The organism is Natronospirillum operosum (genome assembly GCF_004768465.1).
In the GTDB taxonomy this organism is placed as follows: domain Bacteria; phylum Pseudomonadota; class Gammaproteobacteria; order Pseudomonadales; family Natronospirillaceae; genus Natronospirillum; species Natronospirillum operosum.
Genome location: NZ_SRMF01000001.1, coordinates 54026 through 166319 on the forward strand (window position 1 = coordinate 54026; position 112294 = coordinate 166319).

A 112294-nucleotide genomic window follows, 5' to 3' on the forward strand; every position below is an offset into this window, starting at 1 on the left:
GCCCTATGTCGGCTCCTGCGGGGCACTGGACATGGTCAACTTTGGCGGAATCGATAGTGTCCCCGAGCGCTATCGCGGGCGCCTGCTGTATGAACACAATCCGCAGATCACCCTGATGCGCACGACCGCCGAAGAAAATGCTGCCATGGGCCGCTGGATCGGCGAGAAACTGAATCGGAGCCTGGGGCCGGTGCGCTTTCTGATACCCGAAGGCGGGGTGTCGGCGCTGGATGCACCCGGTCAGCCCTTTCATGATCCCGGGGCCGATGCGGCGCTGTTCGAGGCGCTGGAAGACACCGTGGAGCAGACGCCGCAACGACAGCTTATCCGCTATCCCCATCATATCAATGACCCCGAATTTGCCGCCGCCCTGGTCGAGCACTTTCAGGCGGTCATGGCTACAGTCAAGAGGACAACACATTGAAAGACTGGAACAGAGATGAATTGATGACCCACTTTCAGGGCATGGTTGCACGTGGCGAAACCATCGTGGGCGGCGGTGCGGGTACGGGCCTGTCCGCCAAATCCGAAGAGGCCGGCGGCATCGACCTGATCGTCATCTACAACTCGGGCCGCTATCGCATGGCCGGACGCGGCTCTCTGGCCGGCATCATGCCCTATGGCAATGCCAACGAGATCGTCAGGGAGATGGCGCGCGAGGTATTGCCCGTGGCCCAGAAGACACCGGTGCTGGCCGGTGTCTGTGCCACCGATCCATTCGTCTTCATGGAGTCCTTTCTGGCCGAACTGAAAGCCATGGGTTTTGCCGGGGTGCAGAACTTTCCCACCGTGGGTCTGATCGACGGCACTTTTCGCGCCAATCTGGAAGAGACCGGCATGAGCTATGCGCTGGAAGTGGAGATGGTGCGCAAGGCCCGGCAGGCGGGGCTGTTCACTACGCCCTATGTGTTCAGTGCGGAAGATGCAGCGGCCATGACCGAGGCTGGGGCGGACATCATTGTCTGTCACATGGGGCTGACCACCGGCGGCAGCATTGGTGCCGAAACGGCCATGGACCTGGACGATTGCGTGCGGGCCATCAATGAATGGTCAGCAGCGGCCAGAGCCGTGCGTGATGACATCATCGTGCTGTGCCACGGCGGGCCGATCGCCGACCCGGAAGATGCCGAGTATGTGCTGGCGCGTTGTGAGCATTGCCATGGCTTCTATGGCGCCTCCAGCATGGAACGGCTGCCGACCGAGCGGGCACTGACCGAACAGACCAGAGCGTTCAAGAACATCCGTCGGGGCAGCAAGGCGGAGGTCGCCGGGTAAGAAGGACCACTGCCCCGGCATCAGGTCATCCCTTGCCAGTAAATCGGCAGCGGGCTGCAAGCTCTTGCCGGTTTCGGTGCGGGGCTCCGGAAGATGCTGCGACGCGATAACGAAAAAGGCCCCTGATGCGTGAGTATCAGGGGCCTTTTGTATGCTGGCTCCAGCGGCAGGACTCGAACCTGCGACCAAAAGATTAACAGTCTTCTGCTCTACCAACTGAGCTACGCTGGATCAAGCGCGGAATTATAGGGGCCCTGCCGGTGGTGTCAAGGCAAGTTCCTGATCTGAAAGGAAAAACAGTCAATTTTCTGGTGTGTCTCCGCTTCCTGCCTAAGGCTGGCCCGTATCTTGAAAGGTAACTTCCACAATACTGACCAACAACTGGTAATAAGGTGGTGGAGTAACCATGGAAACTATGGATCTCAGCATTCTCATTGGCACCTTCAGTGCCGGCATTCTGACCTGTGGCCTGGCTGCACTGGTGGCATTGCGCCTGCGGCGGGGCGACGTCAGCGAGCCGGAGGACCAGACCCGCAGAGCCCTGCTGGAATCGGTGGCACAGAATGTCAGTGAGGTGCACCATGTGTACCAGCAGTTTCTCTCGCTGGCGCTGGAGTTCTCGCGTCAGGGGCAGAGCTGGCCGGCGCATCGCAAAGAAGAGCTGCGCCGGGTGACCGATGAACTGGTGCGGGTGTTTCGCAATCTGACCGAGGCCGAAGCCACGCTGCTGTTGCTGGGCGAGAAGAAACTGGAGCGGGCCCTGCGGGTCTATGGGGCAAAGATTGTCCACCTGCGGCGGCAGATCTATGCCGAAAAGAATACCTTTACCGGTGACGACATTCAGGGGCTGGATCAGTTGCGCAACGATATTGCGCGCCTGCGCGAAACTTTCTACGATGCTCTCAGTCTCCGTTTCAAGGCCGCCTAGGACGTCGCTTGCCACTACTGAACAGTCGATTCCGCCCGCCGCGCTGGTTACCCGGCGGGCATTTGCAGACACTTTATCCGTTCTTCTTCCGCCGCGTGGCAACCCCCAGCGAGCCGGTCGAGGTGCCGTTGCCGGACGGCGACCGCCTGGTGGCGGACTGGTATCCGCCCCGTGCCCACCACAACAGCGCCCGGGAGGCCTCTGCACAGCCACCCCTGCTGATTGTGGCCCATGGCATGGAAGGCAGCTCGCAGCGGCCCTATGTGGTCGGGCTGGCCGCACAGGCGCTGGCCCGAGGTTATGCTGTACTGGCCTGGAACCTGCGTGGCTGCGGTCGTGCCGACAACCTGCTCGCCAGATCCTATTACGCCGGCTGCAGTGACGATCTGGACGCGGTGATTGACTGGGCGCGCCAGCGTCACACCGGCCCCATCTCCCTGGCCGGTTTTTCCATGGGCGGCAATGTCACGCTCAAGTGGCTGGGGGAGGCCGGTGACCGTGCTCGGGCCCGGGGCGTGGTCAGTGCCGCCGTGGTGTCGGTACCCTGCGATCTGCTGGGCTGCAATCAGGCTCTGGAAGAACCGCGCAATTTTCTGTATCGGCGCCGCTTCGTGCGCGACCTGAAAGGCCGCCTGCGGGCCAAGGCCGAGCGCTTTCCCGATGAATTTGATCTGGCGCCGTTGCGTCGGATCACCACCGTGCGCGCCTTCGATGATCACTACACGGCACCCATGCATGGCTTTGACAGTGCCGAGCACTACTACCATGAATGCAGTGCCAACCGCTTTCTGCCCGCCATTAGCACGCCGACCCTGTTGCTGAATGCACGCAATGACCCGTTTCTGGCCCCGTCCTGCTTTCCCGAGGCACTCGCAGCCGAGCATGCCTGGCTGTATCTGGAAGCGCCGGCTGACGGCGGCCATGTCGGCTTTTTCAGTCGCGAGCGACGCTGGTGGGAGGCAGACCGCGTGTGCGCGTTTCTGGACGCGGTGAAAACGGAGCCGACGCAGGCGGCGCGGGCCTCGGAGTCGATTCCGGTGACCTCATAAAGTCCGTTGCCTGCGCACAAAGTGTGCTATCATGCCGGACGCCATGAGCAAGTCAGATCATACCTCCTTTGCACCGCCGGCCGATTATACCGAGCTGGACACCCAGGGGCTCAACTGCCCCGAGCCTGTCATGATGTTGCACGCCGAAGTGCGCAAGGTCAGTTCCGGTGGTGTAATCAGGGTACTGGCTACCGATCCGTCCACCCAGCGCGATATTCCGCGTTTCTGCCAGTTTCTGGGCCACGAGCTGATACACACTGGCAATGGGGATGACGGAACCTTTGAATATTGGATCAGAACCGCCGCGTCCTGAACGCTGACTGCAGAGATCAGCGACCCGCTCTGGCAACGAACAGTGGGCGCTGCGGCAAGGTGAAAAAGAGAAACCGAGTATTCCTATGTCGACAGACCCGAACACAAACCTGCCATTCAAAGCCTTACCGCTGCCTGATGCCCTGCACAAGGCCGTGGACAAGATGGGTTTTACCGAATGCACACCCATTCAGTCCCAGGTACTGCCGTTTGCACTGCGGGGCCGTGACTGTATCGGCCGTGCCCAGACCGGCACCGGCAAGACCGCCGCCTTCCTGCTGGCCGTGATGAGCGACCTGCTGTACAACCCGCTGGAGGAACAGTTTCAGGGCGAACCGCGCTCCGTGGTGCTGGCACCCACGCGGGAACTGGCGCTGCAGATTGCTGCCGATGCCGAGCTGCTGGCCGAATTCACCGACCTGGAAGTGCATACGCTGGTTGGTGGCCTGGACATGCAGAAGCAGCGCAAGGGCCTGCAGACGCGCCCCATTGACCTGCTGATTGCGACCCCGGGCCGGCTGATGGACTTCATGCGTCAGCGCGCCGTGTTCCTGGATCAGACCGAGGTGTTCGTGATTGACGAAGCGGACCGCATGCTGGACATGGGGTTCATACCGGACATCAAGTACATCGAACGCGCCATGCCCACCAAGATGGACCGCCAGACGCTGCTGTTCAGCGCCACCTTCACGCCGGATATCCTGACCCTGTCGGAGCGCTGGACCAACAATGCCGAGTTTGTCGACATTGCGCCGGACATGACCACCGCCGAGAAGGTGGACCAGAAGCTGTATCTGACCACCACCGAAGACAAGATGACGCTGCTGCAGTCGATTCTGGAACAGGAAGAAGTGACCAAGGCCATCATCTTTGCCAATCGGCGGGATCTGGTGCGCAAGCTGTTCGACAAGCTGAAATCGTCACCGCACAAGGTGGCCATGCTGTCCGGCGAGATCACCCAGGACAAGCGCCTGAAAACCCTGGACGGTTTCAAGAAAGGTGAAATCGATATTCTGGTTGCCACCGATGTGGCTGGCCGGGGCCTGCATGTGGACGATGTCAGCCATGTCATCAACTTCACGCTGCCGGAAGACCCGGAAGACTATGTGCACCGTATCGGTCGTACCGGTCGGGCCGGTGCCGAGGGTCGCTCCTACAGCTTTGTCTGCGAAGACGACGCCTTCCTGGTGGAAGACCTGCAGAAGTTCATCGGCCAGAGTCTGGCCATAGAGCACCCCCCGGAGCATCTGCTGGCGCATGCGCATACTGGCTGACGAGAACATGCCAGCAGTCGCCCGTCTGTTTGCGGATGTGGCGACCGAGATACGAACGGTCCCCGGGCGCACCCTGACGCCCGAGCAACTGGCCGCAGTGGATGTGCTGCTGGTGCGCAGCGTGACCCGGGTCGATGCGGCGCTGCTGGCACAGGCCAGCCAGCTGCGTTTTGTCGGCACCGCCACCATCGGCACCGACCATATCGATCAGCCGCTGTTGCAACAGCGGCAGATTGCCTTCGCCAGCGCACCGGGATGCAATGCAGCCGGCGTGGTGGACTATGTGCTGGGCGCTCTGCTGGCCCAGTATGCGGACAACCCGGCAGCGCTGGCCCAGGCCCGTGTGGCCGTGGTTGGCGCCGGCAATGTGGGCGGCCGCCTGACCACCCGATTGCGGGCGCTGGGGCTTGCGGTCATGGTCTGTGACCCGCCTCGGGAACAGGCCTGCCTGCCCGACCAGGACGGTGTGTCTGAACCCTGTTTTGTCTCGCTCCAGGAAGCCTTCACGGCCGATATTGTCTGCTGTCATACCCCCTATACGCGGGCCGGCGACTGGCCCACGCATCACATGATCAGTGCCGACCTGCTGCAGCAATTGCCGCTGCGGGCGCTATTCCTCAATGCCGGGCGGGGTGGTGTGGTGTCGTCCGCGGCGCTGCTGGCGGCCACCCGGGCGCGGCCCGATCTGCGTCTGGTGCTGGATGTCTGGGATCCGGAGCCGGACCTGCCGCTGGCGCTGCTCGAGCGCGCCGTGATGGGCACCGGCCATATTGCCGGCTACTCGGCGGAAGGGCGGGTACGCGGCACGCTGATGCTGCGGCAGGCACTGGCGGAGAAGCTGGACCTGCCGCCGCCCGAACTCAAGGTGCAGGATCTGCTGCCCCCGGTGCCGCCGCTCAGGCTGGACTCGGATGCAGCCGGGGCCGAACAACCCGTCGCGCAGGCCTGGCAGTTGCTGCAGCAGGCCGTGCTGCAGGTCTGCGACCCGCTCGGCGATGATGCCCGCTTTCGTGCGGCATTGCATGCCGTGCCGGCAGCCCGCCGGGGGCAAGCCTTTGATCAGTACCGAAAAACCTATGCCGCCGAACGCGACCGCCGTGAACTGGCCTCCGTGCCGGTCGAGCGCGCGGGGTTGAGCGCCACCGCCGCAGATCTGCTGCACCGCGCCGGTTTCGCCGTTCACTCGTAGCGAGGGACGCAAGTCCCGATTGAGGGACCGATTCAACCCCTGTGCCAATCGGACCGCCGCCGAGCTCGGGTACATGCCCTGTGAGGCACGCAAAAACTCATATCAGGCCCGTCCCTGGGCCTGACCCTCCGGGCTCGCTTCGCTCGTGCAAAAACGCTCCCGGCGTTTTTGTCCCTGACAGCTCGGTTGCGGCCATCCCTGGCCGCAAACGGCCTCACAGGGCATGTACCCGGCAGGCGACTCCATACGTGCCGCCGTACCGTAGGCTGTGGCCCTTGGCCACGCATACGTGAGCAAGCCCCGGTGCGTCGGACCGCACCGCCTGCAGAAGAGCCTCTGTTGTAGCGAGCGACGCGAGTCGCGATGGCGGCGCAGCCGCCTTTCCCTGGGCCTGTTGGCCCAATCGGCACTTGCGTGCCTCGCTACACGGGTTCCGGTGGCAGGGTTGGTGCGGCACTGCCACCCGACCGACCCGCCGACGGTCGCGGTGTCCATGCGTGGCCAAGGGCCACAGCCTACCTCGCGGAAGCCCCCAGAATTGCCTGCACGGCGGCCTCCATATCCTGTGAGGAACCACTGACCAGAGCCGCTTCCAGGGCGTCTATGGGGCGCTGGGGCCGGTCCTGGTGCCAGCCGCAGAGCAGGGCCAGTGATTTCTGTGTCAGCACGCAGTGATTGAAGCCTGCCTGTCCGTCCTGGGTGCTGAAGGTCAGGTAGCCCTCGCGCTGCAGCCACAGCACCGTGGCCAGGCAGGCCATGTGGCGGGGGCTGTGCTGGCCGAATTCATCCAGATCATGCGGGCCGCAGATGTCATCCACCCACAGCGGTTCCTGACGCGGAAAGCAGCGGTAACGGCTGATAAAGATGCGCCCGACATCATTGTAGAAGTCGGTCATGTGGATGTCCGGTGGTGTCACCGGACCTTGCAGAAAATCCGGACTGCCTTTATTGCTGCCGGTAGCCATCCAGAAAATGCCCCAGTTTCTCCATGCATTCTGTCAGGTCTTCCCGGTTAGGCAGGAAGACGACCCGAAAGTGGTCCACCTCAGGCCAGTTGAAGGCCCGACCATGGACCATCAGTATCTTCTGGTCGCGCAGGAAATCGAGAATAAAACGCTCATCATTGCTGATGTTGAACTTGCGGATATCGATGCGCGGGAACAGATAGAGCGCGCCTTTCGGCTTGACGCAGGTGATGCCGGGAATCGAGGTCAGCATCTCATGCGCCAGGTTGCGCTGCTCGTACATGCGGCCACCGGGCGCGGTCAGATCATGGATGGTCTGGTAGCCACCCAGTGAGGTCTGAATGGCCAGCTGCGCCGGCACATTGGAGCACAGGCGCATGTTGGCCAGCATGCTGAAGCCTTCCATCAGGTCGCGTGCCCTGTGCTTGGGCCCGCTCAGCATCATCCAGCCGGCCCGAAAGCCGGCCAGGCGGTAGACCTTGGACAGGCCGTTGAAGGTCAGGCAGAGCACGTCGTCACACAGCTGCGCCACCGAGTAGTGCGGGGTGTCGTCATAGGTGATCTTGTCGTAGATCTCGTCGGCCAGAATCAGCAGCTTGTGCTCACGGGCGATCTCGATGATCTCTTCCAGCAGCTCTTTCGAGTAGACGGCACCGGTCGGGTTGTTCGGGTTGATCAGCACAATGGCCTTGGTGCGGTCGGTGATCTTGGCGCGGATGTCATCCACATCCGGGTACCACTCTGCCTGCTCGTCACACATGTAGTGCACGGCCTGACCGCCGGACAGCGTTATCGCGCCCGTCCACAGCGGATAATCGGGAGCCGGTACCAGCACCTGATCGCCGTCGTTGAGCATGGCCTGCATGGACATCACGATCAGCTCGCTGACGCCGTTGCCGATGATGATGTCTTCCACATCCACATTGGCCACGCGCTTTTGCTGGTAATACTGCATGACCGCCTTGCGCGCCGGGTAGATGCCCTTGGAGTCACTGTAACCTTCCGCCGACGAGAGATTGCGGATCACATCGGTGATGATCTCGTCGGGCGCGTTGAAACCGAACGGTGCCGGGTTGCCGATGTTGAGTTTGAGAATACGGTGCCCTTCGTCTTCGAGGCGTTTGGCTTCCTGCAGCACAGGCCCGCGGATGTCATAGAATACGTTGGCCAGCTTCAGTGACTTCTTGAAATCCATTTTGGGTATCAGGTTCCGGTTGTGATTGGCGGGTGTTCGGTGCGAGCGCAGATATTACCGCAGTGATCCTCACTCATCATAGAGCTGTTTTTTCTTCCAGCTTTCTTCGTCTTCCATCCAGGCATCCATCTTTTTCTGCATGGCTTCGGCCTGGGCTTCATTGCGGGCCCGGTTGACCTCTTTCCACTCTTCCTGCAGCTTGCGTGCCTGACCACGAGCGTGGTTGGCCTTTTTCTGATACTGCGAGGCCAGGCGGCTCTTGGTATAGGTTTCCGCCGCCTTGTTCCACAACGCTATGGCTTCCCGGTAGCGGCGCTGTCTGTGGGCATGCTCGGCCTTGTGGGTATAGAACTCGGCGCCGGTCTGCACCAGCTTGTGTTCAATTTCATTCAGCAGCGCCTGCGCTTCCTGGCGGCTCAGATGACGGCTTTCGTAAGCAATCTTGATATAGCGATAGAGCGCTTTCAGACCCGCGCGGGCATGGTTGGCTTGCTCTATATTGGTAATGGGTTCGTGCTGATCATCACTGACCGGGTTGGCCTGCGCCACCTGGCGCTGCTCGATGGTTTCATCCAGATCGACCTGCAGAAAGCGGTTGTGGGAGCGGTCGAGCTCCATCATCTGCTGCAGGTTGTTGATCAGCGTGCGGTAGATGAAATCCTTCAGTCCGGGCGACAGGTAGTTTTCCGGCAGGGAGCGCAGCATGGCCTGGAGTTTCTTGTTCTCCGTACCCATCTGCAGGATTTTCTCCCGGTCTGCCACCATCTTGCGATACCGCACATGCATCCAGGCCATGACGCCAAGCAGGAGGGTCGCCAGGGCGACCAGGCTGACAGTGATTATGAAATCCATAGGGTCGGGCCAAAAAACATCTGAAGACGCAGTGTAATTAATAATTGCGGAGAGCAAAACCTTCCATTGTTCAGGATACGAACACGGGCAGAAGTGCTCGGAAACTGTGCATGAGGCTCACCGACATGGTGCACGCTCTTCGATAATGCACCATTTATGATCATATTGCCTTAACAGGATGACCTGCACTGCCATATCCGCGGCCATCAAGTTGCTTATCGGCGGGTTTTGGAGCAGCATGAATTCGCTTTCTGACAGGCAGTACAAGGTAACTCTCGTCATGAACAACCTGTGGCGTCGGATCTATACCGACCTGGACGGTACCCTGCTGGACCACCATAGCTACGACTGGGCGCCGGCCGCCCCGTTGCTGCTGGAGTGCGCGCGCCGGGATATTCTGGTCATACCCAACACCAGCAAGACCGCCGATGAACTGGAGCAGTGGCTGGTGAAGCTGGATTTGCCCGGCTACGGTGTGGCAGAGAACGGCGGCATGATTCTGCTGCCGGCTGAGCACGACTATTGGCGCGGCCACCAGCCCGATTGGGAAGGCCAGCGGGTGCTGGGTGTGCTGATGACCCGGCCCTATGGGGCCATCTGCCAATGGCTGGATGAAAACCGAACCCGGCACGAATTTCGCTTTACCGGTTTCCATGATGTGGATGTGGACACGGTAGTGGCGTGGACCGGCCTCAGTGCCGCCGACGCCGCCCTGGCCATGCGGCGTCAGTGCGGAGAACCCCTGCTGTGGGAAGATGACGCAGAAGCCTTCGAGCGCTTCGCGGAACTGGCCCGCAGTGATGGCTGGACCGTCGCGCGCGGCGGGCGCTTTGTGCATTTGGGGGATGCGGTGGACAAGTCCACGGCCATGCGCTGGCTGGAGTCGCATCTGCCGGAACCGGGCCATGCGCTGGCTTTGGGTGATGGCGAGAATGACCGCGCCATGCTGGAAGCTGCCGACAGTGCTGTGGTCATTCGCAATGCGCGCGGCGAGCATCTGGCGCTGACGCGTGATGATGCCCTCTACACCCGGGCCGCTGGGCCGGAAGGTTGGGTGGAAGGTGTGCACCATTGGCTGGTGCAGGAGGGCGTGATCAACAACTGAGACGCAGGGTCTGCGTCCGAATCGGGCAGAGTGCCGCCCCCAACAATGAGGAACAAGCCATGGGTGATTTTTTTCAGAACGGTGTGATCGCCAATCTGCACAACCTGGTGGACCGACCGGTCGAAAGTCTGGAGGCGGAGCTGAAAAGCTTTTCCCGTACCAACCCCATGGCACTGGTTCTGCCATCTCTCTACTCGGAGCTGCAGCAGCCGGCGCTGGAAGGCATGGTGCAGGCGCTGAAGGAAGTGGATTACCTGACCGAGGTGGTGGTGGGCCTGGATCGCGCCAACCGGGAAGAGTTCGAACACGCACGGGAGTACTTTGCGCGCATGAATCAGCCGGTGCGCATTCTGTGGCAGGACGGCCCCCGCCTGCGCAAGATCGACAAGCAACTGGAGGACCTCGGGTTGGCGCCCAAGGAACTGGGCAAGGGGCGTAATGTCTGGTACTGCTATGGCTATATTCTGGCTTCCGGCAAGTCGAAAGCGGTGGCCATGCATGACTGTGATATCAAGACCTACAGTCGCGACATGCTGGCGCGGCTGATCTACCCGGTGGCCAACCCCAAGTTCCGCTATCAGTTCTGCAAGGGCTACTATGCCCGGGTGGCGGACAACAAGCTGAACGGCCGCGTATGCCGGTTGCTGGTGTCGCCGCTGATCGGCAGCCTGCGCAAGGTGATCGGCCCGGACCCCTTTCTGGACTACCTCGACAGCTTCCGCTATGTGCTCTCCGGCGAGTTCTCACTGCGTACCGATACCATCCCCAACCTGCGCATACCCAGTGACTGGGGGCTGGAAATCGGCATCCTGAGCGAGCTGTTCCGCAACTATTCCAGCCGCAGTGTCTGTCAGGTGGATATTGCCGACATCTATGACCACAAGCACCAGCCGCTGTCGAAGGAAGACGCCACCGCCGGTCTGTCCAAGATGAGCACGGACATCAGCAAGGCGGTGTTCCGCAAGCTGGCCACGCACGGTCAGGTGCTGTCCGAGGAACATTTTCGCTCTATCAAGGCGGCCTATTACCGCATTGCCCTGGATTTCATCGGCATGTACTACGACACCGCCACCATCAATGGTCTGAAGGTGGACCGCAACGCCGAGGAAGAAGCGGTGGAGCTGTTTGCCAGCAATATCATGGAAGCGGGCCGCCAGTACCTGGACAACCCCATGGCGACGCCGTTCATTCCCAGTTGGAACCGCATTCAGGCAGCCGTACCGGATGTACTGGAACAGATCTACGATGCCGTCGAACTGGACCACAATCAGTAGGCGGCAGAGGCCAGCGCTCAACCAGGCAGGTCGGGTTCGTTGTGCTGCAGCAGCGTGACCCACTGCCTGTTCTCCGTTTCCAGGGTGTCGGCCACGGCACTGACCAGCCCCCGCAGCTCCTGCGTGCGGGCCCAGGCTTCGGCGTCATTGCTGATGCGAATCCCGCTGTCGGTGACGGTCTTGTGCACACTCAGGGCGGTGTCCAGCGTACGCAGCCGGTGCAGTGTCTGTTGCGCCATGGCAGAGACCCGGACCACCTCGTTCTGACTCAGTATGCCGTGAATGGCGGCACCCCAGGCCGGGAAGAAGGCGGTAAAGAAGAGCACGCCGGGCAGGGTGAACACAAAGTGGCTCAGCACGGCGGCAAAGGTGAGTGCGAACAGGGCCAGAGAAAAGCGGTGCAGCCGGTGATGGTCCTGATGCAGGGTATGATGCACCCAGTAGAAATAGCGCTCGTTCTCTGCCAGCGCATGGCGTGACACCTGCAGTATGGCCTCGTTGTGATGCGTAATGCGGAACCAGGGCTTGCGCGCGGCGCTGCGGGGCAGGCCTTCGGCGACCAGGATGCGCTGCAGTACCCAGGATTCGGGATGCAGCAAGCGCATGGGCTGTTCCGCCGAGGGGCCGGGCTCCCACAGGGTCTGGCGCATGCTGTCGGGCAGAATCAGCAATGGAAAACCGAGCCGCAATACCCGCAGTTGTTCGGTCATGTAGCGGTAGCCCATCCAGCGCCGGTGCCAGCCGCGAAAACGCGATTGCAGCACCTTGCCCACGATCAGACGCAGCAGCAGAAACTCCAGCAGCACCCAGGTCAGGCCCCAGCCGGCTACACTGGCAGGCCACAGATACAAGGCGCCGGCTACGGCACAGAACACCGCCATGGCAGCAGCGTAGAAAATCAGCCAGGTGTCGTCCCGGTAGCGCTGGGCACAGCGTCGGGCCTGGGCTTCCCCGAAAGCGAAGTAGGCGGGCAGAAACTGCTCCCGAATCGGGCTTTCCGGGCCGGGTCGGGCGTCCAGCCGGGCCAGCTCCGAACCACGCAGAAACCGCTGCCAGGCTTCGGCGGGTGTGGTTTTGACCAGCCCGGCCAGACCATAGTGCAGGCGGCTGACCAGGCGGTCCTGCCAGCGCGGTGCCGGCACACTCAGGGTCAGATATTCCAGTACCTGCAGTTCCGGGCTGGGCTGGGGCGGGTTCAGCATGACCCGCAGCCAGAGCAGCGTGCCCTGCAGCCAGGCCAACAGCGACAGCGGCCGTGCCGCGCGCCTGCCCCCGGGGCGCCGCAACAGGTAGCGACCCCAGGCCTGCACAAAGCCGAGCAGAGAGTGCTGTCGAGCAATGCGTTCACGCAGCCGGCGCTCCGCATTGTCGGCTTCCAGCGTGGTGGCGAAGGGTGCCAGCAGATTGAGCAGCCAGGTGTCCAGCAGGCGTTCGAATGCTGCGCTGTCGGGCTCCAGCGTCACGAAGAGCCGGGCGATCAGGTCCGGGGTGGCGCCCAGCACATCGATCTCGGTAAGGGCGGTATCCGTCAGGCGCTGCGGGTCAGTGACCCGCACCTCGGGTGGCTGACCGTCCGCATGCGGCTGCAGCCAGATGACCGGAGTGCGGCGCAGCAGCGCCGTCTTCACGGCCAGGCTGGTGCCACTGCGCATGGGGAAGGGTTCCCTGCCATCCCAGATGGCAACCAGCACATCGGCAAAACAGAGTGTGAGATCATCGCGCAGGCTGTAATCGGATTGGCGCAGCTTGCGCTGATTCTCGCTGGTGGGCCGCATGCCGAGCGCAATGGCGCGCCGGGGTTCGGGTTCGGTATAGCCCGAGTCGGCGGCCCGACCGGGTGCGATGACATTGAGCCGGAAGCCCGCAGCATCCGCCACCTGCGCGGCCAGTTCATCGGCGCCGGTGGCAACACCGGTGAACAGGCGATAGATGGGGTCGGCCCGACCATAGATGGCGTCGCCGGCGTCGAAGGCGCGCCCTGCACCAATACGCAGGGCCGTCAGCACCTGCTGCAGGGTGTCGCGCAGTGCGGGCGCGGGGCCGTCCGGATCAAGCCGACGCAGTCGGGGGCCGCGATGACCGGTGACCATCACGGAGAACGCCGGCAGAAACGCGTCTCTGCCGGGTTCCATGCTGCTGTCCATGGCGCTGTTTTCCTGTGGCATGAGGTCATCATGCCATCAACTCACCCGGCGTCAATCACCGTTGGGATCAGACCCGGAACATTCTGACCTTCCCGGTCAGTTGTTCGGCCAGGTCGGCCAGATCACGACTGGAGCCGGCAACCTGCTCCGAGCCGGTGGAACTGATCTCGGTGGCTTCGGTGATACGGGTGATGTTCTGGTTCACCTCGTCGGCCACCCGCGCCTGTTCTTCGGCCGCGGTCGCTATCTGGGCATTCATGTCGGTGACTGCCGACACCTGAGTGCGGATGCCCTGCAGCGCGCTTTCCGAGGCGCGGGTCCGTTCGACGGTATTCTGGGCCAGTTGGCGACTGGCTTCCATGGCTTCGGTGGCACTGGATGACCCCGCCTGCAGCTCGCTGATCATGCGGCTGATCTCACTGGTCGAGTCCTGGGTGCGGCTGGCCAGCGAGCGTACTTCATCGGCCACCACGGCAAAACCGCGACCGTGTTCGCCGGCTCGGGCCGCTTCAATGGCCGCATTCAGCGCCAGCAGATTGGTCTGCTCGGCAATGGCATTGATCACCTCGATGATGGTTTCTATTTCGCTGCTCTGTTTGGACAGCGCTTCTACCCGCTCGGCGGCCCCTTCCAGTGTCGCCGCCAGTTCCTGAATAGCGGTGGCGGTCTGCTGCACCGTGGTGTTGCCGGTGTCGACTTCCTCGTCAGCTTCCTGGGTGGCCGTCGAGGCACTGTTGGCGTATTCGGTGACTTCCCGAATGGACGCCGCCATTTCGTTGATGGCAGTGGCCATCTGGTCGGTTTCCTGCGCCTGCAGGACCAGTTGCCGGTTGTTGTCCGAGGCCGTGGTGCGCAGTTCCTCGGAAGCGCGCGTCAGCTCTTCGGCGGCCGAACGTACTTCCAGAATGACCTCGGCCAGTCGTCGGGCCATGCGATTCAGGTTGGCCATGACGCTGCCGGCACGACATTTTTTCTGCGCTTCCACGGTGAAGTCACCCGCAGCCATGCGCTCGATGGCTGCGGATACCTGATGCGGTTCGGCGCCCAGCGTGCCACGCAGGTTGCGGATGATCAGCGCGGAAATCAGGATACTGGCCAGTATGGCCAGGGCAGTGGCAATGATCATGGCGATGGCGAAGCCACCGGCTACGGTCTGTACGCCACTGATGTCGCTCTGAATATCGGCTTCCTGATAGTCGATAAAGGCGTTGATGCGGCTCAGCCATTCGGTGTACAGCGGCGACACCTCGTTCAGCAGCAGGCTGCGGGCACCGTCGATGTCGCCACGCTGGCGCCGGCTGATCAGGTCGCCGGTCAGCGCCAGGGCACGGTCTTCGATGCTCTCGATGGCTGTCATCAGCTGCCGTTCTTCGCTGGTGACGTCGGGCCGCTCGAGCAGCCGGCGCATGGGTGCAGCGGACTGCTGATAGAAAGCGGCGAGCTCATCGATTTCGGCCAGGTGGCCACTCAGCGCACTGTCGGATTCGACCAGCACGGCATCACGGATGGCAATGGCCCGGTCATGAACACTGCCGCGGAAATTGATCGCGTAGCGCTGTTTCTGGCTGGCCCCTTCGTTGACCTCGGTCAGGGTCTGGTCAATGACGACGACCCGCTGGATGCCGAACAGGGTAACGATGATCATCAGTGCCAGGATGGCGCCGAATCCAAGGCTGAGACGCTGGGCAAGACTCAGTTGCACACTCATAAGGACTACTCTTCTCTCTTGACTGTGTGAGCGCTTCAGCCTTGGGGAAAGGTTTGCCGCGCGGATTGTGGTTGGGAATGCGGATGCGGTATACGGGATGAAGATCATGCTGGTTTGCTTTGCTTGCGAATTTGTCCAATTAATGTCGGTGGCATCAGCTTGCGATCCTGTGGCAAGCTGAGCCGGTTGAATGCAGTGCGCGCAAATCTGATCAGGGAACGCATTAATGAAAATGGGTGTGAGAAGACTTGGCCGCTGGGCAGGCAGCCTGCTCCTGTTGCTTCTGGTGCTGGTGGTGGCCGGCACGGGTTTCATCTACTGGCAACTGGCGGGCAGCCTGGCACAACTGGATGGCGAAGTTCGACATGCTGCTCTGCAGGATGCCGTGCGCATTGACCGGGATGCGCAGGGTATCCCCATGATCACCGCCACCGACCGGGCTGACAGCGCCTTTGCCCTGGGGTTCCTGCACGCACAGGAACGCTACTTCCAGATGGATCTGCTGCGCCGCAACTCGGCCGGCGAGCTGGCCGGGCTGTTCGGCGCTGCGGGGCTGGACCATGATCGCAGCCTGCGCCGGCATCAGTTCCGCCAGCGCGCAGAGGCAGCCCTGGATACCCTGCCGGAGGCGCAACGCCATCTGCTGGACCGTTATGTCGAGGGCGTCAACGCAGGGCTGCAGGAGCTGCGCAGCCAGCCCTTCGAGTACTGGCTGCTGGGCACAGAACCCGAGTCCTGGCAGGCCGAGGATACCTATCTGGCGCTGTATTCCATGTATCTGGATCTGCAGCCCAACTGGGCTCAGCAGGAAGTCAGCCGCGCCACCATGCGTGACCTGCTGCCGGCCGACTGGTTCGATTTTCTGCAGCCTGACGGCGGGGAATGGGATGCACCGCTGCAGGGCGAGGCCAGGACCTTCGATGCCCCCATTCCGGAGCAGTCACTGAATGCCCTTGCTGCGTCGACTCAGGGCGCACCGGAGAACGACACCGACGACTGGCAGTATCAGGACCCCATCGCACCGGGCTCCAACAACTGGTCGGTCGGCGGCGGTCTGACCGAGGATGGCACGGCCATGCTGGCCAATGACATGCATCTGGGCCTGGCCGTGCCCAATATCTGGTATCGCGCCAGCTGGGTAGTGCCGGCGGCGGACCGTGTGGTCAGTGGCGCCACGCTGCCCGGGGCGCCGGCCATGGTCGTGGGGTCCAATGAACATATTGCCTGGGGTTTCACCAACAGCTTCGGTGACTACCACGACGTCATCGTGCTGCAAACCCGCAATAACGACACCGAATACAGAACTCCGGACGGCTGGGCGCCGATTGAAGTGGTGACCGAGCAGATTGCGGTGCAGGGGGAGGACGACTATGAACACCGCCTGCGCCGCACCCACTGGGGGCCGGTGGTGGGGCGGGATCACCAGGGTCGGCTGCTGGTCATGCGCTGGGTGGCCCATGATCCGGAGGGCGCCAACCTGAACCACCTGCTGCTGGAGTCCGCCTCCAGCGTGGAGGAAGCGCTGCCCATTGCCCAGGCGTCCGGCATACCGACGCAGAATATGCTGGTGGCAGACCGCCATGGTGATCATGCCTGGACCCTGATGGGCCGCATTCCCCGGCGCTTCGGTGATCTGGACGGGCGGGAGCCGGCAGACTGGTCCGACGGCACCCGGGGCTGGGACGGCTACCTGGCACCGGAAGACTACCCGGTGCTGCGCCCGGCGCAGGATGACCGGCTGTGGAGCGCCAATGCGCGTGTGGTGACCGGTGACTGGCTGCAGTTGGTGGGCCAGGGTTACTACGCCCTGGGGGCCCGTCAGCAGCAGATCAGGGACAGCCTGCAGGCCGCAGACCGGTTCACCGAAGCCGATTTTCTGGCTTTGCAACTGGATGATCGGGCCCTGCTGATGCGCCGCTGGCGCGAGCTGTTGCTGGATGTGCTGGCCGATGCGGAAGAGACCGCCCTGCTCGAACTGAGAGCCGAGGTGGAAGCCGGCGCTCTGCACGCAGCGGCGGATGATGTGGGTTACCGTATTGTGCGGCGCTGGCGTGAGCAGATTATCGACGGCACCACCGGGGTGGTGTTTCGCCATCTGCGGGCACAGGCCGGCAGCGCCTTTCAGCCCGGCTGGGTCAGCCACCGGCTGGAATATCCGGCCTGGGCCCTGGTCAGTACGCAGCCCGAGCATCAGGTACCGGCACCGCATGCATCCTGGCCGGAGTTCCTGCTGGCCGTCGCCAGGGACATCCATGCGGAGCTGACAGCCGACGACGCGACGCTGGCGGAGCAGACCTGGGGTGAGTTCAATCGCGCCCATATCGTGCATCCGCTGGCCGCAGAAATCCCCGTGCTGGGGCGTTTCCTGCGCATGCCGGATGATCCGCTGAGTGGCGACTGGATGCTGCCCCGGGTGCAGAGCCCTCATATCGGCGCTTCGCAGCGCCTGGTAGTCAGGCCGGGACAGGAAGCCGAGGCCATCTTCCATATGGCCACCGGCCAGAGCGGGCATCCGCTGTCGCCGTTCTTTGACTCCGGCCATCGGGACTGGGTGGAGGGCCGACCTTCACCCCTGTTGCCGGGTGATGCGGCGTACCAGTTGTACCTGCTGCCCGCCGGGGATTGAGCTTGCTCACGCATGCGCGGCCGAAGCACCCATGCGTGGCCAAGGGCCACCGCCTACAGCGGTGTTGCCACCTGACCCAGCACGGGTCCGATGGCGCAGTCGAGCTTGAGTGTGGCCAGCTCATCGGCCCGGGTACGGCCCCGGTTGAGCAGTGCAATGGGGAGGTCGGCCTGGGCGGCGTAACGGCAGAAGCGGAACCCGGAGAACACCATCAGCGAAGACCCGATCACCAGCAGTCCGCCGCTGTTTTCCAGTGCGGCTCGGGCCTGATCGACCCGATCGCGCGGCACATTGTCGCCAAAGTAGACCACATCCGGCTTCAGGATGCCGCTGCAGTCCGGGCAGTCGGCGATGCGAAAGCGTTCGAAGTCGGCTTCCAGATCGGCGTCGCCATCGGGTGCGGCAGCAGCCGACAACTGGCGGAAGTCGGGGTTCAGGTCGGCACAGCGGTCGTGCACGGTCAGACGTGAACAGCGGTAGCCGCAGCTCATGCACAGCACTTCATCGGCGCGGCCATGCAGATCGATCACGTCCCGGGTGCCGGCCTGCTGATGCAGGCGGTCGACATTCTGCGTGATCACGGTACCGATCAGGCCCTGCTGTTGCAGTTGGGCCAGAGCAAGATGCGCTGCATTGGGCCGGGCCTGCTGCATCACCGGCCAGCCGACCAGACTGCGGGCCCAGTAGCGCTGCCGGACGGACGGTTCAAGCATGAACTCCTGATGCTGTACCGGCTGTCGGCGCTTCCACTCGCCTTCACCATCCCGGTAATCGGGGATGCCGGAATCGGTGCTGATGCCGGCGCCGGTCAGCACGGTCACGGGGCCATGGGTGTCCAGAAAGGTCCGCAGCGCCACTGCTGCCCGGGCTGCGTTGTCCGTTACCGTTGCGGACTCGGAAATGACCGGCGCCTGGGTCATGAACTGACCCCGCTGGGGTTGCGCAGCATGTCCAGTGTGGCTTTTTCCAGTGCATTGAAATGCGTGCTTTCCAGCCGCACCGGTGGGGCCACACCGGCATGATAGGCTTCCAGCCAGCGGTCCAGGCACAGGCACCAGTGATCACCCGGCACCAGGCCCGGGAAGTCGAACTCAGGCCTGGGTGTGCTCAGATCATTGCCCTGGCGCTGTGAGTAGTTCAGAAATTCCTCGCTCATTTCGGCGCAGATCACATGCTTGCCGGCATCCATGGGCCCGGTGTGGCAGTAACCATCGCGCATGAAGCCTGTGGTCGGCTCGAAGCAACAGGGCTTCAGTGGCGTGCCCATGACATTGATGGCTCCGCTGGCGTTCTGTGGACGGCTCATGATGAAAGTTACCCTCTGGTAGTATTGTCGTACCCTGACCTGTTGCCCGGAAGATGAGGTTGGCGGCAACCAGGTTGGGTGGACTCTACAGGATTCTAGTGAACTCCGGGCCTGCTTGACCAGCCGCAAGTGCCGGAAAGAAGTATAGGTGTTGTGGCGGCGGGATGAATCTCAGGTGCGCGATCGGATCGAATGCTCCGTGACCACCCGATGCAGCGGGCGATCATGGGGCTCGACCGGGATGTTTTCGAACAGCTGGCATTCGAAGCCAATGCCGACGTGCAGGCAGTCGGGTCGGGTCAGACTCAGCAGGCGATCATAGTAGCCGGCGCCATTGCCCAGGCGGTCACAGTTCGGGCTGAAGGCGACCCCGGGCACCAGGATCAGATCCAGTTCATCCGGCATCACCTGCCGTTCCGGTTCCGCCCACCGTTCCGGCGGCGGTTCGAGGATGTTCCAGGTGCCCGGTGCCAGTTCATCCATGGCCGTCAACTGCCAGAGGCCGAGTACAGGGGCGCCGTCGCTGTCCCGGGTACAGTAGGGCACGACGATACGGCGCGCTGAATCCAGTTCCCGCTCCAGGGCCTGATGTGTGACCACTTCGGAGCGACAGCTGATGTACCACAGCACAGTCTGGGCGCTCTGGTACTCAGGCAGAGCCTTGACTCGGGACAGTATGCGCTCGCTCAGCTCGGCACGGTCGGTCTGCGCGGCCCTCGCATCATAGGCGCGTCGACGCAGATGGTTCTTGGCCTGCTGTGGGTCCTGATCAGCTGTCATGAGATACAGTAAACTCAGGACACCATGTCGTGCAGGTTGATCAGGATGATCAGGGTGTCATTGCGATTGCAGACGCCACGGATGTAGTGCGACATCTCGTCATTGCCCACATTGGGAGGTGGTTCGATTTCGCTGTCCTTGAGGTAGATCACTTCCGATACCGAATCGACCATGATGCCGATGGTTTCGACCTCGGTTTCGATCACCACAATACGGGTGTCATCGGTCACTTCGGCACTGGGCAGGCCGAAGCGGGTGCGTGCATCGATAACCGTGACCACATTGCCGCGCAGGTTGATAATGCCCAGCACATAGTCGGGTGCTCCGGGCACCGGGGCTATGTCGGTGTAGCGCAGCACTTCCTTGATATTCATCACATCCAGCCCGTAAACCTCTTCGGCCAGTCTGAATGTCATCCATTGCAGCAGGTTGTGGTCCTGCACCGCCTCGAAGTCGCTTTTTTCTTTGCCGGACAGTGTGGTCATACAGGTTCCTGAAGCCAGATCGCATGGGTTAGTTTGGGTTACATCGGCTGCGGGAGCAAGAAAATTAGGGTTTGGTCCTGTCGCCATTGACGCCGCGACCGCAGCATAGGATGGTGAGTGGCTCAGAATTCGAGAGGGTGGGAAACAATGCAGATCGTAGATGCCGCTGCTGTGGCCCGGGCATTGCCCTGGCCGGTGCTGATTGATCGTATCGCTGAGGCCTTCCGTGACGGCGTGGAGGCGCCGCCACGCCATCATCACAGTATTCAGCGCCCGGATGGCGAGGCTACCCTGCTGCTGATGCCGGCCTGGCAGCCGGCGGGGTACATCGGGGTCAAGATGGTCAATGTGTTCCCACAGAATGCAGCGCAGAATCTGCCCGCCATCGCCGGGGTCTATTTGCTCAGCGAGGGCCAGCATGGGCGCCCGCTGGCCTGCCTGGATGGCAGTGAACTGACCCGCCGACGCACGGCAGCAGCCTCGGCACTGGCGGCGCGCAGCCTGGCGCGGGAAGACAGCCGGACCCTGCTGATGGTCGGTACCGGCAGGCTGGCACCCATGCTGATTGAAGCGCATGCCGCAGTACGTCCGATCGAGCGGGTGCTGGTCTGGGGACGCAGTCAGGACAAGGCCCGGGCGCTGGCCGCAGAGTATCAGGATCGCTTGCAGACGGATGTGGTGTCAGATCTCGCTGGTGCCGCTGCGCGTGCGGACATCATCAGCTGTGCCACGCTGTCGCAGACGCCGCTGATTCAGGGTGAGTGGCTGCAGCCTGGTGTGCATCTGGATCTGGTCGGTGCCTTCAAACCGACCATGCGCGAAACCGACAGCCACTGTCTGCAACGCAGTGAGGTGTTTGTCGACACGCATGCCGGTGCGCGCGGTGAGGCGGGGGATATCCTGCAGGCCGTGGATGCAGGCGTGTTCCGCCTGGAAGATATCCGTGCCGACCTGCACCAGTTGATGCGGGGCGAGAAACCGGGCCGCAGCGGTCCCGAGGCCATTACGCTGTTCAAGTCGGTGGGCGCTTCGCTGGAAGACCTGGCGGCGGCTGTATTGGTGTGGGAGCACATCAGGGGGTAGCCCGGGCGCCTGGATCAGGGCTGGGCGAACAACAGGTCAATCGGTCGTACCTGCTGGGCCAGCAGGCTCTGACGACTGACAAACTCCGCGCGCAGGGCCTCGGTCAGCACTATGATCAGATGCTGTTCGTACTGGGCCTGCAGCCGATTGATTTCTGCTTCCAGCAGGGCCTCGAAGGTGTCCCGGTTACGCACTTCGTCCAGCGTCAGTATGGCCCATTCGGTGGCCACCAGCGAGCCGGCAAAAAAGCCGATGCCACAGAGCCAGGCGACGGGGCCGGTGGCGGCGCAGGCAGTCAGGCCGCTGGCCGCCATGCCACCGGCTGCCCCGCGGCTGGCCAGCCGGGCCGCTGCCATCTGTGCGCCGCGCCGGGCTGCTATGGTACCGAGCGCGGAGGCGGAGAGGGCGGCAGAGCTTTCCAGCAGCAGGCGATCATCCTGCAGAAACTGCAGGAAGTAGTGCTCGGCCTGCCAGTCGGAAGCCAGGTCAATATTGGCCGCAACAGGCCTGGAGCCAGTCTGTTCAACCTGCGCATGGGCCAGTGACTGCTGTACATGGTGGCGCAGGGTGCGCAGCGTCTGCTGGCTCAGCAGCGCCATTTCGCCGACCAGATCATCCAGCAGCTGTTCGTTCTCGGCCGGCCAGGCTTCCGGCGGAAAAAGCCGGTCCTGCAGGCGCTCAGCCATGGCCTGATCCTGGTCGGTGCCCCAGAGTGAACCGGCACTGGACAGGGCCCGGGCGCTATGGCCGGGCAGCGAGTAGTACCAGTCAGCGGCCTCTTCAACCCGGTTTCTGGGCGTGTCGAAAGCCGCTTCCACACGCTCGGCGATGGCCCCTTCAAAGCGCTGCACAGCGACACCCTCGGCATCATCCAGTGCCTGCACGGATCGCGCAAAGGCCTGCCGCCACTGGCGCTCGGAGACCCGGTAGGTCTGGTCGTCCAACTGGATGTCGGCGCGCTCCGGCAGCACGAGACGCCAGGGGTCCGGGGCAATCAGCGTCCAGGCCAGCAATGCGGCCAGTGCCAGCAGGGCCAGCGTCAACTGGCTGGTGCCGGCCTCTGCCGGCGCTGTCATCGCACCTTCAGTCTGGTTCACTTGCATTCCCAGCCTCCCGGGCAGTCAATGCGGCAGGGTCGATCAATTGGTGTACACCCGCAAACAATACCAGCATTGGCCATACCAGTAACCACTCCTGTATTGTCACCAGCGTCAGCACCAGCAGCCCGAGAGCAGGGCGCGGGATATGATCGGCCATCTGCCAGACCAGCCAGTGGCGCAGCCCATCCAGGCTGTTCAGAAGATCGACGCCGAAACTCAGCAGCAGGCTGTCGGCCGGATGCTGGTGCAGGAAGTTGGACAGTGTCTGGCGGAAGGAAGCGTCGGTCAGGTCGGGCGCTGGCTGGAAAAGCGCCAGCGCAACCAGCAGGAGCAGCATCGCACTGCTCGTCAGGAGGAAGCGCAGCCGATAGAGCACCAGGACCGCCCACTCGGGACGCAGATCCTGCTGTGCCCGGGCGCTGAGCCGGGCGCTGAGCCAGACCCACAGGGGTGCGAGCAGCAGCCATGCGGTCCAGACCAGCCAATGCTGCGGCCGGCTCAGACTGATCAGCAGCAGCAGACTCAACCCCACCGCCAGGCTGACCTGCAGCAGCCACAGCAGGGGACCACCGCGCAGCAGATGTCGCCAGCGGCTGCCCGGACGCAGGACTGTATCCAGCCAGGCGCGCCGATACTGGCGCCGATACCGGTACAGTGACCACTGCATGGGCACTGCAAGCAGCAACAGGATGGGCAACAACCAGATATCTGATAATCTGTTCAGGCCTTGAGCAATTCCACTCAGTGCCGCTATCAATAAGCAGAGTGCAATGATGCTGTGCCGTCTTGAGCGGCGATAGGAAATTTGTCTGTTTAAAGGATCGGACATGAATGCAGTACCCGAGAGTCAGGAAATGGCCTTGAGTCGAGAAGAGCGACACTGGTTGCCCTGGTTGGGCACCGGTAAAGTCAAGCTGCGTTATCTGACCACTATCAATAGCACACATCGGCCCCGGGTGGCTTATCTGTTTGAATGTCTGGCTCGGAGCCGCCGTCAGGGGCTGCTGGACTGGGCTGATTCCAACTGGAGTCTGCTTGAAGGTATCGCCGGCGAAGGCGCAGTGTTGCACCCGAATGTCAGCACGGAATGGTTGCAGGACAAATTGCAGGGGCTGACCGGTTTCAGCGAGTTGGCTCTGGTAGCGGCCGAGGGCCGGGTGCTGGCGTCTTCGCACAGTGCCCGCAACGGCGCTCAGTGGTCCAACCGGGCCGCACTGGCGCAGGGCCTCCGGCAGCCATTTCTGCACGGGCCTTACGCAGATTCCGATACGGAAACACTGGGGGCCACGACCTCGGCCTTCCACGATGGTGTCACGCTGATGTTCTATCAGCCGGTCATGGTGTCGGGGCAGGTGGTCGGCTGCCTCTGTGCCCGCCTGCCCAATGATGTGATGAGTGATCTGATCCAGAGCGAGGCCGGGCATGTCTACCCGGGTTCGGGTGACAACTATCTGTTTATGGTGCGTGCCGGCTTTGACACTCAGGTGCAGCCGGGAACAGCGCTGTCGCGGTCACGGTTCGAGGATGATTCGATCGTGCCGGGCCCCAACCTCAGGTCGGGCGTGCCGACCCCTAAAGGCGAACTGAAGGTCCGCCGGCATACCGAGCTGGAATTGCGCCTGACCATGCCGTCGACGGGGGAATTGCATCCCGGTGTGCGTGAAACCATCCGCAACGGCAGCAATCTGAGGGTGTCCTACCCGGGTTACTCCGACTACCGCCAGGTGCCGGTGATCGGCAAGGGGGTGCAGTTGCAATTGCCCGGCAGCCCGGATGTCTGGGGGCTGATGTGCGAGGCCGATCTGGCCGAAGTCTATGCCCGGCGGCCACTGGGCTGGCGCTATACGCTGAGCTGCCTGCTGGGGGTGATTCTGCCGGCCGTGGCACTGGCCATCCCGATGGGGGTGGCGGTACTGGTGCCATTCGGTTTTGCGCTGCTGGCTACCGGCCTGATCGTTTATCTGCAGTTTGTGCGTCCGCTCAGTCGGCATCTGGAAAAGACACTGCAGCATCTGGTTGCGATCACGGATGGTGGCGACCTGGGGCAGTCTCTGGCTGCAGAGCACTGGCCCGGTGATGTGCGCCGGGACCTGGGCCTTTGGTTGAACAGCTTTGCCGGTAAGGTGGACATCTGCATGACGGATGTGAACACCACCGCAGCCATCACCAGCTTGACCTGTGAGCGTCTGAATCGGAGTGCCGACGCGCTGGCACACCGGGCACAGGAACAGAGTCAGGGTACCGATTCCATGTCATCGGCGGTGGAGCAACTGGGCACAGGGGTCGGAGAGGTGAGCGACCACGCCCGTCAAACTGCCCTCTCGGCTGCTGAAGCGAAGACGGCGGCCGGTGAAGGTCGACAGCATATGGCGACCTGTCAGGAAGAGGTGGGTCGGATGCGTGACAGCATCGAAGGGGCTTCCACGGCAATAGAGCAATTGAATGCCCAGTCCGAGCAGATCGGAAAAATAGTGTCCACCATCAGTGAAATTGCCGAGCAGACCAACCTGCTGGCGCTCAATGCAGCCATCGAGGCGGCGCGGGCCGGGGAAAGCGGGCGCGGGTTTTCTGTGGTGGCGGACGAAGTCCGGTCGCTGGCCGCACGCACGGCCGAAGCCACTCGTGATATACGGGCTCTGATCCAGGACATTCAGAAGAATGTCGGGGCCTCGGTGCAGCAGGTTCATCAGTGTTCGGACCAGACCGGCGAGGTGGTTACGCTGGTGCAGCATGTTGATGCCGACCTGGACCGTATCGAGCGCACCGTTGCTGACGTGAGCAGCCATATCGACAGTATTGCAACCAGCGCCAACCAGCAAGGGCAGGCTGGGCGCGAGATTGCAGGCACAACCGCTCGTCTGGCGGAACTGGCCGAATCCAACCATGTTGAAGTTCAGCGCACAGCCGTGGCTGTACAGGGGCTGGAGCGGGTGGCGTCGCAGATGAATCTGCTGCCGGCACGGTTCAGGCGCCAGGACAAGGAAGGATAAGCGGACGGCATTGACCTGGATCAACGTCGAGCCTGCGCCGACCTGATAGCCTGCCCGTCAAGGCAGATTGACGACAAGGCATCAGTATGAGCTGGTTCAGTGCACTGTACAGCGCCATCGAGCGCACCTTCTTTTTCACGCTGACCCGCAAGCTGGTCGGCAATCTGGGCTTTCTGTTGCTGCTGCAGCTGGCCACGGCAGCCTTGCTGTGGCAGGCCACGTCGGATGCCGGTGCTGACTATCTGCGTGCGGCCGGACTGGTGGTCACGGCGCTGAACCTGGGGGCCTTTCTGTTCATCATGGTCTATATGCATCATCTGATTGTGCGTCCCGTGCGGGCTCTGCTGGACAACTTCAACCGCATCAACGCGGCCGAAGGGGACCTCTCGGTGCGCATGCCGGCCTTCACGCACGACGAGTTCCGGCAGTTGTCAGACAGCTACAACCGTTTTGTCGATCAGTTGGGCGACACCCTGACGGCAGTCAATGATACGGCCGAACAGGCCCGGGATACCAACCAGGCAGTGGTCAGCTCGGTACAGAGCGCGCACAACATCAGTACCGATCAGGAGGCCAGGGTCAGCGACGTGCTGCATGCCAGTGACGATATTGAAGGCAGCATCCGCCATATTGCCAACCGGAGCCACGCGGTCGCAGAGCATATCCGACAGCATGAGGCGGAAGTGGACCAGGCTGGGCAGCAACTGACGGCCAGTGCCCGGCAACTGGAGCAGATCAACGAACTGCTGAGTCATTTCGATGGTTTGATTGGTGAACTGCAGACCAATGCCGGCCAGATCAGGGAGATTCTCGGTACCGTGGCCGGTTTTTCCGAGCAGACCAACCTGCTGGCCCTGAACGCGGCGATAGAAGCGGCGCGTGCGGGTGAGAGTGGCCGCGGGTTTGCGGTGGTGGCGGACGAGGTGCGCAGCCTGGCCGGCAAGGTCAGTGCCGCTACCGGGGAGATCAGCACCTATATCCAGACCATGGACAGCCTGGTGCAGAACACCCGCACCGAGGCCGGCCGCATCAGTGAGAACACGCGGGAAACCGGCGCCGGCATGGAAACGACCCGGGAGCGTTTCGAGCAGATGCAGCAGGCATTCAGCCGGAGTGCAGAGCAACTGGGTGAAGTCGACAGCGCCATTCAGCGTCTGGATGCCGACTATCGGCAAACCCACAACCATGTGCAGGCGATCGGCGAACATTCGACCGAGGTACAGGCGGTGATGGGGCGCATCAGGGATGACATCAATCGCATGATGGCTCTGACCAGGCGCACGCAGCAGGGCGTGGGTCGCTTTATCAGTGCTTAGTCTGCACGGCGCAGTATGCAACAGGGCTTTGACCTGACCGCAAAAGCACCGCAAACTGGAGCCATCTTCTTGCGACAGACAGGCTGCGATGTGATGTATGACCCGAAGCGGTGGCTGCTGGCGAGCCTGCTGTTCGTCCTGTTGGTATTGGCGGCCTGTCAGAACCCCATGTCGAGTTCCGAGCCCGAGGTCACTGAGCCTCGGGGCCCTACCGTCACCATTACCGAACTGGCCCACAACACCCAGTGTGGCTTTGCCCAGCCGCATGCCGCCTTCAGTTGGATTGCCTCGGAACAGGACCTGCTGGACCTGACCGACCATAGCCCACTGTCGGTGGATCGCATACCGGCATTCAACAACAATCTGGTGCTGGCCGTGTTTCAGGGCGAGCAGCCGACTCTGGGGTACAGCATTCGGCTGGCGCACAAGGAGGCCCGCCTTGATGACGAGCGCCTGCTTATCGAGGTCGAGCGCAAGGCGCCCGGCCCGCTGGACCTGGCCGCGCAGGCCATGTCCAGCCCCTGTGTACTGCTGGTGGTGCCGGCCCGGTATGAAACCCGCACCGAAGTGATTGATCAGACCGGCGAGCGCATCCATCGGTACTGACCTGTGTGAGGTCAGCCCATCAGCGGCGGCTCGACACCCGGTTGCAGACCGGCCGGGTCCGGCTCCGGGTTGCCCCAGGTGCGCTGCAGCGGCATGACACCGGCCCAGACGGGCCAGTCACTGTCGGCCTCGTCATCGACCGGCGGGCCATTGCGTACCTTGGCCGAGGCTTCTGTGATCGACAGCCTGACCAGCCCGGTGGCTTTCAGTTCCGACGCGGTGATGGGACGCAGCTGAGGCCAGCGTCCCGGGCTGACGCGGTCCAGAAACCGCTCGAGCTGATGTTCCTTTTCGGCCGGGTCGGTGATCGTTTCCGGTACCCCGAACAGCGTCACCGAACGGTAGTTCACCGAATGGTGGAACGCCGAACGCGCCATCACCAGACCATCCACAAGACAGATATTGATGCAGACCGGCTGTGCCGGTGTGGCCGCCACATTACGCGCCGAAGCCAGGCCGTGCCAGTAGAGCCAGGAGCCATCCCGCCAGTGGGCCGTGGGTGTGACCAACGGTTTCTGGCCCGGCAGTATCTGCGCCACGTGGCAGATCAGGGCCGCATCAATGATGGCGTGCACCGTATCGGTATCATAATTGGCCCGCTTGGCACCGCGCACCATGCGGGTCTGGTCGGTGGGGGTCAGTTGCGGCATGGAGCCTCCTGTTGGCTTCGAGTTCGTGATGCTGACCAGACAGGACACTACAGACAACTGGCCCATAGTTGCATGGCCAGAAGACGAAAAGAATACAGGGCCAGCTAGGACAGCGTGCGCCTGAGCTGCTCCACGGCTTGCGCCTGGTCGTCGCTGTCACGGGCGGAAAACCCGAGCAGACAGCCTTTGTGCGTGGGCTCTCCAGCCCAGTAGTGGCGACTCAGGGTGTCCAGATGCAGATGCCTGTCGGCGGCCCGGCGGGCCCACTGCACGTCGTCGATATCCGACCCCGCAGGGTCGAGTTCCGCCACCAGGTGCATGCCGCTGCGACAGGGCCACAGGGTCAGCGGCAGCCTGGCCTGGTGCAGCATTTCCTGCAGCCGGTTCCGGCGCTCCAGATAAAGCCGCCGCATGCGCCGCAGATGGCTGGCGAACTCGCCATGGTGAATGAAGTGAGACAGCACTGGCTGCAAGGGCAGGGCCGCCGCCTGACCCAGTGCCTTCTGGGTGTCCAGCAAGGGCTCCAGCAGGGCCGGCGGCGCCACGATGTAACCCAGGCGCAGGCTGCGAAACAGGCTTTTGGAAAAGCTGCCCAGCAGGATGCAGTGGCCGGTTTCATCGGCTGCACTCAGCGGCGGCTGGGGTCGTCCCTCATAGATGAACTCGCTGTCATAATCATCCTCGATCAGCCACAGCGGCTGGCCCGCATCCGCCCGGGCCTGCAGGTAGTCCAGCCAGTGCTGACGGCGCTGGGCACTCATCATGTGGCCCAGCGGATACTGGCGCGCCGGGGTGACCAGGGCCGCGAGGGCGTTGCCATCATCGATGGCGTCGGCCGGCAGTTCTGCACCCTCGACATCCACGGCCAGCGGTGCCGGCTGCAGGCCCAGGCCGCGCAGTCCGTTCAACACCGGCGGGTAGCAGGGGTTTTCCAGCCAGACCCCGGAGCGCTCCGAATGCAGGCGGCGCAGGGTATTCAGGACCAGCGTCAGCGCATCCCGGTTGCCCGCAGTGATAATGATCTGTTCAGGGCGGCAGCGCAGGCCGCGCAAGGAAAACAGCATGTTGGCAATGGCTGCTCGCAGCGGCGGATAACCGCCGGGTAGGGTGCCTTCCATCAGCGCCGTTGAGGGGTTGAGCCAGCTTTCACGCAGCGACCGCCGCCAGGCCTGGTTGGGAAAATTGGCCACCGCTGCCCCCGATTCGAACCTGAGCCAGGGCGTCGATGCTGCTGCGTGCTCAGGGGTCGGTGTGTGGATGGTTTCCAGCGGCGCGGTGGCCAGCGGCAGATGATCCGCGACATACAGCCCCTGCCGGGGCAGGGACACCGCATAGCCCTCGGCCAACAGGTTGTCCAGCGCCGTCTGGGTGGTCATGCGTGACACCCCGAGTTCGGCGGCCAGCCGACGCGACGACGGCAGGCGGGTGCCGGACGCCAGGCGTCCGGATTCGATCAATACCCGCAGCTGTTCCCGAATCTGGGCGTGTGCGGTCAGCGTCGACCCGGGCTCAAGGCTGATCGACAGGCTGGCGGCATTGTGGCTGGGCATGGGTGCTGTTGCCTACTCCATATACTGGGCCGCAAATTCGGCACTTGGGGGAATCGGGGTGATGACATCTATCAGCACACCGCTGGGGTCGACGGTAATGAAATGTCGTTGCCCGAAATCTTCACTCTTCAGGTCCAGCACGGCAGGCAGGCCCCGCTGAACCACCAGATCATTGTAGACGGCATCCACATCGGGGACTTCGAAATTGATCAGCAGGCCCTGTACCGGTTGGCGATAGTCTGCCGGGACCGTGGGATGATCGCAATCCAGCAGTGCCAGTTCGAACGTCGGATTGGCTTCCATCTTCATGCTTACATACCAGCCGGCATCGAAGACGACAGTGAAGCCGAAGTGGCGCTGATAGAAGTCGCGGCTTGTCTCGACCTTGCGGGTCGCAATAACGGGATAGTACCCCTGAAGGTTCTGCATGACAGTGCTCTCCTGTGTTATTATACATACAGGCTGTATGTATAAATATAAACATACAGTATGTATGTTAAAAAAGTCAAGAATTCAATCGGCGGTGAGGGCGTGATGAAGAGAACCAAGGCGGCGCAGTCAGAAGCCACCACGGGGCGGCTGCTGGCCGTTGCGCGTGAACACTTTACTCGTGATGGCTATGCGGCGGCGGCTACGGAGAGGATAGTGGCTGAAGCAGGCGTAACACGCGGTGCGCTGTATCACCATTTCGGCAACAAGCTGGGGCTGTATCGCGGCGTGCTGGAACAGGTTCATGCCGAGGTGGGGCAGCGGGTAGAGGCCGCTGCCATGACTGAGCAGGACCCGTGGCAGGCTCTGCAGGCGGGATGCCGGGCCTTTCTGGAGGTGGCCGCAGACGCGGATGTGCAACGAATCATGCTGCTGGATGCACCGGCCGTACTGGGGTGGGCAGAGTGGCGTGCCATGGATGCCCGCCATTCGATGCGGCACCTGCAGGAGCAACTGGAACTGCTCGCTCAGGAAGGCTATCTGCACCCGCTCGATACCGAGGCGCTGGCCTACATGCTGTCAGGCGCCATGAACGAGGCTACGCTGTGGATTGCCACGCAGGAGAACCCACAACGGGCGCTGCAGAAGGCCGCCGACAGCCTGCACCGGCTGCTGGCCGGGCTTGCTGTCTAGGTCGGCGCTGTATCAGCGTGCTCAGTTGAAGCCGCTGACCATACTGATGGCCTGCGACAGCCTGACGGCCTGATCCATACCTTTTTGGTCGGCTCCGGTGGCCAGGTTGACGTTGGCAGCGACACTGCCCTTGTCAGCCATGAACGTTGCTTCCTTGCCCAGGGTATCTTCAATGCGCTGGGTGATCTTCAGCTCGATGGCTTCGCGCTCGTCCGCTGGCAGCTTGTCGAGCGCTTCCTCGGTCAGGCCCATCTCCTTCAGCATGCCGGCGCGCACCTGTTCGGCCGGAGACATCTCCAGAAAGTCCCGCAGTTCCTGCAGCGCCGAGGTTTCCTTCTGCTCCTCACCGTTTACCTTGTCGGCAGGCGGTGGCGCAGACTGCGATGAAGAGACGTTGGGCGGCGGGCCGTAGAGGGCCGTCGGCAGACTCTGTACGGCGGCCTTGCCTTCGCTCTGCTCTACTGCCCGGGCGACTGGTACCGGTTTCAGAGCCGCCGAAACGGCCTCGAACGATGGCGTCTGACGCGGATCGTCTTTCTGTTTCCCATTCTGGGGCGTGGGCAGAGCGCTGTAAGCACTGATGCCCGAGGTGATGGTCATGTCAATGTCATCCCCGGTTGGTGTGGTCCCCTACAGGAGCAAGAGTCATGCCCGCCTGCAGACACCGCTGTTGCGGCCAGAAATTGACCAGGGCGGCAGGGCGTTGCCGGTGCCCGGCAGGCACCGGCAAGGGGTTGCTGTCATGCGTGCCGGTTTCGGATCAGTCGTCTGCTCGGCGTTGTTTCCGGCCGCGTGCGATCTCGGTATCCAGAGCGCTCAGTTTGGGCTCCCAGAACTGCCGGAAGCGTTCCAGCCAGGCATCAATGTCCTGCATGGGCCGGGTATCCACAGCATAGATGCGGCGCGGGCCGTCGACTCTGGCGGTTGCAAAGCCGTTGTCCCGCAGCACCTTGAGATGCTGCGAGACGCCGGCCTGGGTGATGCCGAACTCCCGCTGGATGACGGCCACTATGTCGCCTGACCGCAGCTCACCCTCGGCCAGCAGCTCGAGAATACGGCGCCGCACCGGGTCGCCCAGTACATCAAAGGCGTGCACTCAGTCCTCCTCTGCTTCGGTGCCGGTATAGAACGCTGCAGTACGACTGGCGGCCGTTTCGGCCTGTGTTGGGTCATCGCCCGCGGCAATGGCGGCCCGCCCCCAGTCGGCGCTGCTGCCGGTCATGAAGGACTGCCCCTCCGGGCTGGCAAAGAAAGCTTCTTCGTCAAAGCGTTCGAAACTGTCCGGCCCCAGATAGGCGGCCAGACCGGCCAGGCCCAGATCCCAGCCCACGCCGGCCGCACCCGGTCCGTAGGTTTGCCAGTGCTCATCCAGCGGACAGATATGGGCCAGGATCAGTTTCGACCTGTCGTTCTCCTCCGCGCGGATATGCAACTCTACCCAGCTCATGCCGCCGCCGAACTCCCAGGTGACTGCCAGAAAACGGGGTGGTTCGCACTCGGCAATGGTCCCGCTGGCGTTGCCTTCCAACTGATAGTGGCCGCCGGGTTTCAGCTCACCCTCTACCGGCAGAAACCAGCGGCGCAACCGTTCGGGCCTGGTGCAGGCGTCCCACAGATCTTCGGCAGAGGTATTGTAGATGCGTTCCAGTGACACCTTGCGCGCTGGCTCGCCGTTGCGCTCGAGGCTGGACACGCTGCGGGTGACCGTGCCCAGGTGGGCGTTGAAGTCGAATGACATGGAGCAGCTCCTGTGTTGTGGCGCTGTTGTTCCGCGCCGCTTTGCTGTGACTCTTGTGCTGTTTTGTGTTCTTTTGTGCTCTTTTTTATAAGTCTGAACTTATATAACTATTAGTTTATATCAGGAAAACCGCTTGTCAAGCTCGTGATACTGTCCATGGGAGATCAGGTGCTGTCTTCAATGAGCGGGACAAACCGGACATGTTCCAGTTCGTCACGCCTCAGGGCGTCCCCGGCTCGGGTCAGGCGGACCAGTTTCTGGGGCATGGAAGCGGTGCCGAGCGGCAGCAGCAGGCGTCCGTCAGCGGCGAGTTGATCGATCAGGGCTGCTGGTACCGACGGGGCGCACGCCGCTACATGAATGCTGTCGAACGGGGCCTGGTCCGGCCAGCCGAGACTGCCGTCACCGGTGCGGAACTCGATATTGTCATAGCCCAGACGCCGACAGCGCTGTTCGGCAGCCGCAGTAAGGGACGCATGGTACTCGATCGCATACACCTGCCGGGTGAGCCGGCTCAGCACCGCTGCTGCATAGCCGGTGCCGGCGCCGATATCCAGTGCGGTGTGGTGTGGCTCGGGATGCAGGGCGGACATCATCAGGGCGACGATAAAGGGCTGCGAGATGGTCTGCCCCTCGGCAGAGGGCAGTGGGCTGTCCGCATAGGCATGATGTATCTGATCCGGGCGCACAAATTCTTCTCTGGGGACCTCCGCCATGGCGGCCAGCACTCGTCTGTTGCTGATGCCCCGCCCCCGCAGATGCCGATCGAGCATGGTCTGTCTGGCCTTGTCCAGTGCGGTCATGGTCTCTCTCTCCCCAAAATCTGCCGGTTGTTGTGCTCAGGCTTCTGCTCTGGCTGCCAGCTCACGAGCCAGTGTCAGGTGGGCCGGGGTGTTGACATTGATCCAGGGCCCGGGCGAGGAGACTGCCCGACAGGGCCAGCCCTGATCGATCAGCCACCGGGTCATGGACTGCAGCGATTCTTCTCCGTTTTCGGCGCGTGTCACCGGGGCCCGGAGTACCTCCTGTGGAAAGCGGTAGATGCCGGTTTCAACCTGAACTGCCTGCAGGGCCGGCGGGTCATCCACCTGCGTGATCAGCCCGCCCTGATCGACATGGATGCCGGCGGAACAGCCTTGAGCGTGGGTAGAACAGCCTTGAGCGCGGGTAGAACAGCCTTGAGCGTCTGCAGGCAAGCCCTGGTCAAGTGCCCTTGCCGTGACCAGATCAAGCATCTCGGTACCGCTCCGGAAGGCTTCTCTCACCTCGGATGATAGCGGCTGGCTGCACCAGATGTCGCCGCAGATCAGCAGGAAGTGAGGGTCCCGCAGTTGATCGGCAGCGCAGCGCATGGCCGCACCCAGACCGGTTGCCGAGGACTGCCTGACGTAGGTGAGCGGATGGTCGGCAAAGCGGCTACCCAGGTGCGCCTCGACGACGGGGTCCCGGACTACCAGCAGCAACTCTGTACTGCCCAGTTCCAGCGCGCGGGTCAGTGCGTGTTCCACCAGTGTCATGGTGCCGACTGTGAGCAGTGCCTTGGGTTGCCCGGCCGTCACTGCTGAGAGTCTGGAGCCCTGGCCCGCTACCGGTATGACGGCCTGCATTGAACTGACCTCTTGGCTGTGCGTGGATTGAATCGACCCTGGCCGGTCTGGTGGTGTTCAAACTATACAAGCTGCAGGAGCCTTCGACCAAGTCCGCACAGGGTTTCGGTTATGGTCAACTCGGGCTGGTATATACTCCGGGACAGTTGGACACGGACAGTGTTCCTGTGCGACACGGGATTCAAGGGAGCAGACAGAGCATCATGACGATCTGGGCCATCTTCAGTTTCATCGGCGGGGTAGGGCTGTTTCTGCTCGGCATGAAGCTGATGACAGAAGGCCTGAAGGTGGCCGCCGGCGATGCCCTGCGGCACATTCTGGCCTGGGCCACCCACAGCCGCCTGCGTGGTGTGGCTTCCGGGGCTCTGATTACCGGCCTGGTCCAGTCTTCCAGTGCGGTCATTTTTGCCACCATCGGTTTTGTGAATGCCGGGGTATTGGGCCTGGGGCCAGCGGTCAGCGTGATCTACGGCGCCAATCTGGGTACCACCATGACCACCTGGCTGGTAAGCGTGGCCGGGCTGCAGTTCAGCCTGAAGGCCTTCGCCTTGCCCTTTATCGGGCTGGGGATGCTGCTGCAGGTGATGGGCCGACGCGCCACACTGCAGGCTCTGGGCACGGCACTGGCCGGTTTCGGGCTGTTTTTTCTGGGCCTGGATGTGCTGACTGGCCTGTTTGCTGATGCCGGCGAACTGGTGGCGCCGGTGCCGCCGGAATCCGGGGTGCTGACGCTGGCCCTGTACTGCCTGATTGGCGTGATCATGACCGTGATGATGCAGTCCTCCAGTGCTGCGCTGGCGGTGATACTGACCGCTGCTGCCGGTGGTCTGGTCGGCTTGCCGGCCGCCGCTGCCATGATGGTAGGGGCCAACATCGGTACCACGTCCACGGCGGCCTTTGCGGCGATCGGGGCCACGCCCAATGCGCGCCGGGTGGCGGCCAGTCACGTGCTGTTCAATCTGGTGGAAGCGGTAGCGGTTTTTCTGCTGTTCGGGCTGCTGTTGTGGTGGGTGCAGCTGCTTTCCGGCTTCCCGGATGCCGGCGGTTCGGTGGCCGTGGCACTGGCCATCTTCCATACCTCGGGTAAGCTCATCGGGCTGACGCTGATGTGGCCGCTGACGCCATTTCTGGTGCGCTGGCTGGAACGTCAGTTTGCACCCGAAGGCCGTTCGCTGGCGCATGCCGAGTATCTCGACAAGACGGCGCTGGAGACACCGTCGGTAGGCCTGCAGGCCGTGCGGCAGGAACTGAATCGTGTAGAGGATGGCACTACGGCCCTGTTGCGGGCAGCACTGCAGTCACCGCCCCCCGAGGGCCTGCAACTGAGTCGGCAGCAGGGTGATCTGCGGGCGCTGCTGGATACCATCAACGAGGCCATACAGGGTTTTTCCAGTCATGACCTGCCGGGTGATCTGGCCGCCCAGTTGCCGGAGTTGCTGCGTATCACGCATGATCTGGAGGAAATGGGCGAGCGAGCGCTGGAACTGCATACGCTGGCCCGGCGCCTGCCCGCCCTGAGTCCACCGGAAGCGGCACAGGTCGAACCGGGTCAGCGCTTGTCGGCGCTGGCGCTGGCAGCGGTCGCAGATGTCGGCCGGCAGGCGCAGCAGGCATCGGCAGACCCGAACCATGAGTCACTGCCGTCGGTGGACGCCTTTGAAGCCCGTTACCAGACGGTGAAACAGCAACTGCTGGCCGCTGGTGCTGCGCGCCAGTTGCCCAGCCGGCAAATGGGCGACTGGCTGGACTATTACAGCAACCTGCGGCGCATTGTACTGCTGGCTGCGCGTATCGGCATGCACCTTGATACCTGGCCCAAAGAATGAACCTGCCGGCCGGCAGTGCCGTCAGGCCACTGCTTGCTGCGGTGTGCCGCGCAACGTCATGATCGACAGCGTGACGGCCACCAGAGAACACACGGCAATGGCCGCCGTCAGCATCAGCGGTGTGCCATCGAAGATCAGGCTGACCACCGCAATGGCAATGGCGCCCAGCATCATCTGCAGTGTGCCACCCAGAGCGGCGGCGGTGCCGGCAATCGGGCCATGTTCATCCAGTGCCAGCACCATGGACGTGGGCACCACCAGACCGAGAAACGCAAAGGTGACCACCAGCATGGCCACCAGCAGCGGGAAGCTGTCAAAGCCGAGGCTCACGACAGCAAACAGCAGACAGGCTGCAACGGCGAAACCTGTGACCGCCCATTTGACCACCGGGATGGAGCCAAAACGGGCGCCCAGATTGGCGGCGATCTGACTGGTAGTGAAGAAACCCAGTGCGTTGAGCGCGAAAGCCAGGCTGAACTGGAAGGGGGTCAGACCGTAGTGGCCGGTATACAGAAATGAAGCCGTGGCCAGAAAGGTGAAGAAGCTGGCCATGCCCATGCCACCGATCAGCGTCAGCCCCATGAACCCTGTGTCCCGAAACAATACCCCGAAGGCACTCATCATGGTGTTGAAACGAAAGGGTGACCGGTCAGCCGGGGCCAGGGTTTCCTGCAGTGCGAAGCCGGTCAGCAACAGGCCCATTACCGTCACCATGGCGACGGCCAGGAACACTGCCCGCCAGCCGAATGGCACGATGATGGCGCTGCCCATCAGCGGCGCCAGCATCGGCGACACTGCGATCACCAGCATGATGGTGGACATCAGGCGGGTGGCTTCGATGCCGGTATAGCGGTCGCGGATCACCGCGCGCGGAATCGACATCACTGCCGCTGCCCCCAGGCCCTGCACAAAGCGCATGGCAATCAGCCACTCGATGCTGGGTGCCAGGGCGCAGCCGAGTGATGCCAGCCCAAAGATGCCCAGGCCGAAGTAGAGGGGTGGTTTGCGCCCGAACACATCGGAAGCCGGGCCGTAAAACAACTGGCAGATGCCGAAGGCGATAAAAAAGGACATCAGGGTCCACTGGGAGGCCGATACCGTGGCGTTCAGATCCTCGGCAATGGTCGGCATCGCCGGCAGGTACATATCGATGGCAAAGGGGCCTATCCAACTCAGCAGGCCCAGGATCAGGGCCATCTTGATCATGTCGGTTTTCACAGAGGTTTCCTTGTAAACAGGTGAGCTTGGCTGACCAGGGGCAGCCTATGGTAACGCTTTCTCCGGTCCGATCCAGGGCCGTTCAGCGCTATGCCATGTCTTGTCGGATAAGAATCAGTGAAATCGACATTACCCGTCACCGGACATCTGCAGGTCCCGGGCGAATCTGCCTGAGCGTCTGTCGATTTCATGGATGCCGGTCCGACAATGTACGGCATTACGCTGATATCAATTCGAGAACAAGGGGATCAACATGAAACAAGGTACCATCATCATATGCAAAGCCAGATTGCTGGCGCTGATTGCAACAGGCTGCCTGCTGGCCCTGTTGTCGGCCTATTCGCAGGCGCACACAGACAGCGGGCATATCGATGTCAACGGCCTCAGCTATTACTACGAAATTCACGGTGAGGGAGAGCCACTCCTCCTTGTCCATGGTGGGCTGGGCTCTCTGGACATGTTTGAACCCATACTGCCGATACTGACCGCATCCAGACAGGTGATCGGCGTTGATCTGCAGGGTCATGGCAGAACGGCACTGGGTGAACGGCCGATCATCTATGAAGATATGGGCAATGACATGGCAGCTCTGCTGACGGAGCTGGGATACGATCAGGTTGATGTCATGGGCTATTCAATGGGCGGCGCTGTGGCCCTGCGCTTGGCCATACAGCATCCCGGGCTCGTCAGGCGTCTGGTCTCCGTTTCAGCCGGATTTGCGCATCCGGACGGGACCTACCCCGAAATAATAGCGCAGCAGGAGATGATTGGTGCAGAGATGGCCGAGGCGATGCAGGGTACGCCCATGTATGAATCCTACATGGAGCTCGCACCGAACCCGGAAGATTTCCCGCGGTTGCTCGACCGCATGGGAGAATTGATGGACCGTCCCTTCGATTGGTCGGAAGACATCCGGCGGCTCGGAATGCCGGTGATGCTGATCTATGGCGACAGTGACATGCAGCGGCCCGAGCATATCGTAGAGTTCTACCAGCTGCTTGGCGGAGGCCTGCAGGATGCCGGATGGCAGCGCGAAAACATGTCACAGAACCGGCTGGCGATTCTGCCGAATTTCACTCATTATGATATTTTCCTGGCGCCCGAACTGGCTCGTACCGCCTTGCCTTTCCTCAATGGCGAATACGAGTTCAGAAACTGGGGCGAGCAGGAGCGGGAAGCCGGAAACTGAGGCAAGTTGATATGACAGGCAGGTGATATGACAGGACTATGCGGGCGTTTGTGCCGGGGCCGTTTCACCGCCCCGGGTGTGGTGGCAGTTCTGTTGCTGGCCGCGTCGGCGGCGGCAGATGATGTGGAAGTCACGCTGGAAGCCGGGGTGCTGGGGTTCAGCTATAACGAGGCGCAGATACCCAACAGCAATGCGGGCGACCGCTTTGATGTCACCACGGTGGCTGGTGACGGCCCGATCGTCTATGGCCGGCTCAGCATTCAGCGCACCTTTGCCGACCGTCATATTGTACGGGGTGTCTATGCGCCGGTGCGTATCGAGGGTATCGGCGCCTTTGACGAGCCGGTCCGTTTTGCCGGCGAGGAGTTCGATGCCGATGATGCGATCAGTGGGCTCTACCAGTTCAATACCTACCGCCTGACCTATCGTTATCGGTTTGTGCACAATGAAGACTGGTCACTGGGGGCCGGCGTGACCGGTCTGGTGCGGGACGCCAACATCCGCCTGGTGCAGGGCAGCACACGCGCCGAAGACCCGAACATTGGCGTGGTGCCGTTGCTGCACGCCAATGTGCAGTACCGGTTCAATGAGCATTGGGGCTCGGAATTCGATATCGACGCCCTGGCCAGCCCGCAGGGCAGGGCGGTGGATGCGATTTTGATGGGTACCTATCAGCCGCGGAATGACATGACCTGGCGTCTGGGCTATCGCACCCTGGAAGGTGGCGGTGACGGCAGCAGCGTCTATTCTTTCGCCTGGCTGCATTTCGGCATGCTCGGGGTCAGCTATCAGTTCTGATCTCCCAGATCTTTCTTCAGTTGTTCGAACAGCGCCCGTTTTTCCGCCGCTGGCCGCTCCGGTGCCACATGGGTGTGGTCGGTGAGCGGGCTGAGATCCAGTTCCGGCGCGGACTCCGGCGCCGGCGGGGCGGTGGCTGCCGCTCCGGCCAGATGACTTTCCAGCACGTCCAGGGCTTCGATACTGCCCTGCAGCGTGTCTTCGGGCAGTCCCGACTCTTCAATGCGGGCATTGAGCTTTTCGATCATCTGCTGCACGATTTCGTCGGACGGCTGCTGGTCGCGCAGCCATTGCAAGGCACTTTCGGCGGAGGTGGACATTGGTCAACTCGGTTCCTGACTGTGATTTCACGGCGGATTATCTCACAGCCACGGAAGCGGACAACCTGCTGGCGCATTGTCTGACTGCGTTACCCTGGCAGCAGGAAGATATTCTTCTGTTTGGTCGTACCGTGGCGCAGCCCCGGCTGCAGGTCTGGATGGGTGAGCCCGACGCGGTGTATCGCTATTCCGGTACCGATTTTGTACCCGTTCCCTGGGATGCGCAGATCCGGGCACTGTGCACCAGGCTGGCCCGAGACTGCGGTACCCGGTTCAATTCTGTACTGTGCAATCTCTATCAGCATGGTCAGCACAGTATGGGCTGGCATGCGGACGATGAGCCCGAACTGGGGCCGGAGCCGGTCATTGCGTCGTTGTCTCTGGGCCATGCCAGGCGTTTTGTGCTGCGGCCGCGGGCAAAGGGCAATCCGGACCGCCACGAGTGGTCGTTGGGCCATGGTGATCTGCTGGTCATGCGGGGTCAGACCCAGCAGCACTGGTTGCATGGTATTCCGAAAACTCGCAGGGCTGTCGGGCCCAGGGTCAATCTGACATTTCGTCGGCTACTGGGGGCAGAGGTCAGTGCAGGCAGGGCGGAGTCAGCCGAGATTGATGTCGGCTGATTGGCGATAGAGGTTGTACAGACTTTCGTTGATGGCCCGCTTGATGCTGGTGCGCTGGAAGGCAGAGACATGCGTCAGCTCGTTCAGGCGCAGGCGGTGCAGATGCAGGCAGGGTGTGCTGGCATCGAACTCGCGCAGATCCCCTTTCACCAGGACCGGCAGAAACGGGTCGTCCGAAGCCTGGCTGGACAGAATCTTGCGCAGGGCGTTACGAAACGGGATGGCCGGCGACAGCGCCCTGGTTTTGCGGCTGCGCTGAACCACATGCAGACCCCGCTTGCCGATGGTTTCGCCGAGAATGATGAACAGGCCGGTATCCCGCACGGCATCGGCGGTGATACCGCCATAGGTATCGTGGAACGCATAGGGATTGGGCAGAATCACCAGTGGTGCATTGCTCTTGCGGGGAAAATTGATGGTGTAGTTGGTGTATAATTGCTCCACCGAATCACTATAGATGCAGAGCCGTCCCTCGAAATGCAGCACAAACTCACGCGCCTTCTGCCGGGATTGCAGCCGGTCGAGGTTCCATTCCAGGTCGGCATTGCTACTGGGATCCAAAGCAGGTGCTGACATTATCTACATCCTCAAGACGGTAATCTGTGACGCTCGACTATAGTCAACCCGGAAGCCAGTCATAGGGATGGGGTTCTGGAAATGTGACGGATGCACTCTTAGCATGAGATGCAGTTCAAATTTTTGGCAAAAATATGGGGAATTGAATGCGCACGGTTGTCGCTGAACTGATTGATCTGCTCAGTCTGGAAGCAGCAGGAGACCATGAGTGGATTGGGCACAGTCAGGATCTTGGGTTTCCCAAGGTGTTCGGGGGCCAGGTAATCGGGCAGGGGCTGTCGGCGGCATCCTACACCGTGGATGACAGGGTGCCGCATTCATTGCATGCCTATTTTCTGCGCGCCGGTGACGTCAACCAGCCCATCCACTACGCAGTCGAAGTCATTCGCGACGGCGGCAGCTTCAGCGCGCGCCGGGTGGTGGCGAGCCAGTATGACAAGCCGATGCTGGTGATGACGGTGTCGTTCCAGAAACCCGAGACCGGGTTGTCCTTTGCGCGCTCAATGCCCAGTGTGCCCGGGCCGGAGAAGCTGCAGAGCGAGCTGAGCCTGTATCGGGAACATGCGGAAGAGATACCGGAGCGCGTGCGCGCCCAGTTCACGGCCGAGCGCCCGGTGGAATTTCGTATTGTGGAAAACCAGAACCCCTTCCGGCCCAGGGTCGGAGTGCCGCGCCGCCATATGTGGATACGCTCCACGGCGCCGCTGCCGGATGATCTGAGTGTGCACCGCTCCATGCTGGCCTACACTTCGGATTACGGGTTTCTGGAAACAGCTCTGCAGCCACATGGGGTGTCCATAATGCAGCCGGACCTGCAGATCGCCAGCCTTGACCACTCGATCTGGTTCCACCGCGAGTTTCGTCTTGATGACTGGCTGCTCTATGTCGCCGAAAGTCCGATCACTGACCATGCGCGGGGCTTTGTGCGGGGAGAAATCTTCAACCAGGACGGTGAGCTGGTGGCCTCCACCGCCCAGGAAGGCCTGATGCGTCTGCGGGAGCGCAAGGCATGACACAGCAGGCGATTGCCATCGGCATCACCGGTGCCTCGGGAGCCCAGTATGGACTGCGACTGTGCGAGGTGCTGCTGCGCGCGGGCCAGCCGGTCTACCTGATGGTGTCCAAGGCCGCATTGATGGTCACTGCGCTGGAAACCGATGATCCCTTGCCGGCCAGGCCCGAGGCCATTCAGCAGGCATTGAATGAGCGCTGGGACATCAGGACCGGGTTGCTGCAGGTGTTCGGACGCGAGGAATGGACGGCTCCGGTGGCCAGCGGCAGCGGCCACTGGCGGGCACTGGTGGTCTGCCCCTGCAGTACCGGCACGCTGTCGGCGGTGGCGACCGGAGCCAGCAACAACCTGATCGAGCGCTGTGCCGATGTGGCACTGAAGGAGCGCCGGCAGGTGATACTGGTGCTGCGCGAAAGCCCCTATTCCCGGGTCCATATCCAGAACATGCTGGCCGCGACCGATGCCGGGGCCGTGGTGTTGCCAGCCAGTCCGGGGTTCTATCACAAGCCGCAGACCGTGGACGACATGATCGATTTCATTGTCGCGCGGGTACTCAATGTGCTCGATATACCGCAGTCACTGTTGCCGGCCTGGGGTGCTGGTGCTAGCTCGAACGAGCCTTGATTGCTTTCAGCGTGCGGGCGATGGCTTGCAGGCGCTCGCGACGGATTGCTGCGCCGAGCTCCGGGCCCCTGTAGCCGGCGTCCAGCAGCGGCTGCGTCTGCACGGCACCGGCCGTTGCGGCCAGCTCCAGTGCCCAGTCTGCCTGCGGATAGTCCGTCTGTTCAAAGCCGCTGCGTCCGCGCGCATCGGCGCGGCAGGCCAGCGCAAACCCGCGCAACTGAGTATCGTCCTGCCAGGGGCGGAAGGGTTCCAGCATGTTCAGCACCGTGGCCGGTTTCTGGTCCGGCAGGCGATGGCAGTGGGTATGCCATTCACAGGTCAGGCAGGCCAGGCGGTGCAATGCCTTGCTGACTTTCAGCCGCTGACTGGCCGCATCGATCAGTGGCAGTCCGCGTTTTTCATGGCCGCGATGGCCGGGCAGGACATGGGCCGGTGTGACGCCCTTGCCGAAATCGTGGCACAGCACGGCATAGCGTACATCCAGGCGCCGGGTCAGGCTGGCGGCCTGATCCAGTGCCAGCATGGCGTGGATGCCGGTATCCACTTCCGGGTGGTACAGCATGGTCTGGGGCACGCCAAACAGGGCATCCAGTTCGGGCAGCAGTATCTTCAGCGCACCCACTTCGCGCAGGGTATAGAAGAACACCGAGGGCTGGTCGGTGGCGAGCGCCTTGGCCATATCCTGCCACACGCGCTCCGGGGTCAGGCTGTCCATTTCACCGCTGTCGACCATGTCGCGCATCAGCGCCTGTGTCTCCGGTGCGATGCTGAACCCGCGCGGGGCCAGCAGGGCGGCAAAGCGAGCCACCCGGATAACCCGCAGCGGATCCTCGCGGAAGGCCGGGGAGACGTGGCGCAGCACGCGCCGCTCCAGGTCTTCCCGTCCCCCCGTGGGGTCAATCAGCTCACCGTCTTCGGTCTGTGCCATGGCATTGATGGTCAGGTCCCGGCGCTGCAGATCCTGTTCCAGCGTGATGGCGGGCGAAAAATCGCAGATGAAACCCTGATAGCCCTGACCGGATTTGCGTTCGGTGCGGGCCAGGGCGTGCTCTTCGCCCGTCTCCGGGTGCAGGAACACCGGGAAGTCGGCGCCTACCTGACGGTAACCCAGTGCCAGCAGGGTCTCCGGCGTGGCGCCGGTAATCACCCAGTCGCGATCCTTGACCGGTTCGCCCAGCAGATGATCACGCACTGCTCCGCCGACCAGGTAACGCTGCCAGCTGTTATTGGAAGTCGTTCTGCTCATGGCCACAGTATGCCACGTTCCCTCGTTGCTGAATAAGCGCTCCATAGCTGTCTGCGGGGCCGCACGCAAAATCACTAATGATTTTTTTTGTAGCGCCGACAAAGGGGATGATGCTGAACATGACGGCTCGGCGTGACCGAATTTGGGAGTCCATTATGAACCGATTGATCCTTTTGCTGGCCCTGACCCTGTTTGTATCAGGGTGCGCTATGTTCGGAGGCGACGACGAAGAGGCGGAGCGTATGGCCGCCATTGAAGAGGAAGTCCGCTATCTGAATCAAACAATGCCGCCCATGGAGCCCATGGTGCTGCAGAGTTCCGGTTACGGTGCGGTGAATGACCAGCCGAGCCACCTGTCCGATACGCAGCGACGTCTGCTGGCCATGCGTGCTTCCAAGCTCGATGCCTACCGGACGCTGGCCGAACGGGTATATGGTACGGCCATTGTCGGTAACACCACGGTCGAGAACCTGGTGATCCAGAATGACCGTTTCCGCTCCTATGTGGACACCTACATCTATGGTGCCCGCGTGGTGTCGCAGGATCCGATGTCCGATGGCAGCTGGGAAACCACCGTCGAAATGGTACTGGATGAAGGCTTCCGCAACTGTCTGGTGAATGAGCGTGACTGGCGCCGGAACTCGGCCTGTCGCTCGGAGATGATCCATGATCTGGATTCATTTCAGCGCAACAGCATGAATCGCCAAGGCCTCGATAACCGCCAGAGCGGCCTCTATTTCCTGCAGTAAGCTGATACCGCACGCCCCGCTGAACTGCGTCTGCAGTCGAGCGGGGCAACCAGAGCCACCACAGATTCAGGAGCGAACCCATGACCACGACAATGCACTGCACAAACCGGAACGCCAGTCTGGCTGCCCTGCTGGTGCGTTGCTTCATGCTGGTCCTCCTGCTGACTGCGGTTGCCGGCAGTGCCCTGGCTGCGGAACTGCGTTACCAGCCCGCGCCGGAGCAGCGCTTTATTGAAGCCACCGGCCGTGCCGATGTGGTCTACGGTGACGAGCACAGTGCCCGCGTCAGGGCCCTGCGGGATGCCATTCAGACTGCCTCGCTGCAGGTCAGTGCCCAGGTGCGCAGTGCGCAGACCGTGGAGACCGGCAGCCTGACGGTAGATCATCTGCGCGTGCAGTCGGCGGCTCAGGTTACCCAGGTGGAGGTGTTGTCCGAGGGACGTCAGGGGGATGTCTTCGAAGTGACCATTCAGGCTCGGGTGGCGGAAGATGCCATGTGCGCCAACCATATCACCAACAACTTTGCCAAGAGCGCGGCCATTACCGGCTTCGCCATGGAGGATGCCACCCAGGGCACCATCGGGCACCTGGGCCATGTGGACCGGGAGCTGGCTTCCTATCTGGTCAATGCCATGACCGGGCAGGGTGGTCTGCGGGCGCTGAATGCCAATGACATCCAGCTCTACCCGTCGGTGGCGACGGCGCCCACCCGTCAGACCGCGCGCCATACCCTGACCTCGGCCGTGGATACGGCGCGCGATCTGGGGGTGCAGTTTGTGGTGTCCGGCGTGATCCGCGACATGGGCATGGAAGAAGTACGCCGTGAAATCAGTGACGAAGATGGCTTGGTGGCGCGTCTGTCACAGTCTCGGCGCACCAATCAGCGTCACATGGTACTGGATGTGTATGTGCATGATGGCTACAGTGGTGCCCTGGTGTTCCAGAGTCGTTATACCACTCAGGGCGAGTGGGACTACCGCTCCAATGAGCGGGTCGGTTTCGCCACCTCGCGTTTCTTCTCTTCCGAGTACGGTACCCATGTGCGTGAGTTGCTGAATCAGGTGGTCGAGGATGTGCAGGTGGCCGTGCAGTGCCAGCCGTTCATGGCCAATATCGCCCAGATCGACGGTGATAGAATCTATATCCAGATGGGGGCGGATTCCGGCCTGCGTCCCGGTGATGATCTCGGGGTCTACCGCACCAGCACCTTCTTTGACCGCCGCAATGATGCCTACAATGAGCTGACCGATACCCAACTGGTGGCCCGGGTGACCCAGGTGCAGCCCAACTTTGCCGTGGCCGAGCTGCCTATTCGGGCCGAGCGCCTGAACCTGCAACCGGATGATCTGGTTATCGCCTGGTAATCAGTCCGGCGCCAGCACGCGCTGGGTGCCTTCGGGATTGATCTGATAGCGTACGCCGGTGTCCAGGTCGTACAGGGTCAGCCAGGCGCCCCAGCCGTAGCCTGTATCCAGCCCCACACAGTCTGCCCGCCCGGTCTGGCCCTGCAGGGCCGCCCAGTGACCAAAGATGATCTGCCAGCCATCCGGCTGGCGCTGCTCGTACCAGGGCACAAACCCCGCAGGAGTCTGCTGTGGCTGTTCCTTGTGCGCAAAATCCAGCTCATGCTGCGGGCCGATAAAGCGCATGCGGGTAAAGTAGTTGGTGATCACCCGCCAGCGTTCGATGCCCTGCAGCTCGCCAGACCAGTTGGCCGGCTCGTTGCCGTACATGTGCTGGAAATAGTCGGCCGCCCGGGCCGGGTCCCGTAATACAGCTTCCACTTCGTGGGCGCAGGCGGTGGCCTGGTCCACTGACCAGCAGGCCGGAATGCCGGCATGGGTCATCACCTGCTGATGGGCGTCATCACGTACCAGCAACGGCAGTTGTTGCAACCAGTGCAGCAGCTCTTCCCGATCGTCGGCCTGCAGAATGTCATCCAGGGTGTCCTTGCGCCGGGGCGGGCGCACGCCATGGGCGACGGCGAGCAGATGCAGATCATGGTTGCCCAGCACGGCTTTCAAGTGGGGCAGGCTGCGCGCAAAGCGCACCACGCCGACATTGTCCGACCCGCGGTTGACCAGATCGCCAACCAGCCAGAGTTCATCCCGTTCGGGTTCGAATTCGACCCGCTCCAGCAGGGCTTGCAGCGGTTTCAGGTGACCTTGCAGGTCGCCGACGGCGTATCGAGGCATGGGTACGAAGGGCTCTCCATTGAACAGCTCAGCAGATGCACAGGATGCAGGTTAACACCGTTGCCGTCGGCAATCAGTGGTGAATCTCGGTCACGGCTCGGGCCAGCGCCAGATAGTCTTCCACAGTCAGCCTTTCAGGGCGCAGGGTGCCGTCAATGCCAGCCTGCTCCAGGGCGTCCAGATCAATATGGCGTTTGAGGTTGTTGCGCAATGTCTTGCGCCGCTGACCGAAGGCCAGACGCACCAGCGTGCTCAGGTGCTTCGGGTCCATCCCGTCCAGCGGCCGGTCCGGGCGCGGCATCAGCCGCACCACGGCCGAGTCGACCTTGGGCTGCGGCGTGAATGCGCCCGGCGGTACGATGAACAGCGGCTCCACATGGCACTGGTACTGCACCATGACACTGAGCCGACCGTAGTCACCGGTGCCCGGGGCGGCGGCGAGTCTGTCCACCACCTCCTTTTGCAGCATGAAATGCATGCTGCGTACGCGCTGATGATACTGCAGCAGGTGGAAGATCAGTGGTGTGGAAATGTTGTAGGGCAGGTTGCCGACCAGGTGCAGCGGGTCATCGCCCGGCACCAGCGCCGCCAGATCAGTCTTCAGTGCATCGCCTTCCACAATGGTGAACTGGCCTTCCGGGCGGTTGAAAAAGCGGGCGCGCAGAATGGGCGGCAGGTCTCGGTCCAGCTCAATGGCGGTGACATGAGCACCGGAATCCAGCAGCACCTCGGTCAGGGCACCGCGTCCGGGGCCGATCTCGATGACATGGTCGCCGGGGCCGACACCGGTGGCATCGGCAATACGCTGCAGGACACGCTGGTCATGCAGGAAGTTCTGACCAAAGCGTTTGCGGGCTCTGTGAACCATTCAGTGCGGGGCCTGTGCAGAGGGTGAGCGACCGGACGCCTGAGAGCTGTGATAGGCCATGGTCATGGCATACTGCATGGCGGTTTCCAGACTGCCGGGGTTGGCCTGGCCGGTACCGGCCAGATCGAGGGCAGTGCCGTGGTCGACCGAAGTACGGATGAATGGCAGACCCAGAGTGATGTTGACGGCATCACCAAAGCCCTTGTACTTGAGCACCGGCAGACCTTGATCATGATACATGGCCAGGGCCACATCGCCCCGGGCCAGTACCTTGTCGGTGAACAGGGTGTCCGCGGGCAGCGGGCCGATCAGTTGCAGGCCTTCGGCGCGCAGTTCATCCAGGGCGGGAATCAGGGTGTCGATCTCTTCCTGGCCCATATGGCCGCCTTCCCCGGCATGGGGGTTGAGACCACAGACCAGAATACGGGGGCTGTGCAGGCCGAAACGGAACTGCAGGCTGTCATTGAGCACGCGCGCAACCCGCTGCACCAGCTCGCGGGTAATGGCATCCGGCACCGCGCGCAGGGGCAGGTGGGTGGTGACCAGCGCCACCATCAGACCTTCGGTTGCCAGCATCATGACCACCTGGTCTACCCCGGCCCGCTGTTGCAGGTATTCGGTGTGGCCGCTGAACGCAATGCCGGCATCGCTGATGACACTCTTCTGCACCGGTGCTGTGACCATGGCATTGAAGTGGCCGGCTTCTATGCCGTCCACGGCCCTGTCGAGCAGGCTCAGCACATAACGGCTGTTGGCCGGGTCCAATTGGCCGCATTGCACAGGTTCCGCGCAGGCTACCGGCAGCACGCACAGCTCACCGTCACCGAAGGGTGCAGGCTGGCCCGGGGTCCAGGTGAAGATGTCGATATTCAGGCCCATGGCTCTGGCCCGGGCCTGCAGCAGGTCAGGGTCGCACAGCACCACGGCCTGATGGCGGGCCGGTCGGGCCGCCAGTTGCAGGCAGATGTCGGGGCCGATACCGGCCGGCTCACCCGACGTAATGACCAGTGGCTGCATCAGAGATCTCGTACCGAGATGTAGGCGTTGTTCTTGATTTCCTGTTGCCAGCGTGGCAGGGCTTCTGCATATTTCTGCTCGAACAGGATCTCCTGCACCTGGCGGCGCAGATTGTCATAGGTTTCATCAGCCTCGCGCTCACCACGCACCTGTATTATATGCCAGCCGAAGGTGGTCCGCACCGGTTCGGTAATGCTATCGACAGGGGTGTTGCGCAGGGCTTCGGCGAACTCCGGCACGAATACCCCGGCCGAGTTCCAGCCCAGGTCACCGCCGCGGCCGGCGCTGCCAGAGTCGAGTGAGTAGGTGCGGGCCAGATCGCTGAAGCTTTCACCGTCTTCAGTGAGGCGACGGTACAGATCCCAGGCCAGATCTTCGGCGCCGCTGGCTGACAGGCCGTCGCTTTCATTGACCAGAATGTGGCGTGCCCGGTATTCGGTCACCTGCTGTGCCGCACTGCCTGACTGATCGGCCATGTAGGCCACATGCCAGCCGTTGGGGCTCTCGAAAGCGGCGGAGGCCTCACCGACCGCCAGCCCCCGCACCGGGTCGCGCAACAGGCTGGGCAGGCTGTCCGGGTCCCGCCAGCCGAGGTCCTGCACGGTGCGCCCGGCGGCAGCTTCTTCAAAGCTCATCTCTTCCAGATTGACGCGGTCGGCAATGGCTTGCGCCTGCTGCTGGGCATCACTCTCCGAACCCTGAATCAGCACGTGGTAGAGCTGGTATTCGACATCCTCCAGCGAGGCGCTGACCTGAGTCTGCAGATATTGTCTGACTTCGGAATCGGTGACCTGAATGCGGCGGCCGACAAAGCGTTCCTGGGCGCGCTGAATCTGCATGTCCTGGCGTACCTGACGGCGCACTGCTGCGTAATCGATGCCCTGCGCCGCCAGTTGCTGCTGAAACCCTTCCAGTGTCAGGTTCTGGCGCTCGGCGATCTGACTCAGAGCCCGGTTCAGTTCGGCATCCGTGACATTGATATTGGCGCTGCGGGCACGCTGCAGTTGTACCTGTTCCATGATCAGGGTGTCGAGAATCTGCTCTTTCAGGTCGTCTTCCGGCGGCAGTATGCCGGGCGAGTTGGCATAGCGGGCCTGAATGTCCTGCAGGCGCTCCATCAACTGCGAGTGCAGGATGACATCGTTGTTGACCACTGCAATAACCCGGTCCATCAACTGGCGCTCGGCCACAGCGGGCAGGGCCAACAGAACGAGGCTACAGACGACAAGCAGTTTCTTCAGCATGGTGATGGTTTCCAGTCCGGCAGTTTTACCGGGTATCAAACAGTTGGTTGGAGAAGTCCGGGATGCGTTCGCTCATGCGGCGGATGATCGAGTTGCGACCGCCCACGCTGCCCAGACCCTTCAGTGTCAGGTTGAGCTGTATAGTATCGAACCATACAGACCCTGACGACCGGTTCGGGTCATCATTGACAAATCGTTGACCGGCCAGTTGAACGTGCCAGCAGCAGCCGTCGTATTCGAAACCGACAATGGTTTCACTGAGGTCCAGGGCATCGGCTTCTTCCTCGCGCTGCCAGTTCAGATACCCGTAGGCACCCAGGGTGCCGGTGACCGGGACCACGGCAGCGGTCTGGATTTCATGCACCGGGTCGTCTTCACCATCATTGTCCAGGTTCCAGTCCGAACTGATAAACAGCCCGCCGCGCCCCGGCGCATAGGTGTATTCAAGGCGGATGCGATCGAAGGCGTAGTCTTCGCCGTAGAAACTGAGGTCATCGGAGCGGTCCGGCTTCCACACGAACAGGGCCCCGAACTCGTGCGCGCGGCCGGCCTCGAAAGTGTGGCGCCAGGTGATGTTGCCGGCCTGCGGGTTGGTCCAGTCGTCGGTGCGAATCTGGCTGTCACCCAGCAGTTCCTTGCTGAGGTTGAACCACTGCTCCAGGTCGGTCGTGTAACGCCAGTTGCTCTCGGTAAAGCGGTAGCGGCTGCCCAGCGTGATGCGGTTGCGGTCGCGCAGCCGGTCTACCGAGCTGTTCATCAGCGGCAGCTCAACCTGGCGCTCGTCCAGCGGCCGGTATTCGTACTGCGCGAAGGGGGTGAGGGTCTGGCGCTCGGTCCAGTCCCAGCGGTAGCTGAGCCGGTGTCGGGTATCCCAGAGCAGGCGGTTGTAGCCTTCGCGCGGGTGTTCGTCCAGGGTGTCGGTCTGGAAGTCGGGCAGGGTGTACCAGGTGTGATCGGCCGTGTAGCGCTGGTTCAGAGTCCAGTTCTGCCAGTTGTCGGTGCGGCTCAGCACCAGACGGTTGCGCAGCCGATAGGCTTCCAGCGGGTCCTTTTCCGTGGCCTGCAGATTCAGGTAGTCCGGCTGTTCCTTGTAGCGCCGCTCCCAGTCGGCCAGCCCCTGCAGTTGCCAGTCGGCAGGCAGCGACCAGGGCTGACGAATATGCAGGCCGGGTTGTTCGACGTATTCCAGGTCGTCACGCACGCGATTCTGATCGGCCGGCTCACCGAAGACGTTCTGCTGTTCCAGGTTGAGATCCAGCCGAGTCTGTGTCGGGGCTTCATAGCCCAGAGTCAGGCGGTTGATCACATTGGTCTCGTAGTTTTCGCCCAGATACTCGGGAAAGTAGCGGTCGTCACCGGCATCCCGATAATCCAGCGTCCACTCCAGAGCGGTATCACGGCTGGCCAGCGACAGGTCATATCCCCATTCGGGGGCGTCTGTGCGTTCCGATCTGTCCCAGTCCGGATAAACACCGTACAGCAGTTCACCCTCCAGAAACCGGTTCAGGTAGCGCCATTCCTGCCAGATGTGGGCGTGTTGCGGGGCATTGTCTTCCGGGTCGCCGCCGATCATCCAGTCGACCGTGGTGGTGTTGTCGAAGTTGGGGGCAATGTCCCAGTAGAAGGGGGTGCTGATGCGCAACTGGTTGTAACCGGAATAGTAGGTAGCGCTCGGGCCCAGAAAGCCTGAACTGCGCTGCTGGTTCAGGTTCAGGCGCAGGTAGGGCGTGTAGGCTACCGGTACCGGTCCCACATGCAGGCGGGCATGGGTGCCGGTGGCAATGTCGGTATCGGTGTTGACCCTGAGCGTGCGTGCATGCACGGACCAGCCGAATCCATTGGGCGCACAGCGGGTCATCCAGGCGCGTTCGAGCTGATAGATATTGTCCTCGCGAGTGATCTGCTCGGCGGCACCATGCAGGTTGGCCATATGCAGCACATAGCGCGCATCATAGAGACTGAAACGGTCGGTTTCGGTCTCGGCAGTGGCTTGCGCGGTCTGAATGGCCAGATCCGGCTGGCGGATCAGACCGCCCTCGGGCAGGCCGATCTGGCCGCTTTCCAGATCATAGGTGGCGGTATCACTGTAGAGGCGCAACACCGCCTGGGTGATGCGGACTTCGCCGTCCAGCCTGACCTGCTGGCCCAGTTGGCCCCGCTGACGCTCGCCCTCGATCGAGATCTCATCAGCGGGGAGTTCGGTGTCGGTCCAGGGGTCGATGAAACTGCCGGGGCATTGTTGGGAAATACGGTTGCGTTCGAACGCAGGCAGGTCATCATAGAACACCCAGTCCAGATAGCCACCGGTTGGCTGGGTTTGGGTGTCCGCGCGCAGAGCACTCGGCATGCCGAGCAGCACGGACAGGCTCAGCCCCATGCCGAGAAGCTGCAGCGGCTTTTGCCACCGCTGCGGGTTTCCTTTACGCTTGCCCTGCTGCTTCAATGCCGCCTCGGAACCGCCGTCTATCGTCGCCGCCATAGTATAGAAAGGCGCGCGTGGATGCCACGCCCCGGGGTGAGGGGTGCGCCCGGGCAAGCAGATCAACCCGCAGTTCGGAGGTCATGATGTGGTGGTGGGGTAAAGTTGCCGGAGCGGCACTCGGTCTTTACCGGGGCGGCCCTGCCGGTCTGGCCTTCGGGCTTTTTGTCGGCCATATGGTGGATGTTGCCGTGCAGCGCTGGTGGCTCCGGCGGCAGCAGCGGGGCCTGTCGACAGATGATCGGCAGCGTTTTTTTGTCGGCACCTTCGAGTTCATGGGTCATCTGGCCAAGGCCAAGGGCCGGGTCACCGATGCCGATATCGACTATGCCCGCCTGGTCATGCGGCGCCTGGGGCTGAATGATCAGCATCGGGAGGAGGCCATGAATGCCTTCAACCGGGGCAAGGCGGCCGACTTTGATCGCAGCGCCCTGCTGGCCGACCTGCGGGCGCGGCTGTCCCGTGGTTCGCCGCTGGCCATGATCTTTCTGGAAACCCAACTGGAAGCCGCCTATGCGGATGGTCACCTGGATGCCACCGACAAGGCCCTGCTGGCCGAGATCTGTCAGGCGTTCCGCATCAACCGGTTGCAGTACGAAAAGCTGCGCCATCAGGTTCGTGCACGCCTGGTCAGAGCGCGCAAGGCCCGCCGACCGGGGCAGCCGGAAGCGCAGATGTCGGCCCGCGAGGCGCGGGAGATACTGGGTGTAAAGGCGGGCGCCTCGGCGCCGGAGATCAAGCAGGCCTATCGGCGCGCCATGAGTCAGCACCACCCCGACAAGCTGGTGGCCCGCGGGCTGCCGGAATCCATGCAGCGCATTGCCACAGAGCGGGTGCAGTTGCTGCAGAGTGCCTATGCCGTGTTGAAAGAAAAGCGCAAGTAAAGGCCACCAGACAGAGCGCTAGATGGCCTCGCCCGGCAACGCCGGCGGGTCCATGTCGGCTTCCGCATTGTCCTCATCGTCTTCTTCTGCAGCAGCGGCTGCAGCCGCAGCTTCGGCTGCTTCCTGGGCCGCGCGCGCGGCCGGAATACCACGCTGGGTACCCGCCAGGTTGCTGCGCAGCCAGCCCCAGGTACGACGGGTCACAACCTGGGGGCCGGAACGGTTGGCCGAAGCCCAGGCCTGCTCGCGCACCTGGGTTATCTCGGTCAGTCCGGCCCGGTTGATGGCCGCCCGACGCTGCCGTGCGGCTTCATTGGTATGATCGCCGGGCAGGTAGACATCCAGTACCGGTACCGTCAGTTGCCCCAGCAGCGGCATGATCTCGGCCGTATCCCCGGGCCGCGCGCCGACCAGAACCAGGCCGATGCCCTGGTCTGGGCCAGCCAGCATCTGCAGTTCCTGCACTGTGGACCGGGTGACATAGAGCGCCCCAGTGCCGACACCGACCAGGACAGTATTCTGGATGCCCCGATCATTGAGTTCATTGACGCCCAGCAATATGCGTCGGGCCACTTCGGGCTCGAAATCGAGGTTGGGTTCACTGCCGGCGGCCGACCCCGGCCTGGGTTCGTCGATTTCCCGGTTGCGTTCCGGTACCAGCGGCGCCGGGCGCGGCGGAATGCTGATGGACAGCGTTGACCAGCCGGCATCGGGCAGGTGGTGGCGCAGGTCGTGAATCAGGCGCGGCCAGTCGGGGTGCTGGCCGTCGTCGTGGATGATCAGTACGCCACCCTGCGGGTGGGCCGTGGTCTGTTCCATCCACAGGCTGGGCATGGTCAGGTCGCCCTCCTGCAGCAACAGGTACTGGCCGGGCGGCATCAGGTGTTCATAGCGCCGCTCCAGATCCCTTGCATGGGCTTCCCAGTCGGGCATGACCCGCTCCTGCGCCAGCGGACTGCCTGCCAGAGCCAGCAAAAGCCATGCGCCGAGCGTCCACATTGTATACAATGCGCTGCGCGCAAAAGGCCGGCCAGGCAGGCTGTTCTCAGTCCTTCCCTGTACTGCCAAACTACTCAAAGTCATGTCCGAAAGGTTTACCATGTCTGATTACCTGATTGCCCCGTCCATTCTCTCCGCTGACTTTGCCCGTCTCGGGGCTGATGTCGATGCTGTGCTGGCAGCGGGGGCCGATGTCATCCATTTTGATGTGATGGACAACCACTATGTGCCCAACCTCACCATGGGTGCCATGTTCTGCAAGGCCCTGCGCGATTACGGCATCCGCGCACCCATTGATGTGCATCTGATGGTCAAGCCGGTGGATCGCCTCATTGGTGACTTTATCGACGCCGGTGCCGATATCATTACCTTCCATCCGGAAGCCAGTGAGCACATCGACCGCAGCCTGCAACTGATTCGTGATGGCGGCTGCAAGGCGGGCCTGGTCTTCAATCCAGCTACGCCCTTGCATTATCTGGACCATGTCATGGACCGTATTGACCAGATCCTGATCATGTCGGTGAACCCGGGCTTTGGCGGCCAGAGCTTCATCCCCGAGGCACTGGACAAACTGCGTGCCGCGCGGCAGCGCATTGCCGCTTCCGGCCGCACGGATATCCGCCTGGAAGTGGATGGTGGCGTCAAGGTCGACAATATCCGGGCCATTGCCGAGGCCGGAGCGGACATGTTCGTGGCCGGGTCAGCCATTTTCGGGGCCGCTGACTACGCCGAGCGGATCAGTGCCATGCGCGCCGAACTGGCCGCAGTTGCACCCCGGGCTTGAATGAAGTTTGACACTTCAGTAAAGTTTGAGGCTGGTAATCACATGACCGACCATAAAGATTCATGACGACTCGGCTTCTGCTTCAGCACACAGGGTTTGAATCGCGCCAGCGATGGCGTTGGTGACGCTCACTTCTGCGCGCGGGCTGTGCCTGCAGACCGGTGTTCGGCTGCACAACGCACCGCCCCTCCGAATGTGTCATCAACAAATGTGTACAGGAACTGAAGTCAATGGAAGCCAGTGAATACTATGCCCTTGCGGATCAGGGTTTTAATCGTGTCCCGCTGACGCGGGACATTCTTGCCGATCTCGAAACCCCGCTTTCAACCTACCTCAAGCTGGCCCGCGGGCCTTACAGCTATCTGCTCGAATCCGTGCAGGGCGGCGAAAAGTGGGGGCGCTACTCCTATATCGGCCTGCCCAGCCGCGAACGGCTGGAGGTCCGGGGTCACCAGGTACGGGTGATTCGTGATGAGCAGGTGATCGAAGAACATGCCCACCATGCAGACCCGCTGGCCTTTGTGGAGGCTTACAAGGCACCTTTCCGCGTCGCCGATCACCCGGGCCTGCCCCGCTTTGCCGGCGGACTGGTGGGCTATTTCGGCTATGACACCGTGCGCTATATCGAGCCCCGCCTGGCTGATTCCTGCCCGCCGGATGATATCGGCAACCCCGATATCCTGCTGATGGTGTCGGATGAACTGGTGGTGTTCGACAACCTCAGCGGCAAGCTGTGCATCATGGTGCACGGCAACCCGCAGGAAGTCGGCAGCTATGATGTGGCCCAGCAACGCCTGACCGGCCTGGTGCAGCAGCTTCTCGAAACACCATTGCCGCATTTGCCGCTGGCCACGGATCAGCCGCTGCAGGAGACAGACTTCCACAGTCATTTCGGTGAGCAGGCCTACATGGAAGCAGTCGAACGGATCCGGGAATACACCCTGGCCGGTGATATCATGCAGGTGGTGCCCTCACAGCGCCTGTCAGCCCCGTTCCCGCATGAGCCGGTGCATCTGTACCGGGCGCTGCGCAGCCTGAATCCTTCGCCCTATATGTACTTTCTGGATCTGGATGATCATCAGGTGGTGGGCAGTTCGCCGGAGATTCTGTCACGGGTGGATGGCGATGAAGTCACGGTGCGCCCCATTGCCGGTACCCGACACCGGGGTCAGACCGAAGAGCAGGACCAGGCCATGGAGGCCGAGCTACTGGCCGACCCCAAGGAGATTGCCGAGCACCTGATGCTGATCGATCTGGGCCGCAACGATGCCGGGCGGGTATCGGAAATCGGTTCAGTCGAAGTCACCGAGCAGATGGCAGTGGAGCGGTACTCGCATGTGATGCATATTGTCTCCAATGTGACGGGCCGGCGCCGGGCCGATGTCACCGCAGTGGACGTTCTGCGCGCCACGCACCCGGCAGGCACGCTGAGCGGGGCGCCGAAGATCCGGGCCATGGAGATCATCGATGAGCTGGAGCCGCTGAAACGCGGTATTTATGGTGGTGCTGTGGGTTATCTGGGCTGGAACGACAACATGGACATGGCCATCGCCATCCGTACAGCGGTGATCAAGAACGGTATCCTGTATGCGCAGGCCGGGGGCGGGGTGGTCGCCGATTCGGTGCCACGTCTGGAGTGGGAAGAAACCATGAACAAGGCGCGCGCCCTGTTCCGCGCGGCTGAAATGGTCAGCCGTGGCCTGACCACGCAGTAGGGGAATAACCATGTTACTGATGATCGACAACTACGACTCTTTTACCTACAACGTGGTGCAGTATCTGGGCGAACTGGGTGCCGAGGTGCGGGTAGTGCGCAACGATGAAATGGCGCTCGACGAACTGATCGCCCTGCGTCCCGAGCAACTGGTGATTTCCCCGGGGCCCTGTACGCCGGATGAAGCCGGTATCTCCATCGAGGCCATCAACCACTTTGCGGGCCAGATTCCGATTCTGGGCATCTGTCTGGGCCATCAATCCATCGGACAGGCCTTCGGTGGCCGTATCGTGCGGGCCGGGCAGGTCATGCATGGCAAGACCAGCGCCATCTACCACCATGATTCAGGCGTGTTTCGCGATCTGCCACAGGGTTACCGGGCCACGCGCTATCATTCGCTGGTGATCGAGCAGTCCAGCCTGCCGGAGTGCCTGGAAGTCACTGCCTGGACCCAGCGCGAGGATGGCAGCCTGGAAGAGATCATGGGCGTGCGCCACCGGACTCTGCCCATCGAAGGCGTACAGTTTCACCCGGAATCCATCATGACGGACCATGGTCATCGGCTGCTGGAGAATTTTCTGCACGGGCAGTCGACCCGCGAGCCGGCGATCAGTTGAGGAGACAGACATGCTGACAATCAAGAATGCCCTGGCGCGGATCGCCGATCACGGCCACCTGGACCAGGAAGAAATGCAGGAAGTCATGCGCCAGATCATGACCGGAGAATGCACTCCGGCCCAGATCGGTGCCTTTCTGATGGGGCTGCGCATGAAAGGGGAGGCGCTGGAAGAAGTGTCCGGCGCCGCTCTGGCCATGCGCGAGCTGGCCACACCGATCCGGGTTGATCAGACGCATCTGGTGGATACCTGCGGCACCGGCGGTGACGGCCAGAATCTGTTCAATGTGTCTACGGCGGCTGCCTTTGTGGTGGCTGCCGCCGGCGGCCGGGTGGCCAAGCACGGCAACCGGGGTGTTTCATCGAACTCCGGCAGTGCCGACCTGCTGGAAGCCGCCGGCGCCAATCTCAACCTGACCCCGGAAGAGGTGGAGCGGGCCATAGACACCATTGGTGTGGGCTTTCTGTTTGCCCCGGCGCACCACAGTGCCATGAAGCATGCCATCGGCCCGCGCAAGGAACTGGGCATGCGCACCATCTTCAATATGCTGGGCCCGCTGACCAACCCGGCCGGCGTGCGTCGGCAGGTGATCGGCGTGTTTACCGATACGCTATGCGAGCCGCTGGCCCGGGTGCTGGGGCGCCTGGGCAGCGAGCATGTCATGGTGGTGCATGCGCGAGATGGTCTGGACGAGATCAGTCTGGCGGCACCGACGCATGTGGCCGAACTGAAGGACGGCAAGGTCACCTCCTGGGACCTGCGGCCGGAAGATGTCGGTATAGAAACCCAGACCCTGACCGGCCTGGATGTGGATGACCCCGAGCGCAGCCTGGAGCTGATTCAGGCCGCCCTGTCCGGCGGCAGCTCGGGTCCGGTGGCGCGCAAGGCGCTGGACATCGTGGCACTGAATGCCGGTGCGGCCATCTATGTCTCCGGGCTGGCCAGGGATATGCAGGAAGGCGTGCTGATGGCTCAGGATGCCATGGGCAGCGGCCTGGCAGCCGAAAAGCTGCGCGAATATGTCGCCTTTTCCCGCGTGCATGACGACGAGGGCGCCGCATGAGTACCCTGAATGACAGCACACCGACCATCCTGCGTCGCATTCTGGCCCGCAAGCACGAGGAGGTCGCCGCGCGCCGCCGCCACGCTTCCGAGGCGGACCTGCGGGCGCGCATTGCAGACCAGGCGCCGGTGCGGGGCTTTGTGCAGGCGCTCGAAAACAGGATTACCCGGAAACAGTCGGCGGTGATCGCCGAAATCAAGAAGGCCTCGCCGAGCAAGGGCGTCATAAGGCCTGACTTTGATCCGGCGGCCATTGCCCGCTCCTATGCCCAGCATGGGGCGACCTGCCTGTCGGTACTGACCGATGTGGACTTCTTTCAGGGCGCCGATGCCTACCTGCAGCAGGCCCGCGAAGCCTGTACACTGCCGGTTATTCGCAAGGATTTCATGGTCGACCCGTGGCAGATCATCGAATCACGCGCCATTGGTGCCGACTGCATTCTGCTGATTGCTGCCGCGCTGGATGATGATACCCTGCGCCAGTTGCACGATACCGCTCTGGATGTTGGCCTGGATGTACTGATAGAGGTGCACAGCGAAGCCGAGTTGCAGCGGGTGTTGCCGCTCGGCAGCCGGCTTATAGGCATCAACAACCGGGATCTGCATACCTTCGAGGTCAGTCTGCAGACTACACTGGATCTGCTGCCGCAGTGCGCAGGCCGACTGGTGCTGACCGAAAGTGGTATTCTGGAGCCGGAAGACGTGGCCCTGATGAAACAACACGACGTGCACGGGTTTCTGGTTGGCGAGGCATTCATGCGCGCCGCCGACCCTGGCGTCAGGATGGCCGAACTGTTTGCTGACTGAAGAGAGAGCGTGCTGATGCCCCCTATCGTACAGATTATTATTGTCCTGTTTCTGGCTCTGGTGGTGCTGGTGGCGCTGACCAGGCGCTTCCCGGTCCATCTGACCCCGCAGCAGGCGAAAATCATGAGCTATGTCGCGATGGGAGGCGTGGTGGTGGCTATAGTGGCGGGGCTGTTCCGCACGCTCTGAGCCCCGGCTGAAACCTACGAACTTCTGTTAAGGGACACTAGTCGGGCTTGCGGTTGCTGTAGGTCTCCAGCGGCGATTCGGTATTGCCGCGGGCGCCGAAAATGACCATGGTCTTGCCCTTGACCGAAATCAGGCCCTGTTCTTCCAGGGCTTTCAGTACCCGACCGACCATTTCCCGCGAACAACCGACGACCTGACCGATTTCCTGCCGGGTAATCTTGATCTGCATGCCATCCGGGTGCGTCATGGCCTCGGTTTGCTGGCACAGGTCCAGTAATGTACGGGCCACCCGACCGGTCACATCCAGAAAGGCCAGATCACCGACTTTCTGGTTGGTCTTGCGCAGCCGGCTGGCCATCTGTTCGCCGATGAAATAGAGAATTCTCGGATCGCGGTTGGCAATATCCCGAAAGCGGGAATAGGAAATTTCCGCCACTTCGCAATCGGTGCGTGTGCGCACCCAGGCAGAACGCTGCTCGACGCGATCGAACAGACCCATCTCGCCGAAAAAGTCGCCGGCGTTCAGGTAGGCCATGATCATTTCACGGCCATTCTCATCTTCAATGCTGACTGCCACAGTGCCCTTGACCAGATAATACAGTGCATCACTGTGGTCGCCGGCATAGATCAATGTGGTCTTGGGAGAATACCTCCGACGATCACATTGCGAGAGAAAATATTCCAGGTGTTGCTGGTCACTATTGAGGTTGCTCATGTCTGGGCAGATCTCTGAAATGCACCACTTCGTCGGTACCGAAGTCAGCGCTCACTTATTGTACACAGGGCTCACGGCTTGTTGTCAGCTCGATGGAAGGCCAATCCCATTGACTGCACCTGACGTTGATAGAGTGCATGATATCGTTTGCTTTAACAAGTCGGAGAGGCGGTGCTGACGGTTGTGTTACACTGCTTCGCGCACAGTTAAACAAGCAGGAGGAAGGGCACAATGCAGGCAACCATCCGTTGGAATGGGGGTGCTCAATTTACCGGTCAGTCCGGTTCCGGCCATGAGGTGGTAATGGACGGCCCCCCTGACCACGGGGGCCAAAACGGCGGTGCCAGGCCGATGGAGATGGTGCTGATGGGCCTGGGCGGTTGCTCGGCTTTTGACGTCATGTCCATCCTGCAGAAAGCGCGTCAGGACGTTACCGACTGTAAAGCAGAATTGACAGCCGAGCGCGCAGATTCTGTACCGGCGGTATTTACCCGTATTCATCTGCATTTTGTCGTCACCGGTCGTGAACTCAAAGAGAGTCACGTCAGGCGGGCGGTGGCATTGTCGGCAGAGAAGTACTGTTCGGCCTCCATCATGCTGGAGAAGGGTGGCGTGGAAATTACCCACGACTACGAGATTCACAGCGCCGACGGATGAAGCTGAACCGATCGTCGGAGCAACAGGGCATGCTGCTGGGGTTGCTGGCGGTACTGCTGTGGTCCACGGTGGCGACGGCCTTCAAGCTGGCACTCGATGTGTGGCCGCTGCACGGGGTGTTGTGGCTGGCCGCCACGGTCAGCCTGATGTTCTTCACCGGGGTGCTTTGGCAGGCCGGGGCGCTGCGGGGCAGCCTGCGGCTGTTGCGCCGCTACTGGAAGCGGGCGCTGCTGCTGGGTCTGCTCAATCCGGTGGTCTATTATTTCACGCTGTTCGGTGCCTATGATCAGCTGTCGGCGCAGATTGCGCAGCCGATCAACTACACCTGGGCCTTTGTGCTGTCGCTGCTGGCAGCACTGTGGCACAAGGCGCCGGTTCGGGTGCGCGACTGGCAGGGCATGGCGCTGGGTTATCTGGGCGTGGTCGTGCTGGTACTGGGCGCTCAGGGGCGGCTGGAGGTTACCGGCCCGGGTGTTTTCCTGGCCATCCTGAGCACGCTGTTCTGGGCCGGCTACTGGGCCATCGGCATGAAGGACAGAAGGCCTTCACTGGTGGCCATGTTCCATCATTTTCTGCTCGCCTGGCCGGTGCTGACCGGACTGATGTTCTGGTTCGGACCGGAGTTTCTGCTGCAACCGGCAGGCTGGGGTCCGGCGCTGTATATTGGCCTGTTCGAGATGGGGCTGGCGTTTCTGCTCTGGATGACGGCGCTGAAGCAGGTCAGCAATACGGCGCGGGTGGCCAATCTGATCTTTATCGCGCCCTTCCTCAGCCTGATCTGGGTGTCCTGGATTCTCGGCGAACCCATCGTCTTCACCACCCCCATCGGCCTTGTCCTCATTCTTGCCGGCCAGTGGTGGCAGCACCGGCGGTGAGCGTCAGGATACCTCCCGCAGTTTAGCTAGGGTGGGCTGACGCGTCGGTGTAAGTAATGATTATAGGCCTAGCCATCTGCACATGACGTGCTCAGCTACCGTCGCCAAGCTCGGGTACAGGCCCTGTGAGACACGCAAAAAACGGCATCCATGCCAGCTCGGTTGCGGCCATCCCTGGCCGCAAACGGTCTCACAGGGCCTGTACCCGGCAGGCGACTCCAGTAGTGCCTCCCAAACTCGGGGGCCTGCGGCCCCATCGCGCGCGGGGTGCGCTCCTACGGTGGTTATGTTCCCGGGGTGCGCTCCTACGGTGGTTATGTTCCGTAGGAGGCCAGCCCCCTGGCCGATGGCGGCGTCAGCCGCCCATTGAAAGTAGCCTGCAATGGCGCGGCCGCCGCGCGGGGTACCCTGACCGGCAGACCGTCTGCGCACAGGGATGTGCGCAGTCGAGCTGTCAGGGACGACGTTTTTTGCGTGTCTGCGGTCAGGTACCCGCAGCAGGCGGTTGGGCTCCCAGCCTGAGCGTGCGACGGTCCGTTCGGCACCCCGCCATCAGGCGGCACTGGCAGGAAGGACCGCTCGGCCCGAAACCAGCCCTCAGGCGGTCTCGGGGACGGGGGACTTCAGCAGCGGGGCGAGGAACTGTCCGGTCAGCGAGTGGCTGGCGTCGGCAATCTGCTCCGGCGTGCCCTCGGCAATGATCTGACCGCCCTTGTTGCCGCCCTCCGGCCCCAGATCAATCACCCAGTCCGCCGTCTTGATCACATCCAGATTGTGCTCGATCACCACAATGCTGTTGCCCCGATCACGCAACTGATGCAACACATGCAGCAACTGGCGGATATCGTGGAAGTGCAGCCCCGTCGTCGGCTCGTCCAGAATATACAGCGTCTTGCCCGTGTCCCGCTTCGACAGCTCCCGGGCCAGCTTGATGCGCTGTGCTTCACCGCCCGACAGCGTAGTTGCCGCCTGCCCCAGCTTGACATAGGACAGCCCCACATCCATCAATGTCTGCAGCTTGCGGTTGAGCGCCGGGATGGCACTGAAGAAGTCGAGGCCTTCTTCTACCGTCATCTCCAGCACGTCATAGACGCTCTTGCCCTTGTACAGCACCTCCAGCGTCTCGCGGTTGTAGCGTCGCCCTTCGCAGACGTCGCAGGGCACATAGACATCGGCCAGAAAGTGCATCTCGACCTTGATTACCCCATCGCCCTGACAGGCCTCGCAGCGGCCGCCCTTGACGTTGAAGCTGAACCGGCCCGGCGTGTAACCTCGCGAGCGGGCTTCCTGAGTGCCAGCAAAGAGTTCCCGGATGGCAGTGAAAATGCCGGTATAGGTCGCCGGGTTGGAGCGCGGTGTCCGCCCGATCGGGCTCTGGTCGATGTCGACCACCTTGTCGAAATGGTCCAGCCCCGCGATGCCCTTGTAGCGCTCGGGCTTCAGTGTGGTGGCATTGTTCAGTTCGGTGGCGGCCAGCGGGTACAGCGTGCCGTTGATCAGTGTCGACTTGCCCGACCCGGAGACGCCGGTGATACAGGTGAACAGCCCCACCGGCAGTTTCAGCGTCACATCCTGCAGGTTGTTGCCGGTGGCGCCGTGCAGGGTCAGCCACTGGCCTTTCTGCGGCTTGTTGCGTTGCCTGGGAACGGCAATTTCCTGCACCCCGCAGAGGTACTGGCCAGTCAGCGAGTTGGGGTTCGCCATGACCTCCTGCGGGGTGCCGGAAGCCACCACCTGGCCGCCATGCACGCCGGCCCCGGGGCCGATATCCAGCACATGGTCGGCGGTGCGGATGGCGTCTTCATCGTGCTCCACCACCAGCACCGTGTTGCCCAGATCACGCAGCCGGCGCAGTGCATTCAGCAGGCGGGCGTTGTCGCGCTGGTGCAGGCCTATGGAGGGCTCGTCCAGAATGTACATCACGCCGACCAGACCAGCGCCGATCTGGCTGGCCAGACGAATACGCTGGGACTCGCCGCCGGAGAGCGTGTTGGCCGAGCGTTCCAGGCTCAGATAATCCAGACCGACATTGACCAGGAAGGACAGCCGCTGACGGATCTCCTTCAGAATCTTGTCCGCAATGGCACCTTGAGCGCCGGTCAGTTGCAACTGCTCGAAGTACTGAAAGGCTTCGCCAATGGGCAGGTGAACCAGGTCCGGCAGGGTGCGGTTGTCGACAAATACGTGGCGTGACGACTGTTTCAGGCGCGAGCCGTGGCAATCCGGGCAGGGCTGTTCGGTCAGATAGCGGCCCAGTTCCTCGCGCACCGTGGCAGACTCGGTCTCGCGGTAGCGCCGGTTCATGTTCGGCAACACACCCTCAAAGGTATGATGACGGTCAACGGTATCACCCCGGCTGTTGACGTAGTGGAAGCGGATCTTTTCCTCACCGGTGCCGTGCAGCACCCGGTCCTTGAATTTTTCCGGCAACTGCTCCCAGCTCCGGTTCAGGTCGGCACCGTCATGTTCGGCCAGCGCCTCCAGCATGGAGTAATAGTAGATACTGCGCCGATCCCAGCCGGAGATGGCCCCTTCGGCCAGCTTCAGGTTCGGGTCGCGTACCACCTTCACTTCATCAAAATACTGCATCACCCCCAGGCCGTCGCAGCTGGGGCAGGCGCCGGCCGGGTTGTTGAACGAAAATACTCGCGGTTCCAGCTCCGGAATGCTGTAGCCGCAGACCGGACAGGCAAACTTGGCGGAAAAGACCATGGGTTCCGGGCCGTCGTCGTCCATGGGTACGACCAGTGCCGTGTCGTCGGCCAGGGCCAGGCAGGTCTCCAGTGATTCGGCCAGGCGCAGGCGCAGATCATCGCGTACCTTGAAGCGGTCCACTACGGCCTCGATGCTGTGCTTGCGCTTCTTGTCCAGCGGCGGCACTTCGTCGATGTCGTAGACCCTGGCGTCCACTCTGGCCCGCACGAAACCCTGGGCCTGCAACTGCTCGAACACATGCTGGTGCTCACCCTTGCGCTCCTTGATCACCGGCGCCAGTAGCATCAGCCTGGTGCCTTCCGGCAGGGCCATGATCTGGTCCACCATCTGGTCTATGGTCTGTGCGGCCAGCGGTTCGTCGTGCTCGGGGCAACGCGGTTCACCCGCACGCGCAAACAGCAGGCGCAGATAGTCATAGATTTCCGTGGTGGTGCCCACGGTCGAGCGGGGGTTGTGGGTGGTGGACTTCTGCTCGATCGAGATGGCCGGTGACAACCCTTCGATATGATCGACATCCGGTTTTTCCATCATCGACAGGAACTGGCGCGCATAGGTGGACAATGACTCCACATAGCGCCGCTGACCCTCTGCATAGAGGGTGTCGAAAGCCAGTGAAGACTTGCCGGACCCGCTCAGACCGGTGATGACCACCAGCTTGTCGCGCGGAATGTCGATATCGATGTTCTTCAGATTGTGCGTGCGCGCACCTTGAACCTGGATGCTTTTCATAGGGCCTGAACGGTCTCGAGTGAACAGGGAATCATACTGGATAAGAGTGCCTGCGTCATACTGACAGGTTTCGGCAGTGGGCAAACGTACCGCAATGACGGTTGATCTGTTAACATCCGCAACCCGTCCCGCCGGTGATTTTCCAACCGCCTGGCGGATATCTGCCCCGTTTCAGATGCAGGATGAGTGTCTTGCCTGTACGCGTACTGTGTTCAATCAGTTTGATTTATGTGACCCGGATGCTGGGTCTGTTTATGGTTCTGCCGGTGATCATGCTGTTGGGCACCGATTATGCCGGCGCCACCGCCGCGACCCTGGGCGTCGCACTGGGGATCTATGGTCTGACTCAGGCCGGGCTGCAGATACCGCTGGGGATGCTGTCCGATGTGTGGGGGCGCCGACCCGTGCTGCTGGTCGGCCTGGCCGTGTTTGCCATTGGCAGCGTGGTGGCGGCTCTGGCCGAGAGTGTTACCGGTCTGATTATCGGCCGAGCCCTGCAGGGGGCGGGAGCCATTTCCAGTACTCTGCTGGCGCTGCTGGCGGACCTGACCCCGGCCCGGCACCGCACTCTGGCCCTGGCTGTGGTCGGCATCAGCATCGGCATGTCCTTTTCCCTGGCCATGGTGCTGGGACCGCTGGTGGCAGGAGTGGCCGGCCTGCCCGGGGTGTTTGTGCTGACCGCAGTACTGGCTCTGCTGGCCATGCTGCTGGTACTGCTGCTGCCAACGCCGGCGCACGCAGTGACAGATGGCTATCAGCGCTGGCAGCCGGACCGCTTGCCGGAGGTTGTGCACGCACCCGGTCTGTGGCCCCTGAATATCGGCATCTTCTGTCTGCATGCGGTGCTGGCTGCGTTGTTCCTGATTGTGCCGACTCGGCTGTCCGAGCTGCAGTTCACGCTGGGCCAGCAGGGTCTGATCTATCTGCTGATGGCGGCAGTGGCACTGCTGGCGCTGGGGCCCATGATGGGGTTCAGTGAAAAACGGCGGCGGCCCAAGCAGATGGTGCTGGTGGCCCAGGTTGTATTGATTCTGGGCATGCTGTGCCTGCCCTTCAGCGGCGGTGCGCTGGAGCTCACTCTGGTCGCCATGGCACTGTTCTTTATCGGTTTCAACTTCCTGGAGGCCAGTCTGCCGTCCTGGCTGAGCCGCCTGGCGCCGCCCGCTCAGCGCGGTACGGCGATGGGCGTATTCTCCACCTTCCAGTTCCTTGGCGCCGCAGCCGGAGGCGCGCTCGGCGGGCTGTTGCTCTCCATGGGTGGAGTTCCCTTTGTGGTATTCTGCGCATTGCTGTTCATGCTCATTTGGGTCATGCTGACGGCCTTGTCGGCACCACCACCTCTGACCCGTCAGTTGGTACTGGAAGCACAGGACCTGCTGCGGCACGATCCACAGGCCAGCGCGGCGCATGGCCTGCATGCCTGGGCGGAGCACCTGGCGGCGCTGGACGGCGTGCTGGATGTCCATATACTGGATGATGAAACCGCGCTGATGGTACGCGTGTCCGGCAATGAACTCGATCAGGCAGCCCTGCTGGCTGCCCATGACAACTCGCAAACGGATTGATAAACACTATGGCGAAAGGCACAGTCAATAAAGTCATCATATTGGGCCGTCTGGGGCAGGACCCGGAAGTCCGGGCTGCGGCCAGCGGTACGACCGTGGCCAACCTCAATGTGGCCACCAATGAACTGGGGCCGAAAGACCCCAGTGGCATGCGGCAGGAAAACACCGAATGGCACCGCTGTGTGCTGTTCGGGCGCACCGCCGAGCTGGCCCAGCAGTACCTCAGCAAGGGCTCACTGGTCTACCTCGAAGGCCGGCTGCAGACCCGCAAATGGCAGGACCAAAACGGCAATGACCGCTATTCCACCGAAATTGTGGTCAACGAGATGCAGTTTGTCGGTGGTGGTCAGGGCGGCGGCCAGGGCGGTGGTCAGGGCATGAGCGGTGGCCAGGGTATGGGCGGTCAGCAGGGCGGTGGCTTCAATCAGCCGCAACAGCAGCAACCGGCTCAGCAACGCCAGCCACAGCAGCAACCTCAGGCGCAGCCGCAGCAGAGCACCAACAATTTCGATGATTTCGACGACGATATCCCGTTCTGACGGGCTTTCGTTGTGCGTGGATGGGGTAGGCAGGCATGCAGCAACTGGATGAGCTGTACCGCCAGGAATCCCGACGGGTGCTGGCCACCCTGATTCGCTTGCTGGGCGATTTTGATCTGGCCGAAGAAGCGTTGCATGAGGCCTTTGCTGCGGCCCTGGATCAGTGGCCGCAAACCGGTGTGCCGGCCAATCCGCGCGCCTGGCTGGTGTCGACCGGTCGTTTCAAGGCCATTGACCGACTGCGTCGGCGCTCGCGGCATGACCAGATCCTGACCGAACTGCAGCAAACCGCCGAGCAGGAAACGACGTCGAGCCTGGCCGACGAAGCAGTCGGAGATGATCGCCTGCGCCTGATCTTCACCTGCTGTCATCCCGCTCTTTCCACCGAAGCCCGGCTGGCGCTGACGCTGCGCGAAGTCTGTGGCCTGACTACAGAGGAAGTGGCGCGGGCCTTTCTGGCCCGGCCGTCCACTATCGCGCAGCGCATTGTGCGGGCCAAGAGCAAGATTCGTGACGCCCGTATTCCCTATGAAGTCCCTGCCGGACCACAACTGCACGAACGCCTGCAGAGCGTGCTGGCGGTGGTCTATCTGCTGTACAACGAAGGCTATGCCGCGTCGGCGGGTGACCAACTGCAGCGCCAGTCGCTGAGCCGCGAAGCCATCCATCTGGGGCGGCTGCTGGGGCAGTTGTTGCCGCAGCCGGAAGTGATGGGGCTGCTCGCGCTGATGCTACTGCAGGATGCGCGCAGTGCGGCCCGGGTGTCAGCGGGGGAACTGATCACCCTGGAAGATCAGGATCGCAGCCTGTGGGATCAGAAGCAGATCAGCGAGGGCATCGAGCTGGTCGAGCAGGCCTTGCCCCGGCCCGGCATGGGCCCCTATTGTCTGCAGGCCGCTATCGCCGCAGTGCATGCTGAAGCCGCCACCTATGCGGATACCGACTGGGCACAGATCCTGGCTCTGTATGATCTGCTGTACAAGCTTACGCCGACCTCGGTGGTGGCGCTGAATCGTGCGGTGGCCCTGGCCATGGTTCATGGTCCGGAGGCCGGTCTCGAGCTGATCGATCCATTGCTGGAGGATCTGGCACCGCGCGGTTATCACCTGGCCTATGCGGCCAGGGCGGAACTGAATCGGCGTCTGGGGCGGTATGAGCAGGCGCGGCGAGACTACGAACAGGCGCTGGCACTGGTGGAACAGGCACCGGAGCAACGCCATCTGGAGCGTCAGTTGTCCAGTCTGCCGACAGTGGACGCTCAATAGGGGTCAGCTGTTGTCTGTTTTGACGTGGCCCGTGCGACTATAGAGGGACACCCTGACGACGAGAGGTCGAGCACGATGAAATATATAGCCCTGGTCTATTACCGGGAACAGATCATGAACGACATGAGCCAGCAGGAATGGGATGCGCTGAATCAGGAGTGCATTGCCGGCGTGGAGAAACTGGTGGCGGATGGGAAAATGCTGGATGGCGCACCCTTGCTGTCGGTCGACACGGCCACCACGGTGCGCGTGCGCGAGGGGCGCATAACGACCACTGATGGCCCCTTCGCCGAGACCCGCGAACAACTGGCCGGTTTCTACCTGCTGGAAGCCCGTGACCTCAATGAAGCCATTCAACTGGGCGGCCGTATTCCAACGGCACGCTATGGCTCGATAGAGGTGCGGCCGGTGCGCGAACTCAGAGCGGAAGACAACGAGCGCTGAGACGCTGCTGGCCTTAAGCGGGCCGGCGCCTCAGTCTAAGTGCGGACAGGGTGCGGGCCCGCACCGCCCGTGCCAGTTGCGGGTCGTCGGCCAGTGAGCGGCCATAGGACGGAATCATCTCGCCGATGCGTTCCTTCCAGTCCGGATTCTTCTGCCGTTTGGGGAAGCAGCGTTCGATCACGTCCAGCATGGCGCGCACGGCTGTCGAGGCGCCCGGTGAGGCACCCAGCAGAGCTGCCAGCGAGCCATCTTCCGACACGATGATCTCGGTGCCAAACTCCAGCTTGCCGCCTTTTTTCGGGTCCTGCTTGATGATCTGCACCCGTTGTCCGGCCTGCGCCAGTTCCCAGTCGTCACTCCGTGCCTGTGGATAGTAGTCACGCAGGCTGCCCATGCGGCTTTTCTGGCTCTGCAGCGCTTCGCGCATCAGATAGACCGTCAGCGGCATGTTATCCAGGCCGGCTCCAACCATGGGTTTGACGTTGCCCACATTCATCGACTTCATCAGGTCGGTAACCGAGCCCGATTTCAGGAACTTGGTGGTAAAACCGGCAAACGGACCAAACAGCAGTGAACGCTCGCCGCCGATAATGCGCGTATCCAGGTGCGGTACCGACATCGGCGGCGCGCCAACGGCCGCCTTGCCGTAGACCTTGGCTTCGTGCTGGGCCACCACCTCGGGGTTGCGGCAGACCAGCCACTGGCCGCTGACCGGGAAGCCGCCATAGCCCTTGCCTTCGGGAATGCCGGACTTGTGCAGCAGCGGCAGCGCTGCGCCGCCGGCACCCAGGAATACGAAGCGGGTGCGCACCCGGTAGACCCGGTCGGTATGGGTGTCTTCCAGCTCCACACTCCAGGTGCCGTTGTCGCGCTGCTTGAGGTCACGCACTTTTGTGTGGGTGCGCAGCTCGAAATGGTCCTGGCCGTCCAGATACTGCACCAGATGCCGGGTCAGGGCGCCGAAATCGACATCGGCGCCATAGGGCACCCGGGTTGCAGCTACAGGCGTGTCGGCGGAGCGCTCGGCCATGACCAGCGGCATCCACTGACGCAGCTGCTCCGGGTCTTCGCTGTAGACCATATCCTGGAACAGGTGGTGCTGGCTGAGCAGCTCATGGCGTTTCTTCAGAAAGGCCACATTCTTCTCGCCCCAGACAAAACTCAGGTGCGGGGTCGGGTTGATGAACTGTTCGGGTTCGGGCAAATGGCCCTGTTCAACCAGCCAGGACCACAACTGGAGGCTGATTTCGAAATTGGCATTGATGTTGACGGCCTTGCTGATGTCGATGTTGCCGTCCTGATCCTGCGGGGTGTAGTTGAGCTCGCAGTACCCGGCATGACCGGTGCCTGCATTGTTCCAGCCGTCGGAACTTTCACGGGCCGGACCATCCAGCGACTCCACCATCATGATGTTCAGAGAAGGGTCCAGGGACCGCAGCAGCACACCCAGTGTTGCACTCATTGTGCCGGCGCCTACCAGCACCACGTCGGCCTGTTCTGCCAAACCTCGCCACCTCATCCGAAAATGTGGCGCGAGTATATACTAATTGACCGTGGTTAAGTAAATGATGCTGTGCAATTTATTCATCAACCAGACCAAAGTCGTAGCCTTTGCGAGCGCTCGAAAAATGGTGCCGCTATGGCCGGGAAACCTCTGTGGTGGGCGCTTCCGGCGAACTCTGGCATACTGTCAACCTGACTTGACTCCGCACCGCACAGGCATCTGATTGATGGCACAGGCTTCGCCAGACATGGAATTGCAGGCAGCGCTCGGCGAGGGCAATGACGCCCGCCTGGCGGCGGTGGTGGCGGCCCTGCAACCAGCCGATCTGGCCGCTTTCCTGAGCGCAGAGGGGCGCAATGATCCGGCCCTGGCAGAACAGCTGCTGGCGCATCTGACATTGTCGGAGCGGGCCCGCGCCTTCGGTTATCTGGATGCCACGCTGCAGGCCAGGGTGGCCGCGCGGCTGTCGCCGACTGCCCTGGCCCGCCTGCTGGGCAAGATGGATGCCGATGAGCGGGCCGACCTGTTCAAGCTGGTCAACGAGGATGTACAGGAAGCGGCTTTGCGCCAGATGGCCCGGGAGGAGCGCGAAGATCTGCGGCGCCTGGCCAGCTATGAAGAGGGGACTGGCGGCGCGCTGATGACCAGCGACTATGTCGCTGTGCCGGAAAACCTCACCGTGGCGGCGGCGTTGCAGGCAGTGCGCTCGACCGCACCGGATGCGGAAACCATCTATCAGGTGTATATCATCGACCATGAGCATCGGCTGCAGGGGACGGTATCGCTGCGCGAACTGATTCTGGGTCTGCCGGATCAGCCGCTGGATGAGCTGATGCGCACCGAGCTGGTTACCGGCCAGGTCGATACCGCACAGGAAGAAGTGGCCCGCCTGATCAGTCGCTATGACCTGCTGGCACTGCCGATACTGGATGCCGACCAGCGTCTGGTCGGCATCGTTACCCACGATGACGCCATGGATGTGGCGGCTGAAGAGGCCACCGAGGACATGCACAAGGCGGCGACCATCGGCAAGCTGCATCGTGGTATCGGTCAGTCGGGGCTGCTGGAACTGTACCGCAAGCGGATCGTGTGGCTGGTGCTGCTGGTGTTTGCCAATATCCTTTCGGGGTTCGGCATCGCGCATTTCGAGGCCACGATAGAGGCTTATATAGTACTGGTATTCTTCCTGCCGCTGCTGGTGGACAGCAGCGGCAATGCCGGCTCACAGGCGGCCACCCTGATGGTGCGCGGCCTGGCTACCGGCGATGTGCAGCTCCGGCAATGGGGGCGCCATTTTGGCCGTGAGCTGCTGGTGGCCGGGGCGTTGGGGCTCACCATGGCGGCGGCGGTGTCCATTCTGGGTGTGCTGCGCGGTGGGCCGGATATCGCCTTTGTGGTGGCGACCAGCATGATTGCCGTGGTGATCATGGGCAGCCTGATCGGCATGAGCCTGCCTTTTCTGCTCAGCCGCGTGGGCTGGGACCCGGCCACCGCCAGTGCCCCACTGGTGACCTCGATTGCCGATGCGGTGGGGGTGGTGCTCTATTTTTCCATTGCCACGGCCACGCTGGGTTTGCCTGGCGCGTGAAGCTAGTCCCTGATCCAGCCGATGGTGTACAGCACGACGCCCAGCGGCAGCAGAATCAGTGACGGGTTGGGCATGGCACCCGGGCTCGGGATCAGCAGCGCAATGATGCCAAGCCAGACCAGAACCAGCCCGAGACGTTTGAAAGCTGAGGTACGACGCCGTTTTGGCATGGGCAACAGGCTCCCGTTTCATATAGAGTTGAGGCATGCGGACGGGCACGCAAACGGCACCGCAGCAGTTGCCTGATCTGTCACAGTATAGTGGTCTCGCCATCGCTTGTCGGCCCTGACGGTGGCGCAGTTCTGTAACAGGGCCTGGAGACAGCGTTACGCATGAAAGTTCTGATTACCGGAGCGCGGGGTCAGGTGGGTACTGCCCTGACGGCAGCCTGCACAGAAGTCGGGATACAGCACCTGGGGCTGGGCCACCGGGAACTGGATATCACCGACGGCGCGGCCGTGCAGGCGGTATTGGCCCGTGAGCGCCCGGATTTCGTGATCAATGCGGCAGCGTTCTCCGATGTGGCGGTAGCCCAGGGCGAGGCCAACCTCTGCTATGCCATCAACCGCGATGGCGCTGCGAATTTGGCTCAGGCCTGTGAAGCGGTGGGCGCCGGGCTGCTGTATCTGTCCAGCGACTATGTGTTCGATGGCCTGCAGGCCCGGCCCTACACCGAGAAGGACAAGCCCAACCCGCGCAATGTCTACGGCAACAGCAAGCTCGAAGGCGAAGAGGCCGTGCGGGAATACTGTTCACGGCACCTGGTGCTGCGCACCAGTTGGGTGTTCAGCGCCGAAGGCAACAATTTCTTCATGCGTTCGCTGGAGCGGGCCATGTCCGGCCAGCCGGTGAAGGGGGTCAATGATCAGATCAGTTGCCCCACCTGGGCCGGGCATCTGGCGATCGTCTGTGTGGCCATGCTGCAGCAGGTGCATTGCAATATCGAACCCAATCTGTGGGGCACCTACCATTACAGTGATCGGGGTGCCACCACACGCTATGAATTTGCCCGCACCATAGTGGCACAGGCGGTGCAAGCCGGGCTGGCGTCGGAGACACAGGTGCAGGCGATTGAGAGCGCGGACTTGCAGAACCGGGCGGAAGAAGCGCGGCAGTCCGTGTTGTCCAGCGACCACCTGTTCTTTACCTTCGGGATTCGGCAGCGTGGCTGGCGCCAGGGGCTCAAGAGCGCTCTGGAGGCCGTGCGGCAGGGCCAGCGGGCAGCTTAGTGTCCCTACAGGTCCTTCACCAACCGCAAGGCATCATAGATGGCGGCATGGGTATTGCGCGCTTCCACGGCATCGCCAACGCGGAACAATTGGAAACGGCCTGCTTCATTGCGAATTACCCGCTGTGCCTTGCCCACGATCAAGGCATCGTAATTCACTGCACCACCATTGCTGGAGTAGGGCTTCAGGTCGAAATAGATGTCCGCCATGGGCTTTATGCCGTAGTTGACGACCACCTGATCGATGTGGCGTTCATGGTCCAGGTCCAGGTAATCGCTGGTGATTCCGGCCAGCAAGGCATCGCCGCTGCGCTCGACGGATTTCAGCCGGTACGTTGGTGTGAAGGTGACATTGGGACGCTGCAGGGCTCTCATGTAGGGCACCAGGGTCATGGCCATGACCTCGGCCGAGAAGGTGCGATCCGGTGTCATGATTTCGAGTTCGGCCCCGGTTTTGGCGATCATTTCCGCCGCCTGCAGGGCCGGGTGATCACCCGCGTCGTCGAACAACAGCACCTTTTGTCCGGGTTGTACATGGCCTGAGAGAATATCCCAGCTATTCACCACCAGGTCGCTGCCAACAGTGGGCTGGTCTTCGATGGGGTAGCCGCCGGTGGCGACGATGATCACATCCGGGCTTTCCTGGCGCACCTCGTCCGCTTCTGCCCAGCAGTTGTAGCGGATTTGCACGCCCAGTTTCTCGCATTGGGCCAGGCGCCAGTCGATGATGGCAATCATGTCGCGTCGGCGCTCGCTTTGGGCGGTCAGGCGAACCTGACCACCGGCTTCACTCATCGCTTCCAGTACCAGGACCTCATGCCCGCGCTCGGCGGCCACCCGCGCCGCTTCCAATCCACCCGGCCCGGCGCCGATCACCAGCACCTTGCGCTTGGTTTCGGCCCTGGGGATCTCGTGTGGCATGGTGGTTTCCCGACCGGTTGCAGCGTTGTGGATGCAGTAAGCCGCGCCGCCCTGGTAGATGCGATCCAGACAATAGTTGGCCCCGACACAGGGGCGAATATCGTGCTCACGCCCTTCGATGATTTTCTTCACTATATGAGGGTCCGCCATATGCGCCCGCGTCATGCCGATCATGTCGACCTTGCCGGATTCGATGGCATAGCGGGCGGTGCCGACGTCCTGAATTTTGGCCCCGTGGAAGGTGGGGAAATCGACCTGGCGGCGGATTTCACCAGCGAAGTCCAGGTGCGGCGCACTGGGCATGCCTTGAACCGGAATGACATCGGTCAGACCAGGGTCGGTATCAATGTGGCCGCGTACCACGTTGAGAAAGTCGACCATGCCGCTGTCTTTCAGGCGCCGGGAGATATCCAGGCCTTCGTCTGCATTCAGCCCGCCGGGCAGTTGTTCATCCCCGGTGTAGCGCACACCGACAATAAAGTCTGCACCCACTCGGGCGCGAATGGCGCGCAGCACCTCAAAGGTAAACCTCAGCCGGTTGTCCAGGCTGCCACCGTAGGGCGCTTCGAGCGTGTTGGTGAGCGGTGACCAGAACTGGTCCATCAGGTGGCCGTAGGCCTGGAGTTCGATGCCATCGAGCCCGGCCGCCTGCATGCGTTCAGCGGCGTCGGCGTAATCGCCGATCAGCCGTTCGATGTCCCAGTCTTCGACCTGCTTGGGGAAGGCGCGGTGTGAGGCTTCCCGGTTGTGGGATGCAGATACCGCAGGCAACCAATCGCCTTTGTCCCAACGGGTACGGCGACCAAGGTGGGTGAGCTGGATCATGACGGCGGTGCCGTGTTCGTGGCAGGCCTCGGTCAAGTCGCGCAACCAGGGGACGACCTCATCCTTGTAGGCGAGAATGTTGTTGAACACGGGCGGGCTGTCTTTGGCGACGGCGGCAGAACCGGCGGTCATGGTCAGGCCAAGCCCGGCCCTGGCGCGCTCGACATGGTAGGCCCGATAAAGTGCCTTGGGCATGCCGTCTTCCGGATAGGCAGGCTCATGCGACGTCATCATCAGACGGTTCCTGAGCGTCAGATGCTTGAGCTGAAAGGGTTGCAGCAACGGATCTTGAGCCATGACCAGCCTCCTGGTGGGTGCCTGCTGGTGACAACGCTAGCTCTCATGTACACTAGTGTCAATTAAAAAGACATGACTGTACACGTTCAACAGCAGCCTGTTTCAGGCCCACTTTGTTTATGGGAAGCACCGTGACAACAGACACCGATAAAGGCAAAGCAGAAGACTGGCTGGATGCAGCCTACGCCATGCTGATCAAGTTCGGCGTGGATTCGGTCAAGATCCTGCCACTGGCCAAGGTGCTGAACACATCCCGCACCAGCTTTTACTGGTTCTTCAAGGACAGGGAGGCTTTGCTGAAGCAGTTGATCGAACGCTGGAAGGCTACCAACACCGAAGCCCTGATTCAGCAGACAGAACGTTATGCCGACACCGTGGTCGAGGCCATGCTGAATGTCTTCGATTGCTGGCTGGATGAGCGCCTGTTCGATGCCGAGTTCGAATACGCCGTACGCAACTGGGCCATGCAGGATGCCCGTGTGGCCACTGAAGTGGCCAGCGCCGACCAGCGCCGACTGGAGGCCTTGACAGCCATGCTGATCCGCTTCGGCTACGGCCCTCATGAAGCCGGTGTGCGCGCACGAACGACCTACCTGACACAGATCGGCTATATCTCGATGCACACTCGGGAGACGAAAGCCGTTCGCATTGGCCGTGTGGCCGAATACGTTCAGGTATTCACCGGCCAGCCTTGTGAGCGGCGCGATCTGGAACGCTTTGTGTCACGCCATGCCCCCGACCTGAAAGACTGGATGTCGGCCTATGAGGAACGCAGAGCAGTGGAACTTCGCGACGTGCAGTAGCCGACAATAACGGTGGCCACGGTTGGGTAGGCCGCCTGCAGGTTCAGAAAGTCCGCCCCTGGTGTACGTGGAAAGCTAGCTGCTGCGGTCGACGGCTAGCTCGGCCAGCCCGATCAGGGCTTCACGCGCGGGGGAGGCCGGGAAGTCGGCCAGAGCGTCAATGGCCCGCTGCCGGTGCTGCAGGGCCTGGCCACGACAGAAATCGAGCGCCTTGCTGGCCTGGACCGCAGCCAGAACAGGCGCCAGATCATCGGTGCCGCCCTGGCGGATGGCGTTGCGGATCAGTTGCCGCGTATCGGCATCACAGTGCTTGAGGGTATGGATCAGCGGCAGGGTCATCTTGCCCTCGGCCAGATCATCGCCGGCATTCTTGCCCAGCGTCTCGGCGTTGCCGCTGTAGTCCAGCACGTCATCCTGAATCTGGAAGGCCAGCCCCAGCTCGATGCCGTAGGTATGAGCCGCCTGACGCAGGGTGTCACTGTCACTGGCCAGGCAGGCAGCACTGCCGGAAGCGGCGGCAAACAGCATGGCGGTCTTGCCCTGAATGACCTTGTGGTAGTCCTCTGTGGTGAGGTCCGGGTTGCGTACATTCATCAGTTGCAGTACTTCACCCTCGGCAATCACATTGGTGGCGTTGGCCAGGCGCTCCATCACCGCCATATCTCCGATGCGCACCATCATCTGGAAGGCACGCGAGTACAGAAAATCACCCACCAGCACCGAGGGTGCATTGCCCCATTTGTGATTGGCGGTAGGCTTGCCGCGCCGCAACTCCGAGGTGTCCACCACGTCGTCATGCAGCAGGGTGGCCGTGTGCAGAAACTCGATGATGGCCGCCAGCGTGATCAGTGACGAGGCGCGACAACCCAGTGCGCTGCCCGTCAGCAGCGTCACCAGCGGGCGCAGGCGCTTGCCGCCGCTGGAAACGATGTACTCGGCGATGTGCTCGACCAGCGGCACATCGGAGGACAGCTCACGACTGATTTCCGTGTTGACCGCTTCGAACTCGTCGGCGACTACGGCATTGATTTCACTGATCTGCATGCGGTTCCGGGTCTTGTGGACAGGGGGCAGAAAAACAGGCGTTGATGCTAAGAGCGCCCCCTGCTGCTGTCAAGCAGAGTCGGGCTTGTCAGGCGCGGCGGCTTTGGCTACAATTGCGCGCCCCTGATGTACCGCTCATGCGGTTCAGGGCAGGAATCCCCCGCTACAGGGTGCCGCAGCGTAGGCGATGCCTTTGGAACCGGGACCAAGTGATTTCGACGTTGGATACACAATCTGTTCAAGAGAAGATATTATGTACGCTGTGATCAAGTCTGGCGGTAAGCAATACCGCGTGCAGGAAGGCCAGTTCCTGAAACTGGAGAAAATCGAATCTGAAACCGGCGCCAAAATCACTTTTGATGATGTGCTGCTGGTCGGTGAAGGTGATGACGTCAAGATCGGTGAGCCGGTCGTCAAGGGCGCCAAGGTCACTGCGGAAGTGGTCGCACAGGGGCGTCACCCGAAAATTCGCATCATCAAGTTCAAGCGCCGGAAGCATCACATGAAGACCATGGGGCACCGTCAGTGGTTCACCCAGGTCAAGATCACCGGTATCAAGGCTTAATTGACGGAGGGGCATCATGGCTCACAAAAAAGCAGGCGGCAGTACTCGTAACGGTCGCGATTCTCAGTCGAAGCGTCTTGGCGTGAAGGCATTCGGTGGTCAGCAGGTATCAGCCGGTTCCATCATCATCCGTCAGCGTGGCACACACTTCCATGCCGGCAGCAATGTGGGTGTTGGCAAGGATCATACCCTGTTTGCCCGTGCCGACGGCGTGGTCAAGTTCGAGACCAAGGGTCCAAAAAGCCGCAAGACGGTCAGCATCGTCGCAGCCTGAAGCGGTTTCCGACCTGAACAGGCTGCTCGCAGGGTAGCCTGAGGTTCCAAAGACTGAAGAGCCCTGTTGCGACAGTAACAGGGCTCTTTTCGTATCGGTACACAATGAGCTGGACAGCACATGAAATTCGTAGATGAAGCGACCATCCACATCCAGGCCGGCAAGGGCGGAGATGGCTGTGTCAGCTTCCGGCGTGAAAAATTCATTGCCAAGGGCGGTCCCAATGGCGGTGATGGCGGTGATGGGGCCTCGATCTGGTTCGAAGCCGACGAAAACCTGAATACACTGATCGAGTACCAGTACAAGCGCAGCTATCAGGCCCAGAATGGCGAGCCCGGCAAGGGCCGCGACATGACCGGCCGCAAGGGCGAGGACCTGATACTCAAGGTGCCGGTGGGCACCACCATTCGTGATCAGGATACCAGCGAAACGCTGGCGGATCTCACCGAGCATGGTCAGCAGGTACGCATTGCTCAGGGCGGTTTTCACGGTCTGGGCAATACCCGCTTCAAGTCCAGCGTCAACCGGGCACCACGCCAGTTTACCAAGGGCTCCATGGGTGAATCCCGCAACCTGCGCCTGGAACTCAAGGTGCTGGCCGATGTGGGCCTGCTGGGTCTGCCCAATGCCGGCAAGTCGACGCTGGTGCGGGCGGTTTCGGCAGCCCGTCCCAAGGTAGCGGACTATCCGTTCACCACCCTGATGCCCAATCTGGGTGTGGTCAGGGTTGACAGTCTGCAGTCGTTCGTGATTGCCGATATTCCGGGTTTGATCGAGGGGGCTGCTGATGGCGCCGGTCTGGGCATCCGTTTCCTCAAGCATCTGGTACGTACCCGGCTGCTGCTGCATCTGGTCGACATGGTGCCGCTGGATGAAACCCGACCCGAAGACAACGCCCGCGTCATCCTGCAGGAACTGGAGAAATTCAGCCCTACCCTGATGGAACGACCACGCTGGCTGGTACTGAACAAGCTGGACATGCTGCCGCCGGAAGACCGGGATGAGGCCGTGGCTCGCGTAGTCGACGCCATGGGCTGGACCGGGCCAGTGTATCCGATCTCGGCGCTCAGCGGTGATGGCCTGCAGACTCTGGTTCAGGATGCGTCCCGGCATCTGACCGAGATGCGCGAGCGTCTGGCCGATGACCCGGAGGCGCAGCAGGCCGACGCAGACACGCGGCGGCAGATAGAAGAGGAGGCCCGGGAGCGCATTGCTGCCGTGGCGGTTGCGCGTCGGGCACGTCGTGATCGCAAGGACGATGACGACGATGATGATGACCATGATGTGGAAATCGAGTATGCACCCTACTGATGGCGCCGTACCCCATGAGCTGAGCACCAGCCGCCGCTGGGTGGTCAAGATCGGCAGTTCGCTGCTGACCAACAACGGGGCCGGCATAGACCATGACCGGATCAGCGACTGGGCGGCGCAGATTGCCCGCCTGCGCGCCGACGGACTGGAAGTGGTACTGGTGTCCTCGGGTGCGGTAGCGGCCGGCATGACCGAACTCGGCTGGCAGGAACGGCCGCATGAACTGGAATTGCTGCAGGCCGCCGCCGCCGTGGGCCAGAGCCGACTGGTGGGCCACTATCAGGGCTGTTTTCAGGCGCATGACATCCGCAGCGCGCAGATTCTGCTGACCAATTCCGATCTGGCGGATCGCCAGCGTTACCTCAATGCCCGTTCCACGCTGCGCGCGCTGCTGGGGCTGGGGGTGCTGCCGATCATCAATGAAAATGACACCGTGGTCACCGACGAGATCCGTTTTGGTGACAACGATACGTTGGGTGCCCTGGTGGCCAATCTGGTGGAAGCCGACGCGCTGGTGATACTGACCGACCAGCAAGGCATCTTTGATGCCGACCCGCGTCACAATCCCGAAGCCACGGTGATCAGCGAGGCGCGGGCCAACGATCCCTATCTGCTGACGGTGGCTTCCGGTGGCGGGGCGCTGGGTCGGGGCGGCATGGTGACCAAGGTGCGGGCCGCGCGCCTGGCGGCGCGCAGCGGTGCCCTGACGCTGATTGCCGGTGGCCGCGAAGAGCAGGTACTGACGCGTCTGCGTCAGGATGAACGGCTGGGCTCACGCCTGTTGCCGGATGCCGAACCACTGGCAGCGCGCAAGCAGTGGCTGGCGGGGCAGTTGCAGTCCAAGGGCTGGATTCGGGTCGACCCGGGTGCGGTGCGGGCCATCCGGGAGCAGGGCAAGAGCCTGCTGCCGGTGGGTGTGACCGCGACCGACGGCGAGTTTCGCCGCGGTGATGTGGTGGACTGCCTGGATCAGGATGGTCAGCTGGTGGCGCGGGGGCTGTGCAACTACAGCGTCGAGGAAACGCGCCGCATTCTGCGCCGCCCGTCGGCGGAGATCGAGTCCATTCTCGGCTATATCAGCGAACCCGAACTGGTTCACCGCGACAACCTCGTGACGGTCTGAGCGGCGGGTTGTTTTGACTTGCGGCCAAACGGGCCGTCGCCGAGCTCGGGTAGGCCATTGTGGCCCTGCCGCCGTGGTCGGGGTGCCGAGCGGACCGTCGCCAGGCTCGGGTACAGACCCTGTGAGACACGCAAAATACTCATATCAGGCCCGTCCCTGGGCCTGACCCTTCGGGCTCGCTTCGCTCATGCAAAAACGCTCCCGGCGTTTTTGTCCCTGACAGCTCGGTTGCGGCCATCCCTGGCCGCAAACGGTCTCTCAGGGCCTGTACCCGGCAGGCGACTCCAACCGTGCCCCCCAGCCCATGTAGGCGGTGACCCTCGGCCACTCATGGGCGCAACGTCTTGAAATGCTTGAGCAAGGCTCAAAGCCTGCAAAAGTTGTGGGATTGATAATGCCCAGAACGCTTCCTCAGCGCCCGGGGAGAACCAAACTCCGGGTCTTGTAGCGAGGCACGCAAGTGCCGATGACGAGGCACAAGCCGATATTTGTAGCGAGCGACGCAAGTCGCGATGGGCGGCGTAGTCGCCCTTTTTGTGGGCCCATCGGCCCAATCGGGACTTGCGTCCCTCACTACAGGTTGTGGTGCCTCGTTTGTCGGAACTTGCGTCCTTCGCTACACAGAGCTTGTATTGAACAGAGGCGCTGATGGTGCGGCCGCCGGGCGGTGGTGTGCTGAGCCGCAGACCGTGCACGGCCAGGGACGGCCGTGCTCGAGCCGGCATGGATGCCGTTTTTTGCGTGTCTGCGGTCAGCACACCCCGCCATCAGGCGGCATTGGCACCAATTCCGCGCGTGGCGACGATCCGTTCGGCAGGTGGCACAGGAGGTGCAGTCTGTCGGTGGCATGGGGGTAGCGGGAGGCTCGAAAACAGGGATGTTTTCGCGCCAGCCCCCAGGGACGGGTTTACGGCGTTCCCGATACCCCCTGCCACCGACAAGGACTTCTGCCAAACTTGAACCAGGCGAGATCAGACCCTGTAGGTGGTGGCGGTCATGACTTTGGACATGGCCGTCATCAGCCGCCGCACGGGCAGCGGGAAGGGGGCTCCGCCGGCGGCGCGGGCGTGGTCGGCATGGCGCTGTTCGTCTTCCAGCATCTGCGCCACCACCGCCCGACTGCGCAAATCTGCTGCCGGCAGGCGCTCCAGATGCGATTCCAGGTGCTGACTCACCTGATCCTCCGTTGCCGCGACAAAACCCAGTGACCAGCGATCCCCCAGCGCGCCTGCCGTGGCGCCCAGCGTGAACGACAGCGCATAGAACGCCGGGTTCAGCACACTCGGATGCGCCTCCAGCGCCCGCAGCCGCGTCTCGCACCAGGCCAGATGATCGCGCTCCTCGGCAGCGGCCTCTTCCATCTGCGCGCGTACATCGTCCAGCCGTGCCGTGGTGGCCTGGCCCGCGTACAGTGCCTGCGCACAGACCTCCCCGGTGTGGTTGACCCGCATGAGCCCGGCCGCATGCCGGCGCTCGGATTCGGTCAGCTCGGCTTCGGGCAGGTCCGCCCCGGGGACCGGGCCCCGGCTCTGTACCGCCCCGGGGGCGAAGCTGCGCAAGGCATTGTCCGCCTGCTGCAACAGGCGATCGATCAGGCTCAGTTGTCGGCTCATGTCATGTCCTCCTGCAGCAGCGCCATCAGTTGACGCGGGTTGACCGGCTTGGCCAGCACGGCCACGGCCCCGAGATCTTCTGCCGCCTGCTCCACATAGTGCAGGTCAATGCCGGTCATCACAATCACCTGCAGGGCACGCAGGCCTTCATTGGCCCTGATTTTTTCCAGCAGTTCGAGGCCATTCATCTCCGGCATTCTGTAGTCAATGATGACCCAATCGAATGGCTGATGGAAATACATATGGCTCTGCAGGATGGCCAGCGCCTCCTTGCCACTGGAGGCCATTTCGGGCTGCATGCCCCAGTGCCGGGTCTGGTCTTCCAGTACCTTGCGTGAGGCCAGATGGTCGTCGACCACCAGCACCTTCTGTTGCTGCAACGGACTCAGTTCCGGTCGGGTGCGTTCGGGCTCGTCATCAGGGGCCGGCTCGAATGGCAGGCTGATCCAGACACTGGAGCCTTTTTCCGCCGCCCTGCTGATGCCGATCAGCCCGCCCATGGCCCGCACCAGAGCATGCGCAATGGGCAGCCCCAGCCGGACATCAGAGTGCCCCTGATCATCGCTCCCGTGCAGACCCTGGAACTCGAACAGGCCCCGTACATCCTCTTCTTTCACGCCGCGCCCGGTATCGTCCACCCTGATGCGCAGCCGCCGCTGGCCCTCGCGCCGGATGGCAACCTCGATCACGCCTTCCTCGGTAAACTTCACGCTGTTGTCCAGAACAATACGCAGCACCTGTGCCACCAGGTCGCTGTCGATCATCACCCGGGTGGGCACATTGGACAACACCTCGGTGACTACTTCGATGGACTTCTGGCTGGCCAGACGGGCGAACGGATTGACGATTTCGTGCAGGAAGGCATTCAGATCAACTGGCTTCGGGCGGACATGGATCTGCTCACTGGCAATGCGGGTCAGGGCGCGCATTTCGTCGGCCAGGTTGAGCATCTGCAGCCCGGCGTTGTGGGTCGTGGCCACATATTCCTGCTGGTCACGGTTGAGTGCGGTTTCGCTGAGCAGGTTGGTCATGCCCAGCACCCCGTGAATCGGCGAGCGCAGGTCGTGGTTCAGTTTGCGCAGCAGCACCGTGGTCTGGCTGTCATTCAGCGTCAGGCCGGTATCACGTGCGAAGGACGGTCCGGCCTGGCGGCGGCGGACAAAATAGCTCTGATAGACGAAGTGCACATGCAGCGCCAGCAGGCCGGTCGGTACCAGCAGACCAAAGGGGCCGGCGATACCCAGCGGGCTCTGCTGCAGCAGTTCGACAAAGAGCCACAGCAGCAGACTCAGCGTGGCGCCCACCACGGGCAGGGCGTGTACATCATGGCGCCGTACGCCATAGCCCAGCAGGCGAATCACACAGAGGCCGAGCAGGATGAACTGCAGTACCCAGGGTCCGAGCGCATAACCCAGCGCCGTGGCGGCGGGAATGACCAGCAGCACGGCGCGGCGATAGACAGGATTGTGCAGGCTGCGCTGCCACCAGATCAGTATCAGCAGGCCGGTGGCCAGCCCCAGAAGAAGGCCGGGGACGCTGTGTACGCTAGCCAGATGCAGCTGATTGTCGGTAATGTTCAGGCCGACCAGCGACCACAGGCCCAGGTACCAACTGCTGGCGAACAGGACCATGACCAGCAGATAGCTCGGCCACAGCAGCCAGCGCCCGTCATTGCTCCGGCGTTCGGAGCGATACAGGCGGCGGGCCTGAATAATGGCCAGACTGCTGGCCGCCAGCAGCCCGGCGCCGGCCAGGCCGAACAGCCACAGACTGTACAGGAGCTGATTGCGGCCATGGGCGGCCGGGGTGTGAACCTGGGTGCGCAGCGACAACTGGCGATTGCCGTGCAGGCGCAGAGTCCACTGCTGTAGCCCGGCGTCCAGTGCCACCGGCAGTGCCAGACCGCCGATGCCGGGCACCAGGTCTGCGGTCACCGGTTGTCCGTCTGGTCCCCAGACCGTCAGGTCGGCCAGCACCACCGGAAACGACAGACTGAGGTAGGCGGTCTGGCCGGCCAGTTCGGCTGGCACATCCAGGACCAGCGTCAACCAGCCGGTTTGCCCGCTCAGGGTCTGGCGAATATTGAGCGGCGAGACCGGCACGCGCTGGTTCTGCCAGGGTGGGGTGGCCAGCTCAGCCGGGTTTGCGATGGCGTCCCTGTCGGCGACCAGCAAGTCGGCCTTCAGGTCCAGTGCATCCAGGCTGTCGGCCATGGTGGTCGGCAGGGTGGCCAGCAGGCCCAGCGCGAGCAGCAACCACCGACCGGCAGACACCATGGATCATCCCCTCTCGCGTGCTATGGCCCGATGGCCGATGTCGGTGCGATAGTAGCAGTCGGCCCAGCGAATGGCCTCTACCTGTGCATAGGCGGCCTGCTGGGCGGCGCTGACGCTGTCACCACGCGCGGTACAGCACAGCACGCGGCCACCTGCCGTCAGCACCTCGGGGCTGGCGGCATCGGTGTTCAGCGCGGTGCCGGCATGAAATACCTTGCCGGCAAGCTGTGCTGCCTGCTCCAGCCCTTTGACAACGTCACCCTTGCGGTAGCTGTCCGGGTAGCCGCCGGCCGCCATGACCACACCCAGAGCCGGCTGCTCGGACCAGCGAGCGGTCTGCTGCTCCAGCTCGCCCCGGCAGGCTGCCAGGCAATGTTCAACCAGGTCGGATTCCAGACGCAGCATGATGGGCTGGGTTTCCGGATCCCCGAAGCGGCAGTTGTATTCCAGCACATTGGGTGTGCCGTCGGCCGCAATCATCAGGCCCGCATACAGAAAACCGGTGTAGGTGCGGCCCTCGGCCTTCATGCCATCCACCGTGGGGCGGATAACCTCCTGCAGCACCCGCTCGGTCAGCGCCGGGGTCACCACCGGTGCCGGCGAGTAGGCGCCCATGCCGCCGGTGTTGGGGCCGGTATCGCCATTCAGGGCTGCCTTGTGATCCTGCGAGGTAGCCATGGGCAGAATATGGTCACCGTCGACCATGACGATAAAGCTGGCCTCTTCGCCCTGCAGAAACTCTTCCACCACCACCCGGGCGCCGGCTTCACCAAAACGATTGCCGGCCAGCATGTCATTTACGGCCGCCTCTGCCTCGGCTTCCGTCTGCGCCAGAATGACGCCCTTGCCAGCCGCCAGGCCGTCGGCCTTGACCACGATGGGGGCACCCTTGGCACGGATGTAGTCCACGGCCGGGTCGACATCGGTGAAGACGCCGTAGAAGGCGGAGGGGATCCGATGCCGGGCCAGGAAGTCCTTGGTGAAGGCCTTGGAGCCTTCCAGTTCGGCGGCGGCCTGCGTGGGCCCGAAGATGGTCAGGCCGGCGGCGCGGAAATCATCCACGATGCCCGCCACCAGCGGGGCTTCGGGGCCGACAATGGTCAGACCGATGTCGTGTTCGCGCGCAAACCGGATCAGCGCCGCGTGATCCGCCATATCCAGCGGCACATTCTCTATGTCCGGCTCCAGCGCCGTGCCGGCATTGCCGGGTGCCACATAAACCCTTGTGGCCAGCGGGGACTGAGCCGCCTTCCAGGCCAGGGCGTGTTCACGACCGCCCGCGCCAATAACCAGTATGTTCATCCCAGAGTCCTGTCTGTAGCTGTGGTTGCTGCTGTTGCCAGCGGCTGATTCAGTGCCGGAAGTGCCGCATGCCGGTGAAGACCATGGCAATGTCATGCTCGTCGGCCGCCGCGATCACTTCCTCGTCCCGCATCGAGCCGCCGGGCTGTATCACCGCGCGGATACCGGCTTCGGCGGCCTGGTCCAGACCATCACGGAAGGGGAAGAAGGCATCGGAGGCCATGGCCGATCCTTCCACGACCAGACCCTCGTCGGCAGCCTTGATGCCGGCGATGCGGGCACTGTACACGCGACTCATCTGGCCGGCGCCGATGCCGATGGTCATCTCGTCCCGGGCATAGACGATGGCATTGGATTTGACGTACTTGCAGACCCGCCACGCGAAGTGCAGATCCCGCAGCTCATCAGCGGTCGGTCGGCGGCGGGTCACCACCCGCAGCTCGTCCTGACCGACTGCGCCCAGATCACGGTCCTGAATCAGCAGGCCGCCGGTGACTTTCTTGTAATCGAAGCCGGGCTCGGCCGTGTCCCAGTCGCCACAGGCCAGCAGGCGCACATTGGGTTTGACCTTGACCACATCATGAGCGCTGTCGCTGATCATGGGCGCAATGATCACTTCCACGAACTGCTGGTCGATGATGGCCTTGGCGGTGGCGGCATCCAGCGGGCGATTGAACGCTATGATCCCACCGAAAGCGGAGGTCGGGTCGGTCCTGAAGGCGCGCTGGTAGGCCTCGAGAATGGTCTCGCCGGTGGCCACGCCGCAGGGGTTGGCATGCTTGACGATTACACAGGCCGGGTTGTCGAAGGCCTTGACGCACTCCAGTGCCGCATCCGTATCGGCAATGTTGTTGAACGACAGGGCCTTGCCCTGCAGTTGCTCGGCCGTCGCCACGGAGGCTTCGGCGGCGTCGGGGTCGACATAGAAGGCTGCCGACTGATGCGGGTTCTCGCCGTAGCGCAGGCCCTGCGCATGCACCAGTTGCTGGTTCCAGGTGCGCGGGAAGGGCAGGCGATCGTCCGTGCTCAGGCGGTCAGCCGACTGGTCGATACTGCCCAGATAGTTGGCGATCATGCCGTCATAGCGTGCGGTGTGCTCGAAAGCCTTCAGCGCCAGATCAAAGCGGGTTCTCTGCGTCACGCCACCGAGACGGTCGGTCTCTTCCAGCACGCGGTCATAGTCGGTCGTGTCGACCACAATGGAGACCCACTGATGGTTCTTGGCCGCGCTGCGCACCATGGTCGGACCACCGATATCGATGTTCTCGATGGCGGTGGCCAGATCACAGTCCGGGCGCGCGGTGACATCAGCGAAGGGGTACAGGTTGACCACTACCAGATCAATGGGCGCAATGCCGTGATCGTTCATGATGGCATCGTCCTGCCCGCGGCGGCCCAGAATGCCACCATGAATCTTCGGATGCAGGGTCTTGACGCGACCATCCATCATCTCGGGGAAACCGGTGTGCTCCGATACTTCGACCACCGGCAGATCGTGTTCACGCAGCAGGCGGTAGGTACCGCCTGTGGACAGCAGTTCCACGCCACGCTGATGCAGTGCGGTGGCGAATTCAACAATGCCCGTCTTGTCGGACACACTGAGCAGGGCTCGTTGCAGGGATACCGTGGCTCGCATAATCAGTCCTGTTGGCAGACAGAGATCAAAGCAGGCCGTACTGCTTCAGTTTCTTGCGCAGAGTGCCCCGGTTGAGGCCCAGAATCTGCGAGGCGCGAGTCTGGTTGTCACGGGTGTAGCGCATGACGACTTCCAGCATCGGCGCTTCCACTTCAGACAGAACCATCTGATACACATTGTTGACGTCCTGGCCGTCCAGATTCTGAAAGTAGTTGTTCATGGCGGTCTCAACACTGTCACGCAGCGTGGGGGCATGTTGCTCGTCACCACTGTGAGTGGATTGTGTCATGGATACCTCAGTTGAATTCATATTCATGCTGCTTGGTCACTTTCCTGTCGTGCGGATACACGGTTGAAGTAGCTGTGTATCAGTTTTCGTTGAGCGTCCGGGGTCTCCAGACAGTTGAATTGCTTGCGGACGTCTTTGGCGTCCGCGCGGGCCTGTAGATACCAGCCCACGTGCTTGCGCGCAATGCGCACCCCTGACCAGTCGCCGTAAAGACGGTACAAACCTTCCAGGTGTTCCAGCAATACGGCTTGCTGTTCCTCCAGGTTTGGCGGGGTTACCACCTCTCCGGTTGCGAGATAATGCTGAATCTCCCGAAAAATCCAGGGGTTGCCCTGCGCAGCGCGACCGATCATCAGGCCGTCGGCGCCAGTATAGTCCAGAACATGCCGGGCGCTGGGGCCATCGATGATGTCACCGTTGGCCAACACCGGTATCTCTGTGGCCGCACAGACAGCGCGGATGGTGTCATACTCCACGGTCGGCCTGAACCGACAGGCCCGGGTCCGCCCATGTACGGCCAGCATCCGAATGCCACACTGTTCGGCAATACGGGCAATGGTGACGCCGTTGCGTTCCTCCGGTGCCCAGCCGGTACGGATCTTCAGTGTTACCGGCACGGTAACCGCTGCCACTACGGCGGACAGAATGCGTCCGACCAGGGCTTCATCACGCAACAGCGCCGAGCCAGCCGCCTTGCTGCACACCTTCTTGGCGGGGCAGCCCATATTGATGTCGATGATATCGGCACCCAGGGCTTCGTTGCGGCGGGCGGCCTCGGCCAGCTGTGTCGGTTCCGTACCCACTATCTGCACACTGACCGGCCCATCGTCATCGGCCTGCGCCAGGCGCAACCGCGACTTGCCCGAGTTCCAGAGCCGGGTATCTGCAGTCACCATCTCGGAGACTGCCAGCCCCGCGCCCAACTGCCGACAGAGACGCCGAAAGGTTCGGTCAGTCACGCCGGCCATGGGCGCCAGTACCAACGCCGGGTCGATCTGATGGGGGCCGATTGTCAGCGTGGGCATGGGCAGCACGGTATCCTGATCATTTTGTGGTCAGCACGGGCGGCGTATGATACTGATTCCGGCCCCGTTAGAAAAGCGCCAGGCCACGGTTTCTCAAGGCTTTGCAGCGTTTTAGTGAAAAGATTGGGACGGAACGATCAGTAGTGAAAAGTCAACTGGAAATTACCCAGATTATCGACTGGCTGATTGATGTTGAGACTGATGCTGATTGGCCTTCCGGCCGGCATCAGATCACCCGGCTGCAGTTCGCCGCCGACATAGTCTTCCGGGGCAAAGAGGCCGTCAGCCACTACTTCGCCCTGGCCGTCCCGGATGGACAGCCGCAGCACCGGGAAGGGAGCTGGGCGGTCCCCCCGGTTGATGAACACCGCATCCAGACGCATGCGCCCATCCGGCAGGGGCCGCAAAACCGAACTCAGGGCCCGAATGGCACCCACATCGGGGCCGCGATCAGCCAGTTGGCAGGGGACCCACTGGCAGGCCTGGGCATACAGGGGGGCCAGCACGGGTTGCTGACTGAGGCGGTCACGCTCCCACCACAGCATCTGCAGGGCGATCAGTACTACGGCGAGCAGAGCGGCACTCAGCCACAGGCCCTGGTGCCGGTCCGGGGCGGTGGCAGCGGCCGCCAGGTCATCCAGGTCCTGATGCGCCAGGGTGGTATGGCGTCGGGATGGCGAGGCGGGGGCGCTTTGCTTGCTGTCCCGGCCGAAGGCAATGGGCTGTTCATCACCCTGCAGTGAGAACTGGTCATGGCGTTCCGGCTTCTGCGCCTGCTCTTCGCGCTCGATATCTGCGAGCATGTCCAGAGCCCAGCTGTCATCGGCGCCGGCGTCGGTGTCCGGCTCCTGGTCGCGGAGAACGGTGTCCCGCCGCTGCGGCAACTCATCGTCCAGGGCCAGAAAGGAGTCGCTGAACTCGACTGTCTTCTCCTCGCCGAAGTCGAGCTCGTCTGTCTCGTCATCTTCGTCGTCCATGAAGACAAGGTCTTCGTCTGCATCCAGACCGAACAGCAACTCGTCATCATCGGCGGCAAAACGGCGACTTTCGTCAGCCGGCTCCGGAGCCTGCCGGAACGGCTGTTCGGGGCGGCGTTCTGTGGCCGGGCCGGGCCGGGCGCGGCGGGTGGCAGGGTCCAGCAGATGCTCGCGCGCATTGAACACCTTCAGGCAACTGCCGCAGCGCACCGCCCCGCGCGCGGCCGCAAGCTGCTCGCCGGTAACCCGGAAGGCAGTGCGACAGTGCGGACAGCGCGTGGATTCGGTTGCGGCCATGGTTGCGTTGGTTCTCTGCGATACCGGTAATCAGTGTCGGTCGACAGCAGACGCGCCGGATTTCAGATTGGCGTGTCGGTGCGTCGGCCGGAGATTCTAGCCCAGTCGTCCTGATATGACACGGTCATTTCCGTCAATTCACTGTCATAGGCAGCACAGACTTCTTCGACCTGGCTGCGAATGACACCGGACAGTACTATCCAGCCACCCGGCCGCAGATGGCGCAGCAGGGTGGGGGCCAGGTCGATCAGCGGACCGGCCAGGATATTGGCCAGCACCACATCCGCTTCGGTGTCCGCCGGCAGGGCGTCCGGCAGCATGACCGCATAGCGTGCCGGGTCGATGCCGTTGCGGTCGGCGTTCTGACGGGTGGAGGTTACCGCCTGCGGATCGATATCGACCCCGACCAGGCGCCGGGCTCCCAGCAGCAGGGCTGCTATGCCAAGCACGCCGGAACCGCAGCCGAAATCAAGCACTGTGCTGTCCTGCAGGCCACCGGCGGCAGCCTGATCATTGAGCCAGCGCATGCAGAGTGCCGTGGTCGGGTGGGTGCCGGTACCGAAGGCCAACCCGGGGTCGAGCATCAGATTGACTGCATCGGGGTCGGGCGGGGCCTGCCAGCTGGGGCAGATCCAGAGGCGCTCGCCGAAGCTGATCGGATGATAGTGGTCCATCCAGGCGCGTACCCAGTCCTTGTCTTCCAGCAGGTCGGAAGACCAGTCGGGCAGCACGTCGACAGCCGGCAGCGGCAACTGGGCCTGCAGTGCCTGTACCACAGCTTCTATATCGGTAGCGGCGGGGAACAGGGCTGTGAATTCGGAAGAGGACCACAGGGGGGTGGCCCCGGGGCCCGGCTCCAGCACGGGTTCGTCAGCGGCATCTTCCAGCGTGACTGCCTGCGCGCCCAGCCCGAGCAGGGCGTCTTCCAGTGTTTCAATCTGTTCCGGGCGCAGTCGATGCAGCCGCAGTTTGAGCCAGGCCATGAGTTCTCCGCAGTTGGTGTGGATGCAGGCGTAACGAAAGAAGGGGCCCCGGGCCCCTTCAAAGCATACCATGACGCGTCGGTGCTGCTTCCTACTTGATCAGCTTGTTTTCCAGGTAGTGGATGTTGATTCCACCGGCCTTGAAGCCTTCATCACGGACCAGCCACTTGTGCAGGTCGATATTGGACTTGATGCCTTCAATGACCAGTTCGTCCAGGGCTACCCGCATCTTGGAGAGGGCAGATTGACGGTCCTCACCATAGGTGATCAGCTTGCCGACCATGGAGTCGTAGTAGGGCGGGATGCTGTAACCATTGTACAGGTGAGAATCCCAGCGCACGCCGAAACCGCCCGGCGGATGGAACTGCGTTACCTTGCCGGGGCTGGGCATGAAGGTCTTGGAGTCCTCGGCGTTGATGCGGCATTCGAAGGCATGGCCCAGCACCCGGATTTCCTCCTGCTTGAAGGACATCGGCAGGCCGGAAGCAATGCGCAACTGCTCCTTGATGATGTCAACACCGGTCACCTGCTCGGAAACCGGGTGTTCCACCTGGACCCGGGTGTTCATCTCGATAAAGAAGAAGCGTCCGTCTTCGTACAGGAACTCGAAGGTGCCAGCGCCGCGATAATTGATTTCGTTGCAGGCGCGCGTACAGGCGGCCAGCACATCAGCCCGGGCCTGAGGGTCGATGCCGGGTGCAGGTGCTTCTTCCAGTACCTTCTGGTGCCGGCGCTGCAGTGAGCAGTCACGGTCGTACAGATGAATGGCGTTGCCCTTGCCGTCAGCCAGAACCTGGACTTCCACATGGCGCGGATTGACCAGGAATTTCTCCATGTAGACGGTGTCGTCGCCGAAAGCTGCACCGGCCTCCGATTTGGTAATGGAGATCGAGCTGATCAGGCTGGCTTCACTGTGCACGACGCGCATGCCGCGACCACCACCGCCTGCTGCGGCCTTGATGATGACCGGATAGCCGATTTCGCGCGCCATCTTCAGGTTTTTCTGATCATCATTGGTCAACGGACCGCCCGAACCGGGCACTGTGGGTACGCCAGACTTGATCATGGCCCGTATCGCCGACACCTTGTCGCCCATCAGGCGGATGGTCTCGGCCTTGGGGCCAATAAAGGTAAAGCCGCTGTTCTCCACCTGTTCGGCAAAATTGGCGTTCTCCGCCAGAAAACCGTAGCCCGGGTGAATGCCCACGGCACCGGTGACTTCGGCCGCAGCGATGATGGCCGGAATATTGAGGTAGCTGTCGGCGCTCGGGTTGGGTCCAATACAGACAGCCTCGTCGGCGAGTTTGACGTGTTTCAGGTCGCGGTCCACCTGCGAGTGGACGGCCACCGTCCGGATGCCCATCTCCTTGCAGGCGCGCATAATGCGCAGGGCAATTTCACCCCGGTTGGCAATCAGTACTTTTTCCAGCATCACGGCACCTGTCAGATAATGGTGAACAGAGGTTGATCGAATTCGACCGGCTGACCGTTTTCGGCAAAAATCTCACCGATGGTGCCATCGCGGTCCGCCTCGATCTGGTTCATCATCTTCATGGCTTCAACGATGCAGACGGTGTCACCTTTCTTGACCTTCTGGCCTACTTCCACAAAGGGTGCCGAGGCCGGTGAGGGCGAACGGTAGAAGCTGCCGACCATGGGCGACTTCACCAGATGGCCCGCAGGCTCCGGTGCTGCAGCGGGTTCAGCCGGGGCGGCAGGTGCACTGACTGCCGGTGCCGGTGCTGGCGCCGGGGCGGGTGCAGCATATTGCTGTACCTGTGATGACAATGCATGTGCGGCCCGACTGATGCGGATCGACTCTTCACCCTCGGTGATTTCGATTTCGTCGATGCCGGATTCTTCAAGCAGTTCAATAAGCTTCTTGACCTTACGAATGTCCATTGCCCGAGTCCTGTGTCTGTTTATGGGTTAAATGCTGGTGCAGAAAGCGCAACCCGGCCCGATAGCCTTCACTGCCGAGCCCACAGATCACCCCGACCGCCTGGTCGGAGAAATAGCTGTGGTGGCGGAACGGCTCGCGCCGATGGATATTGGACAGGTGCACTTCCACGAACGGTATGGCGGTGCCGGCCAGGGCATCGCGCAGCGCTACGCTGGTGTGGGTGTAGGCGGCAGGATTGATGACCAGTCCGCTCAGTGAACGGTGTTGATGAACCCAGTTGATCAGGTCGGCCTCTGAATTGCTCTGAAAGCAGGTCAGTCCGATGTCCAGATCCCGCGCCAGGAGTTCCAGGCCGTGATTGATGTCGGCCAGAGTTTCATGGCCGTAGATGCCTGGCTCCCGGGTCCCAAGCAGATTCAGGTTGGGGCCGTGCAGGATGCCTAGTTGGTGCTGGGTCATAAGATTGTTGGAATATGCAGTTAAAATCAGCGATCAGGTAGACAATATTGGTCTAAACCAGTTGGGTCAACGGCTGGTTGTGATTTTTGTTATGAAAAAAAATCAAAAGCAGGGGGTTGCGACTGCCCACTATACTTCAGTTGACGTTTTCCCGCTCGTCTGTATGCAGTAAGCTGGTGCAGGCAGGCATAGCGTCGGCACCAGGGATTCCCGCCCGGCCTCGCCCGGATTTCACCACAGGAGAGCGATCATGCGGCCAGATGGCGATCAGAGCAACAGTCAATCTGCCACCGAGGATACCGCAGGACAGAGCCGGAGCGCCTCATGGCAGAGCCGTTGGCGGGTCCTCTGGCAGGGCAGTCTGAGCCGCCTGCGCACAGCTGTGCACGGTATCCAGATGCGCTGGCGTCTGACTCTGGGCATTGTGGCCACGGTGGTGGCACTGCTACTGGTGCTGGCGCTGTGGTGGAGCCGTGAGCCGGAGCTGGTCGATGTGCGCGCGGCGGCGGCAGAGCGCATGGACGCGGACGACCAGGCGTTGCCCGCGGGCTTTGCCACTGCGGTGGCGGTGGAGGAAACGGCCCGGGGCCTGCTGCACAAGCGGGGCGGCTATCTGCGGCACAGCCGGTTGCCGCCGGCTCTGTTCATGGACAACATGCCGAACTGGGAGCTGGGTGTGGTGTGGCATCTGCGCGAGTGGTCCGAGCTGCTGCGGCGGGATATCAGCCGGGCCGACCGGCGGGCGACCGAGGACCCGGATCTGGTGATCGTCGAGCCGCAGTTCTATTTCGACACCGACCGCTGGCTGCTGCCTTCGACCGTCAGCGAGTACCGACGCGGGTTGCGCCACCTGAGCGCCTATGTGGATCGCCTGCAGGCTGGAGAGGCCGAATTTCATGTGCGCAGCGAAGATCTGGCCCGCTGGCTGGCTGCGGTCGATGATCGACTGGATCAGCTGCAGCAGCAACTGGTCTACAGTGTGGCCACGCGCGCCTATGACCCCCCGGAGTTTCTGGCCATCGAGGCCCCGCAGGATAATACACCGCGCCTGCAGATCGACGATGTGATCTTCCAGACCCGCGGCTACAGCTGGGCGCTGCTGCACAGTCTGCAGGGCGTGCAGGAGGATTATGCGGCCGTACTGGGCGATGACCCGGCAACGGTAGCGGCCATGGAACAGGCACTGCTGGAACTGGTGGCTTTGCAGCGTCCGCTCTGGGCGCCCTGGGTAATGAATGGTTCAGGCTATGGTGTACGCCCGAATCACGCTCTGGTCAGCGCCGCCCACCTGGGACGGGCGCGCAACGCCCTGCTGACTCTGGCCGCCGGGCTGGACTGAGCCCGGCAGCCTGGATTCGTTCAGAGGCGTTCTTCGGGGCTGGCCAGGTGAGGCGTCAGTTCCGGTGCGGTATGACGCCGCCCGGAGCGGGTGACATCCAGCAAGCGGATGCGTCGATCATCGGCCGTGTGCACGACAAAGTGCCAGTCGGCAATGGTGACGGCCTCGCCGCGTTTGGGCAGATGCCCGAAGACGTGCGTGACATAGCCGCCAATGGTGTCGAACTCATCGTCACTCAGCTCGGTGCGGAAGAAGTCGTTGAAGTCCTCCACCTCGGTGAGTGCGGAGACGCGGTAGCGACCGTCACCCAGTTCCTGAATGTCTTCTTCTTCCAGCGGGTCGTGTTCGTCCTCGATATCCCCGACGATCTCTTCCAGTACGTCTTCGATGGTCACCAGCCCGGCTACGCCGCCGTATTCATCGACCACAATGGCCATGTGATTGCGCGTTTCGCGGAAATCACGCAGCAGCCGGTTCAGACGCTTGCTTTCGGGGACAAAGACCGGCGGGCGGATGACTTCATCGATACGGGCGGTCATGCGCTCGGGGTTGAAGTCGGATTCGCGCGCCAGGCGCAGCAGATCCTTGGCCAGCAGGATGCCGACCACGGCCGTGTTGTCGTCATTCATGACCGGGAAGCGCGAATGCGAGGACTCGACGATCTTGTCGAGAATGGCGGTCACGGCATCGCCGGGCTCAATCACCACCATCTGCGAGCGGGGCACCATGATGTCGCGCGCATGCTGGTCACTGACCTCGATGGCGCCTTGCATGATGTGGTAGGCCGAGTTGTCCAGCAACTCGTTCTCGTGCGCTTCCTGCAGCAACTGCAGAATCTGATCTCTGTCTCTGATTTCAGCTGAAAAGGTATCCGAGAGTTTCTCCAGCCAGCTTCGTTTGCTGGGCTGACTACTCTGGTCGTCGCTCATGACTGTTCTGTCTCTCCTGGCGTCCGGTAGGGGTCGGCGATGTGCAATCCGGCCAGCAAGCGGATTTCCAGTGCTTCCATGGCCTCGGCTTCGTCATGGTTTTGATGGTCGTAACCGAGCAGGTGCAAGGTACCATGAATGACCATGTGCGCCCAGTGCTCCCGGGCGCCCTTGCCCTGTTCGACAGCTTCCTGATGAATGACCTGGCTGCACAGGGCCAGGTCACCGACATAGGGGTCCTGCCAGTCAATGCCGGGGGGAGGTTCAAACGGAAAGGACAATACGTTGGTCGGCTTGTCACGGCCTCTGTAGTCGCGATTGAGCTGCTGTGATTCCTGCGCCGAGACCAGCCGGGCGGTCAGCGCCAGGGGGCGGTCCAGGGTTTCGGCAACCCGGACCACCCAGCGTTCGAAGTCATCGTCATCCGGTGGCGGCTGGGGCTCGTCGTCCGCCGCATGCTGCACCGTTACCTCAACGTCCATTGCGCTCCGGCTCCTGCTTGTCATCCCAGCGCTCGTAGGCGTCGACAATGCGCTGCACCATGGGGTGACGCACGACATCCTGCGAACCGAAATGGACAAAGCTGATGCCCTCCACGCCTTCCAGTACCTCGATGGCATGCTTCAGGCCGGAGGACATGTTGCGCGGCAGGTCGACCTGGCTGGGGTCGCCGGTAATTACCGCCGTAGAGCCGAAACCGATGCGGGTCAGGAACATCTTCATCTGCTCGCGGGTGGTGTTCTGGCTTTCATCCAGAATGATGAAGGCATGGCTCAGGGTGCGGCCCCGCATGTAGGCCAGCGGCGCAACCTCGATGACATTGCGTTCGATCAGGCGATCCACCTTTTCGAACCCCAGCATGTCATACAGGGCGTCGTACAGTGGCCGCAGGTAGGGGTCGACTTTCTGCGCCAGGTCGCCGGGCAGAAAGCCCAGTTTTTCACCGGCCTCCACGGCCGGACGCACCAGCAGAATGCGCTTCACGTCATCGCGCATGTAGGCGTTCACGGCACAGGCCACGGCCAGGTAGGTCTTGCCGGTACCGGCCGGGCCCAGACCGAAGTTGACGTCATGCGTCTGGATGGCATGCACATATTTCTTCTGGTTCGGACCCTTGGGCTTGACCAGCACCTTGGGCGTGCGCACCTCGTTGATGCCGGGCTTGTCCCAGGGGTTGGGCTGTGCCGGGTGGGTGCCACTGGTGCGGGCCTCTATCTCGGCATCCTGCAGGTGCAGATGGACCTGGTCGGGCTGCAGGTCGGCACCGCCCTGAGTCATGGCATAGAGGTCAACCAGCAGCGCCTGTACCACCGGCATCAGGGGCTCCTCGCCGCGTACTTCAAAGGCGTTGCCCCGACTGAGCACACGTACCCCGAGCCGCTCCTCGATCAGGCGCAGGTTTTCGTTGCCCAGGCCGCACAGGCTGGCCAGTCGCTGGGGGTGGTCCGGCAGCAGCTCGAAACGGACGGTGGATGCTGCGGGTTTTACCGGTGATTCAGTGGAAGCCAATTAGCAGTGCCTCGGTGTCGTTGCTGAAAGGCGTTCAGTACGCCAGTTCAGGGTTGACCAGCTCGCCGCGCAGCGAGTTGGCATAAGCTTCGGTAATCCGGACCTGCACGAACTGGCCGATCAGGCCCGGGTCGTCACAGGGGAAGAAAGTCAGTCGATTGTTCTCGGTGCGCCCCTGCATCTCTGCCGGGTTGCGCTCCGAAGTGCCGGCGATGAGCACAATCTGAATGGAGCCAACCATGCGCTGCGAGATGGCCATGGCCTGCTGCTGGATGCGGCTCTGCAGAATCTGCAGGCGCTGCTTCTTGATCTCCATTGGTGTCTCGTCTTCCATCTGCGCCGCCGGGGTACCCGGCCGGGCACTGTAGACAAAGCTGAAGGACTGATCGAAACCGATGCGCTGAATCAGGTTCATGGTGGCTTCGAAATCCTCGGCGGTTTCGCCGGGGAAGCCGACAATGAAATCGGAAGAGAAGCTGATGTCCGGCCGGTTGGCCCGGATGCGTTCCATCTTCTCGACATACTCGGCCGCAGTATGGCCGCGCTTCATGGCCTTCAGGAGGCTGTCACTGCCGCTTTGCACCGGCAAGTGCAGATGGCTGACCAGTTCCGGCACATCCAGGTAGGCATCGACCAGGCTGTCGGAAAACTCGACCGGATGCGACGTGGTGAAACGGATACGGTCAATGCCGTCGATGCCCGCCGCCACGGTAATCAGTTCGGCCAGATCGGCGCTGGTGCCATCGTGTTTCGGGCCCAGATAGGCGTTGACGTTCTGGCCCAGGAAGTTGACCTCACGCACGCCCTGAGCAGCCAGATGCACGACTTCGGCCAGCACGTCATCGAACGGGCGGCTGACTTCTTCACCACGCGTATAGGGCACAACACAGAAGGTACAGTACTTGGAGCAGCCTTCCATCACCGAGACAAAGGCGGTCACACCGTCACTGCGCGGCGCTGGCAGGTGATCGAATTTCTCGATTTCGGGAAAGGTGACATCGACCGCAGTAATGCGCTGGCCGCCGTCGTTACCCGAGGCCGAGCCTTGCAGCATGGCCGGCAGGCGGTGCAGGGTCTGCGGGCCGAAGATCATGTCCACATGCGGCGCGCGTTCACTGATGCGCTCGCCTTCCTGGCTGGCCACACAGCCGCCGACCCCGATCTTGAGGTCCGGATTGCGGGCTTTCAGTTTTTTCCAGCGCCCCAACTGATGGAAGACTTTTTCCTGAGCCTTTTCGCGGATGGAACAGGTGTTCAGCAGAATGACGTCCGCGTCTTCCTCCCGGTCAGTCAACTCCATACCCTCCGCCTCATGCAGCAGATCGGCCATGCGGTCGGAGTCGTATTCATTCATCTGGCAGCCGTGCGTTTTGATAAACAGCTTCTTGCCCATGGAGTGTGTGGTCATCCATCCTGTACGGAAAATGTAAGAGGACTATTGTACCGCCCAGCGGACACGGTGGACAACCATTGTGCACGGGACCTTGACACTTTTGACGGTGGTCAGTGGTACAATCCGGCACATTCTTTCCAGTCGACGCAGTTCAGAGGGGTTGATGGCGACACCGGCGCGCAAAACTGTTTACAGAGTGATGTTTATCCATCAGGACAAACTGTACGAGGTCTACTGTCGCAGTATGGCGCAGGGTGATCTGTACGGCTTCCTGGAAATCGAGGAATTCATTTTTGGTGAGCGGTCCAATCTGGTCGTTGATCCGGGCGAGGAAAAACTCAAGAACGAGTTCGCCGGGGTCCGGCGCAGTTATATTCCGCTGCACCATATCGTCCGCATCGATGAGGTGGAGCAGGAGGGTACGGGCAAGATCCGTGACCACAAGAACCCGGGTGGCGGCAGTGTCACCCCCTTCCCGCAGGGCGCCCGCCCGGTGAAAGACTAAGCAGGAGTACCTTTTGATGTGGAAGCAGGATTATCCGGCCGTGCAGCCGACACGCGTCGGCCCCTGGGCGGTGGCTGTGGTCACCCTGAGTGTGGCGCTGTGGGCCCTGATTCAGGGTGTGCAGCAGGAGCGGCGGATTCTGGACGAGCAGGCGTTGCTGATCGCATTGAGCGAGTCGGCCGAGCCGGCACCGGATCTGCCGGATTTCAACGATATTGCGGTGGTGCAGGAGCGCAAGGACCAGTTCTACGACTTCCTGTTGCCAATCATTGCGGAAGAGAACGCCCGGCTGCTGGAAAAGCGGGCTGCCATAGAGGCCTGGTACGAACGGGTGCGGGACGGTCAGCCATTGCCGGAGGGGGTGGTGCAGCAACTGATAGACCTGTCCGCTCGCTACTATGTGGATGCCGAGCAGGCGCTGGAGGCGGTGCTGGATGAATTGCTGCTGAAAATAGACATCCTGCCGCCTTCACTGATAGTGGCACAGGCGGCCAATGAATCGGCCTGGGGAACCTCCAGGTTTGCCCGTGAGGGCAACAATCTGTTCGGGCAGTGGTGTTTCAGCCAGGGCTGTGGACTGGTGCCCGAGAGCCGGCCTGACGGCGAGATCTACGAGGTGCGCTCGTTCGAGGCACCAGTACTGTCGGTGCGCAGCTTTATCCAGAACCTGAACCGGCACTTCAGCTACGAAACCCTGCGCGAACATCGGGCCTGGCTGCGCGCCAACGATGAGCCCATCACCGGGCTGGAACTGACCCCGCACCTGCTGGCCTATTCAACCCGGCGCGAGGCCTACGTGGCCGAAATAGAGGGCATGATCCGGTTCAATAATCTGCAGGACCTTGATTGATCACCCACTGGCGTGACAGCCAGTAGAAACCACCCGAGCGTGCCGGGGCGGTGCAGTTGTAACGATTGCGACCGTCCCGGAAGTCCTCGTCATTCTGTACCCGCAGCACGCCGTCCTCGATCTCGAACGGAATCGGGCGACCGGCGCCGGTAAAACAGTTCAGTGCATCCCAGCGTACATCGTCGTTGTCCAGCAGGCGGGCTTCCAGTACCGGGCGCCGGTCATTGGTAACCTGGTCGGGCAGCGGGTATTCCACCGGCAGCGGGCGGCTCTGCAACTTGACGCGCAGGGTGTCCAGGTTGGCGGCGGTGCCCCCGGCGGCAAAGCGGGGCAGGGCCTGCCAGTCGGAGAATTCGGCAATGCCGCCGCTGTGCTGGCCCATGGAGATATAGCCCAGATCATCCATGATGTCGCGCAGCCGGTCGTTGTATTCGCCATAGGGGTAGGCAAAGATCTTCGGTGGCGCCTCGCCAAGCTCTTCGGTCAGTCGGCGCTGAGCGGTTTCGACCGTATTGATCACGGCTTCGCGCCAGGCATCGTCATAGGCGTCGTGACGCACCATGTACTCATGAGCATGGCTGTGATTGAGCAGGCGCACGCCGGCGTCGTGCATCTCGCGCAGCTGATCCCACTGGATGACAATCCGCGAGCCCTGATCAACCGGCTGCGTGGCCACGAAGATGGTGAACGGGAAGTCGTACTCCTGCAGCATCGGCCAGGCGGTGTCATAGACATTGATGTAGGTGTCATCAAAGGTCAGGGCGACAGCATTGTCAGGAATGGGCTCACCGGCCTGAATCTGCTCCAGCGCCCATACCAGATCGACCACCTCGTGGTGTTCATCCAGGTATTCAAGGTGGGCCCGAAAATCATCCACTCGGGTCGATGTCGCCGGGGGCGTGTCATCGGCAACATGGTGATACATCAGCACATTCAGAGAAGAGGACGCAAGGGCAGAAAAAGACAGCGCCGACAGGGTCAGCAGCACCAGCATCCGGGCCAGATTTCGAGCGCAGGAAATAGTCATAGGCGGGTGTTCCCAAAAGGCAAATGAAGTGCAGAAAGAAATGGCTGGGCCGGGAGGATTCGAACCTCCGAATGCCGATACCAAAAACCGGTGCCTTACCACTTGGCGACGGCCCAACATCTTTTCTACATCTTATCTGCTCGTTGGTGGCTATGGCTAGATTCGAACTAGCGACCCCAGCATTATGAGTGCTGTGCTCTAACCAACTGAGCTACATAGCCCCGAGAACGAGGCGGTATTATCCATCTATTTTTCGGAGTGTCAACCTGAGGCGAAAAGAAAATTCAAAAGATTTCAACGGCTTAGCCAGTTGTGCATTTTGCCGGGATGTTGCTGCCCGCCGCTGTCGGCAGGCGGCGCTTCACTCTCTGGCTTCGCGGCCGGATACCGGCGGCAACTGGGGTGCCTGCGCCTGCCGGTGCAGCCGTATCAGCGTGCTGGCCGTGAGCAGGGCGGCCGTCAGCGCATGATGCTGGAGACGTTCGAGCGTCAGCATGCGATAGTTGTCTTCACTCATCGCATAGGCGAGTATTTCGTCATCCGTTAGCAGGTTCTTGCCAATTATGATGGGTCGCATTGCGGTGTCTCCGTAAGCTGCATTCCGGCGGCCTTTGATCGCTCGTAGTGGTCGACATGACTTAAGAATCGGCGTTTGCCGCCGTTACTTTAGGCAGGACGTCAGATACAACTGAAAATTTGGGGTAGACCGATGCAGAGCCCGCCTGGGTCCATGGCACCATCAAACAAGAACCTGCGTGGCGCCGGATTGGGCGTTGGTCGGCTGAGCCAGTGTCTACTCGGCCTTGCGGTCGCTCTGGGATTGCTGTTGCTGGCTGCAGATGCACAGGCGCCCGTGCCGCAGCAGGACTACGATTATGTCGACAGCTATATGGACTACCGCATCTATGATCTGCCGCCGCAACTGGTGTTTATCAAGCGTTTCGGCAGTTGGCAGGCGCGGGGAGAAACCGGTCTGCACCGGCTGCTGGTCGTTGATGCCGGCGAGCATCTGGCGCGACGGCATCATCTGCTCTATGTACAGTGGGTCTGTCATTGCGAGCAGGGTGTGATGGCGATGATTCCATTGTCGGAAGTGAACCGCAGCGGGCCCTTTATCTACACGCGCCCGGAAATCCGGCGCCGGGGCCAGACCTGGTACATGAGTCTGGTGGCGCAGAACACCACTACCCGCGATATATCACGGGTCAATGTCTTCCTGCCGCAGTTCGGTGAGTATCGCGTCGAGTACGACACCTATGAAGGGCCAATGCCCGAGCATCGCTGAGTCGTGTTCAGTCCTTGCTGCGGTTGCGGGTCTGCCACAGGATCTCGCGCCCGCCGGCCTCCTGGGCCACTGCCCGTGCCAGTACGAAGAGGTAATCCGACAGTCGGTTGAGGTACTGTACAGCCTGTACGCCGACCCGCTCCGATTCCGGTCGGGCCTGCTCGCTTGCCGCATCATGCAGGGCCCACAGGGCGCGTTCGGCCCGTCGGGCCACACTACGCGCCAGATGAATTCGACTGACGCCTTCACTGCCGCCCGGCAGTATGAAGTTGTCCAGCGGCGGCAGATCAGCGTTCAGCCGATCGATGGCCTGCTCCAGTTCGGTTACCAGATTGGCCTGCACCAGTTCATAGCCGGGCATCGCCAGTTCGCCACCGATATCGAACAGATCATGCTGGATCTGGCTCAGCGTGGCATCTTCCGCATGCTCTGCGCCCAGTGCCGCGCGCACATGGCCGATCCAGGAATTGACCTCGTCCACATCGCCCAGCGCTTCCACCCGCGCCGCGTGCTTGGCAATGCGCTCATTGGTTCCGAGTCCGGTTTCACCCCGGTCGCCGGTGCGCGTGTAGATGCGCGACAATCGTTTGCCCATGTTCTGCGTTCCCGTTGCCCTGCGGTGTCATGCGCCCTGATCGGGCGCGTCCACCAGCGGCAGTTTGATGGTGAAGGTGGTGCCGGCTCCGGGCGTCGAGCTGACCGAGAGCTGGCCGTGATGGTGAGAGGTTACAATAAAATAGGCCACGCTGAGACCCAGGCCGGTGCCTTCGCCGACTTCCTTGGTGGTGAAGAAGGGTTCGAACACCCGCTTGCGGGTAGAGGCGTCCATGCCCCGCCCATTGTCCGACACCTGAATGATGCAGTGGCGGGCGGTGTGGCTGCATTCGATCGTGATGCGCCCCGGCTGGGTGAGATCATGGCGGTCCTGCACGGCCTGCCAGGCATTCTTCAGCAGATTGAACACGACCTGCTCGATCTCCGTGTTGGCCACGGGGACTTCCAGGTCCGCGGCGGCGTCCAGATGCTGTTCGATGATCAGGTTGCCCTGCTTGACGTCCTGGCGCAGGTTGAGGTCGCTCATGGCAATGGCCAGCGCACGTCCGATCAGATCGGTGATGGGGGCCGGTTGGCGGTCGGAGGAGCTCTGGCGACTGAACTGCAGCATGTTGGTCACAATGGCCGCTGCGCGTTCGCCGGAACTGAGGATGTGGTCCAGAAAGCGCGGAATGTCGCGCTCTTCCAGATAGTGCACGAGCTGATCGAGATCCAGCCCCAGTTTTTCGGCCGCCTTGCGATTGGCGGCAGTTTCCGGTGACAGGCGCCGGCGTATGGTCTGGGCGCTCTGCACCACGGCGCTGAGCGGGTTGTTGATCTCGTGAGCCATGCCCGCCGCCAGCCCGCCGACGGACATCATCTTCTCGCTCTGCACCATCATGTCTTCCAGGCGCACCTTGTCAGAGACATCGTCGATGCGGATAACGGCACCGATGGTACCGGCCAGATGCAGCGGGTAGATGACCATGTCCAGGGTCAGCTCCTGCTCATCCTGCTGCCAGGTGACACGTTCGATACGCTGGATTTCCTTGTCCAGCAGGGCCCGGCTGAGGCGGTCCATGTAGTCGCTCATCAGCGGGAAGGCTTCGTCCAGGCTGTAGCCCAGGGCTGTATCCAGAGCCCGGCCGCTGAGCCGACTGGCCTCGTCATTCCACTGGGTAATCAGGGCATGCTCGTCCACGGCAATCAGCGCCGAGGGCATGGAGTTGATCATGGCATTCAGGTAGGCCTGGAACTCGGTCAGCTTGCGTTCCACGCGTGAACGCACCTGCACCTCGAACTCCAGGCGCTGGTTGGCATCCCGGGTTTCCTGCGCCAGAGTCTGCGCCTGCACCTGAGCCTTTTCGGCCCGATCGCGTTCACTCTGCAGCTGCACGTCGCGTGTTTCCACGCGCTGCAGCATGGCATTGAAGGAGTCCACCAGATCGCCAATGTCGTCTTCCGGCCCTTTCTGGGCCCGAATGGTGAAATCTTCCTCGCGGTCGATCTTGCGGGCCACGGCCATCAGATGACGCATGGGTGCCGAGATGGCGCGCTGAAACCGGTAGGATACCAGCGTGACCAGTCCCAGCCCCAGCAGGCTGATCAGCAGCATGCCGATCAGGCTGTGACGGTAGACACTGTGCATCAGGGTAGCGTTGCCGACCACATAGAGTTGCCAGTTGCCGCTTGCATCAAGGTCGACCAGGGCCTGGCGCCGGGGCGGTGAGGCCTGACCGGGCAGGAACTCGATCTGGCTGGGCAGGGCCCGGCGCGGACTGCGGTTGAACTCGGCGACGCGGGTACCCTGCTCGTACAGGGCCACGGCCTCGATCATGTCGGGGAAGGGCGCCGAGGCCATGTCCCGGCGCAGCCAGAGATCCCGGTAGTCGGTCTCTGTCGGCAGGCCGCGAAAGGCGAGTACCACGGTGTCGATCATCTGCGGTGCCAGAGTGCGGTAGGACAGCAGAAAAGCGATCGTGACGGAGGCCAGCAGCACCGCCACAAAGCTGCACCCGAGCAGAATGGCATTGCGCAGAAACAGGCGATTGTGAGCCTGCAGAGGGTTTTTCACGCCGGAATCCATGCCCGTAGAAATCAGATGGGGTAAAGCTGGCATCAAGCGCCGGCTTTTGCAAGCCGATCCTGCAGGGCGCGCAGGCTGTCTGTATCGATACCGTGGTACAGGCCGCGCTCGATCAGCGGGCCCAGAATGGCGTTGACCTCCGTGGACCGACCGTGGTGCAGGTCCTGATGCATCGAAGAGTAGTTGCGCGCGGTGGCGCGGATGACCGCTTCCACCTGCCGGATCATGTCGCCCGCGTCCAGCGCCATGCCCTCGGCGACGGCAATGCGGACCCCCAGTTGCACCAGGCCGACCCATTGCTGGCGCAGTTCCGGTTCGGCCAGGCCGCCGTTGGGCAGGTCGTGCAGGGCCGTCAGCGGATTGATGGCGCAATTGATGATCAGCTTCTGCCACAGGGCCGTGCGCACCGCAGCGGGGGTGGGCAGCCACTGGGCCTGCAGTGTGCTGCGCCGCAGAGCCTGGATCAACGGCCCGGGCGGCAGCGGCTCCCGCCAGGGGCCGACTCGGGTCTGGCCGCGCCCGGTGTGACGAATCCGGCCGCGCTCCAGACGCAGGGCGCCCTCGGTGGTGATGCCGGCATACAGGTGCTGCTGCGGGCCGAGCCAGCCGGCAACCTCGTCCTGGGGCCCCAGGCCGTTGTGCAGCAGCAGTACCTCCGCCTGTGCGCTCAGCAGAGGCAGACAGGCCTGCACCGCGGCGGCGACCTGGCCGGCCTTGGTGGTCACGATGGCTGCTGTGATGGGTGCCGGATCGTTCAGCGCCAGAAGATTGCAGTCCCGGCAGCGGCCGGTGTCATCACTCAGGGTCAACTGCTCGCCCCGGCCTGCAGGGTGACGCAGCCTGACCAGACAGTCGTCAGGCAGCGACAGGGCACAATGCAGGCCGATGGCGCCGGGGCCGATGATGTCAATCTGCATGTACGAAACTCCTGTCTGGCGCGGGCTTTTATGGTGTCGAGGACAGTTTCTTCAGCGCCCGGACTTGAAATGGCAACGGTCGCCCCCAAATTGCCGCTGAGAGACGGATAGCCGTTGAAGCAAACCCGGGAGAATCCATGCCATTACTGATACTGTTGCTGCTGTTTTTTGCGCTGGAACTCGGGTTGTTCATCGAGCTGGGCTCGCAGATCGGCATACTGGCCACGCTGCTGGAGATTGTCGTCTCCGCCGTGATCGGTGTCCAGTTGATCCGCCTCACCGGTTTTCGCGTGCTGCAGGAAATGCAGGCCGGCATGGTCAACCAGTGGTGGCTGCAGGTACGACAGCAGACCATTGCCCGGCGCATGTTTGCCGGGCTGTTGCTGATCGCGCCGGGTTTCGCCACTGATGCTCTGGGGCTGGTGCTGCTGGTGTGGAGCTGGATGGGCCCGAGTGGTCCGCGCACGCCGCCGCCGGGGCAGGATCAACAGACAGATCCGACCTCCGGCCGGGTGATCGAAGGCGACTACGAACGCCGGGACTGAGCCTGGCTGCGGCGGCGGCCGAGGAATTTGGGTGACGGGCAAAAAAGTTGGCCGCCACCTATTGAAACTGGCCTTCCTATCCCCATTTTCGGGAAGGCATAACAAACAGCCAATCTGTTTAACTGGGAGAAACATCAGATGAACATTCGTCCGTTGCATGATCGCATCGTTGTACGACGCAAAGAAGAAGAAACCAAGACCGCTGGTGGCATCGTTTTGCCCGGTTCTGCCAAGGAAAAGCCTTCTCAGGGTGAAGTATTGGCGGTGGGCAATGGTCGGCTGCTGGACAACGGCGAAGTGCGCCCGCTGGACCTGAAAGTGGGTGACATTGTCGTCTTCGGTCAGTACTCCGGCAGCACCGTCAAGATTGACGGCGAAGAGCTGCTGATCATGTCCGAGAGCGATGTGTTCGGCGTTGTCGAAGGCTGAACAACCACGGGCTTAACCAACAGATTGAACGAATGAGGAAGATGCAAAATGGCAGCTAAAGAAGTCAAATTCGGTGATGCAGCTCGTGCCCGCATGCAGAAGGGTGTCAACCTGCTGGCAGACGCGGTCAAGGTTACCCTGGGTCCCAAGGGCCGCAACGTGGTTCTGGACAAGTCCTTTGGTGCACCCAGTGTAACCAAGGACGGCGTCAGTGTGGCCAAGGAAATCGAACTGGAAGACAAGTTCGAGAACATGGGTGCGCAGATGGTCAAGGAAGTTGCTTCCAAGGCCAACGACGAAGCCGGTGACGGTACTACCACCGCCACCGTCATGGCGCAGGCCCTGGTCAATGAAGGCCTGAAGTCTGTCGCCGCAGGCATGAACCCGATGGACCTGAAGCGCGGTATCGATCAGGCCGCCAAGGCCATGGTTCTCGAAATCGCCAAGATCTCCGTGCCCTGCACCGACAGCAAGGCGATCGCCCAGGTGGGTACCATTTCCGCCAACTCCGATGCCACCATCGGCCGCTTGATTGCCGATGCGATGGAAAAGGTCGGCAACGACGGTGTCATTACCGTTGAAGAAGGCACCAGCTTCGAAGACGAGCTGGAAGTCGTGGAAGGCATGCAGTTTGATCGTGGCTACCTGTCACCCTACTTCGTGACCAATCAGGAAACCATGACCGCCGAGCAGGAAGAGCCCTACATCCTGCTGGTCGACAAGAAACTGTCCGCCATCCGTGATCTGATTCCCGTACTGGAACAGGTGGCCAAGGCCAGTCGTCCGCTGTTCATCATCGCTGAAGACATCGAAGGTGAAGCACTGGCGACCCTGGTGGTCAACAACATGCGCGGTACCGTCAAGGTCAGCGCAGCCAAGGCGCCCGGTTTCGGTGATCGTCGCAAGGCCATGATGCAGGACATCGCCATCCTGACCGGTGGTACCGTGATCTCCGAAGAAGTGGGTCTGGACCTGGAAAGCGCCACGCTGGAACATCTGGGTACCGCCAAGCGTATTGTGTCCTCCAAGGAGAACACCACCATCGTCAGCGGTGCCGGTGAGCAGGCCGACATCCAGGCTCGTGTCGAGCAGATCAAGGCGGAGATCGAAAACTCCACCTCTGACTACGACAAGGAGAAGCTGCAGGAGCGCATGGCCAAGCTGGCTGGCGGTGTCGCCGTCATCAAGGTGGGTGCTGCTACCGAGATGGCCATGAAAGAGAAGAAGGCCCGCGTCGATGACGCCCTGCACGCAACCCGTGCTGCGGTTGAAGAAGGCGTGGTTGCCGGTGGCGGTGTCGCCCTGGTACGTGCCCTGAACAACCTGGGTACGCTGGAAGGCGACAACGAAGAGCAGACAGTCGGCATCAAGATCCTGCTGCGTGCCATGGAAGCCCCACTGCGTCAGATCGTGACCAACGCCGGTGGTGATGCCTCCGTCGTGCTGAACGAAGTCAAGAACGGCAGTGGCAACTACGGCTACAACGCCGCCAACGGTGAATACGGTGACATGAACGAGTTCGGTATCATAGATCCGGCCAAGGTCACCCGCAGTGCGCTGCAGGCGGCTGCGTCAGTGGCTGGCCTGATGATCACTACCGAAGCCATGATCGCCGACAAGCCGCAGGAAGAAGGTTCCGGTGGCGCCCCTGACATGGGCGGCATGGGCGGTATGGGTGGCATGGGCGGCATGATGTAAGCAGCCCGCCGGCTACTCGAACCTTCGGGTTCACCGGAAAACGCCTCGAGGTTAGCCTCGGGGCGTTTTTTTTGCGTTTCAGTCGACGCTTTGGGCGCTCGACCGAGATTGATGTGGTTGGCGCAACTCAAGTACACTCGAACGCTAATTGTCCGCCGCACTATCAATCATGAACAAGACACGGCTGTTGCTTGTCGTATTCCTGCTGGCTTTCATCGTTACTCTGGTGCTGACCGTGCCGGTGCGCCTGCTGTGGCACCATGGTGGCCAACACCTCGGGCTGCCGGTAGAGATGAGCCATCTGTCGGGAAATCTCTGGCAGGGCCAGGGCGAGCTGCACCATGCCGGGCGGAGCATGCAACTGGGCTGGCGCCTGGCGCCGACGGCACTGCGCACGGCGCATCTGGGTTATGACCTGTCGGTACAGGCGCCGGGCGTCGACCTGAGCGGGCGTGCCGAATACCGCCCCGGCAGCTATCGTCTGGCCGGGCTCGACGGCTTCGCGGCGATGTCGCAGGCGAACCCCTGGCTGCAGCAGGCGGGTACCGAGCTGGACGGGCGCCTGTGGCTGGATGATCTGCATCTGCGCTGGCGCCCCCGCAGCGGGCGTGTCAGCGGTGCAGGGCGCTTCGACTGGCGGCAGGGCCGGGTCGATTTCAACTGGCTGGACGGTCAGCGCCGCTCGGTCGACCTGCCGCTGCTGGCCGGCACCCTGACCACCAACGGCAATGGTGTCACCCAGGCTCAGGTCAGTGATGGCGACCACCCGGTGGTCCGGGTCGAACTCGATGCCGACGGTGACCTGATGTATCGGCTCTATACGCACTTGCGCGACGTCCTGCAGGTCGAGTTGCCGGGGGGTCAGGAGGTGATTATGGAAGGTCAGGTCAACGTCAGGGAGACGCTGCAATGGTGAGACTGCCCGCGCTGTCCGCATTGAAAGTATCGTCGGTACTGCCGGACCGGGTGCTGACGGTGGTGCTGGTACTGGGGGTGGCCTGGGCCGGTTCGCTGGCGGCCCGTGGCGTCTGGCTCTGGGTGGAGCCGGCTCCGGTCATGACAGCCCAGGTGGACTGGAACCAGCAGGCACCGGCAACGGGCAACGGTGGCCCTGGGGCCCGTGCGCTGGCGGAACAGGTCGCCGCCAGTCACTGGTTTGGTGAACCCGGTGCAGAGCCCAGTGAGCCGGAACCCGTGGCTCAGGTCGAAATGCCTGAAACCCGGCTCCAGTTGCGCCTGCGGGGCGTGGTGGCGCGGGAAGACCCTGCCCTGGGGTCGGCCCTGATCGGGGGTGAAGGGCGCAGTTCCGAATATTTCCGCGTCGGTGATACCCTGTTCGGCCAGGCCGAACTGGTCGAGGTGCACGGCAATCGGGTGATCCTGCGCCGCAGCGGCGAGCTGGAAACCCTGAGCTTCGAGCAGGACCTGCCCGGTGGCAATAGCGCGCAAGGGCCGGCGACGGCCAGTCGGTCGGGGCAGGGCAGTGGCCAGGCCGATACCCCACGGGCGTCGACTTCCCGCACTCTGGGCACCCCTGCGGACGCGCAGTCTGGCAGCAGACGCAGCAGCGCCGCCTCGTCATCAGCCAGCAGCCCTTCCGGCGGCAGTGCCCAGCAGCGACTGGAAGAGGAATTGCGCCAGGCCATGCAGGAGGTGCAGGCCCGGGCGCAGTCGGACCCGGGTGGCCTGTTGCGGCAATACGGCCTGGAACCCACTGACAACGGCTATCGGGTGACCTCCAGGGCCGGTGTCCTGATCGCCAATGGTCTGCGTCCCGGTGACCGGATCACGGAAATCAATGACCAGCCGGTCGGCAATATCGATCGCGATCAGCAACTGGTGGATGCCGTGCTGGCGTCCGACCAGATCAAAATCACCCTGGAGCGAGCGGGGTCCACCTACCGCTTCTACCAGAGTTTACCGAGCTTCTGAGGAGTCTATGGATATCAAGCGTATGCTGAGGCCAGTGATGGCCGCCCTCCTGTTCTGGCTGCTGGCCGGCACCGCACAGGCCGAAACCTTCCGCATCAATCACCAGGAGGCCGACCTCAATCAGTTCATTAACCAGGTGGCAGACATCACCGGCCAGACCTTTGTGCTGGACCCGCGAGTGCGGGGCCAGGTGACCATTATTTCCGATGAAGAGCTGACCGCCGAGCAGGTGTATGAAGTCTTTCTGGCGGTGCTGCAGATGCAGGGTTTCACCGTTTCCCAGCGCGACAATGAAGTGCATGTGATTCCGGTCAATGATGCCAAGCAGATCACCGGCCGGCTGATCGAGGGCGAGATGCCACTCAGCCGGGAGTTTGTCACCCGGGTGATCACGCTGGACAATCTCTCCGCCATGGAACTGATCCCGATACTGCGTCCGGTCGGTGCCAGCTATGGCCATATGTCGGGTATTCCTTCGGCCAACGCCATCCTGATGGTGGATCACGCCGAGAATATCGCCCGTGTCGAACAGATACTGAGTACGCTGGATGTTGCCACCGAATCCGACATCCGCATGGTGACGCTGGAACGGTCCTGGGTCGGTGACGTGCTGGAACTGCTGCAGGCGCTGATTCCCAATGAAATGGCCGGACGCAGCGGCGGCGAGGACGCGATCCAGGGCAGCCTGCGGGTGGTGGCCGATGAGCGCTCCAATCGGCTGATTCTGCGTGGTCCGCCGGGTGTGCTCGACTTTGTCGAAGAACTGGTGCGCGACCTGGACGTGGAAGGACGGCAGAGCCAGGGCAATACTGAAGTCATCTTCCTCGACAACGGTGATGCCATGCGCATGGCCGAGCTGCTCAATGGTCTGGGCTCGGTGTCGGAGAATGGTGCCAACGGCGAGAGTGTACAGCGCACGCAGCTGTCGATCCTTGCCGACGAGGAACTGAACGCCCTGATCATACGGGCCGAACCCGACGACATGGCGGAGGTGCAGCGCATCATCGCACAGCTCGATATTCCGCGTGCCCAGGTACTGATCGAGGCCGCCATCGTGGAAGTCAGCGGCAGCCTGAGCGAGCAATTCGGCATTCAGGCCGGCATGCTGCGCCAGGGCGATGGTACCGCACCGGCGCTGATCGGCAGCAATGTGCGCGAGAGCACCGCCACCTCGGTGCTGTCAGGCGGTCTGCCCATCAGCCAACTGGGCGAAGGCGGCCTGTTCGCCGGCCTGGGCGGCACCGAGGGCGAAGTTTCATTTGCGGCCATCATCCAGGCGCTGGAGACGCAGTCCAATACCAACCTGTTGTCGACGCCCTATATCATGACCATGGACAACACCGAAGCCCGGCTGGTGGTTGGCGAGACGGTGCCATTCCGGCGGGCCGACCCGACCGAAGACAACCCCTTCACCATCACCCGTGAAGATGTGGCCACCGAGATTACCGTACGCCCCAATATCCAGCAGAACGATGTCATCCGCCTGGCCATCAACCAGGTCACCGAAGAACTGATCGGCACCGCCAGTCTGGAGTCCCGCACCTCCAAACGCGAGATTGACACCAATGTACTGGTCGGCAATGGCGAAACCATCATTCTGGGCGGCATGGTCAAGGACAGGGTGATCGACAGAGAGCAGCGGGTGCCGATCCTGGCCGACCTGCCACTGATCGGCGGGTTGTTTCGCAGTACTTCGTCGGAGCAGGAGAAAGTCAACCTGCTGGTGGTGATCCGGCCCAGCATTGCCCGTGAGCGCACCACCGAGCAGGCCCGCGAGCGTTATCTCGGCATCTGGGATCTGCGCTTTGGCCCGGACGGCAGTGAACTGGAAGCCGTGGTGTCGCCGCCCAGCTTCGATGAGCTCTATCGCGGCATTCAGACCATTGAAGAATGACCAGAACGCAACAGCAGAAGGACAGACTATGACCTGGCAACAGGCGAAGGCATTGATTTTTGATATGGACGGCACCCTGGCCGACTCCATGCCGGCACACTATGAAGCCTGGCAGGTCGCGGCACAGGAATTCGGCTTTGTGTTCACGCCGGAGCGCTTCCAGCAACTCGGTGGTGTGCCGACCCGACAGACGCTGGACATTCTGCTGCGGGAGCAGGGGCTGGACCTGCCACGCGAACGCATTGCCGAGGTCAAGGAGAGTGCCATTGATGGCAAGCTGACGGCCGTGCGGCCGATCGAGCCCATCTTCGAGATCGCCCGCTGGTGGCATGAACGCGGCCTGCCCATGGCGGTAGCGACGGGAGCATCCCGACGCAACGCCGAAATTACACTGACCACTCTGGGT

General features: G+C 62.2%; 109 protein-coding genes and 3 tRNA genes (2 of these 112 cut by a window edge). 54 read left to right on the top strand and 58 right to left on the bottom strand.

Features of this window, described 5'->3' with window-relative positions:
• Together E4656_RS00300 and E4656_RS00305 are read left to right on the top strand one after the other, a co-directional pair.
• A protein-coding gene (locus E4656_RS00300; RefSeq protein ID WP_135480137.1) for a Tm-1-like ATP-binding domain-containing protein crosses the window boundary here: on the top strand, positions 1 to 424 show its 3' portion. 797 nt of this gene lie to the left of the window's left edge; only the last 424 of its 1221 coding nucleotides appear in the window; its start codon lies beyond the left edge, outside the window; the stop codon is at positions 422 to 424.
• On the top strand, positions 421 to 1275 hold the full coding sequence (locus tag E4656_RS00305; RefSeq protein WP_205849057.1) for a phosphoenolpyruvate hydrolase family protein: 855 nt from the start codon (positions 421 to 423) through the stop codon (positions 1273 to 1275). Before E4656_RS00300 ends, E4656_RS00305 begins: the two co-directional genes overlap by 4 nt.
• A 155-nt stretch (positions 1276 to 1430) precedes the next feature.
• Here E4656_RS00305 and E4656_RS00310 read toward each other — a convergent pair.
• Positions 1431 to 1506 (bottom strand) — tRNA-Asn (locus E4656_RS00310).
• A gap of 175 nt (positions 1507 to 1681) precedes the next feature.
• Here E4656_RS00310 and E4656_RS00315 point away from each other — a divergent pair.
• The 5 genes from E4656_RS00315 (at position 1682) to E4656_RS00335 (ending at position 6027) form a co-directional block, all read left to right on the top strand.
• Positions 1682 to 2203: an energy transducer TonB gene (locus E4656_RS00315; RefSeq protein WP_135480139.1), complete on the top strand. Its 522-nt coding sequence runs from the start codon at positions 1682 to 1684 to the stop codon at positions 2201 to 2203.
• Between the two features lie 8 nt (positions 2204 to 2211).
• Positions 2212 to 3252, top strand: coding sequence for a YheT family hydrolase (locus E4656_RS00320; protein WP_135480141.1), 1041 nt, complete (start codon positions 2212 to 2214; stop codon positions 3250 to 3252).
• 43 nt (positions 3253 to 3295) lie between these two features.
• Entirely contained in the window at positions 3296 to 3565 is a 270-nt protein-coding gene (tusA, locus tag E4656_RS00325; RefSeq protein ID WP_135480142.1) for a sulfurtransferase TusA, read from the top strand.
• 85 nt (positions 3566 to 3650) lie between these two features.
• Positions 3651 to 4838, top strand: coding sequence for a DEAD/DEAH box helicase (locus E4656_RS00330; protein ID WP_135480144.1), 1188 nt, complete (start codon positions 3651 to 3653; stop codon positions 4836 to 4838).
• Entirely contained in the window at positions 4822 to 6027 is a 1206-nt protein-coding gene (locus E4656_RS00335; RefSeq protein WP_135480146.1) for a 4-phosphoerythronate dehydrogenase, read from the top strand. Before E4656_RS00330 ends, E4656_RS00335 begins: the two co-directional genes overlap by 17 nt.
• Positions 6028 to 6542: 515 nt before the next feature.
• Here the strand turns inward: E4656_RS00335 and E4656_RS00340 are convergent.
• The 3 genes from E4656_RS00340 to E4656_RS00350 form a co-directional block, all read right to left on the bottom strand.
• The gene (locus E4656_RS00340) at positions 6543 to 6992 is read right to left on the bottom strand and encodes a hypothetical protein (protein ID WP_135480147.1); all 450 of its coding nucleotides are present in this window, start codon (positions 6990 to 6992) and stop codon (positions 6543 to 6545) included.
• Positions 6973 to 8187 (bottom strand): pyridoxal phosphate-dependent aminotransferase, encoded by a 1215-nt coding sequence (locus E4656_RS00345; protein WP_135480149.1) that lies wholly within the window; start codon positions 8185 to 8187, stop codon positions 6973 to 6975. Before E4656_RS00345 ends, E4656_RS00340 begins: the two co-directional genes overlap by 20 nt.
• Positions 8188 to 8256: 69 nt before the next feature.
• The gene (locus tag E4656_RS00350) at positions 8257 to 9039 is read right to left on the bottom strand and encodes a hypothetical protein (protein WP_135480151.1); all 783 of its coding nucleotides are present in this window, start codon (positions 9037 to 9039) and stop codon (positions 8257 to 8259) included.
• 280 nt (positions 9040 to 9319) lie between these two features.
• Here E4656_RS00350 and E4656_RS00355 point away from each other — a divergent pair, with 280 nt between their 5' ends.
• On the top strand, positions 9320 to 10144 hold the full coding sequence (locus E4656_RS00355) for an HAD-IIB family hydrolase (RefSeq protein ID WP_167855864.1): 825 nt from the start codon (positions 9320 to 9322) through the stop codon (positions 10142 to 10144).
• Between the two features lie 59 nt (positions 10145 to 10203).
• On the top strand, positions 10204 to 11418 hold the full coding sequence (locus tag E4656_RS00360) for a glycosyltransferase family protein (RefSeq protein WP_135480155.1): 1215 nt from the start codon (positions 10204 to 10206) through the stop codon (positions 11416 to 11418).
• Positions 11419 to 11435: 17 nt separating this feature from the next.
• Here E4656_RS00360 and E4656_RS00365 read toward each other — a convergent pair whose 3' ends face one another.
• On the bottom strand, positions 11436 to 13583 hold the full coding sequence (locus tag E4656_RS00365) for a hypothetical protein (protein ID WP_135480156.1): 2148 nt from the start codon (positions 13581 to 13583) through the stop codon (positions 11436 to 11438).
• 46 nt (positions 13584 to 13629) lie between these two features.
• A complete protein-coding gene (locus E4656_RS00370) occupies positions 13630 to 15270 on the bottom strand; it encodes a methyl-accepting chemotaxis protein (protein ID WP_135480158.1) in 1641 nt (546 codons plus the stop codon).
• Between the two features lie 226 nt (positions 15271 to 15496).
• On the opposite strand from E4656_RS00370, the gene E4656_RS00375 reads away from it, so the two are divergent.
• Complete coding sequence (locus E4656_RS00375) at positions 15497 to 17896, top strand: penicillin acylase family protein (protein ID WP_240753869.1); 2400 nt, start codon at positions 15497 to 15499, stop codon at positions 17894 to 17896.
• A gap of 53 nt (positions 17897 to 17949) precedes the next feature.
• Here the strand turns inward: E4656_RS00375 and E4656_RS00380 are convergent, their stop codons facing one another.
• From E4656_RS00380 to E4656_RS00395, 4 genes are all read right to left on the bottom strand, one after another.
• Positions 17950 to 18816 (bottom strand): NAD-dependent protein deacetylase, encoded by an 867-nt coding sequence (locus tag E4656_RS00380; RefSeq protein WP_135480159.1) that lies wholly within the window; start codon positions 18814 to 18816, stop codon positions 17950 to 17952.
• A complete protein-coding gene (locus E4656_RS00385; protein ID WP_135480161.1) occupies positions 18813 to 19202 on the bottom strand; it encodes a DUF2237 family protein in 390 nt (129 codons plus the stop codon). The genes E4656_RS00380 and E4656_RS00385 overlap by 4 nt, the downstream gene beginning before the upstream one ends.
• Before the next feature lie 171 nt (positions 19203 to 19373).
• Positions 19374 to 19982, bottom strand: coding sequence for a 5-formyltetrahydrofolate cyclo-ligase (locus tag E4656_RS00390; RefSeq protein WP_135480162.1), 609 nt, complete (start codon positions 19980 to 19982; stop codon positions 19374 to 19376).
• A gap of 14 nt (positions 19983 to 19996) precedes the next feature.
• Positions 19997 to 20467 carry a chemotaxis protein CheW gene (locus E4656_RS00395; protein ID WP_135480164.1) on the bottom strand — a complete coding sequence of 157 codons (471 nt, stop codon included), beginning with the start codon at positions 20465 to 20467 and terminating at the stop codon, positions 19997 to 19999.
• Between the two features lie 147 nt (positions 20468 to 20614).
• Here E4656_RS00395 and lhpI point away from each other — a divergent pair, with 147 nt between their 5' ends.
• On the top strand, positions 20615 to 21550 hold the full coding sequence (lhpI, locus tag E4656_RS00400; RefSeq protein ID WP_135480166.1) for a bifunctional Delta(1)-pyrroline-2-carboxylate/Delta(1)-piperideine-2-carboxylate reductase: 936 nt from the start codon (positions 20615 to 20617) through the stop codon (positions 21548 to 21550).
• A gap of 14 nt (positions 21551 to 21564) precedes the next feature.
• Here lhpI and E4656_RS00405 read toward each other — a convergent pair whose 3' ends face one another.
• Both E4656_RS00405 and E4656_RS00410 read right to left on the bottom strand, forming a co-directional pair.
• A complete protein-coding gene (locus tag E4656_RS00405) occupies positions 21565 to 22653 on the bottom strand; it encodes a hypothetical protein (RefSeq protein ID WP_135480168.1) in 1089 nt (362 codons plus the stop codon).
• Complete coding sequence (locus E4656_RS00410; protein ID WP_135480170.1) at positions 22634 to 23317, bottom strand: hypothetical protein; 684 nt, start codon at positions 23315 to 23317, stop codon at positions 22634 to 22636. Before E4656_RS00410 ends, E4656_RS00405 begins: the two co-directional genes overlap by 20 nt.
• A gap of 160 nt (positions 23318 to 23477) precedes the next feature.
• Between E4656_RS00410 and E4656_RS00415 the strand changes: the two genes are divergently transcribed.
• The 3 genes from E4656_RS00415 (at position 23478) to E4656_RS00425 (ending at position 27562) form a co-directional block, all read left to right on the top strand.
• Complete coding sequence (locus E4656_RS00415; protein WP_135480172.1) at positions 23478 to 25640, top strand: methyl-accepting chemotaxis protein; 2163 nt, start codon at positions 23478 to 23480, stop codon at positions 25638 to 25640.
• Positions 25641 to 25726: 86 nt separating this feature from the next.
• Entirely contained in the window at positions 25727 to 26956 is a 1230-nt protein-coding gene (locus tag E4656_RS00420; RefSeq protein WP_135480174.1) for a methyl-accepting chemotaxis protein, read from the top strand.
• 69 nt (positions 26957 to 27025) lie between these two features.
• A complete protein-coding gene (locus E4656_RS00425; RefSeq protein WP_167855865.1) occupies positions 27026 to 27562 on the top strand; it encodes a protease complex subunit PrcB family protein in 537 nt (178 codons plus the stop codon).
• Between the two features lie 11 nt (positions 27563 to 27573).
• Here the strand turns inward: E4656_RS00425 and E4656_RS00430 are convergent, their stop codons facing one another.
• The 3 genes from E4656_RS00430 to E4656_RS00440 all read right to left on the bottom strand — a co-directional run bounded on the left by E4656_RS00430 (position 27574) and on the right by E4656_RS00440 (position 30191).
• Positions 27574 to 28212, bottom strand: a complete 639-nt coding sequence (locus E4656_RS00430; RefSeq protein ID WP_135480178.1) for a pyridoxamine 5'-phosphate oxidase family protein — start codon at positions 28210 to 28212, stop codon at positions 27574 to 27576.
• A 104-nt stretch (positions 28213 to 28316) separates the two neighbouring features.
• Positions 28317 to 29762, bottom strand: coding sequence for a MocR-like pyridoxine biosynthesis transcription factor PdxR (gene pdxR, locus E4656_RS00435; RefSeq protein ID WP_135480179.1), 1446 nt, complete (start codon positions 29760 to 29762; stop codon positions 28317 to 28319).
• 12 nt (positions 29763 to 29774) lie between these two features.
• A complete protein-coding gene (locus tag E4656_RS00440; RefSeq protein ID WP_135480181.1) occupies positions 29775 to 30191 on the bottom strand; it encodes a VOC family protein in 417 nt (138 codons plus the stop codon).
• Between the two features lie 105 nt (positions 30192 to 30296).
• Between E4656_RS00440 and E4656_RS00445 the strand changes: the two genes are divergently transcribed.
• Complete coding sequence (locus E4656_RS00445) at positions 30297 to 30884, top strand: TetR/AcrR family transcriptional regulator (RefSeq protein WP_135480183.1); 588 nt, start codon at positions 30297 to 30299, stop codon at positions 30882 to 30884.
• 21 nt (positions 30885 to 30905) lie between these two features.
• Here the strand turns inward: E4656_RS00445 and E4656_RS00450 are convergent, their stop codons facing one another.
• From E4656_RS00450 to E4656_RS00470, 5 genes are all read right to left on the bottom strand, one after another.
• Positions 30906 to 31484, bottom strand: coding sequence for a hypothetical protein (locus E4656_RS00450; RefSeq protein ID WP_135480185.1), 579 nt, complete (start codon positions 31482 to 31484; stop codon positions 30906 to 30908).
• Between the two features lie 160 nt (positions 31485 to 31644).
• Positions 31645 to 31980, bottom strand: a complete 336-nt coding sequence (locus tag E4656_RS00455; protein ID WP_135480187.1) for an ArsR/SmtB family transcription factor — start codon at positions 31978 to 31980, stop codon at positions 31645 to 31647.
• Positions 31981 to 32622, bottom strand: coding sequence for an SRPBCC family protein (locus E4656_RS00460; protein ID WP_135480189.1), 642 nt, complete (start codon positions 32620 to 32622; stop codon positions 31981 to 31983).
• 164 nt (positions 32623 to 32786) lie between these two features.
• Positions 32787 to 33425 carry a protein-L-isoaspartate(D-aspartate) O-methyltransferase gene (locus E4656_RS00465; RefSeq protein WP_135480191.1) on the bottom strand — a complete coding sequence of 213 codons (639 nt, stop codon included), beginning with the start codon at positions 33423 to 33425 and terminating at the stop codon, positions 32787 to 32789.
• A gap of 36 nt (positions 33426 to 33461) precedes the next feature.
• A complete protein-coding gene (locus E4656_RS00470; protein ID WP_135480192.1) occupies positions 33462 to 34229 on the bottom strand; it encodes an NTP transferase domain-containing protein in 768 nt (255 codons plus the stop codon).
• Between the two features lie 203 nt (positions 34230 to 34432).
• Between E4656_RS00470 and E4656_RS00475 the strand changes: the two genes are divergently transcribed.
• Entirely contained in the window at positions 34433 to 36055 is a 1623-nt protein-coding gene (locus tag E4656_RS00475; protein ID WP_135480193.1) for a Na/Pi cotransporter family protein, read from the top strand.
• Positions 36056 to 36076: 21 nt separating this feature from the next.
• On the opposite strand, the gene E4656_RS00480 is transcribed toward E4656_RS00475, so the two are convergent.
• Entirely contained in the window at positions 36077 to 37273 is a 1197-nt protein-coding gene (locus E4656_RS00480) for a multidrug effflux MFS transporter (RefSeq protein ID WP_205849058.1), read from the bottom strand.
• A gap of 253 nt (positions 37274 to 37526) precedes the next feature.
• On the opposite strand from E4656_RS00480, the gene E4656_RS00485 reads away from it, so the two are divergent.
• Together E4656_RS00485 and E4656_RS00490 are read left to right on the top strand one after the other, a co-directional pair.
• Entirely contained in the window at positions 37527 to 38462 is a 936-nt protein-coding gene (locus E4656_RS00485) for an alpha/beta fold hydrolase (protein ID WP_135480195.1), read from the top strand.
• Positions 38463 to 38489: 27 nt separating this feature from the next.
• Positions 38490 to 39260: a hypothetical protein gene (locus tag E4656_RS00490; RefSeq protein ID WP_135480197.1), complete on the top strand. Its 771-nt coding sequence runs from the start codon at positions 38490 to 38492 to the stop codon at positions 39258 to 39260.
• On the opposite strand, the gene E4656_RS00495 is transcribed toward E4656_RS00490, so the two are convergent.
• Complete coding sequence (locus tag E4656_RS00495; RefSeq protein WP_135480199.1) at positions 39251 to 39580, bottom strand: hypothetical protein; 330 nt, start codon at positions 39578 to 39580, stop codon at positions 39251 to 39253. The genes E4656_RS00490 and E4656_RS00495 overlap by 10 nt on opposite strands.
• Between E4656_RS00495 and E4656_RS00500 the strand changes: the two genes are divergently transcribed.
• Positions 39580 to 40203: an alpha-ketoglutarate-dependent dioxygenase AlkB family protein gene (locus E4656_RS00500; protein ID WP_135480201.1), complete on the top strand. Its 624-nt coding sequence runs from the start codon at positions 39580 to 39582 to the stop codon at positions 40201 to 40203. The two genes, E4656_RS00495 and E4656_RS00500, sit on opposite strands and share 1 nt — an antisense overlap.
• On the opposite strand, the gene E4656_RS00505 is transcribed toward E4656_RS00500, so the two are convergent.
• The gene (locus E4656_RS00505) at positions 40180 to 40779 is read right to left on the bottom strand and encodes a hypothetical protein (RefSeq protein ID WP_135480203.1); all 600 of its coding nucleotides are present in this window, start codon (positions 40777 to 40779) and stop codon (positions 40180 to 40182) included. The genes E4656_RS00500 and E4656_RS00505 overlap by 24 nt on opposite strands.
• Before the next feature lie 146 nt (positions 40780 to 40925).
• Here E4656_RS00505 and E4656_RS00510 point away from each other — a divergent pair, with 146 nt between their 5' ends.
• Both E4656_RS00510 and E4656_RS00515 read left to right on the top strand, forming a co-directional pair.
• On the top strand, positions 40926 to 41792 hold the full coding sequence (locus E4656_RS00510; protein ID WP_135480205.1) for an acyl-CoA thioesterase domain-containing protein: 867 nt from the start codon (positions 40926 to 40928) through the stop codon (positions 41790 to 41792).
• Complete coding sequence (locus E4656_RS00515; protein ID WP_135480207.1) at positions 41789 to 42415, top strand: flavin prenyltransferase UbiX; 627 nt, start codon at positions 41789 to 41791, stop codon at positions 42413 to 42415. Before E4656_RS00510 ends, E4656_RS00515 begins: the two co-directional genes overlap by 4 nt.
• Here the strand turns inward: E4656_RS00515 and E4656_RS00520 are convergent.
• The gene (locus E4656_RS00520; protein WP_135480208.1) at positions 42396 to 43661 is read right to left on the bottom strand and encodes a multifunctional CCA addition/repair protein; all 1266 of its coding nucleotides are present in this window, start codon (positions 43659 to 43661) and stop codon (positions 42396 to 42398) included. The genes E4656_RS00515 and E4656_RS00520 overlap by 20 nt on opposite strands.
• A gap of 155 nt (positions 43662 to 43816) precedes the next feature.
• On the opposite strand from E4656_RS00520, the gene E4656_RS00525 reads away from it, so the two are divergent.
• Entirely contained in the window at positions 43817 to 44410 is a 594-nt protein-coding gene (locus tag E4656_RS00525) for an LPP20 family lipoprotein (RefSeq protein ID WP_135480210.1), read from the top strand.
• Positions 44411 to 44490: 80 nt separating this feature from the next.
• Positions 44491 to 45774, top strand: coding sequence for a flagella assembly protein FlgT (locus tag E4656_RS00530; RefSeq protein ID WP_135480212.1), 1284 nt, complete (start codon positions 44491 to 44493; stop codon positions 45772 to 45774).
• On the opposite strand, the gene E4656_RS00535 is transcribed toward E4656_RS00530, so the two are convergent.
• The 5 genes from E4656_RS00535 to E4656_RS00555 all read right to left on the bottom strand — a co-directional run bounded on the left by E4656_RS00535 (position 45775) and on the right by E4656_RS00555 (position 52213).
• Entirely contained in the window at positions 45775 to 46605 is an 831-nt protein-coding gene (locus E4656_RS00535; RefSeq protein WP_135480214.1) for a symmetrical bis(5'-nucleosyl)-tetraphosphatase, read from the bottom strand.
• A gap of 73 nt (positions 46606 to 46678) precedes the next feature.
• Positions 46679 to 47473 (bottom strand): 16S rRNA (adenine(1518)-N(6)/adenine(1519)-N(6))-dimethyltransferase RsmA, encoded by a 795-nt coding sequence (gene rsmA, locus E4656_RS00540; RefSeq protein WP_135480216.1) that lies wholly within the window; start codon positions 47471 to 47473, stop codon positions 46679 to 46681.
• Positions 47474 to 48490 (bottom strand): 4-hydroxythreonine-4-phosphate dehydrogenase PdxA, encoded by a 1017-nt coding sequence (pdxA, locus tag E4656_RS00545; protein WP_135480218.1) that lies wholly within the window; start codon positions 48488 to 48490, stop codon positions 47474 to 47476.
• Entirely contained in the window at positions 48490 to 49734 is a 1245-nt protein-coding gene (locus E4656_RS00550; protein ID WP_135480220.1) for a peptidylprolyl isomerase, read from the bottom strand. Before E4656_RS00550 ends, pdxA begins: the two co-directional genes overlap by 1 nt.
• 25 nt (positions 49735 to 49759) lie before the next feature.
• Positions 49760 to 52213, bottom strand: coding sequence for an LPS-assembly protein LptD (locus E4656_RS00555; RefSeq protein WP_135480222.1), 2454 nt, complete (start codon positions 52211 to 52213; stop codon positions 49760 to 49762).
• Between the two features lie 83 nt (positions 52214 to 52296).
• On the opposite strand from E4656_RS00555, the gene djlA reads away from it, so the two are divergent.
• The gene (gene djlA, locus E4656_RS00560; protein WP_135480224.1) at positions 52297 to 53097 is read left to right on the top strand and encodes a co-chaperone DjlA; all 801 of its coding nucleotides are present in this window, start codon (positions 52297 to 52299) and stop codon (positions 53095 to 53097) included.
• Between the two features lie 18 nt (positions 53098 to 53115).
• On the opposite strand, the gene E4656_RS00565 is transcribed toward djlA, so the two are convergent.
• Positions 53116 to 54030, bottom strand: coding sequence for a DUF3530 family protein (locus E4656_RS00565; RefSeq protein WP_167855866.1), 915 nt, complete (start codon positions 54028 to 54030; stop codon positions 53116 to 53118).
• Between the two features lie 166 nt (positions 54031 to 54196).
• Here E4656_RS00565 and rpe point away from each other — a divergent pair, with 166 nt between their 5' ends.
• The 6 genes from rpe (at position 54197) to E4656_RS20165 (ending at position 59269) form a co-directional block, all read left to right on the top strand.
• On the top strand, positions 54197 to 54880 hold the full coding sequence (rpe, locus tag E4656_RS00570) for a ribulose-phosphate 3-epimerase (RefSeq protein WP_135480227.1): 684 nt from the start codon (positions 54197 to 54199) through the stop codon (positions 54878 to 54880).
• Between the two features lie 230 nt (positions 54881 to 55110).
• On the top strand, positions 55111 to 56595 hold the full coding sequence (trpE, locus tag E4656_RS00575; protein ID WP_135480229.1) for an anthranilate synthase component I: 1485 nt from the start codon (positions 55111 to 55113) through the stop codon (positions 56593 to 56595).
• A gap of 10 nt (positions 56596 to 56605) precedes the next feature.
• Positions 56606 to 57211 carry an anthranilate synthase component II gene (locus tag E4656_RS00580; protein WP_135480231.1) on the top strand — a complete coding sequence of 202 codons (606 nt, stop codon included), beginning with the start codon at positions 56606 to 56608 and terminating at the stop codon, positions 57209 to 57211.
• A 13-nt stretch (positions 57212 to 57224) separates the two neighbouring features.
• On the top strand, positions 57225 to 58274 hold the full coding sequence (trpD, locus tag E4656_RS00585) for an anthranilate phosphoribosyltransferase (RefSeq protein ID WP_205849109.1): 1050 nt from the start codon (positions 57225 to 57227) through the stop codon (positions 58272 to 58274).
• On the top strand, positions 58271 to 59080 hold the full coding sequence (trpC, locus tag E4656_RS00590) for an indole-3-glycerol phosphate synthase TrpC (protein ID WP_135480235.1): 810 nt from the start codon (positions 58271 to 58273) through the stop codon (positions 59078 to 59080). The genes trpD and trpC overlap by 4 nt, the downstream gene beginning before the upstream one ends.
• Before the next feature lie 15 nt (positions 59081 to 59095).
• The gene (locus E4656_RS20165) at positions 59096 to 59269 is read left to right on the top strand and encodes a hypothetical protein (protein ID WP_167855867.1); all 174 of its coding nucleotides are present in this window, start codon (positions 59096 to 59098) and stop codon (positions 59267 to 59269) included.
• Between the two features lie 37 nt (positions 59270 to 59306).
• Here the strand turns inward: E4656_RS20165 and crp are convergent, their stop codons facing one another.
• The gene (gene crp / locus E4656_RS00595) at positions 59307 to 59984 is read right to left on the bottom strand and encodes a cAMP-activated global transcriptional regulator CRP (RefSeq protein WP_135480237.1); all 678 of its coding nucleotides are present in this window, start codon (positions 59982 to 59984) and stop codon (positions 59307 to 59309) included.
• Positions 59985 to 60215: 231 nt separating this feature from the next.
• Between crp and E4656_RS00600 the strand changes: the two genes are divergently transcribed.
• Both E4656_RS00600 and E4656_RS00605 read left to right on the top strand, forming a co-directional pair.
• Positions 60216 to 60641: an OsmC family protein gene (locus tag E4656_RS00600; RefSeq protein WP_135480239.1), complete on the top strand. Its 426-nt coding sequence runs from the start codon at positions 60216 to 60218 to the stop codon at positions 60639 to 60641.
• Entirely contained in the window at positions 60638 to 61516 is an 879-nt protein-coding gene (locus tag E4656_RS00605) for a DMT family transporter (RefSeq protein ID WP_135480241.1), read from the top strand. The genes E4656_RS00600 and E4656_RS00605 overlap by 4 nt, the downstream gene beginning before the upstream one ends.
• A 597-nt stretch (positions 61517 to 62113) precedes the next feature.
• Here the strand turns inward: E4656_RS00605 and uvrA are convergent.
• Positions 62114 to 64960 carry an excinuclease ABC subunit UvrA gene (uvrA, locus tag E4656_RS00610; RefSeq protein WP_135480243.1) on the bottom strand — a complete coding sequence of 949 codons (2847 nt, stop codon included), beginning with the start codon at positions 64958 to 64960 and terminating at the stop codon, positions 62114 to 62116.
• A 191-nt stretch (positions 64961 to 65151) separates the two neighbouring features.
• On the opposite strand from uvrA, the gene E4656_RS00615 reads away from it, so the two are divergent.
• The 4 genes from E4656_RS00615 to E4656_RS00630 all read left to right on the top strand — a co-directional run bounded on the left by E4656_RS00615 (position 65152) and on the right by E4656_RS00630 (position 68773).
• Positions 65152 to 66525: an MFS transporter gene (locus tag E4656_RS00615; protein ID WP_167855868.1), complete on the top strand. Its 1374-nt coding sequence runs from the start codon at positions 65152 to 65154 to the stop codon at positions 66523 to 66525.
• Positions 66526 to 66533: 8 nt separating this feature from the next.
• Complete coding sequence (locus E4656_RS00620) at positions 66534 to 67064, top strand: single-stranded DNA-binding protein (RefSeq protein ID WP_135480247.1); 531 nt, start codon at positions 66534 to 66536, stop codon at positions 67062 to 67064.
• A gap of 35 nt (positions 67065 to 67099) precedes the next feature.
• Positions 67100 to 68329 (top strand): RNA polymerase sigma factor, encoded by a 1230-nt coding sequence (locus E4656_RS00625; protein WP_135480249.1) that lies wholly within the window; start codon positions 67100 to 67102, stop codon positions 68327 to 68329.
• Between the two features lie 75 nt (positions 68330 to 68404).
• Entirely contained in the window at positions 68405 to 68773 is a 369-nt protein-coding gene (locus tag E4656_RS00630) for a YciI family protein (RefSeq protein WP_135480251.1), read from the top strand.
• A gap of 13 nt (positions 68774 to 68786) precedes the next feature.
• Here E4656_RS00630 and mqo read toward each other — a convergent pair whose 3' ends face one another.
• Complete coding sequence (gene mqo, locus E4656_RS00635; protein ID WP_420812670.1) at positions 68787 to 70277, bottom strand: malate dehydrogenase (quinone); 1491 nt, start codon at positions 70275 to 70277, stop codon at positions 68787 to 68789.
• Between the two features lie 226 nt (positions 70278 to 70503).
• Between mqo and mgtE the strand changes: the two genes are divergently transcribed.
• The gene (gene mgtE, locus E4656_RS00640) at positions 70504 to 71865 is read left to right on the top strand and encodes a magnesium transporter (protein ID WP_205849059.1); all 1362 of its coding nucleotides are present in this window, start codon (positions 70504 to 70506) and stop codon (positions 71863 to 71865) included.
• A gap of 2 nt (positions 71866 to 71867) precedes the next feature.
• Here mgtE and E4656_RS20170 read toward each other — a convergent pair whose 3' ends face one another.
• On the bottom strand, positions 71868 to 72035 hold the full coding sequence (locus E4656_RS20170) for a hypothetical protein (protein ID WP_167855869.1): 168 nt from the start codon (positions 72033 to 72035) through the stop codon (positions 71868 to 71870).
• 162 nt (positions 72036 to 72197) lie between these two features.
• Between E4656_RS20170 and rfbD the strand changes: the two genes are divergently transcribed.
• On the top strand, positions 72198 to 73094 hold the full coding sequence (gene rfbD, locus E4656_RS00645; RefSeq protein ID WP_135480257.1) for a dTDP-4-dehydrorhamnose reductase: 897 nt from the start codon (positions 72198 to 72200) through the stop codon (positions 73092 to 73094).
• A gap of 5 nt (positions 73095 to 73099) precedes the next feature.
• Here the strand turns inward: rfbD and E4656_RS00650 are convergent, their stop codons facing one another.
• Complete coding sequence (locus tag E4656_RS00650; RefSeq protein WP_135480259.1) at positions 73100 to 75136, bottom strand: NADH:flavin oxidoreductase; 2037 nt, start codon at positions 75134 to 75136, stop codon at positions 73100 to 73102.
• A gap of 131 nt (positions 75137 to 75267) precedes the next feature.
• Between E4656_RS00650 and E4656_RS00655 the strand changes: the two genes are divergently transcribed.
• Complete coding sequence (locus E4656_RS00655) at positions 75268 to 75939, top strand: TetR/AcrR family transcriptional regulator (RefSeq protein WP_240753870.1); 672 nt, start codon at positions 75268 to 75270, stop codon at positions 75937 to 75939.
• A gap of 75 nt (positions 75940 to 76014) precedes the next feature.
• Here E4656_RS00655 and E4656_RS00660 read toward each other — a convergent pair whose 3' ends face one another.
• Positions 76015 to 76983: a polyprenyl synthetase family protein gene (locus tag E4656_RS00660; protein WP_135480263.1), complete on the bottom strand. Its 969-nt coding sequence runs from the start codon at positions 76981 to 76983 to the stop codon at positions 76015 to 76017.
• A gap of 253 nt (positions 76984 to 77236) precedes the next feature.
• Here E4656_RS00660 and rplU point away from each other — a divergent pair, with 253 nt between their 5' ends.
• The 4 genes from rplU to proB all read left to right on the top strand — a co-directional run bounded on the left by rplU (position 77237) and on the right by proB (position 80256).
• On the top strand, positions 77237 to 77548 hold the full coding sequence (rplU, locus tag E4656_RS00665) for a 50S ribosomal protein L21 (RefSeq protein ID WP_135480265.1): 312 nt from the start codon (positions 77237 to 77239) through the stop codon (positions 77546 to 77548).
• A gap of 16 nt (positions 77549 to 77564) precedes the next feature.
• On the top strand, positions 77565 to 77822 hold the full coding sequence (rpmA, locus tag E4656_RS00670) for a 50S ribosomal protein L27 (RefSeq protein ID WP_135480267.1): 258 nt from the start codon (positions 77565 to 77567) through the stop codon (positions 77820 to 77822).
• Between the two features lie 120 nt (positions 77823 to 77942).
• Positions 77943 to 79133, top strand: coding sequence for an Obg family GTPase CgtA (cgtA, locus tag E4656_RS00675; RefSeq protein WP_135480269.1), 1191 nt, complete (start codon positions 77943 to 77945; stop codon positions 79131 to 79133).
• On the top strand, positions 79120 to 80256 hold the full coding sequence (proB, locus tag E4656_RS00680; protein WP_135480270.1) for a glutamate 5-kinase: 1137 nt from the start codon (positions 79120 to 79122) through the stop codon (positions 80254 to 80256). The genes cgtA and proB overlap by 14 nt, the downstream gene beginning before the upstream one ends.
• 971 nt (positions 80257 to 81227) lie before the next feature.
• Here the strand turns inward: proB and coq7 are convergent.
• The 11 genes from coq7 to aroQ all read right to left on the bottom strand — a co-directional run bounded on the left by coq7 (position 81228) and on the right by aroQ (position 93016).
• Positions 81228 to 81869 (bottom strand): 2-polyprenyl-3-methyl-6-methoxy-1,4-benzoquinone monooxygenase, encoded by a 642-nt coding sequence (gene coq7, locus E4656_RS00685; RefSeq protein WP_135480271.1) that lies wholly within the window; start codon positions 81867 to 81869, stop codon positions 81228 to 81230.
• A complete protein-coding gene (locus E4656_RS00690; protein WP_135480272.1) occupies positions 81866 to 84145 on the bottom strand; it encodes a hybrid sensor histidine kinase/response regulator in 2280 nt (759 codons plus the stop codon). The genes coq7 and E4656_RS00690 overlap by 4 nt, the downstream gene beginning before the upstream one ends.
• Positions 84146 to 84148: 3 nt before the next feature.
• Positions 84149 to 85447, bottom strand: a complete 1299-nt coding sequence (gene purD, locus E4656_RS00695; RefSeq protein ID WP_135480273.1) for a phosphoribosylamine--glycine ligase — start codon at positions 85445 to 85447, stop codon at positions 84149 to 84151.
• 49 nt (positions 85448 to 85496) lie between these two features.
• A complete protein-coding gene (gene purH / locus E4656_RS00700) occupies positions 85497 to 87083 on the bottom strand; it encodes a bifunctional phosphoribosylaminoimidazolecarboxamide formyltransferase/IMP cyclohydrolase (RefSeq protein ID WP_135480274.1) in 1587 nt (528 codons plus the stop codon).
• Positions 87084 to 87108: 25 nt separating this feature from the next.
• A complete protein-coding gene (fis, locus tag E4656_RS00705) occupies positions 87109 to 87393 on the bottom strand; it encodes a DNA-binding transcriptional regulator Fis (RefSeq protein WP_276605961.1) in 285 nt (94 codons plus the stop codon).
• Between the two features lie 2 nt (positions 87394 to 87395).
• Complete coding sequence (gene dusB, locus E4656_RS00710) at positions 87396 to 88397, bottom strand: tRNA dihydrouridine synthase DusB (protein WP_135480276.1); 1002 nt, start codon at positions 88395 to 88397, stop codon at positions 87396 to 87398.
• Between the two features lie 137 nt (positions 88398 to 88534).
• Complete coding sequence (locus tag E4656_RS00715) at positions 88535 to 89671, bottom strand: DUF3426 domain-containing protein (protein WP_135480277.1); 1137 nt, start codon at positions 89669 to 89671, stop codon at positions 88535 to 88537.
• A gap of 62 nt (positions 89672 to 89733) precedes the next feature.
• Positions 89734 to 90654, bottom strand: a complete 921-nt coding sequence (prmA, locus tag E4656_RS00720) for a 50S ribosomal protein L11 methyltransferase (protein WP_135480279.1) — start codon at positions 90652 to 90654, stop codon at positions 89734 to 89736.
• Positions 90655 to 90745: 91 nt separating this feature from the next.
• Entirely contained in the window at positions 90746 to 92086 is a 1341-nt protein-coding gene (accC, locus tag E4656_RS00725; RefSeq protein ID WP_135480281.1) for an acetyl-CoA carboxylase biotin carboxylase subunit, read from the bottom strand.
• Positions 92087 to 92097: 11 nt separating this feature from the next.
• Positions 92098 to 92556 (bottom strand): acetyl-CoA carboxylase biotin carboxyl carrier protein, encoded by a 459-nt coding sequence (gene accB / locus E4656_RS00730; protein ID WP_135480283.1) that lies wholly within the window; start codon positions 92554 to 92556, stop codon positions 92098 to 92100.
• Complete coding sequence (aroQ, locus tag E4656_RS00735; RefSeq protein ID WP_135480285.1) at positions 92543 to 93016, bottom strand: type II 3-dehydroquinate dehydratase; 474 nt, start codon at positions 93014 to 93016, stop codon at positions 92543 to 92545. Before aroQ ends, accB begins: the two co-directional genes overlap by 14 nt.
• Positions 93017 to 93266: 250 nt before the next feature.
• On the opposite strand from aroQ, the gene E4656_RS00740 reads away from it, so the two are divergent.
• Entirely contained in the window at positions 93267 to 94355 is a 1089-nt protein-coding gene (locus tag E4656_RS00740) for a DUF2333 family protein (RefSeq protein ID WP_135480286.1), read from the top strand.
• A gap of 20 nt (positions 94356 to 94375) precedes the next feature.
• Here E4656_RS00740 and E4656_RS00745 read toward each other — a convergent pair whose 3' ends face one another.
• From E4656_RS00745 to miaB, 4 genes are read right to left on the bottom strand one after another with little or no spacing between them, the layout of a single operon-like run.
• Positions 94376 to 95284 carry an HlyC/CorC family transporter gene (locus E4656_RS00745; protein WP_135480288.1) on the bottom strand — a complete coding sequence of 303 codons (909 nt, stop codon included), beginning with the start codon at positions 95282 to 95284 and terminating at the stop codon, positions 94376 to 94378.
• On the bottom strand, positions 95281 to 95766 hold the full coding sequence (ybeY, locus tag E4656_RS00750) for an rRNA maturation RNase YbeY (RefSeq protein WP_135480290.1): 486 nt from the start codon (positions 95764 to 95766) through the stop codon (positions 95281 to 95283). Before ybeY ends, E4656_RS00745 begins: the two co-directional genes overlap by 4 nt.
• Complete coding sequence (locus E4656_RS00755; protein ID WP_240753872.1) at positions 95756 to 96793, bottom strand: PhoH family protein; 1038 nt, start codon at positions 96791 to 96793, stop codon at positions 95756 to 95758. Before E4656_RS00755 ends, ybeY begins: the two co-directional genes overlap by 11 nt.
• Positions 96794 to 96827: 34 nt before the next feature.
• On the bottom strand, positions 96828 to 98186 hold the full coding sequence (gene miaB / locus E4656_RS00760) for a tRNA (N6-isopentenyl adenosine(37)-C2)-methylthiotransferase MiaB (protein WP_135482186.1): 1359 nt from the start codon (positions 98184 to 98186) through the stop codon (positions 96828 to 96830).
• A 199-nt stretch (positions 98187 to 98385) separates the two neighbouring features.
• Between miaB and E4656_RS00765 the strand changes: the two genes are divergently transcribed.
• Entirely contained in the window at positions 98386 to 98691 is a 306-nt protein-coding gene (locus E4656_RS00765; RefSeq protein WP_240753873.1) for a DUF1820 family protein, read from the top strand.
• Between the two features lie 16 nt (positions 98692 to 98707).
• Positions 98708 to 99541 carry a glucosaminidase domain-containing protein gene (locus E4656_RS00770; protein WP_135480293.1) on the top strand — a complete coding sequence of 278 codons (834 nt, stop codon included), beginning with the start codon at positions 98708 to 98710 and terminating at the stop codon, positions 99539 to 99541.
• Here E4656_RS00770 and E4656_RS00775 read toward each other — a convergent pair.
• From E4656_RS00775 to E4656_RS00790, 4 genes are all read right to left on the bottom strand, one after another.
• Positions 99516 to 100568, bottom strand: a complete 1053-nt coding sequence (locus tag E4656_RS00775) for a polysaccharide deacetylase family protein (protein WP_135480295.1) — start codon at positions 100566 to 100568, stop codon at positions 99516 to 99518. The two genes, E4656_RS00770 and E4656_RS00775, sit on opposite strands and share 26 nt — an antisense overlap.
• Before the next feature lie 41 nt (positions 100569 to 100609).
• Positions 100610 to 100684: transfer RNA gene (locus E4656_RS00780), tRNA-Gln, on the bottom strand.
• A gap of 28 nt (positions 100685 to 100712) precedes the next feature.
• Positions 100713 to 100789, bottom strand: a tRNA-Met gene (locus E4656_RS00785).
• 140 nt (positions 100790 to 100929) lie between these two features.
• Entirely contained in the window at positions 100930 to 101145 is a 216-nt protein-coding gene (locus tag E4656_RS00790) for a hypothetical protein (RefSeq protein WP_135480297.1), read from the bottom strand.
• 153 nt (positions 101146 to 101298) lie between these two features.
• On the opposite strand from E4656_RS00790, the gene E4656_RS00795 reads away from it, so the two are divergent.
• Entirely contained in the window at positions 101299 to 101853 is a 555-nt protein-coding gene (locus tag E4656_RS00795; protein WP_135480299.1) for a hypothetical protein, read from the top strand.
• A gap of 7 nt (positions 101854 to 101860) precedes the next feature.
• Here the strand turns inward: E4656_RS00795 and E4656_RS00800 are convergent, their stop codons facing one another.
• The 3 genes from E4656_RS00800 to E4656_RS00810 are packed head-to-tail and all read right to left on the bottom strand — an operon-like array spanning position 101861 to position 105390.
• On the bottom strand, positions 101861 to 102448 hold the full coding sequence (locus E4656_RS00800; protein ID WP_135480301.1) for a cob(I)yrinic acid a,c-diamide adenosyltransferase: 588 nt from the start codon (positions 102446 to 102448) through the stop codon (positions 101861 to 101863).
• Between the two features lie 27 nt (positions 102449 to 102475).
• On the bottom strand, positions 102476 to 104461 hold the full coding sequence (locus E4656_RS00805) for a sensor histidine kinase (RefSeq protein ID WP_167855871.1): 1986 nt from the start codon (positions 104459 to 104461) through the stop codon (positions 102476 to 102478).
• A 44-nt stretch (positions 104462 to 104505) separates the two neighbouring features.
• On the bottom strand, positions 104506 to 105390 hold the full coding sequence (locus tag E4656_RS00810; RefSeq protein ID WP_135480304.1) for a ketopantoate reductase family protein: 885 nt from the start codon (positions 105388 to 105390) through the stop codon (positions 104506 to 104508).
• Positions 105391 to 105527: 137 nt separating this feature from the next.
• Between E4656_RS00810 and E4656_RS00815 the strand changes: the two genes are divergently transcribed.
• From E4656_RS00815 to E4656_RS00845, 7 genes are all read left to right on the top strand, one after another.
• The gene (locus E4656_RS00815) at positions 105528 to 105935 is read left to right on the top strand and encodes an FxsA family protein (RefSeq protein ID WP_135480306.1); all 408 of its coding nucleotides are present in this window, start codon (positions 105528 to 105530) and stop codon (positions 105933 to 105935) included.
• 138 nt (positions 105936 to 106073) lie between these two features.
• Positions 106074 to 106364, top strand: a complete 291-nt coding sequence (gene groES, locus E4656_RS00820; RefSeq protein WP_135480308.1) for a co-chaperone GroES — start codon at positions 106074 to 106076, stop codon at positions 106362 to 106364.
• Positions 106365 to 106412: 48 nt separating this feature from the next.
• On the top strand, positions 106413 to 108062 hold the full coding sequence (groL, locus tag E4656_RS00825) for a chaperonin GroEL (RefSeq protein ID WP_135480309.1): 1650 nt from the start codon (positions 106413 to 106415) through the stop codon (positions 108060 to 108062).
• 169 nt (positions 108063 to 108231) lie between these two features.
• On the top strand, positions 108232 to 108978 hold the full coding sequence (locus E4656_RS00830) for a hypothetical protein (protein ID WP_135480311.1): 747 nt from the start codon (positions 108232 to 108234) through the stop codon (positions 108976 to 108978).
• On the top strand, positions 108972 to 109994 hold the full coding sequence (locus tag E4656_RS00835) for a type II secretion system protein N (protein ID WP_135480313.1): 1023 nt from the start codon (positions 108972 to 108974) through the stop codon (positions 109992 to 109994). Before E4656_RS00830 ends, E4656_RS00835 begins: the two co-directional genes overlap by 7 nt.
• 7 nt (positions 109995 to 110001) lie before the next feature.
• Entirely contained in the window at positions 110002 to 111888 is a 1887-nt protein-coding gene (gspD, locus tag E4656_RS00840; protein WP_167855872.1) for a type II secretion system secretin GspD, read from the top strand.
• A 28-nt stretch (positions 111889 to 111916) separates the two neighbouring features.
• Positions 111917 to 112294: the 5' portion of an HAD family hydrolase gene (locus E4656_RS00845; protein ID WP_167855873.1), read on the top strand. It continues 213 nt past the right edge of the window; the window shows 378 of its 591 coding nt (coding positions 1-378); the start codon lies at positions 111917 to 111919; the stop codon falls past the right edge of the window.

Excerpts from the sequence above, each read along its gene's own strand:
- E4656_RS00810 (WP_135480304.1), bottom strand. The coding sequence starts at position 105,390 with ATGCAGATTGACATCATCGGCCCCGGCGCCATCGGCCTGCATTGTGCC.
- rsmA (WP_135480216.1), bottom strand. The coding sequence starts at position 47,473 with ATGGTTCACAGAGCCCGCAAACGCTTTGGTCAGAACTTCCTGCATGAC.
- accC (WP_135480281.1), bottom strand. The coding sequence starts at position 92,086 with ATGCTGGAAAAAGTACTGATTGCCAACCGGGGTGAAATTGCCCTGCGC.
- E4656_RS00650 (WP_135480259.1), bottom strand. The coding sequence starts at position 75,136 with ATGGCTCAAGATCCGTTGCTGCAACCCTTTCAGCTCAAGCATCTGACG.
- purD (WP_135480273.1), bottom strand. The coding sequence starts at position 85,447 with ATGAACATACTGGTTATTGGCGCGGGCGGTCGTGAACACGCCCTGGCC.
- E4656_RS00835 (WP_135480313.1), top strand. The coding sequence starts at position 108,972 with ATGGTGAGACTGCCCGCGCTGTCCGCATTGAAAGTATCGTCGGTACTG.
- gspD (WP_167855872.1), top strand. The coding sequence starts at position 110,002 with ATGGATATCAAGCGTATGCTGAGGCCAGTGATGGCCGCCCTCCTGTTC.
- E4656_RS00510 (WP_135480205.1), top strand. The coding sequence starts at position 40,926 with ATGCGCACGGTTGTCGCTGAACTGATTGATCTGCTCAGTCTGGAAGCA.
- E4656_RS00830 (WP_135480311.1), top strand. The coding sequence starts at position 108,232 with ATGAACAAGACACGGCTGTTGCTTGTCGTATTCCTGCTGGCTTTCATC.
- E4656_RS00495 (WP_135480199.1), bottom strand. The coding sequence starts at position 39,580 with ATGTCCACCTCCGCCGAAAGTGCCTTGCAATGGCTGCGCGACCAGCAG.
- E4656_RS00775 (WP_135480295.1), bottom strand. The coding sequence starts at position 100,568 with ATGACTATTTCCTGCGCTCGAAATCTGGCCCGGATGCTGGTGCTGCTG.
- groL (WP_135480309.1), top strand. The coding sequence starts at position 106,413 with ATGGCAGCTAAAGAAGTCAAATTCGGTGATGCAGCTCGTGCCCGCATG.
- rfbD (WP_135480257.1), top strand. The coding sequence starts at position 72,198 with ATGAAAGTTCTGATTACCGGAGCGCGGGGTCAGGTGGGTACTGCCCTG.
- E4656_RS00765 (WP_240753873.1), top strand. The coding sequence starts at position 98,386 with ATGTTTATCCATCAGGACAAACTGTACGAGGTCTACTGTCGCAGTATG.
- groES (WP_135480308.1), top strand. The coding sequence starts at position 106,074 with ATGAACATTCGTCCGTTGCATGATCGCATCGTTGTACGACGCAAAGAA.
- E4656_RS00360 (WP_135480155.1), top strand. The coding sequence starts at position 10,204 with ATGGGTGATTTTTTTCAGAACGGTGTGATCGCCAATCTGCACAACCTG.
- E4656_RS00660 (WP_135480263.1), bottom strand. The coding sequence starts at position 76,983 with ATGCAGATCAGTGAAATCAATGCCGTAGTCGCCGACGAGTTCGAAGCG.
- E4656_RS00375 (WP_240753869.1), top strand. The coding sequence starts at position 15,497 with ATGAAAATGGGTGTGAGAAGACTTGGCCGCTGGGCAGGCAGCCTGCTC.
- E4656_RS00535 (WP_135480214.1), bottom strand. The coding sequence starts at position 46,605 with ATGCCTCGATACGCCGTCGGCGACCTGCAAGGTCACCTGAAACCGCTG.
- tusA (WP_135480142.1), top strand. The coding sequence starts at position 3,296 with ATGAGCAAGTCAGATCATACCTCCTTTGCACCGCCGGCCGATTATACC.
- E4656_RS00550 (WP_135480220.1), bottom strand. The coding sequence starts at position 49,734 with ATGCTGAAGAAACTGCTTGTCGTCTGTAGCCTCGTTCTGTTGGCCCTG.
- E4656_RS00800 (WP_135480301.1), bottom strand. The coding sequence starts at position 102,448 with ATGGGCAAACGATTGTCGCGCATCTACACGCGCACCGGCGACCGGGGT.
- miaB (WP_135482186.1), bottom strand. The coding sequence starts at position 98,186 with ATGGGCAAGAAGCTGTTTATCAAAACGCACGGCTGCCAGATGAATGAA.
- E4656_RS00335 (WP_135480146.1), top strand. The coding sequence starts at position 4,822 with ATGCGCATACTGGCTGACGAGAACATGCCAGCAGTCGCCCGTCTGTTT.
- E4656_RS00365 (WP_135480156.1), bottom strand. The coding sequence starts at position 13,583 with ATGCCACAGGAAAACAGCGCCATGGACAGCAGCATGGAACCCGGCAGA.
- E4656_RS00620 (WP_135480247.1), top strand. The coding sequence starts at position 66,534 with ATGGCGAAAGGCACAGTCAATAAAGTCATCATATTGGGCCGTCTGGGG.
- E4656_RS00415 (WP_135480172.1), top strand. The coding sequence starts at position 23,478 with ATGAATGCAGTACCCGAGAGTCAGGAAATGGCCTTGAGTCGAGAAGAG.
- E4656_RS00460 (WP_135480189.1), bottom strand. The coding sequence starts at position 32,622 with ATGTCATTCGACTTCAACGCCCACCTGGGCACGGTCACCCGCAGCGTG.
- E4656_RS00745 (WP_135480288.1), bottom strand. The coding sequence starts at position 95,284 with ATGAGCGACGACCAGAGTAGTCAGCCCAGCAAACGAAGCTGGCTGGAG.
- E4656_RS00350 (WP_135480151.1), bottom strand. The coding sequence starts at position 9,039 with ATGGATTTCATAATCACTGTCAGCCTGGTCGCCCTGGCGACCCTCCTG.
- E4656_RS00450 (WP_135480185.1), bottom strand. The coding sequence starts at position 31,484 with ATGACCATCACCTCGGGCATCAGTGCTTACAGCGCTCTGCCCACGCCC.
- E4656_RS00790 (WP_135480297.1), bottom strand. The coding sequence starts at position 101,145 with ATGCGACCCATCATAATTGGCAAGAACCTGCTAACGGATGACGAAATA.
- djlA (WP_135480224.1), top strand. The coding sequence starts at position 52,297 with ATGATGTGGTGGTGGGGTAAAGTTGCCGGAGCGGCACTCGGTCTTTAC.
- E4656_RS00385 (WP_135480161.1), bottom strand. The coding sequence starts at position 19,202 with ATGAGCCGTCCACAGAACGCCAGCGGAGCCATCAATGTCATGGGCACG.
- E4656_RS00340 (WP_135480147.1), bottom strand. The coding sequence starts at position 6,992 with ATGGCTACCGGCAGCAATAAAGGCAGTCCGGATTTTCTGCAAGGTCCG.
- ybeY (WP_135480290.1), bottom strand. The coding sequence starts at position 95,766 with ATGGACGTTGAGGTAACGGTGCAGCATGCGGCGGACGACGAGCCCCAG.
- trpC (WP_135480235.1), top strand. The coding sequence starts at position 58,271 with ATGAGTACCCTGAATGACAGCACACCGACCATCCTGCGTCGCATTCTG.
- E4656_RS00525 (WP_135480210.1), top strand. The coding sequence starts at position 43,817 with ATGAACCGATTGATCCTTTTGCTGGCCCTGACCCTGTTTGTATCAGGG.
- E4656_RS00390 (WP_135480162.1), bottom strand. The coding sequence starts at position 19,982 with ATGACAGCTGATCAGGACCCACAGCAGGCCAAGAACCATCTGCGTCGA.
- pdxR (WP_135480179.1), bottom strand. The coding sequence starts at position 29,762 with ATGCCCAGCCACAATGCCGCCAGCCTGTCGATCAGCCTTGAGCCCGGG.
- rpmA (WP_135480267.1), top strand. The coding sequence starts at position 77,565 with ATGGCTCACAAAAAAGCAGGCGGCAGTACTCGTAACGGTCGCGATTCT.
- E4656_RS00420 (WP_135480174.1), top strand. The coding sequence starts at position 25,727 with ATGAGCTGGTTCAGTGCACTGTACAGCGCCATCGAGCGCACCTTCTTT.
- proB (WP_135480270.1), top strand. The coding sequence starts at position 79,120 with ATGCACCCTACTGATGGCGCCGTACCCCATGAGCTGAGCACCAGCCGC.
- E4656_RS00315 (WP_135480139.1), top strand. The coding sequence starts at position 1,682 with ATGGAAACTATGGATCTCAGCATTCTCATTGGCACCTTCAGTGCCGGC.
- E4656_RS00485 (WP_135480195.1), top strand. The coding sequence starts at position 37,527 with ATGAAACAAGGTACCATCATCATATGCAAAGCCAGATTGCTGGCGCTG.
- fis (WP_276605961.1), bottom strand. The coding sequence starts at position 87,393 with ATGAATTCAACTGAGGTATCCATGACACAATCCACTCACAGTGGTGAC.
- E4656_RS20170 (WP_167855869.1), bottom strand. The coding sequence starts at position 72,035 with ATGCCAAAACGGCGTCGTACCTCAGCTTTCAAACGTCTCGGGCTGGTT.
- E4656_RS00355 (WP_167855864.1), top strand. The coding sequence starts at position 9,320 with ATGAACAACCTGTGGCGTCGGATCTATACCGACCTGGACGGTACCCTG.
- cgtA (WP_135480269.1), top strand. The coding sequence starts at position 77,943 with ATGAAATTCGTAGATGAAGCGACCATCCACATCCAGGCCGGCAAGGGC.
- lhpI (WP_135480166.1), top strand. The coding sequence starts at position 20,615 with ATGCAGATCGTAGATGCCGCTGCTGTGGCCCGGGCATTGCCCTGGCCG.
- E4656_RS00690 (WP_135480272.1), bottom strand. The coding sequence starts at position 84,145 with ATGGTGTCTGCCGGTCGGTGGTTGCTGCTCGCGCTGGGCCTGCTGGCC.
- E4656_RS00580 (WP_135480231.1), top strand. The coding sequence starts at position 56,606 with ATGTTACTGATGATCGACAACTACGACTCTTTTACCTACAACGTGGTG.
- E4656_RS00530 (WP_135480212.1), top strand. The coding sequence starts at position 44,491 with ATGACCACGACAATGCACTGCACAAACCGGAACGCCAGTCTGGCTGCC.
- E4656_RS00625 (WP_135480249.1), top strand. The coding sequence starts at position 67,100 with ATGCAGCAACTGGATGAGCTGTACCGCCAGGAATCCCGACGGGTGCTG.
- aroQ (WP_135480285.1), bottom strand. The coding sequence starts at position 93,016 with ATGACCCAGCACCAACTAGGCATCCTGCACGGCCCCAACCTGAATCTG.
- E4656_RS00815 (WP_135480306.1), top strand. The coding sequence starts at position 105,528 with ATGCCATTACTGATACTGTTGCTGCTGTTTTTTGCGCTGGAACTCGGG.
- E4656_RS00630 (WP_135480251.1), top strand. The coding sequence starts at position 68,405 with ATGAAATATATAGCCCTGGTCTATTACCGGGAACAGATCATGAACGAC.
- E4656_RS00555 (WP_135480222.1), bottom strand. The coding sequence starts at position 52,213 with ATGGCGGCGACGATAGACGGCGGTTCCGAGGCGGCATTGAAGCAGCAG.
- E4656_RS00770 (WP_135480293.1), top strand. The coding sequence starts at position 98,708 with ATGTGGAAGCAGGATTATCCGGCCGTGCAGCCGACACGCGTCGGCCCC.
- E4656_RS00345 (WP_135480149.1), bottom strand. The coding sequence starts at position 8,187 with ATGGATTTCAAGAAGTCACTGAAGCTGGCCAACGTATTCTATGACATC.
- crp (WP_135480237.1), bottom strand. The coding sequence starts at position 59,984 with ATGAGCAACCTCAATAGTGACCAGCAACACCTGGAATATTTTCTCTCG.
- E4656_RS00395 (WP_135480164.1), bottom strand. The coding sequence starts at position 20,467 with ATGACCACACTGTCCGGCAAAGAAAAAAGCGACTTCGAGGCGGTGCAG.
- E4656_RS00600 (WP_135480239.1), top strand. The coding sequence starts at position 60,216 with ATGCAGGCAACCATCCGTTGGAATGGGGGTGCTCAATTTACCGGTCAG.
- accB (WP_135480283.1), bottom strand. The coding sequence starts at position 92,556 with ATGGACATTCGTAAGGTCAAGAAGCTTATTGAACTGCTTGAAGAATCC.
- E4656_RS20165 (WP_167855867.1), top strand. The coding sequence starts at position 59,096 with ATGCCCCCTATCGTACAGATTATTATTGTCCTGTTTCTGGCTCTGGTG.
- rplU (WP_135480265.1), top strand. The coding sequence starts at position 77,237 with ATGTACGCTGTGATCAAGTCTGGCGGTAAGCAATACCGCGTGCAGGAA.
- pdxA (WP_135480218.1), bottom strand. The coding sequence starts at position 48,490 with ATGCAGCCACTGGTCATTACGTCGGGTGAGCCGGCCGGTATCGGCCCC.
- coq7 (WP_135480271.1), bottom strand. The coding sequence starts at position 81,869 with ATGAGCCGACAACTGAGCCTGATCGATCGCCTGTTGCAGCAGGCGGAC.
- E4656_RS00430 (WP_135480178.1), bottom strand. The coding sequence starts at position 28,212 with ATGCCGCAACTGACCCCCACCGACCAGACCCGCATGGTGCGCGGTGCC.
- E4656_RS00505 (WP_135480203.1), bottom strand. The coding sequence starts at position 40,779 with ATGTCAGCACCTGCTTTGGATCCCAGTAGCAATGCCGACCTGGAATGG.
- E4656_RS00565 (WP_167855866.1), bottom strand. The coding sequence starts at position 54,030 with ATGCCCGACTGGGAAGCCCATGCAAGGGATCTGGAGCGGCGCTATGAA.
- E4656_RS00605 (WP_135480241.1), top strand. The coding sequence starts at position 60,638 with ATGAAGCTGAACCGATCGTCGGAGCAACAGGGCATGCTGCTGGGGTTG.
- E4656_RS00795 (WP_135480299.1), top strand. The coding sequence starts at position 101,299 with ATGGCACCATCAAACAAGAACCTGCGTGGCGCCGGATTGGGCGTTGGT.
- E4656_RS00405 (WP_135480168.1), bottom strand. The coding sequence starts at position 22,653 with ATGCAAGTGAACCAGACTGAAGGTGCGATGACAGCGCCGGCAGAGGCC.
- mgtE (WP_205849059.1), top strand. The coding sequence starts at position 70,504 with ATGGCACAGGCTTCGCCAGACATGGAATTGCAGGCAGCGCTCGGCGAG.
- uvrA (WP_135480243.1), bottom strand. The coding sequence starts at position 64,960 with ATGAAAAGCATCCAGGTTCAAGGTGCGCGCACGCACAATCTGAAGAAC.
- E4656_RS00515 (WP_135480207.1), top strand. The coding sequence starts at position 41,789 with ATGACACAGCAGGCGATTGCCATCGGCATCACCGGTGCCTCGGGAGCC.
- E4656_RS00520 (WP_135480208.1), bottom strand. The coding sequence starts at position 43,661 with ATGAGCAGAACGACTTCCAATAACAGCTGGCAGCGTTACCTGGTCGGC.
- E4656_RS00330 (WP_135480144.1), top strand. The coding sequence starts at position 3,651 with ATGTCGACAGACCCGAACACAAACCTGCCATTCAAAGCCTTACCGCTG.
- E4656_RS00410 (WP_135480170.1), bottom strand. The coding sequence starts at position 23,317 with ATGCAGTGGTCACTGTACCGGTATCGGCGCCAGTATCGGCGCGCCTGG.
- E4656_RS00380 (WP_135480159.1), bottom strand. The coding sequence starts at position 18,816 with ATGACCCAGGCGCCGGTCATTTCCGAGTCCGCAACGGTAACGGACAAC.
- E4656_RS00465 (WP_135480191.1), bottom strand. The coding sequence starts at position 33,425 with ATGACCGCACTGGACAAGGCCAGACAGACCATGCTCGATCGGCATCTG.
- E4656_RS00370 (WP_135480158.1), bottom strand. The coding sequence starts at position 15,270 with ATGAGTGTGCAACTGAGTCTTGCCCAGCGTCTCAGCCTTGGATTCGGC.
- prmA (WP_135480279.1), bottom strand. The coding sequence starts at position 90,654 with ATGGCCTGGCTCAAACTGCGGCTGCATCGACTGCGCCCGGAACAGATT.
- E4656_RS00445 (WP_135480183.1), top strand. The coding sequence starts at position 30,297 with ATGAAGAGAACCAAGGCGGCGCAGTCAGAAGCCACCACGGGGCGGCTG.
- E4656_RS00740 (WP_135480286.1), top strand. The coding sequence starts at position 93,267 with ATGCGGCCAGATGGCGATCAGAGCAACAGTCAATCTGCCACCGAGGAT.
- E4656_RS00475 (WP_135480193.1), top strand. The coding sequence starts at position 34,433 with ATGACGATCTGGGCCATCTTCAGTTTCATCGGCGGGGTAGGGCTGTTT.
- E4656_RS00715 (WP_135480277.1), bottom strand. The coding sequence starts at position 89,671 with ATGGCCGCAACCGAATCCACGCGCTGTCCGCACTGTCGCACTGCCTTC.
- E4656_RS00470 (WP_135480192.1), bottom strand. The coding sequence starts at position 34,229 with ATGCAGGCCGTCATACCGGTAGCGGGCCAGGGCTCCAGACTCTCAGCA.
- E4656_RS00490 (WP_135480197.1), top strand. The coding sequence starts at position 38,490 with ATGACAGGACTATGCGGGCGTTTGTGCCGGGGCCGTTTCACCGCCCCG.
- purH (WP_135480274.1), bottom strand. The coding sequence starts at position 87,083 with ATGCGAGCCACGGTATCCCTGCAACGAGCCCTGCTCAGTGTGTCCGAC.
- trpE (WP_135480229.1), top strand. The coding sequence starts at position 55,111 with ATGGAAGCCAGTGAATACTATGCCCTTGCGGATCAGGGTTTTAATCGT.
- dusB (WP_135480276.1), bottom strand. The coding sequence starts at position 88,397 with ATGCCCACGCTGACAATCGGCCCCCATCAGATCGACCCGGCGTTGGTA.
- rpe (WP_135480227.1), top strand. The coding sequence starts at position 54,197 with ATGTCTGATTACCTGATTGCCCCGTCCATTCTCTCCGCTGACTTTGCC.
- E4656_RS00440 (WP_135480181.1), bottom strand. The coding sequence starts at position 30,191 with ATGCAGAACCTTCAGGGGTACTATCCCGTTATTGCGACCCGCAAGGTC.